This window comes from Nonlabens sp. SY33080 (assembly GCF_011784885.1).
Lineage (GTDB): Bacteria > Bacteroidota > Bacteroidia > Flavobacteriales > Flavobacteriaceae > Nonlabens > Nonlabens tegetincola.
In genome coordinates this window covers 2,306,856-2,422,198 of the sequence record NZ_CP050461.1, presented here as the reverse complement: position 1 = coordinate 2,422,198, position 115,343 = coordinate 2,306,856, and the positions used below count along the sequence as shown (strand labels likewise).

Sequence of the window (115,343 nt, the reverse complement as noted above, 5' to 3'; positions counted from 1 at the left end):
CTACAGACATCAATGGTTACTACCGCATAACAAACATGCGTGTAGGTGGTCCTTACACCATTACTTTCTCTTATGTTGGAAAGAAGGATGAAGTTTTTGAAAATATTTTCCTACAGTTAGGTGAATCAGAAACTTTTAATGTAACCTTATCTGATGAGGCTAATGCTCTTGACGAAGTTGTTATTAAAGCAACACGTGATGGTATTTTTGATTCAAACAATACAGGTCCAGAGACAAACATCTCTACTCGTGAAATCAACACGTTACCTACAGTAACTCGTGGTATTGATGACATTTTGAGAAAAACTCCACAAGCACAAGTAACAGAAGGTGGCGCTATCTCAATTGCTGGTCAAAACAATCGTTACAACTCTATCTTTATTGATGGTGCCGTTAACAACGACGTTTTTGGTCTTGCAGGTACAGGTACTAATGGTGGACAAATTGGTATCAATCCAATTTCTCTAGATGCTATTGAATCATTCCAAGTAAACATTGCTCCTTTTGACGTAAGACAATCAGGTTTTACTGGTGGTGCTATCAATGCAATTACTCGTTCTGGTACTAATAACTGGGAAGGTAGTGCTTACTGGTTTAATAGAAATGAAAAACTTGCAGGTAAAACACCTCAAGCGGTTATCGATGAAATAGACGATAGAAACGGTAGTGACCCAGCTCCAGATAGAGAAAGATTAGATGAATTCTCTACTAACCTTTACGGTTTTAGAGTAGGTGGTCCTATAATCAAGAACAAACTTTTCATGTTTGTTAATGCAGAAATTGAAAGAGAAGAAACTCCTAGACCTTTTGATTTTAACCAATATGTAGGTGATGCAAGAAATGCTGCAGGTGACACTAACTTACCAGCAGACCCAACAAGGATTAACAACTTAAGAGATAACCTAATAAACTTATTTGGTTACAATCCTGGTAGTTATGAAAACACGAACAGAACATTAGATACCGATAGATTTACTATTCGTTTAGATTACAACGTTAATGATAAGAATACTCTTGTACTTAAGCACAACTACGTACGTGGTGAGTCTACTTCACCAAGTACAAGTAGCGCTACTTCTATCAACTTTGCTAACGCAGGTGTTTTCTTCCCTTCTGAAACTAATTTCACAACTTTGGAGTGGAACAGTCAAATCAACAATAAATTATCTAACAATTTAATTGCTAGTTACACTACTGTAAGAGATGACCGTGACCCAATAGGTGGTGCATTCCCTAGAGTTAGCATCAATGACGGTGCAGGTAGCATTACATTTGGTTCTGAAGCTTTCTCTACAGGAAACATTCTTGATCAAGACGTATTCACTATCACAAATAACTTCCAAATTGCTGCCGGTGCTCACAACATTACTTTAGGTGGTAACTTTGAATCCTATGATATACGTAACGTATTCATTCGTCAAAATTTTGGACAGTATAGATTTAATTCCTTAGCTGATTTTGAATCTTATTTTGACAATGATCCTTCAAACGACGTTGCTCCTACTGATTACGACTACTCTTATTCTTTACTAGATCCAGCAGGAACAACAGGAGACGATGCGACAGCAGCGGCTGCACAATTCAACTACTCTCAGTTAGGTCTTTATGCTCAGGATGAGTGGAAATTAACTAAGGACTTTAAATTATCCTACGGTGTAAGAGTTGATGTACCATTCTTTGAAGAAGGTACTGCAAACGATGACTTCAACACAAGAACAGTTGCTTTATTAGAAGCGGCTGGTAAAGATCTTCAAGGTGCTAGAGTTGGTAAGAAAATAAAAAGTCAAATTCATGTTTCTCCACGTTTAGGATTTAACTGGGATGCTTTTGGTGACAAAACAACTCAAGTACGTGGTGGATTAGGAATCTTTACTTCACGTATCCCATTAGTATGGCCAGGTGGTGCTTACAACAACAATGGTATCTCTGTAGGTGGAGTTAATGAGAATGACTTTGATTCAGGAACATTATTCTTTGAAGCAGATCCATTTAATCAACCTATTGGAAACGGTCCAGCCCCAGGTAGTGGTACAATCGGTGGACAAATCGATTTATTTGCACCAGACTTTAAATTACCTCAGGTAGCTAAATACAGTCTAGGTGTTGACCAAAAATTAGGTGTATGGGGATTAATTGCTAGTGCAGATTTCCTTTACAATGAAACAATCAACAATGTACTTTACCAAAACTTAAACATTGGTGAACCAGTAGGTACCCTTAACGGTGCAGATACTCGTCCACTTTGGAATGACAGTCAGCGTATAGATAGTGAGTATTCTCGTATTATCTTAGGAACAAATACAAATGAAGGTTGGTCATACAACGCATCATTCGTATTAACAAAGCCATTTGACAATGGATTCTCTGGACAGATCGCTTATACATACGGACAAGGTAAATCTATCTTTGAAGGTACTTCTTCACAAAACAGTTCTCAATGGAGAAACGTAGTTACTGTAAACGGTAAAAACCGTGCAACTATTGGAAACTCACAGTTTGCATTAGGTCACAGAATTACTGCAAACGCTTCTTACCAAATGGAATGGAGTGAAAACTTTGCTACTACAGTAAGTTTATTCTATAACGGTCAACAAGGTGGTACTTTAAGTTACATCTATGACGAAGGAGCTGATCTTTTGAACGACGACTCTAGTGATAATGCTTTATTCTATATTCCTAGAAACCAGAGCGAGATTAACCTAGTAGATGCAAACGGTGTATCGGCTGCAGATCAATGGGCTGCTCTTGATGCATTCATTGAAGGTAATGATTACCTAAGAGAAAGAAGAGGACAATATGCAGAGCGTAATGGTGACCGTGGACCATGGAACCACATTGTAGACTTAAAAGTTCTTCAAGACTTTAAATTAGACTTTGGTGGTAAAAAGCACACTTTCCAAGCTTCATTAGACATCTTCAACTTCTTCAACTTCTTAAACAAAGATTGGGGTGTTCAAAAGAGAATCACAGGAAGCTTTGGTGAAGTTGAAATCGTAGAAACTGAAAGAGGTGGACCAGACCCAGAATTCTCATTTGATCCTGATTTTGCAGAAGGATTTGAGCAAATTGACGATGCTGGAATACGTTCTTCAAGATGGCAAGCTCAAATAGGACTTAGATACATCTTTAACTAAGAACTATTAAATAAATTGTTTTACAATAACCCTATCTAGAGAGATAGGGTTATTTTTTTGCCTTATTTTTGATTTCAAATTAAGAGATCTATGTACAATATTATTCAACATGCACATTCCGGTTGGGCTTATCTATTACTTTTAGTATTAGGTATCGCAACGATCAATTCACTAATCGGTTGGTTAGGAAAAAAAGAATTTGGAAATAAAGATTTCAGTCTGGCATTAGTAGGGTTAATTGTAACTCATATTCAATTACTTCTGGGGATTGTTCTTTGGATAGTTTCTCCATATTCCAGCATGCTTTTTAATAACACAAGTGAAGTGATGGGCAACAGTGGCCTGCGATTACTAGCCCTAGAACATCCTTTAATGATGATAATAGGTGTTACACTTTTAACCATCGGTTATTCAAAACACAAGAAAAAAGTTATAAGCAGTGGCAAGTTCAAAATGCTAGGTATATTTTACACCTTGGCGTTTGTTGTTATTCTTAGTCGTCTGCCATGGAGTCAATGGTTAGCCTAGAAGATAACCTCTATAATATAAGCCAGGTCTTTTTGATCTGGCTTTTTTTGTTTCTACGCTTTCGCGAAAGCGTAAAATCAAATATCATAATCAAACTGAAAATCACTCGCTACCTCAATCATCTAATTACCTTAAGTTCAAACAGTAACCCTTTGAATAGACTCTTTGTAATATCTTTGTTGCTATGAGAACAGCGCTTTTATCATTTATTGTTTTATTAACTACAACAACATTTCGAGCTCAACAACCAGATTGGATATTTAGAACTCCTATAAAAAACATTTCTGAAATTACGGAAGTTGAAGTATCACCAGATGGTAGTATATTCTTGTTTGATGAAGTCAATCTTCTTAACCGTATGTATATAAGTGAAAACGATGGTAATACTTATAGACTAGAAGGTAATGGACAAGGTTTTGATCTACAGGTCTTGCGTAATGATCTCGCTTACATAGTAAATAGAAATCGAGTTATAAAATCAAATGATAAATTTAGAAGTACTATCAATTATAATCTACCCAGCAGCGGATTTTCTACTTTATATTTTCTGAATGAGAATGAAGGCTATGTTGCTGGTGGTAATGGTAAACTTATCAAAACTATCGATGGTGGTAGTAATTGGACTACTCTTAATGTAGGAACAACTGAAACGATAAGAGACATTCACTTTATTGATAGTAATACCGGATTTGTAGTGGGCGACGACATCACCTTTTATAGAACCGACGATGGCGGTACCACATGGACTAGTATAGCATTACCTATTCAAAATTTTTGGACCCTAACTAAAATTGATTTTAGAGATTCTCTCAATGGGATAGTTATCGCATCAGGCGGTTTTATTTTTTATACTAACGATGCAGGGCTAACCTGGAACCAATCTACATCTGGAACTAACGAGCGACTTAATGACCTGGTTTTTCATAATAATACCTATTACGTTGTGGGCAACGATGGTAATATATTAAGTTCAAATGATCAGGGCCTTTCATGGAGCCTACAAGATATAGGACGAGATGATTTTTTAAGCATTGATGCCAGCGCAACTAAATTATATATTGGATTAGAAGGAGCTGTACTAGAATCTATAGATGGAACTACATGGAACAGTCATTTAAATGATTTTATACCGAGCTCACTAGAACAAGCCTCATTTGGTAATAATGCTACAGGATTAGTAGTAGGTCTAGGTAATAATGGTAGTGCGGTATTTAGGGATGTTATGTATCGTACTACAGATTATGGCGTAACATGGGACCGCAAGACAGTTTCTGGCGGCTATAATGCTGTTCACCTAAAGCCTAATGGTGAGGCACTAACTACACGTGGAAATATAAGTCGAGTAAGTTATTCTGATGATTATGGTGACACCTGGATTAACATAACGGGACCTAATATTACCCAACAGTTTATTGCAAAAGACGTTTGGTTAAAATCTAGAGATGACTTTTTTGTGGTAGGTGGTAACTTCTTTGCAAGCGATGGAATTTATCGTTACCAAACTGGTTCTGGATGGAGCCATATCATAACTACAGGTAATACTGAATACATCGTTTTCCTCGATGATTTGATAGGTATTGCGACTAATACCAGTAATCAAGCTTTTAAGACAATTGATGGTGGTGCATCCTGGAATCCTATCAATTACACAGGTGGGAATTTTGAAGGAATACAATTGATTGATGCAAACACATTTTACATAGGTCAACAAGTTTCTTATGATGGCGGACAAACCTTTCAGTACAATAATTTCCCAGGATTTATAGGTACCTTCAAATTCTTTACTCCATCTTACGGAATAGGAATTACAACCTCAACTGGAGATTTATATCTCACAACAGATGCAGGTACCACCTGGCAACTGTTACTGAATACGATTGAGGATGGTGCTGGAAATTACTTTATCACAGAAGAAATGATTTATGGTTTTGGATCTAATAGCGACATTGTTACATTAGATATAAGCGGTTTATTAAACTATGAAAATGCACCAAACACGCGATCTCAAATCGAACTTTACCCAAATCCCGCAAGTGACCAGATTAATATAGTGTGTTTAAATAACACTATAAACAGACTAGAAATCTACAACCTACAAGGTAAGCTTGTGAAAAATTGCAAGCTTGGTCCAGATCAATTGAACAACATATCCATTCAAGAATTAGGAAAAGGCGTTTATTTTTTCAGATTATTGAACGATCAACAGGTAATTGAAATACATAAATTGATAAAGAAATAATTTGGGCTAAAGCTTCTGCTTTTATTAAGCTTTTTCATGGACCGGCAATGGTAATATTTTATTTAAAGCTTCATATGCTTTATCAACTGTTTTAATATCTGGTATAGTGAGTAATAAACGTAATCCAGCTCTTGTTTGTTTCTCCTTCATCTTAAATTGTCTAGGATGAGATTGAACTGCTTGTAACACCTTTCCAAATGCTGGTGATTGATAAAAATCACTTTGTTGATCACTTACAAAGTAGCCTACGAACTTTCCGTTTTTCATAACAATTTTTTCAAGCCCCATATTAGCAGCAATCCACTTTATACGAATACTTGTAAGTAAGTCTTCTGCTTCATCTGGTAATTCTCCAAAACGGTCTACTAATTCTTTTCGATAATTTTGCAACTCATCCTCGTTTTCAACCTCATTCAATTTTGAATAAAGCGATAATCTTTCTGTAATAGAGTTGATATAATCATCTGGAAACAATAATTCAAAATCAGTATCTATATTAACATCAGTAACAGGTTTTTTATCTACATCATCCTCAATATATAGATCCTTGAATTCATTTTCTTTTAATTCAGAAATAGCTTCGGCAAGGATTTTTTGATAGGTATCAAAACCAATTTCATTCATAAAACCGCTTTGTTCACCACCTAAAATGTCTCCAGCTCCACGTATTTCAAGATCTTTCATTGCGATATTGAAACCACTTCCTAAATCAGAAAATGTTTCAATTGCTTGAATACGTTTACGTGCGTCATCAGTCATAACCTCATAGGGTGGCGTTATGAAGTAACAAAAGGCTTTTTTATTACTACGCCCTACTCTACCTCTCATTTGATGTAGATCAGACAAGCCAAAGTTATTAGCGTTATTTATAAAAATCGTATTAGCATTTGGGACATCCAGACCACTTTCAATTATGGTTGTTGAAACGAGTACATCAAACTCACCGTTCATAAATGAAAGCATCAGTTCCTCTAATTTTTTACCATCCATTTGACCATGACCTATACCAATTTTTGCATCGGGTACTGATCTTTGAATCATTCCTGCTACTTCCTTTATATTCTCGATTCGATTATGAACAAAAAACACTTGTCCGCCTCTTGAGATTTCATAACTCACAGCATCACGAATTACCTCTTCACTAAAACGAACCACCTTTGTTTCGACAGGATGTCTATTAGGTGGTGGTGTTTTTATAACACTTAAATCACGAGCAGCCATTAATGAGAACTGAAGTGTTCTAGGAATAGGTGTCGCTGTTAACGTGAGCGTATCGATATTTTCTTTAAGGGTTTTTAATTTGTCTTTTACTGCAACTCCAAATTTTTGCTCCTCATCAATAATCAAAAGTCCGAGATCCTTAAAACGAACAGATTTATTTACCAGTTGATGGGTTCCTATTACTATATCGATACTTCCATCGGCTAGTCCATCAAGAACCGCCCGACGTTCTTTTGCTGTTCTGAAACGGTTTAAGTAATCTACCTTCACAGGTAAATCTGACAATCGTTCTTTAAAAGATTTAGCATGCTGAAAAGCTAGAATAGTTGTAGGCACAAGAACAGCAACTTGTTTTCCATTAACCGCTGCTTTAAAGGCAGCTCTTATAGCTACCTCTGTCTTACCAAAACCTACATCACCACAAACCAATCTATCCATTGGTTTATCGCTTTCCATATCGGCCTTTACATCGGCGGTAGCTGCACTTTGATCCGGAGTATCTTCATAGATAAAACTAGCCTCGAGTTCATTTTGCAAATAACCATCTGGAGCATACTGAAATCCTTTTTTCGATTTACGTTTTGCGTAAAGTTTGATAAGATCAAAAGCAATTTCCTTTACCTTTTTCTTAGTTTTTTGTTTCAGTTTCTTCCAAGCTGGACTACCTAATTTGTAAATTTTTGGTGGTTTACCATCTTTACTTGAAAATCGGGTAATTTTATGTAAGGAATGAATTGATACATATAAGATATCTCGTTCACCATAAATAAGTTTAATGGCCTCTTGTTGTTTACCATTTTGATCGACCTTTTGTAATCCACCAAATTTCCCTATTCCATGATCTATATGAGTAACATAATCTCCAATCTCGAGCGAGTTAAGTTCCTTTAAGGTAATCGCTTGTTTTTTTGCGTATCCATTTTTGAGATGAAACTTATGATATCGTTCAAATATTTGATGATCGGTATAACATGCAATACGCAAATCATAACTTATAAATCCACGATATAAAGGAGCTACTACGGTTTCATACTCGACAGTAGCATTCATGTCGTCAAAAATGTCATGAAAACGTTTTGCTTGTTGTGCGGTACCACAAAAGATATAGTTCTTGATACCATCTGCCTTGTTAGTTTCAAGATTTTCAATCAATAACTCAAACTGCTTGTTAAAAGATGGTTGTGGCTGTGTCTTAAATGCTATTTCTCCTTGATTGGCAACAAATTCAAAGTGATTATACTCTTTTAGCTGCTTTTTGATAAGCTCAGAATTTGCAAAAATTTCCTGTGGCGATAATTGACGTATTTCGCCTTGCAAATTGTTATATTCTTGTTCCGCTTTCGCGAAAAGCGAGTCTAATCGACCGTAGAGTAGTTCTAAGTGAAAAGCAAAAATACTGGTCTTATTAGACAGGTATTTAAGGAAACTCTCTCTAGTTTCTTCAAGTTTTTTGTGTTCAACATTTGGAATAATTGAGATTTTTTTAACCTGTTCCTTACTTAATTGGGTTTCAACATCAAAAACTCGAATGGAATCGATTTCATTTCCAAAAAACTCAATTCGATAGGGCTCGTCGTTACTAAAAGAGAACACATCTAATATTCCTCCTCTTAGGGAAAATTCTCCTGGCTCAGTCACAAAATCAACTCTTTTAAACTCGTACTCGAATAAAACTTCGTTAGCAAAATCAACGGTGATTTGATCGCCAACCGAAATTTTAAGGGTATTTTTTTCAAGTTCTTTCCGAGTCACAACCTTTTCAAACAAAGCATCTGGATAAGTGACGATTACCGCTGGTTTTTTTCTAGAGTTTATCCTATTGAGGACCTCAGCTCGTAACAATACATTGGCGTTGTCAGTCTCCTCAATTTGATAGGGCCTGCGATAACTACCTGGATAAAATAGCACGTGATCTTCTCCTATACTCTGTTCTAGATCATTTAAATAATACGCTGCTTGTTCCTTATCATCACATATAAGTAAAAACGGTTTTTCTGCCTGATCAAAAAGAACCTTTATCAACATGGAATAACTACTACCGTTTAATCCACTAATAGTATGATAGCCCTTTGCATCTTGAACTAGGTCATATAAAACGTTGGTTTGTGATAAGCTTTTAAAACGCTCTAATATAGAAGTATAACTCAAAATCCTTGTATTGAGTTGCAAAGATAGGTCGCTCCCTGAGTTTTAGAAAAGCTTTGGATTCAGTTTAAGAGCATTTAACAGTATCTAGGTTTAACTTGCTTACTATGAAAACATATGATGTATTTGTAATAGGAACTGGAACTGCAGGACAGTTAGTAGCTACTCAATGTGCCAACTCTGGAAAAAAAGTAGGAGTAATCGATATAAGAGAATATGGAGGAACATGCGCCCAACGTGGCTGTGATCCCAAAAAAATTCTTCTTGCAGCAATTGAAGCTCAAAATTTAAGCGGTGACTTAAAGGGAAATGGGATATCTAGAACTGCTACAGCTTCTTGGGAGCAAATGCTGAATCAAGTTGAATCTTATCGTGACAACATACCGCAGCGTACCGAAAATAAATTTAAAGAAGCAGGGATAGATTGTTACCACGGTAATTCCTCTTTTGTAGATAAAAATACACTAGATATTGAAGGAGAGAAGATATACTCTAAAAAGTTTGTGATAGCAACTGGAATGAAAACTAGACCTCTAGATATTCCTGGTGCTGAATATACGTTGTCCAGTGGCGACTTTTTTTCAATGAAGCAACTTCCAAAGAAAGTTCTTTTTATAGGTGGTGGATATATAGGAATGGAATTTAGTCACATTCTTCACAGATTAGGGTGCGAAGTAACCGTACTGCAAAGAAGTGAACGCATTCTAAATCCATTTGAAGAATACACGGTACATCATGCTCAACAGTTAAGTATAGAATTAGGAATTTCAATACAACTTAATTCTCAAGCCAGCTCCATTGAAAAGATAGATGATAAACATATTGTTTATTATCATCAAGATGGTGTTCAACATCAAAAAACGGTCGATGTGGTTTTTAACACATCGGGTAGAGTGCCATCCATTGATGATTTACAATTGGAAAATGCTGGTGTAGTGACAAACCGTAATGGTATCGTCGTAAACTCTAAATTACAAAGTGAGAGTCAAGAAAACTTTTACGCTTGTGGTGATGTAAGTATTAAAACCCTACCCTTAACTCCTTTAAGTGGTATTGAAGCACAAGTTGTAAGTCAAAACATACTAGGGAATAATAAAGAATTAAAAGTACCAGCAATTCCTAGCGCTGTTTTTATGATTCCTACAATTGCTGGAATAGGCCTTACAGAAAAACAAGCTAATGAAAACGGGCTAAACTATGAGGTTATTGAAAGCGATGCTTCCTCCTGGTTTAATAACAGACGCTTACAAGGAATTAAATATGCATACAAAATATTACTAGATAAAAGTAACAATGAGATTGTAGGAGCTCATATTATAGGTCCAGAGGCATCAGAACAAATAAACATGTTTGCAGTTGCCATGAATGCTGGAATGACATTTGAAAATTTAAAAAACACCATTTTCACGTATCCAAGTTGGGGTAATGATATACGCAGTTTTTAACTTATTACTTTCTTAGAGATTTATATTCCTTGTACTTCATTATTGGACTTGTTTCTTTATTTCTAGAACCATGAATTCCAGCCGCAATAAATAGAACAACTGCTCCTAGCAAAGAAGTATAAGCAATCCATGTAACCTCTTCAAAGTGTCTAACTGCAATAGCTATTAATGCCCATACTCCAACTAATGCAAACTCGCGCATATTACGTTTTACAATCATAAATAGATTGATAACAACTGCTACAGCAACCATTACAATGGTTATTGTAATTTGTTCATCAATAGTAAAATCAGTCACACTTACAAGATAGGATGCCACATTTGCAATAGTTGCAACACTTATCCATCCCGCGTACAAACATAGCGGCCACCATACAAAAGCAATAATGTGAATAGGAGCATCCCAAATTTCAAGATCCAAACGTTTTATGCATATAAGTAGACTACTTAATAGTCCAAACATTATGAGAACGGATACTAAAATCATTTCTTCTAGCCAAAATGCTACCCATAAGGAACACAAGACGTTTGCTATAAAGAAAAATGGAGCGGTGGTTAGAATGAAGTCAGTTCGGTTTTCAAACTTTTTCTGATTGTTGCTTATCAAATCAGAACTACATAACCTCCTAAGTAAATCTCTATGTTTATCATTAAAAGCATAATAAAGACCATAAGCGCAAAATATTAATAGGGATAAAAAAATAAGGCCCCAAATGGAAAAGGCATAACTAGCAGGAGTAAACAGGTTATTATATTCTGCACTGAGCTCACCTACATTCTTTCCATTAAAATTACCTGAATTTGCATATCCATTCCAGCCTATTAAAACAACTACTATAATGGCATTGAGTATTGCGTAAAGTTTTCTTCTCATAGTACTAAGGTACTAACAAGAGAACGATAAAGAAGTTTCTTTTGTAAAGGCTTAACGCATTTCAATCACTTCATTGTCGGCAACAACAAATACTCGATCTCCTTTTTTAGGCTGAATAGTATAGGTTCCAGTGAAATCGCCAAATGCTGGCAGGACCATTCCCGTCTCACATACATGAAAGCAAGGTAATTTCATAGATTGTTTTCCGGTGCCTTGTAATTTCACACTAGGGTGAATATGTCCAGCGATATTAAAAAAGCCTTGTTTAATTTCTGGATGATGTGTTAAGAAAATAGAATCCATTCTAATTGCCTCATAGGTCTTTAATCCTATACGGTTGAATTCTTTTTTTGAAATCACATCATGATTTCCCAGAACAAGAGCTATATCGGCAGTTTGAAACCTCATCCATTGTTCAAAAAAATGCCATTCAGCATTTTGATATGAGTGAAATAAATCACCTAAAAACCACAACCTACTCGCCTTGTATTTATGAATAAGGTTGGTAAGCTTGTCATATTCTTTATCATCGGCAGTAGCAGGAACTGCCATCCCATTTTTTCTAAAATGAGCACTTTTACCTAAATGGACATCGGCAATTAGCAACACATCTTGTTCTACCCAATAAACCGCTCCAGTAGGATCTAATTCAAATCGCTGACCATATATAGAAGCTCGTGTACTCAATCCTTAAAAGTCAAATCTAAGTGCAACAATCAAATTGCGACCTGCAGCAGCAATACCACTAGAGTAAGTTCGATAACGTTGATCGGTTATATTTTCAATAATTACTGTTGCCGTTATATCGTCCTTTAACTGGTAATTACCTCGCACATTAAACGTGTACCATCTAGGTGAATAAGGATTACCATCTTCATCTAGAGCGTACAAATAAGGTCTATTGCGTTGTGTAGGATCTAGATCGTTAAATCCTAACTCTCCATTGAACATCACCCAAGCAGCTGCATTCCATCTAGAGCCAGTTTTCTCAATTTCAAGTCTTCCAAAATCTGGTGCAACATGCCTCACGTTCTCTTTACTACCATCCTCTTCTGTTTGCTCACCATTTACATGAGTATAAGTTCCTTTAATGGACCAGTTATTCTCTAAATTCCATTTACCTGCAACTTCGATTCCCCAAATCCTAGCCTCTTGCCCATTTTGGATAGCAAATACGTTTCTAGTTTCCCCTTGATAATCAATTTGATCTTGACCATTAAAAGAGAAAAGTCTAGGCACCAAAGCGTCTTTCAAGAAGGTATGATAGCCTGCTATCTCGAACTGTACGTTTTTCCATTTTCTTTTTACACCCAGTTCGGTATTATAGGAGTATTCAGATTCTACGTCAGGATTTGGTACAATAAGAGTTCCCGGATCTGGGTCAAATATTTTTCCAACATCATCTACGTTTGGAGCTCTAAATGCCGTACTAAAATTTGCTCGGAGTTCCCATGATGGATTAGGTAAGTATGTTAATCCGGCCGCACCGGTAAGTGCTCCTGTATTAACTGTTGCGCTTTGAAAAGGGAAATCAAAAAACCTTCGATCAAAATCTGCATTAAGCCAGATGTGATTATAACGCAATCCAGATTGCAATGTTAGATTTTTTTTGATGCTCCATTGATAGTTAAAATAAGCAGCCAGCGAGCGCCATGAGGCACCATCAGGATATCTAGAGGCCGCAGCCTGGACCTCACTAGTTTCTATATTAACTTCACTACCCTTAGAATTTACGCGGTTGTGAATAAACTCGACACCATAGAAAAGAACATTATTTTCTCTATCTCGTCGCTCGGCATCTACACTGGTGCTCCAAATATTTACTTGTTCTTTATTACGGAATAACGAATTACTTTGGAACGATCTAGTATTACGACTTTCTTCAGCTTTTTGAAAGGACTGGCTGATAACCAATTTATCATACCATTTCCCATTACCTCTGTGCGTGGCAACTCCATGTGCGAGCAACCATTTTTGTGGTCCATAATACCATGCCGCATTTCTTGGTTCTCCGCTTTCGCGAAAGCGTGTCAATGCATCATACCTAGAATAGTCACTAGTAGCTGTGTAAATAAGACTGGCATCTAATCGCCAATTTAAACTAGGCTCATAACTTACTTTTTGTAATAAATTGATTTGATCATAACCACTAGAAATTTGTACTCTGGGGTCTGGATTATCAACTACTACATCCTGCTGAGTTGCTCTAGTTTGATATTGTAATCTTAAATAATCGTCGGGACCGTGTTCTCCCATGCGTAGATCATCAAAATAATTTAAGCTTATACTAGTAGCAGTGGCCCATTGATCACCGTGATAATTAAACCTAGCATGAACGGTATTTTCATTATTTGCCGATGAATATCTTCCCATTACACGACCACTTACCATGGAAGAATCTTGAGCAAATTTGGGTTGTGCTGTATAAAAATTCATTACACCACCTATAGCATCACTACCATAAACAACGCTGCCTGGACCTAGAATCACCTCGCTGCGATCAATGCTTAATGGGTCTATTGATATGATGTTTTGAAGGTTTCCTCCTCTAAAAATCGCATTGTTCATGCGCACTCCATCAACAGTAATTAATAATCTATTAGTTGAAAAGCCTCGTATCATAGGACTACCACCACCTTGTTGAGATTTTTGCACAAATACTTGTCCTGTTTGCTCCAAAAAATCTGCTGTAGTTTGTGGTTGATACTCTTGAACTTTTAAACCTGGAATAGCTATTATTTTTTGAGGTATGTCTCTCTCTCGCTGTTCAAATTTTGAAGCAGAAATAACAATAGGATCTATAGTCTCTGATCTAGGTGTAAGTCCTACTAAATTATCATTTGCAATAATTTGATTTTTTGTCAATCGTATAGTCAAGTAAGAAATAGCTTGAAAATATAAATTTTCATCTAGATCAAATTTATCCAGTCTAGCTTTACCATCAATATTAGTATAGGTGCTTAACTTCTTTGATTTATTATAGATGGCAACGTTTACTGCAGGTTCACCAGTCTCACTATTAACAACAGTAACTGTTTGAGAAAAAGCATTAAATGCACTTAAAAAAACTAGTAAAATTATTATTCTAATCAAGAATCAAACAGCTGTTTTAATATCGCCAAGGACGATGGTTTTTTAAAGACTTGCAAATGTATTTGAAAATAGTCGATCACCAAACTAAGTAAGGAATTACGACTAGATCTATTCATTTTTATAGTACCTAGCTCATCAAATTTTATGCCCATAAATTTCTTTATGAGACTTGCCTCACTTTGAGTAGTGTGATGAGGTTGTAATCCATTATCATCAAAAACACCAGTAAGCAAATTAAGGTAGGGTTGATCATTTGAAGCCTGATCAATACCAAATCCCATTATAACACTTGTATCCAGAAGAACTTTGATAGAAAAATTTGCGACATGATCGGTCACGTCCAAAAATTCAAAAGCGTAGTTTAAATAATCAAAGAGGGATTCATCTGGTTGATCATTTATCAATAACTGACTGAGCACCTCGCTGAAAAACAAAGCAATACTGCCTTTGACAATATCAGTATGAATATTTGAATACGGTACTCTTACCCCAGCTTCTTTAATATACTCTAAATTACCCTTTCCTTTATGATTGGTTTGAATCTCTAATTGTGTAAGTGGTTGAAAGAATGAAATACGCAACTTGCCTTTACGCGATTTGCGCACTCCTTTTATCATATAGGATTGAACTCCTAATTCACGAGTGAATAATTTTGCTATGATATCGCTTTCACCATATTTGACCGTAGAAAGCACGAGTGCAGCAGTGTTTACTAGCATACTGGTTATCTAATAATCATCAATTTAGTAACCGTAGTTTCTATGTTATCATCGGTTGAAATGAGAAGTAAATAAACGCCACTAGCAACTTTTACTCCACCAAAATTGCGTTGATCCCAGGTAATGCTTCCACCTTGTGAAACTTCCTCGTATACTAGATTACCTTCTACATCGGTAATTTTTACGCGTGCACGATCTGTCAATCCATCAATAGTGACATTATCATTGAATCCTGGTCTAACCGGATTAGGGAAAACGAAAACATTTTCTAAATTTTCTCTAGGTTCACTAGAACGATCACCTTGAAAAGCTACAATACCGTTGTTCGTTGCAAAATATACTTTACCTGTAGCACCATCTATTGCAATATCATTAATCACATCACTAGGTAATGGAGAGTTTTCCTTTGTAAATTGAAAAATTGTTTCCCTACCACTAGGAGAAAACAGGAAAGCACCTGATCCTGCGGTAGCTATCCACTTTCTATTGTTTCCATCAATTTCTATGTCCAAAATGGTCACACCATCTAACAACTCTCTAGGAATATTGTTTGAATCCTCTATAACTATTGGTCTAGCATCAGTCACTTGATCTTCAAAAATACTATTAGCATTAAACAATACTCTTAAACCTAGATTTGAGCCTATCCAAAGTGCATTATTTTGATCCAGTCGTACAGCACTTACATAATTATTTACCAAGTTACCTTCTTGAATATTCTCGTTTAAATTCCCAAAGGTTCCATCAGTTGGATTATAAGCATATAATCCGGCTCCTGTGGTACCAAAAAACAAATTACCTGTGCTAGACACATCTATTTTTGTTGCGCTGGTTAATTCTAATTCTCCAGGATAAGGCACCGAAAAATCAACGGCAGTCCAATTATCTGTAGGAGATTTTCTATTAATAGTAGTATTGGTAATAGAATTAAGAACCCATAAATCACCAGAACTATCAAATACACTGCTAGGAATTCTTGTACCGTTATTTGGGTTTCCTCCAATTTGAGTCATTGATGTATTACTCTCAGTAAATTGTTGTACCGCAACATCATCTGTAAATTCAATAAGGCCGTCAATCATTGAATTCAAATAGACTTGATTTGTATTTGACGGGTTTATTGTAATACTTGCGATTGAACGAGCGTTTAAAACATCGTCAAATTCATGATTAATCCAAGACTCATTCACTAGGTGAGAGACACCAAATGATTCTAGTGGAAACGGATTATAAAAAATATCATAGTCACCATAGGCTACCCATAATTCATTAGGAACAGCACTTATCGAGAAAGCAGAATTTCTTGATGGTCCATCAGCAAGAACTTGTTGTGCAGTTATAATATTTGATTGGTCAAAAATCAACATACCGTTATTTTGCGTTCCTAAATAAAATTGAGAAGCATCAATCACACCTGCATTGTAATTAAAAGATTCTCCATCTACCAGATCAACAGTACTTACTATATTCAAGTTAGTATCATAAAGAAACGATCTATTATTCCCTACAAATAAAATAGTAGAATCTGTAGTATCGACATCTTTAACCGGTTGAGGTACTCTAATTCCTGTAGATACTAATGAAGATCCGTTATATCTAAATATGAATCTACCTTCAGTCACGGCGTAAATTTCACTATCAAACGGAAAAACCTCAACCCAAATATCACTGTTTGTCTGGGTCCAATTTGCAAAATCAATTAAAAAAGGATTTGTGATATCGGCAATTCTAAATCCTCCATCCTGTGTAGCTGCAAAAAGCGTGTTATTTGATACTGCTATAGAATTTACCTGTATTTGACTTCCATTATCTCCTATAAAGTATGTGTCATCAAACTCTAGGTCTTCAAGATTATAAATTGCAATACCAAAGTTTGTCGCGATGTAAAGCAAATCACCTCGTTCAAGAAATTCATTGACTCTTTTATTTTCTTGAGAGATTATTGCTTTGTCTCTTATAGCTACCTCGGTAGTGATATCTCCAGTAGACTCTACAATCTGTAACAATCCATTTTCAAATGCGATCACTAGCACATCCTTATCCTCACTATAAAATATTTGACTAATTCGCTCACCACTCAAACCATTGATAGTAGTGATAGTAGAAATTTCCCCTGAAGCTATATTGTACGTAAAAATTGAATTGGAAGCAGCTGCATAGATGACTTCATCAGTACGTTCTAGATCTATAATTTCATTAAATGAGAAAAAACCTTCCCATGAATTTTCGAAGTTTTGAGCCTGAAGCCTAATAGACAATACAATCAGTAAACTAAAAAAGAAATATTTCATATAGAAAGGATAACGCTATTTTTAAACCTTGCGTATTTATTTATACAAAAATAGGTATAAGAAAAAAACCCTGAACCATTGCTGGTAAAGGGTTTTAAAATTTATGATTTGAATTACGCTTTCGCGAAAGCGTAATCACTAAAAGCGATATTATTAAACCACGCCTTGTGCAAGCATTGCATCAGCAACTTTAACAAAACCTGCGATGTTTGCTCCTTTTACATAGTCTACAAAACCGTTTTCATCTTTACCGTATTCAACACATTGTTCGTGAATACTGTTCATGATGTCTTTAAGCTTGTTGTCTACCTCTTCTTTAGTCCAGTTGTATCTCATTGAATTTTGAGACATTTCTAGTCCTGAAGTTGCAACACCACCGGCGTTACTTGCTTTTCCTGGTGAAAAAAGGATTTTATTATCAAGAAATACTTCAATAGCTTCTGGAGTACAAGGCATGTTTGCACCTTCACCTACTGCTTTACATCCATTCTCAACGAGTGTTTTAGCCTCGTCACCGTTTAACTCGTTTTGAGTAGCACATGGTAAGGCGATATCACACTTAACACTCCATGGACGATCTCCTTCATGGAAGGTAGCATTTGTGTACTTATCAGTATATTCTTTTATACGACCTCTCTTGTTATTTTTAAGGTCCATAATGAATTCTAGCTTTTCTGTATCTATACCGTCTTCGTCGTAAATATATCCACCTGAATCTGACATAGCTACTACCTTACCACCTAACTCTAGAATCTTCTCGGCAGCAAACTGTGCTACATTTCCAGAACCAGAAATCACTACAGTTTTTCCTTCGATTTTATCATTTTGAGTGGCTAGCATGTTTTGAGTAAAATATACGTTACCGTATCCTGTTGCTTCTGGGCGCATAAGCGATCCACCATAAGACAAACCTTTACCAGTAAGAACACCAGTAAACTCGTTACGTAATTTCTTATAGTATCCAAATAGGTAACCGATTTCTCTTGCTCCTACTCCAATATCTCCAGCAGGCACGTCAGTATCTGCTCCTATAACGCGTTGTAGTTCTACCATAAAACTTTGACAAAAACGCATTACCTCACGGTCTGATTTTCCTTTTGGGTTAAAATCAGAACCACCTTTACCACCACCCATAGGCAATGTAGTAAGGCTATTTTTAAATACTTGTTCAAAAGCAAGAAACTTAAGTATACTAAGATTTACCGATGGGTGAAATCTTAATCCACCTTTGTATGGTCCAATAGCACTATTCATTTGAATACGGTAACCACGGTTTACATGTACATTACCTTGGTCATCGGTCCACGGCACTCTAAACATGGTTACACGCTCTGGCTCTGCCATACGTTCAAGCAAATTATCTACTTGGTACTTTGGATTTTTTTCGATGAATGGGATTACAGCCTCTGCAACTTCAGTTACAGCTTGAATGAATTCTGGCTCATTAGGATTTTTACTCTCTATAAGGTCAACAAATTCTTGAACTTTTTTTTCCATTATTGATATATAAATACGTTTAAGAAAACGTTTTCGTTAACGATGCAAATATAGGATAGTCCATTTACGTGAATGCATTTTTAGGTTATTTTTAGGTATGCGAGCATAATAAAAAGTAATAAGGATTGTAGTTCGTCTATGGGATAGGTTATGTTTGATTGATATTTGCGCTGTGAAAGCCTAATTAACTCATAAAGTGGTATATATTTTTATATATTTGACGCTTTACAAAGTCTTCCTACATGACACCAAGTATTAAGAAAATTCTAGTCCTTCTTCTATTTGTAACATCATTGCAAAGTATAAATGCTCAATTGGGATTCTCTCACGAACTAGGTTTTATAACTGGACCTGTTGCTTTTCAAAGTGATTATGGAGAACGATATGATTTTGACACTAACTCAGGTAATGTAGGTATAGGTGTAGGACTGGTACATTACATAAATTTTGCATATCGAGCAGACTGTAATTGTTATAGTCGCGACACATACTGGAATGATCATTTTAAAATAAGAAGTGAGGCTAGTTATCACGTTACCACTCTTAACCATTTAAGTGAGCTAGCTGACAGACCATCAATAGCTGGTTTACAATTGCGTTCAATGGAAGGTAAAGCTAGAGTGTTTGAAATAGGAGCGCATTTAGAATGGTTTCCTTGGAGTATAAGAGATTTTCAATCTGGAAGCCCAAAGGTGGCTCCATATTTAGGTTTCGGCGCACATTATGTAAGTTATAGACCAGAAGCTACAAGTTCCCTAGGACCTTTGAACAATCCTATTACAACGTATCCAACTTTTTTAGATCGTATAGACACATCGCAAGGTAGTGCTATTGCGCTAGTAGGTGATATAGGAATGAGATATAAACTTGGACCATTAAGTGACTTATTAATCTCTTCAAAATGGCATTATTATGTTAATGATAACTACGTTGACGGTCTAAGTCCTTTAAACGAGAACAACCGTGCCAATGATTGGATATGGTGGTTTAATGTAGGATATATTTTGTATCTATAATTTTAGAAAACCTGTAATCTAAAAACGATTAACGCTCTAATTCAATATTAGGATCCCAAAACACCTCATCAAGGTTTTGGACTTGATCATCAATAATATCTAGCCCTTCATTTTCTAATAATTGTTGCATAAGGTTTGTACCAGGAAAATGATGTTTACCTGTAAGAAAACCGTTACGATTCACCACTCGTTGCGCTGGCACATCATCTTGTGTGTGACTGCTATTCATTGCATATCCAACTACTCTACTACTGCGAGGCGCTCCTAAAAATCTAGCAATAGCACCATAACTAGTAACCCTACCTACTGGTATTTGCCTTACCACATCGTACACCTTATTAAAAAAATCGTCTTTAGAAGATGTCATCTCTCATTTTGATAAGTGAAACCAGTGCTATCAAGAATGTCAATCCACTTAACAAATAATTGATATTTCTCGCAAAATTCGCACTATCAAACCCGAACTTCTTGACATACTTCACATAGGCCAACAACATTAAAAAAGTCCCTAGACAAGCTCCAAATATGAAAAAATGAGCAGTAGGTGATTCAAATTTGAATAAATCTCTATCAGCCAAAAAAGAACTAAACCCTATGTAAAAAGGAATAGGAAATACATTAAGCGTAGAAAGAATAATACCATGACCTAATAACTTATAGCCAGATTTTTCAACGGCTTTTACTTCAGTAGCTGTATCTAATCTAGCTTTAATAAAAAAGAAAATAGATAAAGCAAAGAATGCAATAATAGCAAACCGTTCTAGAGCAATTAGCACTTGTTGATTATCCGTAAGAAGCTTTGAAAAAAACACACCTACATAGACCTGGGCCACAACAACTAGTGAAGCTCCTACACAAAATAAAACCGCAGCTCTACGACCTTGATTAACACTAATTTTTGCTGCAGTCAGATTTAATAATCCTGGTGGAATAACACCTATAAATCCAACTGAAAAACCAAAAACAAAGTGCCAAAACGAATCCATTACTTAATCTTAAATTTCAAATAAGTAATAGGCTTTCCTACTTCTAAGTATTGTTTTTCATAAAAGGTTTGTGTAGATACTACCTCTTCAGGAGCCTCAGTATTTGAGTAAATATCATGATGAGCATAAAGAATTTCATCACCACGACCATGTAACAATCCTATGGTGTAGCCATGCATAAACTCTGAATCCGTTTTCAAGTGCATCACACCGTCTTCCTGTAAAACATGCTTGTACTTGGCTAGAAAAGCATCATTTGTCATGCGGTGCTTAGTTCGTTTGTATTTAATTTGAGGATCTGGAAATGTAATCCAGATTTCTGCTATTTCCGCTTTCGCGAAAGCGGAATCTACTAATTCAATTTGAGTACGTAAAAAAGCTACGTTATCTAATCCTTCTTCCAGAGCAGTCTTTGCACCACGCCAAAATCTAGCTCCTTTTATATCGATACCAATAAAATTACGATCTGGATATTTTCTTGCTAGTGCAAGAGTGTATTCACCTTTACCACAACCTAATTCAAGAGTTATGGGTTTATCATTACCGAAGTGTTCATTCCACCTTCCTTTAAGAGTAAAATTGTTTAACATTTCATCCCTAGTAGGCTGAATTACATTGTCAAAGGTCTCATTTTCTTTAAATCTCTTAAGCTTATTTTTACTTCCCAAATACAATAATTTAAAGGTTACTTAATGCCTACAAAGATATCAGATTCCAACTGTTAGGTATCTTTGATTCGTGCGAAATTACAAAAACATACTTGTTGCTCCACTTAATTGGGGATTAGGTCATGCCACTAGATGTATACCTATTATCAATGCGATTATTGATAATGGGGACAGACCAATTATAGCAAGTGATGGCGACGCACTTAACCTGCTGAAAAAGGAATTTCCAACTTTAACGTTTATCGAGTTGCCATCCTATGAGATATCCTATCAAAACGAGCGAGGATCTCTAAAGTTGAAGTTGATCAAGGATTCTCCTAGAATATGGCAAGCTATAAGATCTGAACATAAAGCATTGCAGCACCTGATTATCAAGTATAAACTAGACGGAATAATTTCAGACAATAGATTAGGGCTTTATACTAATCTAATTCCTACCGTATTTATCACTCATCAATTGCAGGTTTTATCTGGAGGAACCACTTGGTTAAGTACACAACTGCACTTACACTATATTAAGAAGTTTGATCAATGCTGGATTCCTGATGTTAAATCTTATCCTAATTTAAGTGGAAAATTAAGCTATAATGAGGATAGTGATTTAAAGAAAATCTATTTGGGTCCACTATCTCGTTTTGTCCCAAACAACGTTCAAAGTCACACCTATGATTTAATGGTCTTACTATCTGGACCAGAACCACAGAAATCAATTCTAGAACGTCGTTTAAAAAAAGAGTGTGAAAAGTTTAATGGTAAGGTCCTTTTTATTTCTGGTAAGGTAGAAAAAGAACAGACTATTGTTAAAAGTGGACACATTACTTATTGCAACTACCTAGATACACAGGGATTACAGAAGGCCTTTGACAGAAGTAAATTAATTTTATCACGTAGTGGTTATACCACCGTAATGGATTTACAAAAATTAAAAAAGAAGGCTTTTTTCATCCCAACACCAGGTCAATTTGAGCAAGAATACCTCGCAGAACATTTACAAAAAGCTGGATTTGCTCCTTATTGCAATCAGGATGAGTTTGACATCAATATGCTTAAAATGGTAGATGAATATAAAGGACTAGTTGAGAGTTATTCTTCAACTACTTCAATATCTTCTAGCCTAGACGAAGCTTTTTCTAGAGTAAATGAAAACTCAGAACCGATTCCTAATTCACTGTCAACGTAGATGCTTTCTCGATGAGCGTCGATAATATGTTTAACAATAGCAAGTCCTAAACCAGAGCCTCCTTCTTTACGAGAACCCGTTCGGTCAACCCTAAAGAAGCGCTCAAATAACCTAGGAACAAACTCCTTGTCAATACCTTCACCATTATCAGTCACTCTAATAATCACCTTGTTATTTACTAGATCTTCTATAGCAATCTCAGTAGTTCCATTGTTTCTCCCATACTTGATGCTGTTTACAATCAAATTAGCAATTACTTGCTGAATACGTTCTTGATCTGCTCTTACCATTATTGGTGAATCGTAATTCATATCTAGAGCAAGGGTAATATTTTTTTTACCTGCCTTCATTTCGAACTGATCAAAGACTTGTTTTATCAAGGCAACAATATCAAATTCTTTTTTATCCAACGACATATCACCTACCTCTAGTCGAGTGATCATATCCATGTCATTAATAATATAAGTAAGACGCTCTACTCCCTTTTGAGCTCGTTGCAGGTATTTTTTCCTAATAACCTTGTCTTTATGAGCGCCATCCAAAAGGGTGTCAATATAGCCTTGAATAGTAAATAACGGAGTTTTAAGCTCATGAGAGATATTACCTAGAAACTCTTTACGATAATTCTCACGCACCTTTAAAGTTTCGATTTCTATTTTTTTCTTACGAGCAAATTTTTCAACTTGATTTTTCAAGGTTCTCATATCGGTAGTCACCGGTTGCTCGATAAGAGAAGTGGATTCTAAAATACTTATCTCATCATATATTTTTTGAATACTCTTGTAAATGTATTGCTGTGCCCTGTATTGAATAACCAAAAAAGAAATTATAAAAAGTAAAAATGGAAATACAATACAAAATACAAGAGGTAATTCTGGATGAAAGAGAATCTCGTATAAGAGAATAAGAATAGCTGCAATACTGCTTATAAATAAAGATGATCTAAAAGCAAACCTATAACTCTTTCTATTTTGAGAAATTGGATTGTTATTTGACATATTTATAGCCTACTCCTTTTACGGTTTTAAAGCTCTTCTCTCCTAGTTTTTCTCTTAATTTCCTAATATGAACATCTATAGTGCGTCCTCCTACTACAACCTCATTCCCCCAAACGACATCAAGAATTTCTTCTCTTTTAAACACTTTACCCGGATTACTTGTCAGCAAAGACAATAATTCAAACTCCTTTCTAGGTAGAATCATTTCTTCCTTCTTGTAAAAGATTTTGTATTGATCTTTATCGATTACTAAATCACCAAGTTTTACCACATTTTCATCAGACTCAACTTCCTTTATTTTTCTTCTAAGTAATGACTTTACCTTACTTATAAGTAATCTAGGTTTAACGGGTTTTGTAATATAATCATCGGCACCTGCATCAAATCCAGCTATCATAGAGAAGTCCTCGCCTCGAGCAGTGAAAAAGGTAATGATAGAATTATCCAATTCAGGGATTTTTCTCATTTTTTCACAAGCTTCAATCCCATCCATAATAGGCATCATAACGTCTAGTATGATAAGATCCGGCTTCTTTTTCTTGGCTTTTTTAACACCTTCATCGCCGTTCTCTGCTGTGTAAACCTGATATCCTTCATTCTTAAGATTATAACCAACAATTTCTAGGATATCTGGTTCATCATCTACTATTAAAATCTTCTCTTTTAAGTCTTTCATGTTGAATTGTAAGTAAAGTTCGAAATTATATCGAATGGTTTAAAAGCGTTTTAAGGTTGTGTTAGGTTTAGGTTAATTTAAACCACGTGGAAAATTACAATTATTATAGCAGACTTGAAATGAGGAAGTTTGGAAAGAATTTCTTTCAAATGTTATCTTAATATTAAATCCTAGATTATCAAACAGATACCTTAATTAATCGTGGTATCTTTGCACAAAATTTATATCAATTATGAAACAAATTTACTTTTTAGTAGCCTTATTTGCTGCTTCTTTTTCTTTTGCTCAACAACCTATTATTACATCAATAATGGACGGTACCTGTTCAGGTGGTACTCCTAAATTAATTGAGATCTATGCTGATGGAACAGTTGATTTCACACAGTATACTTTAGAAAAATCTGCAAATGGTGGTGCTTTCGGTTCTCCTTTTGACCTAAGCGTTTTTGGAACTAGAACAGATTCATTTGTCTACGTGTACTCAGGTACCGAGGCTACCTTAAATTTGGAATTTCCAAATATTCCTGCAACTGATTATGCTAGCGCCAGTGCTGCAAACAACAACGGAGATGATGCTATTCGTATTATTGAAACTGTAAGTACAAATGTGGTAGACACATACGGTACTATGGTTGATGGTACTGGTGAAACTTGGGAATATCTAGACTCTTATGCAAAAAGAGTTGATGGCACTGGTCCAGATGCTACTTTTAATCAAGCAAACTGGAATACTACTGCCCCTAACACTCTAGATAATCAGTGTGGTACAACAACTTTTGAATCTATCATCAATGTAGGGTCTTATACCACTACTGCAAATACTAACCCAACATTGAGTATTACTGCTCCTGCAAATGGAAGTACAGTAACTAGCAATGTAGATGTTTCATTTGTGGTAACCAATTTTAACGTAGCATCAGCTGGTGGCGATGGTTATGTTCAATATGAATTAGACAACAACGGCTTTGTTGATAAATTCGACACTACAGATATTTCATTTACAAGTTTAAGTCCTGCTACTTATACCGTAACAATTCAACTAGTAGATAATGTAGGTGCTCCTTTAAATCCTGCTGTTTCTCAATCAGTAAGCTTTACAGTTCCAGGTGCTCAACAAGTTCAAGACCTTGCTGCATTAAGAGCAATAAGCCTTCCTACTTCTGATGTTATTACTGTTGCCGGAGAAGTAATAATTACTCATACTGAAGGTTTTAGAAACCAAAAATGGATACAAGACGCGACTGCTGGTGTTTTAATTGATGACAATTCTGGTATCATTACAACAGCTCTAGTAAGAGGTGATGGAATCACAGGAGTTACAGGTACTCTTAGTGAATTCAATGGACTACTTCAATTCACTCCAACTGTAGACACTGGCGCTCCAACTAGCACAGGAAACACAGTTGCTCCAGAAATAGTTACTCTTGCGCAATTAAACGCAAACCCAGAAGACTACGAATCTGAAATTGTACAAATTGATAATGTTACTTTTGACAATGCAGATGGTACTCTAGCATTTTCAAACGGTGACGAGCAACCTATTTCTGTTGGAATGGACAGCTTTTCTCATAGAGCTCTTTTCAATGTAGATTACATAGGATCAATATATCCTACACAACCTACAAGCCTTATTGGTTTTATTACCCAAAGAAGTAATGGTTACCACATTCAAGCTAGAGATCTTACTGATATCACTATCCTTTCTAACGATACGATAGACTCAGTAGATTTCAACATTTATCCTAATCCTAACAGTACTGATAAATTATTTATCAATACTTCAAACGGACAACCAGTTAACGTAACTGTATACAGCACATTAGGACAACAGATAATTAATGTACAGAATGTTACAAGAGAATTAAACATTTCTAGTCTTGATGCTGGTCTTTATATCGTAAGAATTTCTCAAGATGAAGTTTCTCAAACTCGTAAACTAATCGTTAAGTAAACTACGATCACATTATAGAATAAAAAGCACTGCGATACGCAGTGCTTTTTTATTTTTGCCTTTAATATGAATACTACAAGAAAAAATCCTTTTACTATAAAAGACCATAAGGAATTTAATGAACAATGTATTCATCAATTCAATTATCAGTACAACAACAATCCCGTTTATAAAAGGTACTGTAATTACCTCTTAGGAAATAAACAAGTTCACCAGATAGAGGAAATACCGTTTTTACCTATTGAATTTTTCAAAACTCATGATGTGGTAATTACAGGAAAACAAATACAACAAACATTTACAAGTTCTGGTACAACAGGCAGCACAGTCTCAAGACATCTAGTACATTCGATAGAAGATTATCACAGTAGTTTAGATCTATCTTTCAAAGAAGTATATGGCAATATTGAAGATTATGTAGTTCTTGGCCTCTTACCGCATTATCTAGATCGCACTGGCTCGTCTCTAGTACACATGGTTAACAGATGGATCCAACAAAGTAAACATGAGAAAAGCGGCTTCTATTTAAGAAACATGGAAGACCTCATTATAATCCTTCAAGAATTAAAGGATAAAAAAGTAATATTAATTGGTGTTACGTTTGCTCTTTTACAACTCGCTGAAATGTGCCCGATGGATTTGCCTAATACAATAATTATTGAAACTGGAGGAATGAAAGGGATGAGAAAGGAGATTATTAAGTCTGAACTTCATGACATACTAAAGAACTCTTTCTCAAAAGCTCAAATTCACAGTGAGTATGGAATGACAGAATTACTGTCACAAGCATATTCATCTGATGGTAGGCTATTTAAAACTCCAAATTGGATGCGTGTATCTGCCAGACAACTCAATGATCCGTTGAGTAGTCAAGATTACGGCAAGACAGGTGGCTTAAACATTATCGACCTTGCTAATTATTATTCTTGTAGTTTTATTGCTACCCAAGATCTAGGAAAGGTTTACCAGGACGGTACCTTTGAAATTCTTGGTAGATTTGACCACAGCGATATTAGAGGCTGTAACCTTATGGCTACTACCTAACGATGAATAGGATTATAACCTAGGTATTTTGTTTCGCTTTCGCGAAAGCGAATATCATAAGACTCTAATTCTTTTAAAATTGGTTCGTAAACAGAACTGCAAATTGGAATTTGCACACCGGGATTTGTAATTTCTTTATCAAGTATTTTTAACGTAGCAATTGCAACTGGTAATCCCACTGTTTTGGCCATTGCTGTTTTATAGTCACCTTCACCCAGACAAACCATGGTACTATCTATTTGTTTGCGCTCACCATCAAGTTCATATCCAAATTTGTGATACATAACTATCATGTCCTTTTCACCTTCTTCCAAGGTCCAAGAATCCTGTAAAATATATTGAAGAATTTGTGCAGGAGTTGCATTTTTTAGACTTATCATTTTAGTAGAACTAAAAAGATCTAGCTCTAATAGTTTATCCCACATAATATCATCTTGATCAATTTTAAGCTCATTGCGCATTTTGAGCTCAACGCTATCAGTTGGTGAATACGGTAAAAAGCTATTTACAAAATCTCGATAAAACATGTTTTCAGAACCTTCCATGACGTAAGTATCATCGGTCATTCCCAGTTGGACAAACATATTCCAAGCCCTACTAAACCCTACTCTTCTCATTGTACCACGATATAGAGTAAGAACGTCGTCTAAGCCATAAATTTCACGATAATGCAAGCTATTGCGGTTTGCATAAGCTTCAAACCTGCCATAATCTTCTACATCAAGAAACTCGGTTCTCCTAAAAAGTCGATTATAGGGTATGTATTTGTAAGTTCCTTCTTGTATAAATTTTGCGGCACCACCTTGACCAGCAGTGACCACATTTCTAGGGTTCCACGTGAACTTGTAATTCCATAAATTATCATCATGTTCTGGCGCAACTAATCCACCAGTAAACGATTCAAAAAGCAACATTTTTCCACCTTGTTTTTTGATTTTATCGATAACCTGCATGGCGCTCATATGATCAATTCCTGGGTCAACACCAATCTCATTCATGAACACAAGTCCCTTTTTCACCACATCATCGTGAAGTTCTTGCATTTCTTCACTCACATAACTTGCGGTAACCATATTTTTCTCGAGCTTCAAACAATCCTTTGCCACTTCAATATGAAATCTAGCTGGCAACATAGATACAACGATATCAGCCTTTTCAATTTGCGTCTTTCTATCTGCGGCATTAAAAACATCTAGCGCTATCGCCTCACAGTTTTTATGCCAGTGAGTCAATCTCAATGCCTGGTCTATATCCTTATCACCTACAGTGATAAACAATTGATGAGTTTCAGATTTTTCTTTTAAATAATCTAATAGGACACCTGTTGATTTTCCTGCTCCGATTACTAAGATATGACGCATATGAGTTGTAATTTTAGACCAAAGTACATAGATAATAATCAAAAGAAAATTTTGTGAGAAAGAATTTTTTAGTCACAGGAAGTGTATTTATCCTTATCGGAGTGATACTAGGAGCATTAGGTGCGCATGCTTTAAAAGAAGCACTTACACCAGAACAATTGGCAAGTTTTGAAACAGGAGTTAGATACCAAATCTACCACGGATTTGCTTTATTAATTATGAGTTTAATCGATCAAGCAACCGCTACTCACAAAAAAACAGTTTATTATTTATTCACGGTAGGAACCATTTTCTTCTCATTGAGTATTTACTTACTTAGTTTACAGGAAATACTAGGAATTACCTTAAAGTTTCTAGGACCAATTACACCAATTGGTGGGCTGCTTTTAATCATAGGATGGGCTGTAAACGTGTACAATTTTTTAAAATTAAAACGTTAAAAAGGTTGTACTACAACGTTATAGTGCGTTACTTTTGCATCAAATTTTAACTCCCAAACCACACAACATGGGTTCAAATACACTAGCTATGAGAACTATCTCACTAGAAAAATGGGGAATCACAGATTCTCAATTACATTACCAACTTGCACCAAAAGATCTGCAAGAAATCTCCGTAGAGCGTTTCAATGGTAAGGAAACTAAAAACGGTACCCTAGCCGTAAACACAGGTGAATTTACAGGACGATCCCCAAAGGATCGTTTTATCGTTAAAGACGATGTAACATCTGACAAAATTTGGTGGGGTGACATCAACATTCCTTTTGAACCAGATCATTTTGATGCGTTATTAGAAAAAGTTACAGCATACCTAAATGGAAAAGAGCTTTTTGTGAGAGATGCTTATGCTTGTGCACATGATGACTATAGACTTAATCTACGAGTGATTAATGAATATCCATGGTCTAACATGTTTGCTCACAATATGTTTTTAAGACCTGATGAAAGCGAATTAGACAACTTTGATCCAGAATGGACGGTAATTAACGCTCCAGGATTTATGGCTAATCCTGAGGTTGATCATACCAGACAACACAATTTTGCAATTTTGAATTTTTCAAGAAAAATTGCTTTGATTGGAGGAACAGGATATACAGGTGAAATCAAGAAAGGTATCTTCAGTGCCTTAAACTTCATTCTTCCGGTAGACAAAAACACATTACCTATGCACTGTAGTGCCAATGTAGGTAAGGATGGAAATACAGCAATATTCTTTGGTTTAAGTGGAACAGGAAAAACTACTTTATCGACCGATCCTAATAGAGCGCTTATCGGTGACGATGAGCACGGTTGGACCTCAAACAATGAAGTTTTTAACTTTGAAGGTGGTTGTTATGCCAAAGTCATAAACCTAGACCCAAAGGGTGAACCTGAGATCTATAACGCGATTAAACCAGGAGCTATTTTAGAAAATGTGATTTTCAATGAGGATGGCACCGTTAATTTTGCAGATACTAGTATTACTCAAAACACCAGAGTAAGCTACCCTATTTATCATATTGAAAACATCAAGCAACCATCAAAAGGAAAGAATCCTAAAAATATATTCTTCCTTACAGCAGATGCTTTTGGTGTGTTACCTCCAATTTCAAAACTTACGCCAGGACAAGCTGCATACCACTTTATTAGTGGATATACTGCAAAGGTAGCTGGTACTGAAGCTGGAGTAAATGAACCACAACCTAGTTTCTCAGCTTGTTTTGGAGCTCCTTTTATGCCTTTACATCCAACTAAGTATGCTGAAATGTTGAGCGCCAAAATGAAGGAAACTGGTACCAACGTTTGGCTAGTGAACACTGGATGGACTGGTGGTCCTTATGGAGTTGGCCACAGAATGAAGCTTAAATATACAAGAGCGATGATTACCGCAGCCCTTGACGGAAGTTTAGAAGAGGCAAATAAAGACAATTATCACATACACTCTATGTTTGGCGTGGCGCAACCTAGAACATGCCCTAACGTGCCTGACGAAGTTTTAAGCCCGAGAAAATCATGGAACAATGATGAAGGTTATTATAAGACCGCACATAAATTAAGAGATTACTTTATGAATAACTTCAAAAAATTTGAAAGTTATGCTAGTGAAGAAATCCTTGCTGGTGGTCCACCAGTAATTAGTGAATAACACAATTAAAAAAGGCTTCTCAATGAGAAGCCTTTTTTGTTTTTATTAAGTTTCGCTTTCGCGAAAGCGAAAACTCTACCTTTTATTTTCCTTTAATATAATTCTCGATCGCCATTGACATAGAAGGCGATTCTGGAGTAGGTGCCTGAATATCTATTCGAAGACCTTTTTCTTGCGCTGCTTTCATCGTAGTGTTACCAAAAACAGCAATACGAGTTTTATCCTGTACAAAGTCAGGGAAATTCTTGAACAAACTCTCTATACCACTTGGACTAAAAAATACTAGAACGTCGTATTTTACATCTGCAAGGTCAGAAAGATCACTAATTACTGTTCTAAAGAAAACAGCACTCTTCCAATTCACTCCTAGCGAATCAAGCTCTCTAGGTACATCATCCTTTAATTTATCAGAACTAGGAACTAAAAAAGATTCGTTTTTATGCTTTTTGATAAGAGGAGTAAGCTCTGCAAAAGTCCTTTTACCTACATAAATTTTACGCTTTCTATAGACTACATATTTTTGCAAGTAATAAGCTACAGCCTCTGACTGACAAAAATACTTTAGAGAGTCTGGAATTTTAAAACGCATTTCTTCAGCAACGCGGAAAAAATGATCAACGGCATTTCTACTAGTAAGGATGATAGCACTAAACTTAGAAAGATCAATTTTTTGTTCTCTTACCTCCTTAGCACTCGCGCCTTCCACGTGAATGAAAGAGCGAAAATCAATCTTCACCTTAGTACGATCTACAAGATTTTGATAAGGTGAGGTTTCAGCCTTTGGTTGTGGCTGTGAAACCAGAATTGTTTTCACTTTGTTGTCCATATGCAATTTCAATTATCCACCCTTAACATACTTATACAAAAGTAAGTAGGGTGCGATTTCAAGGGCGCAAAGGTACAAAATAAAATAAAACCAATTGTTTAAAAGCACCTTCTTTAACTTAACTATAATTAAAATACTGATAAGTATTTCCATGAATACAGCTGTAATTCCCGCTATAACAAGGGTATCATGCTGCAAACTTTTAAACGCTGCTACAATAGCAAATAAAATGGCAACAATAGCAAACCCGTTTCTCATAAACCACCTATAGTGCCAGCCTAAATAAACAACATCCTCTGTCTTTATTAGTACGGCACAAATTTTTGACACAAAGTATTGAAAACTATAAAACAAGATGATTAAAAGCAGTTTCATTACCCATTCCTTACTTATAAGGTGATTATCACCCCAAACCAGTTGGGCTATGGTTGTAAGAGCAACAAAATAACAAATGATTAAGGCTGCATGAATCCACCTGTAAGTTTTAGGCTCGTCCAAGGTTACTTTTATTATTTTGTCATTTATAAAAACAGATAAGTAATCGGTAATTTGAATACTAGACATGTAACGCGCAATCACCACAAAAACGAGTAATGTAGTAAGTACTATAAAAAACCAATCAAAATTTTGTGCGAGTGGACTCATAAGCAAGTGAACACAAAAATAAGCTATTCAACTAGTCGTTTAAAATAGGGTAGAATATTTGAGTATTTTTGCGCCTGCTATATGAAAAAGACATTAGTCATAATACCTACTTATAATGAGATTGAAAATATCTCATCCATTTGTAATGCAGTATTACTTTTAAATGATGACATTCATTTATTAGTAGTAGACGATAATTCACCAGACGGCACTGCAAATGAAGTAAAACAGATCCAGAAAAACTTTGACAATAGACTGCATTTAGAAATTAGAAAAAATAAAGCTGGTCTGGGAACGGCCTATATCCATGGGTTTAAATGGGCTTTAAAAAGAGAATATGACTTTATATTTGAAATGGATGCTGATTTTAGTCATAATCCAGCTGATCTTCCTATTCTTTATGAAGCATGTGCTACACATGGCGCAGACCTTGCCATTGGTAGCCGTTATGTCAAAGGTGTCAACGTGGTTAACTGGCCTATGAGTCGCATATTACTATCTTATTTTGCATCAAAATATGTGAGATTCATAACTGGTATGGATATCCATGACACGACAGCAGGATTCAAATGTTATAAATCAAGTTTATTAAGGAAAATTAATTTAGATAAGATTAAATTTGTGGGCTATGCTTTCCAAATTGAACTTAAGTTCAAAGCCTACTTATTGAAAGCAAAAATTGTTGAAATACCAGTCATTTTCACTGACCGCTCAAAAGGTGAATCTAAAATGTCGAAGGGAATAATAAGCGAGGCTATTATTGGTGTAATAGCTATGAAAATAAAGAGTGTACTAGGGAAATTAGAAATATGAAAAAGACTTTAATTAAGAATGCTAAAATTGTCAATGAAGGAACCGTTTTTGAAGGAGACATATTCATTGAAGGTGATACTATTCTTGAAATCGATGAATCAATAAGTGCTAAAGATCCTAACACCATTATTATTGATGCCGAAGGAAAATATGTTCTACCAGGTGTAATTGATGATCAAGTACATTTTAGAGAACCAGGTCTTACTCATAAAGGTAACATCGCTTCAGAAAGTGCTGCTGCTGTAGCTGGTGGTATAACCACCTTTATGGAACAACCTAATACAAAACCACAAACCACCACTATTCCAGAGTGGGAAAATAAAATGGCTATTGCAGCAGCAACTAGTCATGCTAATTATGGTTTCATGTTTGGTGGTACTAATAACAACCTTGATGAAATACTCAAAGTGGACATTAATAGAGTACCTGGTATTAAATTGTTCTTAGGATCATCAACAGGGAATATGCTGGTGAATGACGAGGAAGTTCTTAAAGAAATTTTTTCTAAAGTAAAGCTTAGAATATCGCTACACTGTGAAGATGAAGACACCATAAAAGCAAACTTACAAGAGGCTCTAAATACATATGGTGAAGAAATTCCAATAACCGAACATCCAAAAATACGCAGTGCAGAAGCCTGTTATAAAAGTAGCTCAAAGGCCGTTGAGCTTGCTAAACAAACTGGTGGGAGAATTCACGTTTTTCATTTGTCAACCGGTAAGGAAACCGAGCTTTTTGATAATAAATTACCTATAGAGCAAAAACAAATCACTGCCGAGGTTTGTATACATCACTTGTGGTTTAGTGACGAGGATTACAAAGAAAAAGGAGCGTTTATAAAATGGAATCCTGCGGTAAAAACAAAAAGTGATAGAGATCAGTTATGGGAAGCCCTATTGGATGATAGGATTGACGTAATAGCTACAGACCATGCGCCACATACTATTGAAGAAAAATCAAACACTTATACAAACTGCCCTAGTGGTGGTCCTTTAGTCCAACACGCTTTACCAGCCATGTTACAATTTGTACATGAAGGAAAAATCTCTATTGAGAAAGTGGTTGAAAAAATGTGTCACAATCCAGCGAGATTATTTGACATCGAAAAACGTGGCTATATAAGAAAAGGATATAAAGCAGATCTAGTTATTGTAGACACCAATAACCCATGGACTGTTACCAAAGATAACATTCTTGCGAGCTGTGGATGGTCTCCTTTTGAAGGTGTTACCTTTAAAAGTAGAATTTCACATACTATCGTTAATGGTCACATAGCCTATCACAACTTTAAAGTAAGTGCAGAAAGAAATGCCCAAGAATTAAGTTTCAATCGATGAAAAAAATAATTTTCATACTCTTTATCACAATTGTAGGTTGTGTTAATATCAATAAAGTGGAACGTCCAGAATCCTTTCTTGATATTGAGAAGATGTCTGATGTTTTTGCCGACTTGTATTTGATTGAAGGTGCAATAGGAACAAATCGTGATAATTTTATGAAAACGGGCACTCTTCCTACAGCCTATATTTATAAGAAACATCAAATCGACAGTCTTGTATTTAAAGAGAATTTGGAATACTACAACCAAAGACCTGATGAATATATGGAAATGATTGAGCTCACTCAATCAAAATTAAACACCATCAAGGATAGCATTGCAGCACGTCAACAACGTGAAAATAAATTAGGTGAATTAAAAACACCCTTAAACACACTATTAGAAAGGGATAGTATCAATAATTTAAAAGAAGAAAATTAATTTAGATTCTTATAAAAAGTTGTAACCCTTTGTAGGGTTTGATCAAAATGCTTGGTCTCATAATTCGGTAAGACAGCTTTTATTTTATCGTTACTATAATACGTTTCACTAATGAGACTCTTAACTGTGGCACTAGTTAAACTTGAACCTCCTAACCAGCCTATAGGCTGAGATAGTATAGATAGAAACTGTAAAAACCATGCGCTTAATTTGATATTAGGCTTTTTTACCTTTAAATGACCTGCTATTTGATCAAGAACAGTTTTGTAATTAAGATTGTTAGACACTAGGATAAAACGCTCATTTTCCACATCACTTTCCATGAGATTAACCATGTAATGCACAACATCACGTACATCTATAAAACCACTACTACCCGTAGTATAAAATTTATTCCCGCCAGCTGTTCTAGATATTAACTTACCCGATCCTGAATTAAAATCACCTTCGCCTAGAATAACTCCAGGATTGACAATTATAACCTTCATACCTTCTTGAGTAGCACGCCAGGCCTCCATTTCGGCACCATATTTTGTAATGCCATAATCACTATTAATTCCGTCCAAATTAAAGAAGTCTTCTTCGCTAGTTGGTTTTCCTGCTGGAGCATCTCCTAAAGCGGCTATACTACTTACGTGACAAAATTTTTCTACTTTGTGGTGCAATGCTGTATTAATAACATTAGCAGTTCCAGTGACATTTATCTTTTCAAGTTCTTCAAAATTATTTGCTTCAATAGCCGCTGCACAGTGATATACTTGTTTCACATTGTTAAAGACAAGGTTCAAACTAGGCACGTCCAAAATATCAGCCTTTACCCAATTAAAATTTTCAATAAGATGTCCACTTTCTTTGTCGTACGATTCAAAAATGCGGCGTACTTTATCCTTGCTACTCTCTGTTCTAAAAATGGCGATTATTTGTGTTGCGCTTTCGCGAAAGCGATATAACAAATGTCCTCCTAATAATCCAGTTGCTCCTGTGATAAGAATCATGTTGTAAAAGTAATGAATACATCACGATCACAGTGCTACAAAACTGCCAAAACCCCATATATTTGCAGGTCAAAACACAAGCTTATGTCCTACGATTTTGTAAATGAATTGAGATGGAGAGGGATGATACATGATATCATGCCCGATACTGAAGAACTACTTAACAAGGAAACTGTTACTGGTTATATAGGCTTTGACCCTACTGCAGATTCTCTTCACATAGGAAGTCTAGTACAAATCATTTTACTTATGCACCTACAACGATCTGGTCACAGACCGGTTGCACTTGTAGGTGGAGCCACTGGTATGATAGGTGATCCAAGTGGTAAAAGCAGTGAGCGTAACTTACTTACCCAAGAGATTCTAGATAAAAATATAAAAGGCGTCAAAAACGTAATATCTAGATTTGTTGATTTTGAATCTGGTGATGAAAGTACTCGGGCTGTTCTAGTGAATAATTACGACTGGATGAAAGAATTTAGCCTGATCGATTTTGCTAGAGATATTGGTAAACACATTACTGTAAACTACATGATGGCCAAGGATAGCGTGAAAAAACGCTTTACGGGTGAAGTGGATGGCATGAGCTTTACAGAATTTACCTACCAGCTGTTTCAGGGATATGATTTCTTACATCTCTATGAAACAATGGGTTGTAAACTGCAAATAGGTGGTAGTGACCAATGGGGAAATATCACCACCGGTACAGAGTTAATACGACGTAAGACTGGTGGAAAAGCTTATGCACTTACTACTCCTTTAGTTACTAAGGCTGATGGTACGAAATTCGGTAAAACAGAATCGGGAAATATATGGTTAGATGCAGACAAAACAAGTGTTTATCAATTTTACCAATTCTGGTTTAATGCTACGGATGCCGATGCTGAAAACTGGATTAAAATTTTCACTTTTCTAGACAAGGAAACATGTGAACAATTAATCGAAGAACACAAGCAGGATGCAGGCCGAAGATCTCTTCAAAAACGCCTAGCTGAAGAAGTAACCATTATGGTCCATGGTAAAGAAGCTTATGAAACAGCTGTAGAAGCTTCACAAATTCTATTTAGTAAAACGGTGACACCAGAGCAATGGAACAAATTTGACAAAGCTACTTTACTCGAGATTTTTGAAGGTGTTCCACAAGTAGAAGTAGATCGCAAAGTGGTTGAAAATGGGATAGACCTAGTTCAATTCTTTGCAGAGACTACTGGATTCCTAAAATCTAATAGTGAAGTAAGAAGAGCTCTTAAAGAAAATAGTTTATCCATAAATAAAAATAAGATAACCGAGGAAAGAGCTATAAATGAAGACGATATTATTGCTGGTGACTTAATGCTTTTACAGCGAGGTAAGCGTAATAAGTTTCTAGTTATTTTAAAATAAAAACTTCTTTAACCTAATCAAAAAAAGCCTCTGAAATATCAGAGGCTTTTTCAATTTTAGAATTTTTAATCTCTTCTTCCTAAATATATAGACAAGAAGTATAAAAGTGTGGCGAGTGAACCTACAGCAGCAACCAGATAGGTACGTGCTGCCCATTTTAAGGCATCCTTGGCGCCTTCATGTTCTTCTCTAGTAAGCATATTGTTCCCTTCTAACCAAGCTAGAGCACGATTACTAGCATCATACTCAACTGGCAAGGTGATAAAAGAAAATAAAGTTCCTGTAGCATACATTAGAATACCTATTAATAGTAGCGTATTTCCAAATTGAGTAGTCGCGGCTAGTGTGATCCCACCGATAATAACCCATTGTGAAAATCGTGATGCGATGCTTACTACAGGCACTAGTTTTGACCTCATTCCTAACCATGAGTAAGCTGTAGCATGTTGTATCGCATGACCTACCTCATGAGCCGCAACAGCAGCTGCTGCTGCGTTACGTTGAGAGTACACCACATCACTCAAATTAACCGTTTTATTAGCCGGATTGTAGTGATCTGTTAATTGACCTTTTACAGAAATTATTTTTACATCCGTTATGCCATTATCGTCTAGCATTTTTTGAGCTATTTCTGCCCCAGACATTCCATTACGTAAATGAATTTTTGAATAGTGCTTGAATTTAGATTTCAATTTATTACTTACATACATACTTACCAGCATTACCAATCCTCCGATAATGTAGTACCCCATTAAACCCATTCTTTTTATGTTTTAAATTATTAAATAAAAGTAGTTTTTTATTCTTAATTACAAATACCGCACCATTATGAAATGATTATTTTTACCCTATAATTTACCCTATGAAGGTTTTACATCTAGACGAGAACCACCCTATTTTGATTCAGAAACTGTCTGATTTTGGATTTCAAAATGAATGCGATTTTAACTCTTCAAAAGAAGAAGTTGAAAAAACAGTTGAACAGTACGATGGATTAATCGTACGTAGTAGATTCCCTATTGATCAAACCTTTCTAAAAAAGGCCAAAAATCTTAAGTTTATAGGAAGAATAGGTGCTGGATTAGAAAACATAGATCTTGAAACCGCAAGCAAGTTGGGAATAGTATGCTATAACGCACCTGAAGGTAACCGCAATGCAGTAGGCGAGCACTCACTAGGAATGTTACTAGCCCTTTTTAATAAACTACATACAGCAGATCATGAGGTGCGCAACGGCCTTTGGCAAAGAGAAGAAAATCGCGGCATCGAGATAGATGGAAAAACCATTGGATTAATAGGTTACGGAAATATGGGTAAAGCATTTGCAAAAAAACTTAAAGGGTTTGACTGCAAGGTGATTTTTCATGATTTAAAGTCAGGTTTACAAGATGAAAATGCCAGCCAGGTAACCCTTGAGGAATTACAGCAACAGGCAGATGTTCTCTCATTGCACACACCACAAACTGATCTAACGATAGGAATGGTGAATGAAGATTTTATTAACGCTTTCGCGAAAGCGTTCTATCTAATTAACACTGCAAGAGGAAAGGCGGTTGTCACTAAGGATTTAGTCACGGCCTTGAGGAATAAAAAGATATTAGGAGCTGGATTAGACGTACTAGAATTTGAAAAGAGTAGTTTTACATCGTTATTTGAAAATGATACCATGCCACAAGAGTTTAAAGAGCTTATAAGTATGAAAAATGTGATATTGAGTCCTCACGTGGCTGGATGGACGATTGAATCAAAGTATAAATTGGCAGAAGTTATTGCCGATAAAATAATTAAGAATCATGGCTAAAGTAACCGGATTAGGAGGAATATTTTTTGTTTGTAACGATCCTGAAAGAACAAAACAATGGTATCAAAAACACTTGGGATTAAATACTGATCAATATGGATGCACTTTTTTTATGTCAGAAGAAGTAAAAAGAGAACCCAAAGCTAGTCAACAGTGGAGTCCTTTTCCTGCAGATACTACTTACTACCCAAAAGAGCAAAAATTCATGATTAATTATCGTGTTGATAATCTTATAGAATTATTAGCAGACTTACAAAATTCTGGCATTCAACAAGAAGGAGATATGCAGGAATTTGATTATGGTAAATTTGCTTGGATCATAGATTGTGATGGTAGGAAAGTTGAATTGTGGGAACCTAAGCAAGAAGAATTATTTGAAAAACAGTAATATTGTAACATTAACAACCTTTATAACCAATAATTATGAGCGAGGAAAACAACCCCTTTGACAAGGCAAAAGAATCTGCATCGGATGCCTATGACAGCACAAAAGAAACATTTAATGAAGCCGCTGATGCTGCAAAAGAAAGTGCACGGGACTTTCAACGTGGCTTAAATGACACAGTAAACAATGGAGATAATAAAAAATTACTTGCAGGACTTCTAGGAATTTTCTTAGGGAGTTTTGGGGTACACAAGTTTATTCTAGGTTATCAAAAAGAAGGGTTCATTCTTGCTGGACTTACCGTGATAGGATGGATTACGACCTGTCTGTTTTTTGGTATATTCATAGTTATGGCTACTTATGCAGTAGGTTTAATAGAAGGTATTATTTACCTGACCAAGTCAGATGAAGAGTTCTACAACACTTATCAAGCAGGCAGAAAACCTTGGTTCTAACAAATAGAATCATTTCAATAAAAAACCGCCATTTTAAAGATGGCGGTTTTTTTTATTCAGAATAGGTAGATTTTGAATCTCCGTTTTTAAAATATTTAGACTCCATTTCTGCTTGAAATTCCTCCATCACAGGTTTAACTGTGCTTTCTGGCAAATCAGCAATTCGGATATACATAAGACCATCAATAGCGTCATTAAATAAAGGATCTACATTAAAAGCTACGACCTTAGCATTTTGCTTTACATATTTTTTAATGAGTACTGGCAACCTTAATTCATTAGGCTCTAGCTCATCAATAAGCTTATCAAATTTATTTAAATCAGCCTGAGATTCGTCAAAAATGAAATCCTTATCAGCATCGGCCAGCTTAACTTTAAATTCTTTTTTAGGCTTTATATATTGTGCGATATAAGGATCGTAATAATTACTTCTCATAAATTCAATCATTAATGATTTTGAAAAATTTGAGAATTTATTGCTAATACTCACTCCGCCAATTAGGTACTTGTGCGACGGGAAACGTAGTGTACAATGCACAATTCCTTTCCATAACAGAAATAGTGGCATAGGCTTTTGCTGATAGTCCGATGTTATGAATGCTCGTCCCATCTCTATACTCTCGCTCATCATTTTATGTAGCTCATTGTCAAACCTGAAGAGTTCATTTAGGTAAAAACCTTCAATACCATATTTCTTGTAAATCTGTTGCCCCATTCCCATACGATAAGCACCAGCGATACATTTTGCGTCCTTGTCCCAGAGAAACATTTGATGATAATAGGAATCGTATTTGTCTAAATCAATAGATTTATTCGTTCCTTCACCTATTTTTCTAAAAGTAATTTCACGCAGCCTACCAATCTCATGTAAAATCTTTGGAATAGATTTACTTTCAGCTAGAAATACCTCATAGTTTTTAGAGATCAATAACCTCTTGTCGTTCTCTCTTAGGTATTCAATTTCCTTTTCCATATCTTCAGGCTTAACGTGACCTACGATACGCTCAGGAGCTTTGGGAAGTTTTATGCTTTTAGGTAAATCAGTAAACTTTTTACCTGATTCATCGTATGCCCTAGAAAGCATGTACGTCTTTTTTCTAAGAAAATCAGTAAATTCTCCTAGATCGGTATACTCTTGCTGATGTTTTACGTGGATTGCGTTTCCTACTCGCACTTTAATAACTCTCTTTTTCTGAGTTAATAATTCACTAGGAAGTTTTGCTGTACGCAATGTGTCTGAAATCTTTGCAAGTCTGTAGAATAACCTGCTATTCTTTGCATGAAAATAGATTGGAATAACAGGTACTTGAGCACGATGTATGAGTTTCATTGCCGCCTCTTCCCATTCTTTATCTACCACCAATTTACCATCTCTATAAGTTGAAACCTCACCAGCAGGAAAAATCCCTAGAGGTTGATCTGCTTTTAAATGCCTGATGGCTTGCATAAAACCTGCTGTGCTGCTTTTTGCATCCTTATGACTTTCAAAAGGGTTTACAGGCATTACATAGGGCTTTAACGGCTCTATACGATGTAATAAAAAATTTGCAACAATTTTAAAATCGGGTCTTCTATCTAGAAGTAATTTTAGTAATAATATACCGTCAATTCCACCCAAGGGATGATTGGAAATAGTTATAAACGGTCCTGTTTTTGGTATACGTCTTAAATCCTCTTCTGGAATCTCAAAGGAAATTTGTAAATCATCCAGTAAGGCATTCAAAAATTCTGAACCTTGCAGATGTTTAAATTTATCATACTTTCTATTTAAAGCAGAAAGTCTCAAGATTTTCATCAACGACCAACCGCCTAAAGTACCTAATGCACCGTATTTATCAATATTTATCGCTTTTGCGACCTCTTTGGCAGTTACAAGTCCCATAAAATAAAGTCCTGGTCAATTAATAGATTGACTCACAAATATACTATAAATGTTAAGTCACTATTGTTTAACGACAACCTGCAAGGTTTCTTGTGTGCGTTGTTTTAGTAATACCTGCTGCTCATTTTCAATACTAGCTACTTTTTCACCATTATAATGTCTAATCGTATATAAAGCAACATTCTTTACCACACTTACGTCGTAACGTTCTTGTAATCTAGACAATAGAACATTAATTAGACTATATTTATCTTCAACACAAATTGAAAAACTTATTGCCGAATTTTGTAATAAACCTACCTGCATTTTAGCCTCGCTCAACTCGTGAAATATTTCCGAAATATTTCCTTCACCTATAAAGCTAAAATCTCTAGAAGAAACTCTTAAAAAGATCAAATTCTTACGAACGATATAGCAAGGAATTTCAGGTAATAAGGTATTTGAGTGAGTAATCGTTGACCCGTTTTCTTTAGGATTTAAAAAGGACTTCACATGTAGTGGTATACTCTTTCTTTGTAAAGGCTGTAAAGTTTTAGGATGGATGACACTCGCTCCATAAAATGCTAATTCAATTGCCTCATTGTATGGGATTTTTTCTAGCAAAACAGTGTCATGAAACACTCTAGGATCTGCGTTTAGAACACCAGGAACATCTTTCCATATAGTGACACTTTCGGCATCCAGACAATACGCAAGGATAGCAGCTGTATAATCGCTTCCTTCTCTACCTAGCGTGGTTGTAAAACCATTGTCATCGCTTCCTATAAATCCTTGAGTAAGGAACGAGGAGCTACTTATATTTTTAATAGCATTTTCTGTTTCCTGCCATTGCACTCCAGCATCCCGGTACTTAGTATCAGTTTTAATTAATTCTCTTGCATCCACCCATTGCACAGGAATGCTACAGGCGTTTAAAAAAGCTGCAACAATTTTAGTTGAAATAAGTTCTCCATGACTTACGACTTGATCGTATAAAAAACTGTAGTTTTTTGTTTTATTACGTAACAACTCGCCCTTTAAAGCTTCAATAATTCCTTTAAGTATATTTTTTATTCCGCTTTCGCGAAAGCGTAATACCTCATCCTCATTTATGAAATCTGTAACCTCTTCTAACTCTACAATAACTTCATTATGTTGCTCGTAGAGTTTATCAATCAATTTTAGATAAGAATTATCATTTTTTTGATATCGTGCAAGTATTTCTTCAAGAGCGTTTGTTGTTTTACCCATTGCTGAAACTACCACTCCTAAATCACGAAATCCAGTAATACGCAATACGTTAACTACATTTCTTACACCATTTGCATCTTTAACCGATGCTCCACCAAATTTGAATATCCTCATTACTGTTTGTCAATATAAGCCGTTAAAGAACCGTGATCCATTTGAACAACTCGCCACTCGTCAAATACGGTTGCTCCAGTATTCTTGTAAAAATCAATAGCGTGTGTATTCCAATCCAGCACTACCCATTCTACTCGCCTTGCACCCTTTTTTAACGCGTGTTTAAGAACTTCGTTATATAAGGCTTTTCCTAAACCAACTCCTCTCATTTTTTGAGTAACAATTAAATCTTCTAGATGAATTGTAACACCTTTCCATGTCGAAAATCTGGGATAGCACAATGCCATTCCTTCAATATTACCTTTATATTCACCTACAAAGCAAGTAAAAAGAGGATTATTTCCTGTCCCGTTTTGAATTAAATCTTTTATTGAAATTTCAACTGCATCGGGCTCCTTTTCAAAAAGGGCTAATTCATTAATTAATTCAAGAACTCTAGAAAAATCTTGTTGGGTGGCCTGTCGAATGTTTATCATGGTTTTTTTTGCTAAATTAAAGTCTAGTAGAGTATAATTCAAAAAAGTTAGCACTACATCGTTGTAGTTACCTGCATTTATTAAGATATTTGCAGCAACGATATAAAATATGGCTACCAAAAACCAATCCCTAGGAGAATTTATCATAGAACATCAAGCTGCATTTCCTTATAGTAGCGGTGAATTAAGTAGACTTATCAACTCGATAAGACTAGCAGCAAAGATGGTTAACCACGAGGTTAACAAGGCTGGTCTGGTAGACATTACTGGTAGTATAGGTGAAATCAATACCCAAGGTGAAGACCAACAAAAATTAGATGTTTTTGCAAACGATACTTTTATAAGGACATTGACTAACAGGCAAATCGTTTGTGGTATCGCAAGTGAAGAAAATGACGACTTTATAACTATTGAAGGTAACGATGGTAACCACGCAAGTAAATATGTGGTACTTATGGATCCACTTGATGGTAGTTCAAACATCGACGTAAATGTGTCAGTAGGAACTATCTTTTCCATCTACAGAAGAGTAACACCACCAGGAACACCGGTACAACTGGAAGATTTTCTTCAGCCAGGTAATCAACAAGTTGCAGCTGGATACATTATATACGGAACATCTACAATGCTAGTTTACACTACAGGTCATGGTGTAAATGGATTTACTCTAAACCCAGCGCTGGGAACCTATTACCTTTCACACCCTAACATGCAATTTCCAGAAGATGGAAGAATTTACAGTGTCAATGAAGGTAATTATGTGCATTTTCCACAAGGGATTAAAGATTACATAAAATACTGCCAAAAGGAAGAAGGAGATCGACCTTACACTAGTAGATATATAGGAAGTCTTGTAAGTGATATTCATCGTAACATGATAAAAGGCGGTATTTATATGTACCCTAAAAGCAGCAAGGCAAGTAATGGAAAATTACGCCTTCTCTATGAGTGCAATCCCATGGCATTTATTGCCGAACAAGCTGGAGGAAAAGCCAGCGATGGCCACACAAGAATCTTAGATCTTAAACCAGAAGAACTTCATCAAAGGGTACCATTTATTTGCGGTAGCAAAAACATGGTTGAAAAGGCTGAGCAGTTTATTCAAAGAATACCATAATTTAATAAAAAATGGTATTTTAGCTATTTGAAAATGTATTGAGATGGCCCAACCTGAAAAAAACACCCCTAACGAAGCTGTTGTTGATAGTAATTCAAAATTAGAGGCTATAAAAAACCTCATTTTTGGAGAAAACATACAACAATATGATTCTGAATTTGAACTACTTAAAAAAGATCTTCAGAAAAAAAAGCAGGAACTTCAAGATTTAATCGACGATGCTAGAGAAGAGCTATCAAAAAGTATTGATAGTTTGTCAACTGATCTAAACATTCGTCTTACTGATCTTGAAAGCAAGATGGAAGACCGACTAGACGAGCTAGATGATGCTAAAACAAGTCGAAAAATGCTTGGAGATTCATTAATAGAACTTGGGGAGAAAATTAAAGCCCAGTAAAAGGTTCCTTGATGAATACCGATGAGAAATTAGAACTACTAAAATCTCTCTTACTTACTGACGAACGTGAATATGCACAGAGCATTTCTGTAAAAATCAGTAAGCTGGAAGAAACTTTGCGTGAACGTGCTAAACTTTCAGAAAAGGTATCTCCAATAATACAAGACGAATTACTAGAATTTACCGAACGTATTCCTCAAGAATTAGGACCAATTATTACCGAGACTTTAAAAACTCAAATCGCCGAATCAAAAGATCAAGTAGTTGAAGCCCTATACCCAATTATGGGGCAAATGATAAAAAAATATATCGCACAAGAAATTAAAATTTTATCTGAGCGTATAGAGCAAACTACTCAGGACGTATTTTCAGTTCAAACCATTAAAAGAAAAATAAAGAGTATGTTCACAGGTGTCAAGGAAGAAGAACTTATCATAAGCGATCTTGCCGAGGCAGAATTAGAACAAGTTTTTATAATTGAAAAAGGCTCCGGAATATTATTAGGAAGTTATCAAATTAAAGCAACCCTGGATGAAGATATGATTAGTGGCATGTTAACAGCAATTAAAGCATTTGTAGAAGATGCTTTTAAAACATCCACCCGTAATTTACAGTCTATAGAATATGATTTGTATGAAATTCATCTACATAGTTTTCACCAGTACTACATAGCAAGTGCGATAAGCGGTACATTTACTGAAAACTTGCAAAATAAATTAGAAGACCATAATTTAAAGGTCAGTCAAAACATTAATAAAAATAAACTTATTTCAAAAAGAGAAGAATTACAGCAATTTCTCATAAAGCAATATTCCCAATTTGAATTAGGAAATTAATATGGTATCAAAAAAGATTGTAATAGTAGGAAGTTTTGGAGTTGGTAAAACATCCCTGATAAGAAGGTTTGTAGAAGATCAGTTTTCTGAGGACTATAAAGTTACTATAGGTGTCCATATCATGAAAAAACAACTTAATTTAAACGATAATGATGTTAATCTTATCATTTGGGATACAGAAGGAACAGATGATATTGAAGAAGTGAGACCTGCATACCTGCTTGGAACTCATGGCTTTATATATGTAGCAGATATTAGCAGACCAAAAACTTTTAGTAAAGTTGATGAACATTTAAACTTTCTTCAAAATAAATATCAAAAAACCCCTATCTTAAAGGTCGGAAATAAGTCTGACCTAATCCCTAAAGGTATGATGGCCGAAAAGAAAGATGAATTTGATTTTTTAGATATATTGGTAAGTGCCAAAGAAGGTAATAATGTGCAGCGAATGTTTGAAAGAATCACAAAAATGATGCTTACATGACACCGCACCTAGACATCAATCCCCAAAATTCTCAAATAATTGTCCTTGATGAGAACTTTCAAGTAATTTCATCAAACGATATTATTTTTAATCTAAAGGAAGGAAGTAGCATAGAGCAATTCCATCCTTTTTTTACACAGGTTGATTTGTACTTTGAATCAGAGGAAAAAAAACTAAACTGTGTTGAAATACATGACAAGCTCTTAGACATAAGCTTCAGTAAGAATGCTTCAAATAGAACGATTCAGCTTGTAGATAACAGCGTATTTTATTCTAGACTACAAGAAATTGCTCAAAAAAGAAATGAGTCTTACATATTCAATGAAGTTCTAGAACTTAAAAATGATATGTTAGAGGAGGCTGCCTCCTTCAAAAACAAATTTATTTCAAACTTTTCTCACGAGATGAAGTCACCGCTTACACTAATAAGTGCGTTCTCATCTATGCTAGTGAAAAGTGATTTGCCGCTAGAGCAAAATAAGCTTGTAGAAGCTATCTATGAACAAAGTGAAAACTTAAAGAAGATTCTTGAAGATATTATTGAGTTGTCTTTTCTTAAAAGAAATCAGATTGAGCTCAATCCAGAAACAATCAATTTTATAGAATATCTTGAGAATTTTAAGTTTAAATACACAACCAAAGCATCTAATTTAGGATTTTCATTTTCCTTAAAAATAGGTTCTCAAGTACCTGAATACATTGAAATTGATAAGCGTAGGTTAGATCAAATATTGACAAACCTTATAGAAAACGCGATCTATTTTAATAATGGAGAAAACATAGTTTTAACCGTTAAAGAAAATCAACGACGTGCTAGTAAAGCAAGTCTGCGATTTAAAATTTCTGGAGAAGGTGTTATTCCAGAAACGGTAGCGTCTAATAATCTTCCTGAACTCTCTAGTGACATTCAGATTAAAGGTTTAGGATTCTCAATAGCCAAAGAACTTCTAGATGTTTACAGTGGAAGTCTATATATCGAAAAAGACGAATCAGGCAATAGTGTACAAGTAGCAAATTTGAGAGTGAAAGTTCCTTTGAATGTTGATATTCCTAAAGCAGCTCCAACTGAATCTCCAGCAAAGCCCACGTTTTCTGAAAAAGCAAAAATTATTATTGCAGAGGACAACGGAATTACACAATACACAGCTATTAAAGTCCTAGTGAATGAAAAGAACTTTAATACAATAGTATTTTCTGATCCTAGAGATTTATTAAACGCAGTTGAAAACAAGGACTATGACCTTATTTTAATGTCATCAAGTCTATCTCAAGTGGACGCGATTGAACTCCTTAATATGATTAAAGAGTTTGCAAACGATCACAATAAAAAAATCCCGGTAATCGCTCTTACGACAGAAACTGACAAAAAGCGAATATCGGAATTTAAGAAATCTGGATTCAAACAAGTGGTTCAAAAACCATATACTGACGACGAATTATTAGAATCCGTTTACAGCAACTTGAAGATTAAAAAATTTATTTAGACTACCTGTCTTTATTTAAAAGGTATCGATAATCTTCAAGTGCTAGATGTCCTGAGAAAATTTCGATACTACGCTTTACTAGATATTCAGCATCGGAATCATTGTATCCTATGGCTGTTGCATATCTTTTTAGTAATCTGTGCTCATCCTCGTCCATACTATGATCGGCAAAGACAACTTTAAAAAGATCGTGTAACCATTGAATGCGCTCCTCATTTGTAGTAGGCGGATTAATTGGGTATTTAGATGGATTTTTTATAATAGCCTCAAAATCAGAATCTGCTATACTCAATTTAGTTTTAATACGTCCCAGTATAACTAATTCCTCATCAGAGATTACACCGTTTGTAATTGCAATATTTACTAATGAAGCTAAATGGCTTTTATTTCTAGTAGATTCTCCTGATTCAAATAAACTTGAAAATGACATAGATTAAATTTAGGCTACAAATATACTTATATCTTAAACTCTAGAAATAAGATTTTTTAGGAAGATGAGCTATCATTTCCTTAACCATATTTTCTAAATCAAAACGGTGTTCCCAGCCCCAATCTTCACGCGCCTCTTTATCATTTATTGATGCTGGCCAGCTATCAGCAATGGATTGCCTGAAATCAGGTTCGTACGCTATTTCAAATTCTGAAATATGTTTCTTAATTTCTTGAGCAATTTGTTGTGGAGTAAAACTCATTGCACTCAAATTGTAGCTTGAACGGTCCTTAATTTTATCATTAGGCACATGCATTATATCAACTGTCGCTTTGATAGCATCATCCATATACATCATAGGTAGTGCAGTGTCTTCTTTTAAAAAACACGTATATTCTCCTTTGTTGATGGCATCATGAAAAATTTCAATGGCATAGTCAGTAGTTCCTCCACCAGGCATTGTCTTCCAGGATATTAATCCTGGGTAACGTATGGATCTAACATCTACACCATATTTGTTGTGATAGTATTCGCACCAGCGTTCCCCAGTTTGTTTACTTATACCATATACAGTACTAGGTTCCATTACTGTTTTTTGCGGTGTATTGTCCTTTGGTGTAGTAGGTCCAAAAACAGCTATACTACTAGGCCAAAAGATTTTCTCTATTTTACCTTCTTTACCTAGATCTAGGACATTAAATAAACTATCCATATTTAGATTCCAGGCTTTAGAAGGATATTTTTCGGCAGTTGCACTTAACATTGCGGCCATTAAATAGACATCTGTTACTTCATAATGTGCACAAATATCCTCTACTGCATCAGCATCGGTAGCATCAAGAACTTCAAAAGGACCTGCCTCCATCATTTCTTTATCTCCTTCTCTTATATCGCTTGCTATTACCGCTTCACCACCGTGCAGTTCACGTAGTTTTGCCGTTAACTCACTACCTATTTGACCACAGGCTCCTATTACTAAAATCTTTGTTGCCATGAATTATAACGTTTGCGCAAATATAATTGCACCAGCTTATCAGATTACTTAACGAATAGGTAAATAAATAAGAAATTATCAATCTTATGTAAGAATTAATTCCGCTTTCGCGAAAGCGAAGTAGAAAAAGCTCTATTTTTTAACAAAACATCTAATAATAACCAAACAGAAATACAAACTATGTTAACTATTAACACAATTTAATTAAAAACCGAAATGCATTATTATTTCATTATATAAAATAATTGAGATGAGACTGTACTTTTATTTCAAACAAAAAATAATATTATGAAAAAGATTGGAATAAGTTTAATAGTAGCTGCTGCCATGGTTGCTTGTAATAATGAAAAGAAAAACACGGAAGAACTAGTAGAAGATGCTGGTAATGAAATGCAACAAGCTTACAATGATATAGGAGATGTATCAAGAGAATACGTAAGCTATACAGAGAATGAGGCAGAAAGCATGGCCCAAGACATGAAAACAAATGTCCAAGTTATGGACGATGGGAGCGTGAATATTTCAAATTTTACAGCCTATGGAGAACTACAAAATCAGGTAAAAAACCTATCAACATCACCTAATGTACGTGATGAAATGAATAGTGAAAATGCATATCAAGCATTTCAAACCTTTGTAGAAGAAATGCCAGCTTACTTGAAAACTAATGTTATCATGAAGGAAGTTGATGACGTCGAGAAAGCAATGAAAAAATTAGTTGCAGATCTTGAGGATGAATCAACAAAAGAAAGTACAATTAAAGATCACATCGAGGATATTCAAGAAGCTGTAGAGGATTTAAATGATGAAATTGTAGATGCCAGATTGAGATTTGACGGTTATGAGGATGAAGAGCTTGCAAACTATGCAGACTTTGTAAGTAATGTAAACTATGATGATGAAGGTATAATAACAATTGTAGACTTTAATGATTACGAGACTGTGAAAACGGACCGTATGAATATGATGAATGCACAAGAGGACCAAAAAATTACTTATGCTCAAACACTAGTTACGGATTTTAATTCTATGCTTAACAACATGCCAGAGTACTTAAAAGTAGATGATGTTATGGATGCTGTAGAAGATGTTCAAAAAGAAATGAAAGAATATCAAGATGAAAAAGCCACAGCTACTTTAGATGAAAATCTTGAAAATTTAGAAGAAATCGATGAGGCTCTTTATGACTTAAACAAAGAAATGTTGAAAGCTCGTAAAAAGTATGACGAGAATCGTAGAGATGCTATAGAAGAATACTTAGAGGAATTGAACGACACTGATGAACCTATGTCACAAAGGTTGAAAGAAGCTCGTGAAGAGTATAATGAAGAAATGAATGACTAATTAATTAGTGGGAAGCAATGTAAAACCGCACTTTATTGTGCGGTTTTTTTATTCTAGCAATATTAGCATCTTTGTAATAATGAAAGGCTTTCCTATACTACTAATATTTTTTGTTCTATTTTCTTGTAAAAAGGAAGAACAAGCAGTCGCAGTTACCAAAACAGACCCTAACGCTTTGACTTTTGCGCAAAGTAAAATGCAACTTATTGGTAAAGCACAACAAGAAGTTATCGCTTGGTCTAATTATGAAAGATTTAAAAATCTATTAGAAAATTTAGACCATACACCTGTAGCAGCTCAAAATTTATATGATGCAGCCCAAGATCTTTCAAAAGATATACCAGAAGAGTTAAACAGTCAGGAAGTAGTTAGCAGAATTAAACTAGTTATTACTCGTGCAGGTATTTACAATAGTTATATAAACTATTCCAACGTGGATGATAATATTCTAGTTAAAAAACACGCTGACCTAATTGAATCATGGGATATGTTAACCATAATCATAAATGAAAAAATAAACATTTATGATAAAATAAAACAAGAAACGCTAGAAGACTTGAAAATCATAAATCAAGCAAAACAACCGGGAACAGATTCACTTGACAATAATCTAACAGGATAAATAACATCTACCAGCCCGGCTTTAAATGAAAATAACATGAGCAGGGAACCTTTATTAAAATTTACAGAACGCGGCATATATTGCTCTGCGGCAAATGTGTATCTTGACCCATGGAAACCTGTTGACAAGGCTTTAATCACACATGGTCATGCAGATCATTCAAGATGGGGAAATAAAAAGTATATTACTCATTTAGATAACTTACCGATTATCAAACATCGCTTGGGAGAAATTAATGCAAGTGGTGTTAATTACGACGAGTCATTTAATATAAATGGTGTTACCTTTTCCTTTCATCCTGCTGGCCATATTCCTGGCTCATCCCAAATAAGAGTTGAACACAAAGGCGAAGTATGGGTTTTTACTGGTGATTATAAAACAGAAAATGATGGTATTTCCGTGCCATATGAGCCCATTCGTTGCAACACTTTTATAACGGAATGCACCTTTGGATTACCAGCATTTAAATGGCGTGATCAAAAAGATGTTATGCATGACATCAATATTTGGTGTTCTCAAAATAACGAAGAAGGTAAAACATCAGTTCTATTTGCTTATTCTTTAGGCAAAGCTCAAAGACTCATTAAGCATCTAGACACTTCTCAAATGAAAATTTATTGTCATGGTGCTGTTTTCAAAATGACAGAAGTTCTTAAAGAGTTAATCAACTTTCCTGATTTCAATCTAATTACCAGAGAAACAAAAAAAGAGGAACTTATAGGAAATATTGTCATTGCTCCACCTAGTGCTCATGGGTCATCATGGATGAGAAAATTAGTCCCGTATGCAACTGCAAGTGCTAGTGGATGGATGACATTCAGAGGAGCGAGAAGAAGAAGAGCTATAGATAAAGGTTTTGTACTTTCTGATCATTGTGATTGGGATGGATTGCTATCCTCTATTGAAGCTACTAGGTGTGAAAATGTAATAACAACGCACGGTTATCAAGAGATTTTTGCTAGATACTTAAGAGAAGAAAAAGGGTTGAACGCAATTTCAGAACGCACTCAGTATGAAGGAGAAAACCTTAATGAACAAGAGGATTTATCCACTAATACGAGTAACACATGAAACAGTTTGCCGAACTCATAAGAACCATAGACGGAACTAATAAGACTAATCTTAAAGTTCAAGCGCTCACCAAATATTTTAAAAATGCTCCAGAGCAAGATAAACTATGGACTATTGCTATTCTTTCTCACAGAAGACCTAAAAGACCGGTAAACACAACTCAGTTAAGAGAATGGGCTACAGAAATAAGCGGTATCCCTAGCTGGTTATTTGAAGAGTCCTACCACATCGTAGGTGACCTAGCCGAAACCATCGCCCTCATTTTACCTAGTTCAAACAATAGCACTGACAAAAGCTTATCTACTGTAATCGAAGAACTAATCGAATTGAGAAAAAAAACCGATGATGAAAAAAAAGCTTATTTAAAAGAAAACTGGCTAGGCCTTAATTATTATGAACGATTTGTTTTTAACAAGATAATGACCGGTGGTTTTAGAATCGGAGTCTCACAAAAATTGATGACAAGAGCTCTTTCAAATGCCACAAATATTGACAAGGATATTCTTGCTCATAAATTAATGGGCAGTTGGACAGGAGAAAATACCACCTACAATGAATTGATTTTTGAGGACAATGAAGTAGCTAGAAGAGGAAAACCTTATCCTTTCTATCTAGCTTATGCAATTGAAGGTAATATTGAGGACCTAGGAGATGTTTCCCAATGGAGTGCCGAGCATAAATGGGATGGAATAAGATCCCAAACCATTTTACGTAGCAACGAAATTTTTATTTGGTCACGAGGTGAAGAATTAGTGACGGATAAATATCCCGAATTTCAATCCTTCCTAAAATACATTCCCAACGGGACAGTTATCGATGGTGAGATTTTACCTTATAAAAATGGAGAAATACTAAACTTTAACGACCTGCAAACAAGGATTGGACGTAAAACTATAGGTAAAAAATTGTTACAAGATGTTCCCGTTGTCATAGTTGCCTATGACCTACTAGAATGGCAAGGTAAAGACATTAGAAATCTTCCATTTGAGGAACGTCGCGCCCTTTTAGACCAACTTGTTTTAGACACTAGAACAAAGGCTAGTATACAGGAACCTGATTCTGATTTTCCTTTATTACTTTCTGAAACTATGAGCTTTTCAACTTGGGATGAAATGGGTGAAGAGCGTGCGCTTTCGCGAAAGCGAAAAAGTGAAGGTCTTATGATTAAACATAAAAAAAGTCCTTATCAAGTAGGCCGAAAAAAAGGTGATTGGTGGAAATGGAAAACTGACCCTTATAGTATTGACGCTGTTCTCACATATGCGATGCGAGGACATGGTAGGCGTGCAAACCTGTTTACAGACTACACCTTTGCTCTTTGGGATAATGGTGAATTAGTCACTTTTGCCAAGGCCTACTCTGGCCTTACGGATGCCGAGTTTAGAAAGGTAGACGCTTGGATTAAGAAAAACACATTAGAACGATTTGGTCCAGTGCGCAGTGTAACGCCGCATCATGTTTTTGAAATTGCTTTTGAAGGAATCGCTCCTAGTAAAAGACATAAATCGGGTGTAGCTACAAGGTTTCCTAGGATTTTACGATGGCGACATGACAAAACCATTGACCAAGCAAACACGATCGAAGACCTCAAAGCTCTTATCCCAAAAGAAGGAGATTTGATTTAACTTACTCTACCCATAAGTTTTAGACTGAAATTGGTGAGTTCCTCTTTTGCTTGTTCTGGAATATCAAGACCTTTAATATCTTGTAAAGCCTTTTCAGTGTAAGATTTTATAGCCTCTAGAGTGGCTTGCGCTCCACCACTTTTTTCAAAATGAACCTTAACTTGTTCTTTTTTATCATCGATCTCATCCATGGTCATGTCTAGATGATTAACAGCAAACCATGTTTTTAAATCGTGAGTATGCTCTAGGTTCTCTATACTTTTTAAGTATAGATACGTCTTTTTATTCTCACGTATATCACCACCAACTTCTTTCCCAAAAGTTGCTGGATCACCAAATGCGTCTAGATAATCATCCATTAATTGAAAAGCTAATCCTAGGTTTATTCCATAGTTGTAAACCTTTTGTTGTTCCTCTTCATTTTTGCCAGCGATAATAGCTCCCATTTGTAACGCACATCCTACTAGAACTGATGTTTTTAACTTAATCATGTTCATGTATTCGGCAATCGTAACATCATCCCTACTCTCAAAATCCACATCAAATTGTTGACCTTCACAAACCTCTAGTGCGGTTTGAGAGAATAATGTAGTGAGTTGCTTAAAAGTACCTGCATCGTACTCATCAAATAGTTGATAAGCTATAATTAACATGGCATCACCACTTAAAATACCTGTGTTTTCATCCCATTTTTTATGAACAGTAGGATTACCACGTCTTAAATCTGCCTGATCCATTATATCATCGTGTAACAAGGTAAAATTATGAAACACCTCAACAGCCAGTGCCGCATTAAGAGCCTTATCAATACTCTCACCATACATTTGTGCACTTAATAAGGTGAGCAATGGTCTTAATCGCTTTCCTCCTAAATCTAGAATGTAGTGAACAGGATCGTACAATCCTTTAGGCTCGTTATGATTTATGGTTGATTTTAAATGTTTTAGAAAAACTTCTCTTAACTGTTCTAGTGATTTCATGCTGTAAAAATAAGACAGACCGGTAAGTAGTCGATAAAAATGTTTCCTACATGTTAAACAAATGTAAAACTTAGGAAACTATTTTTGTTTTCAAAGTTTCCTATGAATATATTTGCACGCTGAAACAGAAGCAGGAAAATGTCGCAATTGAAAGATCAAATTATTAAAAAATCGCTAGAGATGTTCCTTACACTAGGTTTTAAGAGTGTAACTATGGATGACATCGCAGCAAAATTGGGTATGAGTAAAAAAACTCTTTATACCCATTTTAAAAACAAACAAGAACTTGTAGCTCACGCATCACTTCATATGTGTAATACTATTTGTGATGGTGTGGATCATATTATAGAGCAATATGAAGACAAACCTATCGAGGAGCTGTATGCTGTAAAACGTTTTGTAATGGAAGAAATGAAAGGAGATCAAACTAGCTCAATTCATCAATTACAGCGATACTATCCCGAGGCTTACAAACCGGTACACGACATCAAATTTCACTACATGGATTCTTGTATTAAAAAAAATGTGAATAACGGTATCAAACTAGGAGTGTATAGAAATAATGTAAATCCTGATTTCATCGCTCGCATCTATTTTATTGGAATGCAAGGGATAAAAGACATTTCCATATTTCCAACAAACGAATTTCCGGTAAATGATTTATATGACGATTATCTAGAATACCACTTACGAGGAATCCTAACTCCTAAAGGAAGACAAATATTAAACCAAATCATAAATTCTAATCACGATTAAATGAATAAATCTGTTCTATATATAATGGCTTTTATGGGTCTCGCTTTCGCGAAAGCGTACTCACAACAAACCGTTCCAGACACCTTCAGTCTACAAGAAGCGATAGACTATGGTTTAGAAAACAATTACCAAGCAATTAATGCACAACGAGAGGTTGCCAAAGCATTGAAGCAAAAATGGGAAACCACAGCTACGGGACTACCACAAATTAACGGATCAGTTGATTATACCAATCAATTAAAACAACCTGTAACTCCATTACCTGGTGAGGTTGTAGGTGGACAGCCAGGAACTTTTGTACCTGTTGTGTTTGCGCCAAAACAATCTATGAACTTAACTGCCACTTTATCACAATTAATATTTGATGGAAGTTACCTTGTGGCGCTCGAGGCTTCTAAAACATTTTTGGATTACTCAAAAAATGCAGACAACAAGACTAAACTAGAGGTACGTAAAGGTATTATAAACGCCTATGGTGGTGTTTTACTGGCACAAGAAAACGTTGCTATCCTAACTCGTAATAGAGACAATCTAGATAGTAACTTAAAAGAAACGCAAGAGATTTTTAAAAATGGCCTTACCGAGGAAGAAAGTGTTGAACAACTACAAATCACACTGGCACAAATTGAGAATCAGCTAGCAAATGCTAGACGTCAAGCAGATATTGCGATGGACATGCTTAAATTGTCTTTAGGGATTGATTTATCTGAACAAATAAGCCTGACCGATGACCTAGAATCCTTAACAAAACAACACTTAGATCCTAGTATCACGCAATCTTCCCTAACTCTAGAAGAAAACGTCGATTATCAAATTGCATTAAATTTTTCTGAACAGCGTCGATTGGAATGGAAACTAGAACGAGCAAAATCACTTCCTACCGTTTCAGGATTTGTTAACTACGGTACTCAAACTTTTGATGATGAATTCGTGTTCTTTAATAGTGATCAGCCTTGGTTTCAACAGAGTGTGGCTGGAGTAAGCATTCAAGTCCCTATTTTCAGTTCCTTTGGTCGTAAAGCTGCTCAAGACAGAACAAAAATTGCGTGGGAACAAGCACTTACCGATCTTGAACGAACTGAGCAGGAATTAAACCTCAATTATCAAACAGCAGTAAACAACTATCAACTAGCAATTGACACATATCAAACAACAAAAGATAATTTATCCCTTGCTGAGCGTATAGAGAACAAAAACTCGGTGAAGTTCAAAGAAGGTATTGCTACTAGCTTTGAATTAAGACAAGCACAAACACAGTTGTACAGTACTCAGTCAGAATATCTTAATAGCATGTACCGTGTTATTCAAGAAAAAGTAAACATTGAAACACTACTTAATACACCTAAATTTAAATAAAAACACCCATCCTAATAATTATCCTATCATGAAACATATTTTAACCATAGCAGTTGCTTTATTTCTGATTTCTTGTGGTGGAGAAAAAACCGCTGAAGAATTAATTGCTGCAGGAGACAAACAAGCTCTTGCAACAAAAAAATCTGAATTAAAAAAACAAAAAGAGACTATAGAAAAAACGATTGCTAAAATTGAAGCCTATGAAAAAAAGAGTAAGGGCGAGGCAATTAAAGCACAAGTAAGTACTATGGTGTTAAAAGACACCCTATTTAATCATTATGTAGAACTGCAAGGTAGTGTAGATACTAAACAGAATATCACTGTAATGCCTGAGACAGCTGGATTACTTACCCAAGTTTATGTAAAAGAAGGACAGCGAGTGTCAAAAGGTCAACGACTAGCTAGAATTGACGATGGTGGTGCCGCTCAAAATCTAGAACAAATAAAGGTACAAGCTCAATTGGCTAAAACTACCTATGAGCGTCAAAAACGCCTTTGGGAACAAAACATAGGTTCAGAGATTCAATATCTGCAATCAAAAGCTAATTATGAAGCTCAAGAGCGCTCAATAAACGCAATGCAACAACAACTTGCCAAAACAGTGGTTACAGCACCTTTTTCAGGAACTATTGACGACGTCATTACAGAACAAGGAAATGTAGTGAGTCCAGGTATGCCTCTATTCCGATTAGTAAGTCTTAAGGACATGTATCTTAAAGTAGACGTTCCAGAAACTTACTTAACCGCAATTAATAAAAATACTGATGTTATAGTTGAATTCCCGGTTTTAGGTGAGACCGTTAAGAGTAAAATTAGACAAACAAGTAACTATATTAACCCGTCAAATCGCTCATTTTCTATAGAGGTTCCTGTTGACAATAAATCTGGTAACATCAAACCTAATCTTACAGCAAAACTGCGTATAAATGATTACACCTCTAAAAATGCGATTTTAGTTCCTCTTAATGTAATAAACGAGAATCAAGATGGTGATCAATATGTGATGGTTACCGCTCAAGGCGAAAACGGATTAATTGCAAAAAGACGTGAGGTAACAACAGGAAAAGCTTCTGGTGATTATATCGAGATCCTAAGCGGTCTTGAACCTGGTGATGAAATCATCACTGAAGGTGCTCGTAGTGTAAAACCAGATCAAGAAATTAATATTATAAACTCATAAGTATGTCAAATAAGAAAAACAGTGACAAAGAGTTTAAACTCTCATCATGGGCAATTGACAACAGTGTTGTTGTTTATGTCATGATGGTAATCATCTTCTTTCTAGGATTAAATGCTTACAACAGCATGCCTAGGGAAGATTTTCCAGAAATTAAAGAAACAAAAATTTACATCTCAAGTGTTTGGCCTGGAAATACGGCTGAGGACGTTGAACGATTGATTACCGATCCCTTAGAAGACAAGCTTAAAAATATTAGTGGCGTAACAGAAACTGAATCTACATCTCAAGAGGACTATTCAATAATCATTGTTGAATTTGATGATGATATAGCTGTAGAGGCTGCTAAACAACGTGTGAAAGACGAAGTAGATCAAGAATCTGCTGGTGAAGACTGGCCTACATTTAACGATAAGCCGGTTACTCCTAATGTTTTTGACCTTACCCTTAGTGAGGAAATGCCTATAATGAACATCAACATCAAAGGTGATTACACTGTACGTAAACTTAAAACCTTTGCCGAATATCTAGAAGATGAAATTGAAGATATAGAGCAAATTAAACAAGTAGACATACGCGGTGCACAAGACCTTGAAGTAGAGATTGCTGTTGATATATATAAAATGACAGCAGCTAAGGTAAGTTTTGATAATATCTTAAATACGGTAAGAGGGGGAAATGCAACCGTAAGTGCTGGTAATTTAAAATCGAGTGGTCAACGACGTACTATTAGAATTATAGGAGAAATCGACAACCCTAAAGAATTAGAAAATTTTGTAGTCAAAAATGAAAATGGACCTATTTACCTAAGAGATGTAGCTACCATCAAGTTTGAAGAAGAAGACAAAAATACATTTGCAAGGGAATCAGGTGATCAGGTAGTAATGCTAGACGTAAAGAAACGTTCTGGTAAAAACATGATTATTGCGGCAGATAATATACGTGAGGTAATTAAGGAGTCTCAGGATTCCGGAGCATTGCCTTCTGACCTAGAAATTACAGTGACAAATGATTTATCTAGCAAGACACTTAATCAAGTAGATGACCTAGTTAATAATATCATTTTTGGTATTCTACTGGTAGTAGGTGTATTGATGTTCTTTTTAGGGTTTAGAAATGCCTTATTCGTTGGTTTTGCGATACCTATGTCTATGTTCATGTCCTTTGCCATTATCAGCCTATTAGGTTACACCTTAAACACAATGATATTATTTGCTATGATTATGGGGCTGGGAATGCTTGTTGACAATGGTATTGTGGTTGTTGAGAATGTTTATAGGTTGATGGATGAAGAAGGTATGTCACGTATCGAAGCTGCAAAAAAAGGAGTAGGTGAAATCGCCATTCCAATTATTATTTCTACTCTAACTACAGTTGCGGCATTCGTTCCATTAGGTTTATGGCCTGGTTTAATGGGACAGTTTATGATTTACTTCCCAATTACTCTTTCTATAGTTTTAGGAAGTTCCTTATTTGTCGCAATATTCTTTAACTCCATGCTAGTTTCAAAATTCATGGAAATTGATGACCGCAACCTATCTATAAAATCCTTAATATACCTAACCGCTATCATGGTTCCTCTAGGAATATTCATCTTATTAGTAGGTGGACCTGTATCTGGTTTAGGTTCTTTGATGATACTTGTAGCGGTTTTATTTTGGCTATATAAGTTTGCTATCAAACCTCTTACTCGTGGATTCCAACGCACGTTTTTAGTATGGTTAGACAATCTATATGAGCGATTTTTAAGATTTGCCTTAAGCGGTATAAAACCATACATTTTTATGATAGGTATGGTGGTAATGTTTGTAGGAATTTTAATGGCATATTTTGGGTGGTCTGTCGCATCTGGAAGAACTAAAATTGAATTTTTTCCAGATAATAAGCCTAATCAAATTATTGTTTACATAGAATATCCTCAAGGAACTTCAATTGAAAAAACAAACAGTATTACCAAAGAAATTGAAGAAGTAGTCTATGAAGTGATCAACGATGATTTCTATATGAAAGACGGAAGAAACGTGCTTGTAGAAAGCGCTGTTTCTCAAGTAGGAATGGGAGCTGGTAATCCTCAAACAGACGGTGGTAGCTCCGCAGAGATGCCTCATAAGGGTAAAATCACCGCGAGTATGCGTGAATATAAATTTCGTGAAGGAAAAGATGGAGAATTAAGAGATAGTGAAGTTTTACGTAAAAAAGTTCAAGAAACTCTCGAAGGTAGATTCCCTGGAGTTGCTATTTCAGTAGAAAAAGATGCAAATGGACCACCACAAGGATATCCTGTAAATATAGAATTAGAAGGTCCTGATTACGGCGAGCTTATATCTACAGCAGAACAAATGGTAAAATTTCTCAACACCAGAAATGTAGCTGGAGTTGATCAATTAAAGGTTGATGTAAATAAAAGTAAACCTTCGATGATTGTTGAAGTTGATCGTGAAAAAGCTGGTGAATTAGGAATAAGCAATAGCCAGGTAGGAATGCAGCTTAGAAGAGCAGTGTTTGGTGAAAAAGCGGGTATCTATAAAAAAGACGGTGAAGATTACGACATCAATGTAAGGTTTAACGAAGATCAACGCTATGATCGTAGTGCGATCTTTAATCAAAGAATAACCTTTAGAGATATGGTAACAGGACAGGTAAAAGAAATACCAGTAAGTGCTATTGCCAAACAACGTAATACTTCTAGCTTTAGTGCTATTAAGCATAAGGATGCAAAACGTGTGGTTACGGTATACTCTGCTCTTAAACCAGGTTTCACCGATGCTGGAGCCGTAGTAGAATCAATAAAATTAGAGATGGTTGACTTTACGATTCCAAATGGTATTAAAGTTGACTATACAGGACAAATTGAAGAGCAAGAAAAAGAGATGGCATTTTTAATGAGTGCTCTATTCGGTGGTTTATTCTTGATCTTCTTGATATTAGTATTTCAATTTGGATCTATATCTAAACCTACTATTATCATGATCGCCATCTTCTTAAGTTTTATTGGCGTTTTCTTAGGGTTGATTATAACGGGAGATCCTTTTGTTATTTTAATGACAATGATGGGAATAATTTCACTTGCAGGTATCGTGGTAAATAACGGTGTGGTGCTTATTGATTATATAGACTTACTTAAATTAAGACGCAGTGAGAAATTAGAACTTGGTGACGATGAAATTCTTCCTAAAAAAGAAATGTTTGAAGCTATAGTTAAAGGAGGAAAGGCTAGGCTTAGACCAGTTATATTGACTGCCATCACAACAGTTCTAGGACTTATTCCTCTTGCTATTGGATTAAATATTAATTTCTTTACGTTATTTACTGAATTTGACCCACAGATTTTCATTGGTGGTGACAACGTAATATTCTGGGGACCATTAGCTTGGACTGTTATTTACGGTCTAATTTTTGCAACCTTTTTAACCCTAGTTATAGTTCCTATCCTATTGTACATGGTACATAGAATCAAGATCAGAATTTACAACTGGCGCAATAATAAAAAGTCATCTGAAGTACAAGTAGCGACTTAGATTTCCCCTATTTCATTTGTCGTTACTACGAGCCCGATTCCCTAATCGGGCTCTTTTTATTTAAGTAGGAATTACCTTTACGCTATATATTAATGATATATATCCAATAGTAATTCGTTTGACCTATACTAAAGCTTTTCAAACAATAACCTTCGTTTGGAGCTTTAGCAATAAGTTGTAAATTTTAATTTGGATGATAAATAAATGTTGTTCTGAAGAAATAAATAGATCTGCTATGATCAACTAACAAGTATAAAAAAAGCTCTGTAGAATGTACAGAGCTTTTTATATTAAAGGATGTCATCCTTTTATTCTAAGTCAACTTTTTTATCGTACTGTATATAATACTCTTCTACTACTTGCATGGTTGTTTCAATCAAGTCCCTAGTTTCTAACAAAAGGCTAAAATATAAGGTAGTATTCTTAGGAGATTGCTCATCATCCTTAGTACGTTTAACCTGTCTATCGATTTTTGCATCGACTAATGCAAGCAATTCACGTTTTGACCTTATAATTTCATCAAGTGATGAAAACTCTTTGTTCTTAAAGGTCTGTTCTGCTTTTCTAAGTATTTGACTCACTTCAGTAATAACCTCTTTCAGGTCTTTCATTTGATTGAACTTCAAACTCTTATGATTATTACTAATATGTCTAGTACTATTCTTTGTAATTAAGTCCAAAGACTGAGTCATATCTTGAAGATGTCCTAAAACTTCAATGTAAAATTTACTTGCTCCTAGATTCTGTTCATCAAGATTCTTTATAAAGTAGAAAATATTATTCCTAAGATCGTCTATTTCTTCACCTAGCTTATTACTTTCCTTTTTAGAAGATTTAAGAACACTTAAATCTTGAGACATCAAACCTTCTAGAGTATTATTATAAATACGTTTTGATCGCTTAAACACCATTGAAACATTATCAGAACTCTCGTGAATAATACCTTGAATAGTTTTACTCTCTGCCTTTTTAAGCTCATCAGTCTCTTTAATTTTAGTAACCGATTTTTTATGAGCTAAATAACTACGGTACAGCAATAACACGGCCAATATAATTAATGGAAATATGGCGTAGTTATTAGTTATATAAATTAAGTAGGCCATGATCGCAGCAGCTGTAAAAGCACTAAAAGCTGTAAAGAACCAACCGCCTATCACATTAATAACACCTGCTATTCTATAAACAGCACTTTCAGTACCCCATGCACGATCAGCAAGAGAAGTACCCATCGCAACCATAAACGTTACATAGGTAGTAGATAAAGGCAATTTGTAAGAAGTAGCAACCGAGATTAAAATAGCTGCCACCATTAAATTCACACTAGCACGCACATAATCAAATGCAGGCTTATCCTCGTGTTTAGGCACCACGTCAAGTTCCGCCACTTTTTCAAACCTCGATGATATATAATTTGATGTTTTTTCTGGTAAAATTGCCTGAATTCCTTCTGCAGCTCTTAATGAATAACGTACTAAAAATCTTGATAATGCATTAGCTTTGAATCGTTCAGTACCTGTATCTTGTCTGGCAAGATCAACTGAGGTTTTAACAACCGCTTGGGCTTTTGATGAGAACCATAGAGTTGCTACCATTATCACACCAGCCACTACTAACAACCATTTATTAGAAGGTAATTTGTTCCCTAGAAAATCCATTGCAACACCAGAAACATCTCCAGGCTGTGTGATAGCATATTCATAAGCTTGATAAGCACCAATAGGCACACCAATAAAGTTCACTAAATCATTACCTGCAAAAGCCATGGCAAGACCAAAGGTTCCCGTGATTATTATTAGTTTATAGATATCCTTTTTAAGTAGAATGACATAAACAAAACTGAACAAGGTCCAGAAAATAGCCGAAATCGTAATAATCTTGGAAACGCTAGTTGTTGCTATTATCTCGCCTACCTTACCTAGATCAGCTCCTTTAAGACCTTTTACTATGATGAAGTAAAACAAGCTAGTAAGTGATAAACCACCAAAAATTCCAGCAAAAAAAGCTGGCCTTTTACGGTAGTCAAAGGTGAGCATTAAGCGCGAAATAAACTGCACCAGTGCTCCAATAGTAAAGGCGATGACGACCGATAACAAGATTCCCATGATTATTTGAAGAGCCTTGTCTGATTCAATGTACTTACCTAGGTCTAGAAAGGATTCTTCTCCAACTTGAGAAATTTTGATCAAAGACATGCAAACCGCCGCACCTAAAAGTTCAAAAACAATAGAAACTGTTGTAGAAGTAGGCAATCCCATCGTATTGAAAAAATCCAACAACAGCACATCGGTTATCATTACCGCCATGAAAATGATCATCACCTCACTAAAATCAAATTGAGATGGAATAAATATTCCTTTACGAGCAACTTCCATCATTCCACTGGAAGAAAGAGCTCCAAAAGCAATTCCCACACTCGCAATAATCATGATGGTTTTAAAGTTGATCGCCTTGGAACCTATAGCACTGTTTAAGAAGTTTACAGCGTCATTACTCACACCTACCACTAGATCGGTTATCGCTAGACCTGCTAGAATGATGAGCATTATTAGATAAATATCTGGCATCTATGTACAAATTTTCGACCCGCAAAAGTCGTTAAAAAAATCCTTTACAATGTTATCTAATCGTTATTTATATTGAGGATAGATTCATTACGCTTTCGCGAAAGCGAACCAAACTAAAATCATTTAAATAAAAAAGAACCGCACAAGTGCGGTTCTTTCATTTATCTATAGTGTTGTTTCTTATTAGAAAGAATAACCAGTCCAACCAAATACTGAAGCATCAGCACCTGTATTTGAAGCTGAAACATTTACCGTAGCTCCTGGAGCATTCTTAACGTCTGTACCATCAGCATTACCACCAGCAGTAGCGTTAACCACAGTAGCGCTAGTAGAATCACCTCTACTATCTTCTAAATCAATAAAGTCAGAAGCTGTAGCAGTACCAGTAATAGATGCCAATGCGTTGTTGATAGTTGCAGTTGCTCCTCTTCTTACTTTAATAAGATCTGAGAATTCTACGTTGTTACCGCTGTTGATTATTGTAATATCTTGAACAGTAAAGTCTGATTGTACATTGTCCGTCGGTGAGTTACCGTCTAGGTTACCATCTGCCTCGATACCACGTGGGTCTGAAGTAACAGCTGTATAACCAGGCTCACGTACACCATATAAGTTTGTACAAGTACCTCTATAACCTTGTGTAAAATCGAACATGTCATCTTTTGCATTAAGTACAAAAATGTTTGAAGCGTTTACAGAACCTCCAAAGAATTCAATTGCATCATCATCACCATCTTTAATCCAGATGTTAGACAAAGTTGTTCCAGATCCTACACCATTTAATGTAAGCCCATTATGTTCTGCACTACCATCAATACGTGCTCCTGTATATTCAATGATCACGTGATCAAGGATACCTGAATCTTCAGTATCATTATTTCCACCAAATAATACACCAGTGTTAACCTCGGTACCAGCTTCGTTTTGTCCAGCTGGGTTTTGTCCAGAAATCCATGCGTTACCATTTATGATAACTCCACCCCAAGCAGCAGGAGTTTGTGAGCTAGCTGTAAAGCGTATAGGAGCTGATGGACTACCATCTGCAACGATTCTTCCACCTCTTTCTACTAGTAAGTAAACATCAGTACCACCAGCCTGAGCTGTAATAGTAGTTCCTTCTTCGATTGTTAATGTAGCACCATTTTTCACAAACAATGGGCCGTTTAATACGTATGCGTTACCTGCAGTTAATGTTCTGTCTTCAGTTAAGTTTCCAGAAAGATTTAGGTCGTTGTTGTTACCGTTTCCACCACCATTTACATCATCATCAGTTTCACAAGATGTGAAAGTAAGTGCTGCAACAGTTAATAAAGATAAGATTGCTTTTTTCATTGTAATCGTGTTAGTTAATTTTAAAAAAATTTAGTTGTGCAAATATGAATCGTTATTATACGATTAATGTTATCTAAACTTTATCAAACTTTTAAAATTGGTAGCTATAACCTAGGCTAATGTCAACTCCACGTTTATAATTGCTTAACACAACGTTACCTAATTCACCATCACGTTCTAATTGAATGTTTGGATTAAGCAGGTTTCTTGCTTTAAGGGATATTTTACTATTATCACCTAATTTTAAACTACTTACAAAATCCAATGTTGGAACTCCTTTTTCTGTAATGTTTTCAAATCCTCTTGTTCCCACAGAGTATACTCTATCACTGAAGTAACTGAAAACTAAAGCTGTATTTAGGTTGCTAGTTCCTATGAATGTGTTATAATTAATATCTGCATTAATCAAAAATGGTGCAGCTCCTTGTAATTCTGTCGAATCCTCAGAAAATTGTGCTAGTGGATTATCTAGATCTTGCTTACTATTGATATAAGAAGCAGTAATTCCTCCAGATAGTTTAGATTCTCTTACTACATCATTAAGGGTAGTCATCTCCTTAGTCACAAAATCTTTTTTAGCTTCAAGCTCAATACCTAAAACTGTTGCTTTTTCACCTACATTTAAATACGTTAAAGTATTTCCTGCAGATGGAATCTCAACTCGTGAAACTGGATCTGAGATATTCTTATAAAAACCAGTTAATGAGATTAATTCACCTTTTGAAGGGTAAAATTCATATGCTACATCTAGGTTGATAATGTTAGATATTTCTAGATCTGGATTACCTTGAATAGCAAACTGAACTCCATCATATCTAAAAGGAGCAATCTCCTTAAACCTAGGCAACATGTAAGTTTGACTAGCTCCTAGTCTAACGATATTCTCTTCATTAATGGTGTATTTAACACCCAAACTCGGTAAGAAGAAGCTTTCATTTATTTCAGAAGGACCATTTATAGAGCTACGTGCAATGTTGGTATTGTATTCAACTTCTTGATTAATATTTTCAAATCTACCACCTACGTTAATCAAGAACTTTTCATTGAACGCTTTAACATAATTCAAATTTCCTGCAATTGTAGACTTATCTCCTATGTAGAAGAAAGGAGTAAATGCTTCTGGATTGATAGCACTACCACGCCCAGTCTCTAGTCTAAAAACACCAGCAGTCAATGATGGTTGATTGTATATTGAATCTGGATTGTTGATATCAACGGCAACACGTGTGTTAAAAGTATGATTGAAAACAGTTGCTTTAAACACGTGATGTGTATTGCGGTAGTCTCCACCCAATTCGATATAGTTTAATAGATCATTATCTATATCCTTGTTCAAATTGTATTTTAACTTCACTGTAGCATTATAATCATTCTCTTGAAGTTCACTGAAATAACGTTGATTATTTCCACCAGAATCAACGTCTGGACTATAGAATCCATCTCGGAAAAGATATTGAAAATCACGACGATCAGGTTCACTTCCTCTTATGGCATTAAAACTTCCCTTAACTTTTAATTCAAGCTTTTCAGACAGGTCAAATCTTCCCAACAATTGATTTACGAAAAGATTGTTATCATTAGTTTGCTGTCTATTGATATAAACTCTATCACCATCTTGTTCTGGGTTGTTTATACCTTCGTACTCCTGAAAACTTTGTGTGTTTTTATGGATGTAAAGAGAAATGAATTCAATATTATTTTTACCCATTCGATAATCTAAGTTTACCATTCCTATCTGTTGGGTATCATAATTATAATTTTGACCTTCTACATCAAAAAATAAAGAACCATTACTAGTAGTGTTTTTCACTTCTCTTTCTAAAAATCTATAACCATTATCAAAGGTTAATAATCCATATACATTTAAATAATTATCACCTATATCAATTCTTCTTCCTCCCATTACAGAGAAGCCTACATTAGGAGCAAAACTGTTCGTGTTAGGAGCAAGATTATTTTCAAATCCATATACGGCAAGATTATTTACTGGAATATTAGAATCACTGAACCCAAAATATCCCTCGCCATCAATACTCTTAAAATCCTCTCCGACAGTTTGAGAGTTCACACCAGTAGAAAGACCAAATCCAAACGCTTTGCGCCCGGACAATCCTTTTAAATCTATATTAATATTAGCACCTGCATTATCACCAGTGATGTTTGACGTATATACTTTATTAATATCAACCGTTTCTAACAAATCTGAACCAAAGAAATCCAATGAAATATTTTTATATTCTGGATCATCAGATGGTAATGGCAAACCATTAAGAGTAGTTGAGTTATAGCGATCACCTAATCCACGTACAAAAACATTTTTCACACCAGATTGCTTACTCACACCACTTACTTTAGTAACTGCGCCTTCTGCATCACTTACCCCTTTTTTAGATAGCTCCTCTGCACCTATCGACTGTACAATAGTTACTGAATTTTTCTTTTCTTGGATAAGAGCCTCTTCACTCTCTCTTGTTTTTGCTACAGTAATTTGGATTTCAGTAAGCTGGTCCGCTTTAGCTGTCATAGGAGTATTTACCGTTGTTGTAAATCCAGCCTTAACTTCAATATTTTCGATTTCGACAGTTTGCATACCTACATACGTAAAAATTACAGTGTAAGTCCCTACCGGTGCTGTAATACTGTAATTTCCATCCATATCAGTTTGTGCACCTAAAGAAGTCCCCTTCAACGCTACAGAAGCAAAGGCAAGTGGTTCGTTCTCAAAATCAGCGTCGGTTACTAATCCTGCCACCTTACCAGATTGAGCTGACAATAAGGCGCTTACAAGTAAAAAGCTAAATAAAAAATACTTTTTCATTACATTAAATTTCATCTTGCAAAAGAACTAAGGATACACGTGAACAAAGGTTACCTCAACATTAACTTTAATAGATTCTTACGTTAAGAAATAGTAAATTTCAAATTGTAATCACCAAATCATTCAAAACATTATCTTGCAAAAAAATGTACCGTATGAACTGGGAGCAATTACTGTCACTTAAAAGATTTGGAGACAAAAAGCCTAGGCCTAGAAACCAGCAAGATGAACTACGATTAGGTTTTGAGGTGGATTATGACAGGGTTATTTTTTCTAAACCTTTTAGAACCCTTCAAGATAAAACTCAAGTAATACCACTTAGTCAATCTGGATTTGTACATACTAGACTCACGCACAGTCTAGAAGTAAGTGTGGTTGGTAGATCGTTGGGTCGAATGGCAGGGAAAGCAATATTAGAAAAACACCCACATCTGGTTGAACTTGGTTATAAACAACAAGATTTTGGGGCAATTGTAGCTGCAGCCGCACTGGCTCACGATATTGGAAATCCTCCATTTGGACACAGCGGTGAAAAAGCAATAGGAAGTTATTTTAATACTCGTGTGGATAAAATGGTATGGGACACGCTTTCGCGAAAGCAGAAACAAGACCTACTCTTATATGAAGGAAATGCAAATGGATATCATCTACTTAATCAAAACAGCCCAGGAACTCCTGGTGGCCTACGTCTGTCCTATGCAACATTAGGTGCATTCATTAAATACCCTAAAGAATCATTACCACATCGTCCTACTAAACACATATCCCAGAAAAAATATGGCGTTTTTCAAGCTGATGTGGATCATTTTAATGACGTGGTTAATGAATTAGGTTTAAAAACTGAAAATAAGGAGGAACCTTTTCATCGTCATCCACTTACATATCTTGTTGAAGCCGCCGATGATATATGCTATACTATTATTGATTTTGAAGATGGAATTAACTTAGGCTATATAAGTGAAGATCATGCTTTGGAACAACTAATTAAACTAGTCAAGGATTCAATAAAGATTGAAACCTACACTCAACTTACAGGTACACAAGAACGGTTAACCTATTTGAGATCCTTAGCAATTAATAGCCTGATCAATGATGCAGTAAAGATATTCATGGAAAATGAATCAACTATTTTGGCTGGTAATTTTACTTGTTCATTGATGGATAAATCTGCTTACAAACCACAGATCGACGATATATTAAAAATCACCATTGAACGAGTTTACCAGCACCCAGAAGTCATCGAAAAGGAATTAGCAGGATATAAAATGATACAAGATATTTTACATGCTACTATTATCGCTCAACTCAATAAATATAAAGGTAATGAAATGCATTACGACCAATTGATTTATAAAGCCTGTGGAACAGATTTAAGATTGGGCACAACAGAATATGAATGTATGCTTAACGCATGTGGCTTTGTAGCTTCACTTACTGATAGTAAAGCAATGAATCTTTTTCATATAATCAACGGGCAAACTAAAATAACTTAATTACTTTTATACAAAATTCAGGCTATGAAAACCCTTAATAAGTTACTTATTCTCATATCGATTGCCTTTCTTTATTCTTGTGGCAATAACGATACTACCCAAATCAAAGAAGATAGAGAGCAACACGAAACTTTTCTAGACACTCATCCTTTTAACCAAACTATACAATTATCCAGAGAAGATAGAAAAAAACAAGGTCTTCCACCAAACGCGTATTATGAAAGAGAATACCTGTTAACCATGAACCCTAGTCTGGGTAGACCTACTCCAGAGAAAGTTAAGTTAATTAATAAGGATCTTGAAATTGCTAAAAGCGTTCCAGGAAACTCTAGAAGTTGGGAAGATCGTGGACCAAATAATATCGGTGGTCGCACTCATGTAGTTTTCTTTGACCCGAACGATGTCGGGTCTAATAATGGTGATGGAATAGATTACAACCGTGCTTTCGCAGGTGGTGTAGGAGGCGGATTGTGGGTTAATGAAGATGTTACCGATGCAAACTCTTCATGGACTATTATCCCTGGTGTAGCATCTAATCTTAATGTAAGTTGTTATGCAATAGATCCCAACGATCCATTAACCATGTATATAGGGACAGGAGAAATTTATACTTCTGGAGCAGCTGTTGGTAACGGTCTTTATAAAACAACCGATGGTGGTTTAACGTGGAATGAAGTTCCTATTCCAGCTGCCAGTGGTACGGATGTGACAGTTTCAGGGAACTTATTTAAATCTGGAATTTTCTATGTGACAGATGTAATCGTTAGAAATGTAAATGGAACATCTGAAGTATACGTGGGAATAGGTGGTGAAGATTATGTATCACCTAACTTTAATATAAGTAATCCAAACAATACACTAGGAGCACAGAATGCTGGTTTGTATAGAAGTACTGATGCCGGTAGTAACTGGACTCGTGTAGATGGACCGTTATTAAGATACAATGCTAACGGTGACACCTATTACGTTATTCCAAATGATTTTGCAATTGCGGCAGATAACGAACTTTACTTTGGAACCATAGGATCACCAATTAATAATCAAGGAGCTGGTAGAGTATATAGAAGTACTAACGGTACTACATGGCTACTTGCAGATGTCATTCCTGGAGCGGATCGTGTAGAACTAGCTGCATCAAAAACCAACTCTAATTTGTTTTATGTTGCTGTTCAAACAGGAAGCAACCAAGGTGATCTATATATTACTACTGATGATTTTGCTACTTTAAATCCAATGAACGAACCAAATGATGCCGATGTGACCATCCCTGCAACAGACTTCACTAGAGGACAAGCGTTTTATGATTTGGTTATTGAAGTAGACCCCAATAATGATCAAATAATATATGCTGGAGGAATTGATTCTTTCCGAAGTACTGATGGAGGAAATAGTTGGAGACAAATATCGAAATGGACAAATGGTAATGGTCTAAGTTCAATACCTGCACCATTTGTTCACGCGGATATTCATGCAATCAGTTTTCGGCCTGGAAATTCTAATGAAGGCTTAATAGGATCAGATGGAGGATGTTCTTATGTAAGTAGTTATAGTAGCGCTCCTACCAATGTAAATGTCATCCAAAATAGAAATAATAATTTAAATATTACTCAATTTTATTATGCTGCAATAGATGAAAATGGAGCTGCAGGAGGAGACGACTTTGTAGGTGGTACTCAAGACAATGGTACTCTTAGAGTAAATAACGCTCAACCTGGAGCAAACTCATTTATAGAAGCTGTTGGTGGTGATGGGGCACATGCAGACATTGATGGTGCAGACGGATACGTAGTAGTTTCTACCCAATATAATAATCATAGGTATTACACCTATCCAGGTTATAGTTTTAGATATTGCATAACCTCTCCAAATTGCGGCGATAATGCAGGTGGTACTGGAGATTTCATTAATGTTGCAGAACTAGACAAGGTCAATAATTACTTATTTGCAAATAGTAGAACATTCAATGGTAGTAATGGTATTGAAGTATGTGAATTATTTAATTCATCTTCAAATTGTAATACGATTACAAATACTCAAATAACCAGCGATAGACCAACGGCAATGAAAGCTTCACCTTTTGCTAACGGTAATCCAGTTTTATATGTAGGAACTGAAAGATCGAATTTATACCGAGTAAGTAATATTACAACTACACCTGTATGGAACAATATTCGTCCTGCTGGATTGCTAGGTAGCGTTTCTGATATTGAATTTGGAGCTACAGAACAAGAAATTTATCTAACCATGCATAATTATGGTGTAAATAATATTTATTACACGAACGACGGTGGTACGACCTGGGATCTCAAGGATGGTGATTTACCAGATATTCCCGTAAAAGCAATTCTTCCGAATCCATTATTACCAGGAGAAGTTCTTATAGGAACCGAATTAGGAGTTTACACCTCATCAAATTTTAATAGCACTTCACCTAACTGGATTCCAGCAATTAATGGTATGACTAACGTTAAAGTAGTTGATCTAGACTATCGAGCCAGCGACAACACAGTATTAGCAGCTACTCATGGTAGAGGACTATTTACTGGCACCTTAGATACAGCAAGCATAGCTGACAGTAACGAAATTTCCAATGAAATTTTTGTTACACCAACTGTGTCAAATGGAACTTTTTCAATTCACAGTGAATTGGAAAATACATATGATGTAAAGCTACATGATTTAAACGGTCGCAGAGTTTGGTCAAAAGAGAATATGACGCTTAGCAAACAAGGTTCTCAAGTACAATTAAACTTAAAATCAGGTTACTATATTTTAAGTGCTTATAAAGACAACATTGCAATAAGTACCAAACTACTGATTAAGTAACTTGCTTAGTAGATTTAGTATAGATGCCTCATCTATACTTACCTCTTTATACAATTGTTCTGTAGGGCCATGACTTATAAATGTGTCTGGAATTCCTAAAGAATGGATTCTGACAGAATATGCTTTTTTGGATTCATCACTGATTGATGGATTTGAAAAAGCATAATTTTTTATAGTGGATCCCAATCCTCCTATCAAACTACCATCTTCAATAGTTACAATATGCTCATGAGATTCAAAAACCGATTGTAACATATTCTTGTCAAGTGGTTTTAAAAAGCGAACGTCAATGTGAGTTACGGATAATTGATTTTCTTGAATAAGTTTTTGCACGGTAACCCCAATAGGTCCCAAGCTTAATACAGCAACCTTTTTACCTCTAGACAAAGTTCTAGATGTACCAATTGAAATTTTTCCCAAGGTAGATCGCCAATTTATTGAATGACATCGACCTCTAGGATAACGTATAGCAATAGGTAAATCCATGCCTAAAGAAGCAGTGAACATCATACTTCTTAACTCCATCGCATCCATAGGCGCGGCTATAATTAAATCGGGTATACAATTAAGATAGGCAAGGTCAAAAACCCCATGATGTGTAGGCCCATCTTTTCCTACCAGTCCTGCCCTATCCAAACAAAAGATAACTGGTAATTTTTGCAACGCCACGTCGTGAATCACCTGATCATAAGCCCTTTGTAAAAATGTTGAGTACACATTGCAAAATGGAATTAATCCTTGTGTGGCCATCCCAGCTGCTAATGTCACAGCATGCTGTTCTGCTATTCCTACATCAAATGCTCGATCAGGAAATGCTTGCATCATGATTTTCATAGAGCTACCAGTAGGCATTGCAGGCGTTATGCCTATTATCTTATCATTAGCTTCTGCAAGTTCAACAAGCGTATGACCAAAAACATCTTGGAATTTTGGCGGTAACATACTCGTATCACTAGGTGTAAGATCACCCGTTATCTTATCAAATTTACCAGGAGCGTGATATCTTACTTGATCAATTTCAGCCTGCTTTAGACCTTTTCCTTTAACAGTTCTTATATGCAATAAACGTGGGCCATTAAGAGTTTTTTGCCTCTTCAGCTCACGTAATAAGCCATTCATATCATGACCATCAATAGGTCCCGAATAATCAAATTTGAGCGCTTCAAAAATATTATCTTGACCTGTTTCTTTTCCTGATTTGGTAGTGGTTAAGTACTCTTTAAGAGCTCCTACACTAGGATCAATACCTATGGCATTGTCGTTTAGTATAACTAATAAATCTACGTTACTTACTCCGGCGTGGTTGAGCGCTTCAAATGCCATACCGCTAGCTATACTAGCATCTCCTACAACGGCTATATGTTTTTTTGACGAGTTTGATAATTTACTAGCTATCGCCATTCCTAAAGCTGCACTTATAGCTGTAGAGCTGTGTCCTACACCAAATGTATCGTAGTTGCTCTCATCAATTTTTGGAAAACCGGATAACCCACCATAATCACGGTTAGTTTTAAACGCTTCTCTGCGGCCCGTCAAAATCTTATGGCCATAAGCTTGATGACCTACATCCCAAACTAATAAATCATCAGGTGTATCAAAGACATAATGCAACGCTATAGTAAGCTCTATTACTCCTAAACTAGCTCCTAAATGTCCTTCCTTCTGAGATATTATTTCTATGATATAATCTCTTAACTCTTGAGCAATTTGGGTGAGTTCGCTTTCGCGAAAGCGTCTTAAATCACATGGATCTTCTATCCTAGAAAGCAATGTTTCCTGCATGAGTCAAAGGTAATTCTTATCGTTGGGAATTTACTACTACCACTTTAATTAAGGCTGTATAGTCCTATTGTACCTATATTTTGTACAAAGTTATCGCGTAACTTACATTTAGATAGTAATAGTTCTACTACTTTTACAGCATGATTGAACCTTACGACGATATTTACTTTATGAAAAAAGCGATTCAAGAAGCTCAAGAAGCTCTTGACCGCAATGAAATACCGGTAGGTGCTATCATCGTTACACAAAATAGAATCATAGCACGAGGACACAATTTAACCGAAACATTAAACGATGTTACCGCTCATGCTGAAATGCAAGCTATTACAGCTGGCGCTAGTTTTCTAGGTGGCAAATATCTTAAAGACTGTACTATGTATATCACACTAGAACCTTGTCAAATGTGTGCCGGCGCATTGTACTGGTCACAAATAAGCAAGATAGTTTTTGGCGCTAGCGACAGCTCACGAGGATACAGGAATATGGGAACCCAACTTCACCCTAAAACTGAAGTTGTAAGTGGTATATTAGAAAATGAATGTGCTGCCTTGATGACGGAGTTCTTCAGAAGAAAAAGAGCGCTTAATTAGCAAAATAATTTAGTCTTTGAAGAAGCGTAACCTTTGAAGTCAAATTTTGATAAACACCCATACGCTTGGCTCGCCAAGTAACTAACTCACCTTCCTCTATTAATCCACTAGTTTTTCCAGCGATCGCGCGTTCCTTGCTGCCAGATCTTGAAATAAGATGAAAATCTATACTTCTGGCTAGATCAAAAACAACTTTCACATCGCCTTTAATACGTGTTTCTATTTTGATTACAGGCATATAAGCCTAGTTCCCGTTAAAATACCTCTTGCTTAATCTAGTAGCCAACTCACTCATCTCATCTTGTGACATACTTACTTTTGACGAGAAACGCATATCATCCATCGTACGTATGGGAATTAAATGTACATGAACGTGTGGTACTTCTAATCCAATAACCGACATTCCTATACGTTCACAAGTAATCTCTTGTCTTAATATTAAAGCGACCTCTCTTGAGAAACTCATTAAATCGTCATACTCTTGCTTTTCTAGATCAAATAATTTGTTTACTTCCTTTTTTGGTATACAAAGAGTATGCCCAGGAGCATTTGGATTAATATCTAGAAAAGCTAGAAAATTCTCATTTTCTGCCACCTTATGACAAGGAATTTCACCGGTGATAATTTTAGAAAAAATACTCATTACCTACTTATTTCCAGTATTTCTAATTTAATGGTTCCTACAGGAACTTGAACTTCGGCCACCTGACCAACTTCCTTACCCAAAAGTCCTTTACCTATAGGAGAATCGACTGAGATGTATCCCTTGGCCAGATCTGCCTCACTTTGAGCAACAAGTTTGTAATTCATCACCATGTTGTTGTTCAAATTTTTAATCTTAACAGTGCTATGAATAAGTGCTTTGGATAAATCCAGGCTGTTCTCATCAATAATCCTAGCGTTAGCCACGACTTGTTCTAGTTTTGAAATTCTCATCTCGAGCAAGCCTTGAGCCTCTTTGGCTGCGTCATATTCGGCATTTTCACTCAAATCACCTTTATCTCTTGCCTCGGCAATAGCTTGTGATGCCTTTGGACGTTCAACGTCTTTTAGTTGCTTTAATTCGTCTTTTAATTTCTTTAGACCTTCTTCCGTATAGTATGATACATTACTCATAATGCTATTTTTATGTGGATGTTTGTGTCGTATTTCGCTTTCGCGAAAGCGGAATAACTACGCCATCATGTTCAAACATCACACAGGTTGTTCTATAAATAAGAAAATCCCATCATTGCTGCGGGATTCTAAATCAAATATACGAAATAACTAAGTTTGCGTTATACATTTACACTCATTTTAAAAAAAGCTATGAAAAATTGGAAATTAATTTTAATTGTTTTGGGTTTTATATCCTGTGAGGACGACGAGTTGCGCAATCGTAATCCTAACTTACTGGATCTAGGATTTGCAGTCGAGTTGAACACATCCTTACCTCAATATAGTGGTTTAAACTTTCCCGGTAACACGGTTGAGGTTTCGGGTTTTGGGAATCGTGGTATTGTGGTCTATAATTCAAACAATAGAGATTATTTTGCCTTTGATTTAAGCGACCCCAACCATACACCTAATGAATGTTCTAGAATGGAAATAAATGGTATTGAAGCTAGTTGCCCATGCCCTACAGATAATAATAAATATAGCCTAATCAACGGTCAACCTTTAGAAGGCAATGGAGAATATGGCATGAAGGCATATCGTGTAGTGCGCAATGGGAATATTATTACCGTTTCAAATTGATTAAATTATGTATAGCTACAAACCTTATGATTAGAAAGGATATAGAATAATCTAGGGTTTTCCTACTTTGGTTTTCTATACATTTCAAAATGATTTGGAATAACGAATAAGAAACTTATTTAATCTTTGTCAAGACAAATAATAATATGCGTAATTCTGAAAGGCACCTAATAGAGTAATAAAAAATAATAAAATCCTGTACCAAGGTAGGTACAGGATTTTATGATTCTTCAAAGTTAAATAACTTTAAAAATTCAAGGTAACACCTGCTAAAAAGTTGATACCAGCTTGTGGATAATAACCTACACCTTCAATTGTTGTAATTGTATTTGGATTAGACCACGTGTCATCAAATGTGAAATAATAACCATTTGAGACGTACTTCTCATTAAAAATATTATTAATTAATCCAGTAAAAACTATCGAATCAAAAATGGATTTAGTTTTAAGAGTGTATATAAAGTTGATGTCAGTGGTTGAATAACTTTCTAACCTTGATAAATCAGCTTCTGTATTACTCATAAATTGTTCTCCTACAAACTTAGTCAATAAACTTACTTGAAAGGCTTCACTAGGTTGGTAAGTAAGCTGATTTGCTCCTACTATATTAGGTGAAAAAGCGATATCTGTAGATCCTAAGTCAACCAGCTCTCCGTCTCTAGAAACTACAGTATCCAAATTCTTATTTGAGCTTAAAGTAACATTGGTTTGTAATGTGAACTCATCAGATAATTGAATGGCAGTTTCTAATTCTAAACCTAGTCTATAACTCTCGCCACTATTATCTCTTAATGCCGCACCTACGTCATTGATTTCACCAGTAAGAACAAGTTGCTCCTCGTAATACATGAAGTAGGCATTTGCATTAAAGGCAATCTTATTATTTTTATGACGCCATCCCAGTTCAAAATCATTTAAACGTTCTGGCTCTATATTAGGATTATTCTCAAAATCATCTCTATTAGGTTCTCTACTAGCTCTTGCATAAGAGAAGTATAAATCATCATTTGAATCAATTGAATAAGTCAATCCTGCCTTTGGATTGAAGAATAAATAGTTCTCATCTACATTAAACATAGTAAGATTTGAATTTATACCCGATGTCTCGTAGTTAACATTTCTTACTTGCGCATCTAGATATAATTGAAATCTATCATCGAGTTTAAAGGTTCCTTTGGCAAAGGTTGAAAAATCATTTTTCTTACCATTTCCTTCATAATATCGGTCTCTAATTTCACTTTGACTAGCAAATCGCGCCCATATAACCTCACCGAAGTGATCTCCATCATAGTGACTAAAAGATGTTCCTAACAAAATATCCATCTTATTGTCCTTATAATTAACGTTTGCATTAACCACATAATAGTCATTATCTAACCATCTTCTGCGTATGAGATCAGTAGTATTAACCACCTGACCATCAACCGTTAATTCATCAAAACCGTAGGTGCTGAAATCATCATCCTCTCTATACTGCTCAAAGAAACCTCTACCATAGGTATAGTTCAAGCCTACATTTGATGACCAATTGTTATTGAAACGTTCATTCCAATGTAACTGATAATGATCTTGCTTGTAATCATCTACTTCACGATCATAAAATTGTGTAACACCGTTTTCATCTTCATATTGACCAGCAGGATTGAACCTTCGATCTTCTCTTAATTGATCTCCATCGATACCGAACCAAGATTGGTAAGTAACCTCTTCATTGGCAAAAGTTATGGCCTTGATCAGTGTATTGTCATCAACATAGGAACCTTGTAGGTAATACGATTTTAAATCGGTTGATGCTCTATCGATATACCCATCTGATGCTATGTTAGATAACCTTCCTGATATTTCAAAATGTTCATTAAGTAATCCTGTAGAGAACTTTAAAGTATGCTTTCTACTATTAAAGCTACCATAACTATTTGCAATTTGGCCAGTAGCGTTTTTATTAACTGCATCAGTCAACAAATTAATACTTGCACCAAATGCTCCACTACCGTTAGTAGATGTTCCTACACCTCTTTGTAATTGTAAACTTTCAACAGAAGATGAAAAGTCCCCTAAATTTACCCAAAACGTACCTAGAGATTCTGCATCGGTATAGGGAATACCATTAATAGTAACATTGGTAGATTGTGAACTTACACCACGCACTCTCAAACTGGTATAACCTATACCAGCACCAGCGTCACTAGTTGTAACAACAGATGGTAAAAAATTAAGTAATGTAGGAATATCTTGTCCTAAATTACGCTTTGCAAGTTCCTCTTTGGAAACGTTGCTGTGTGTGATTGGTGAATTTGCGTTTACACGAACGGCTTTTACAAGAACCTCATCCAACTTTTCGGCATTGGTAGTATCGGATACTTGTGTGTTTTGTGCTGTGACGCCTAATCCTAGTAAGGTCAATACAGCGACTGATAAATACTTCATTTTGAACTTTTTCGTTCAAATAAAAGGGGCATTTATTCGGTCTTGTTAATTAAAAATTTAAGAGGAATGTCTTTTCCTTTAATTAAGTGGATAATTACGCTTTCGCGAAAGCATAACAATCACCAACTTTAAAGAATATCCCTTGGCAGCATTACCTGCCCAGGTTCCTCGGGTATAATCTCAGCCAGTAATACCAGCACCCCTTGAGACGGCGCAAAAGTAATATGTACTAACTAAATACCAACTAAAAAAAAAGAGTATTTATTAGGCCTTATTTTCCTACAAATAATAAGAACTTACTTGAATTTATAAATACAAAAAAGTCCTTTAAGCAAGAAGCTTAAAGGACTTTTATACTATTAGTTAGGCAATTATTAGTTGCTTGTAATTCTAATGTTATCTAATTCGTAAGTTCCATCAAAACCAGCATCACCTGATCCCTCGTACTTAAATGCGATATAACCAGTACCCGTTAAACAGTCTAGGCTAGCAAATCCTGAAGGAACCCAGTTACCGAAGAATTCACTGTCTTCCACAATTGTAGGATCAGCAAGAGCTTCCCAAGTTGCTGTAGTTATTCCAGCAGTTGTTCCATCCCAGTCTGCACTGTAAAGTACTTGCATTTCTGAACCATCAGCGAAGCTATTAGACGTTTCAAAATCAAAAACTTCACCAGTTTGAGCATCAAAATCAATTTGTGGAGTAATCAACCAAGAGATAGTACTTGTATCGTTTGAACGGAAAGAACCTACTCTTACACTATTACCTAATGAAGCATTAGTTCCTCCTGCGCTATAAACTTCCCAAGTTTCAGTACCAGCTTCAATGAAGTTAGTCCACCCAGCTGGCTGTGCTATTTGACCTGTTGATTGCGTCTCAAAATTCTCTGAAAGAATTGTTGTTGCACCAGCGGCACCTACTAATCCACATGATACTACGTCAAAATCACAACGTACATTAGGATCAAAATCAAAGTCTGCAGGACCGTTTACCACGATCACAAAATTGTCATCTTCAAAATCTCTAGAAAGAATAGCAGTTACACTACCGCTTCCACCTGGTACACTTGCAGCTTTAAAATCTGAAAAAGTACTAGTTTCTAAGCGTACTGCAGGTGCAAAAAAGTCGGTACAAGATTGAAGAAATCTTAGTCCATCAAACTGATCAGTTGCCTCGGCAGCAAATGAACGATTATTAGCTACATCCTCGTCAGAGAACTGTGCACCATCTAAAACGATGTACGTATTAAGTTTATCAGTAGCAAAGTCGCTAGGAGTTACAACTGTAGGAACAATTTCTGCAACGATGTCATCTCTCAAAATGAAATCTTCTTGTTGTGAAGGTGCGATCTTCTCGATGTTAGTACCACTACCAGCTATTCCAATAACAGGAACACCATTAGAAATACCAGCAGTCAATCCATCTAATTTTACAAAAATTCTACGACCAAATTCATAGGTTGTAAATAAAGGACTATTATCTATAAGAACTTTTATACCAACTGTTGGGTTTTCAGGAGCATCCTGGATAACTATCTCTTCAAAAAAGTTTCCTGCTTCGTCACTTGAAATTACATAACCTTCCATGAATTCACCTGGAGTATCAAATGTTACTGTTCCGTTTTGTGACTGGTCAATTTGTGATACTACGTTACCTATTGTAACAATATTACTAGGATCTTCAATATCTACTAATCTTGTATCTGGCACTTCATATTCATCGTCTTCTACACACGAGAATGCAACAGCCATGATAGCTGCTAGTGCAAAAATTTTATTAATGTGTTTCATTGTTGCTTTATTTAAAAATTTCATCATTGCTTTATTAGAATCTTAAATATACGTTTAAGTAATAAGTTGTTCCATTTCCAAAGAAATATCTAGGAGCAAAAACTTCTTGAGGATTGTTTTGGTCATCCCTTACCGATCTAAAGTTAGAGTTACGTGCTTGTTCAAAACCACCTGTTTTGTATTCTCTATCAAATACATTATTAATAGTAGCAAAGAATCCAACAAACTTGTCTCCAATCTTCCATGATTTACCACCAATTACATTTACAAGCACATAATCTTCAAATTGTTCCTGAGCAAGTAATTCATTAGCCAGATCTTGATCATAATCATTAAAAACCTGACCGTCATAATCTAAGATAAAATTATCACTTCTGCGTAATGCGTTAACATCGATATAACCATTTGCAAAGTAATTCGTAGTTAGACCAATGTTCCAGTAATCAGGATCACGATATTCAAAACCTATTTGTAAAGCAGTTTCTGGTCCACCAGCTACATGATATCCGTCTAGCTTTGCAGTACCATCACCAAATCTAAGTTGACCGTCAAAATCATCACTAGTTAAATATAAGTCTGGATTATTAGTAAATACATTTTGTCCTAGTGCTGCAGCAGCTTTTAATTTAATCGTTGGAGTTGCTTGAACTTCAAGACCCATTTCAAGACCCATATTTCTACGGTCTATATTAGTCATTACTTCTTGAACAAAAGCACTACCATCATCTAGCGGTAAACCAGTAAGATCCTCTGTAAAGTAAAAACCTACATCGCTACCATCCATAAACTTGGTATAGTAGGCAGTTAAACGTGCTTTTACATTTGGAGTACTTAATACATAGCTCAAATCTGCGCTGTAAGAACGCTGCGATTCTATACCATCAACAATGTCGTTGTTTTGTCTTGCATTTGAAAAAACTGTTCTTATGTAAGGAGCTTGCGTCATATAAGCTGCGTGAAAATCTAAGAAGTTTTGTCCATTGATCTTATAAGTAGCACCACCTTTTACACCAAAATCGGTAAAGTCAACTTTATCACTTTTACCAAATGAACGATCACCTTGGAAGTTTCCGTTTTCAAATTTACCATTACGTTGGTAAGAGGTTTGTGACACAGATCCAGAAAGGAAGAAATCAACCTTTGCCGTTTTAAATTGTGCTTGTGCAAATGATGATATCACATCACTATCAATTTCATAACTGTACTTATAACGATCACCTAGCCCAACGATTCTATTCGGGTTTCTTACATCTGACTGAGCAAGAACATCAAGGTTTACATCTACCGACTCTTCCGCAAAAAAGTCTACATCTAGATAACCAGTTCCTCCTAATAAATCGTCAATTCTAGCATAGTTGTCACTATTTAAAGTTCGGTAACGAATTCCTCCGTTAAATAGGATATTATCTGTGATATCGGCAGTAATTATAGTGTTTGCAGAGAATAATTTGTCGTCAATTCTATCTTCTTGTAAAACATAAAGTGCGTTTCTGCCTTGATCAGCAAGAACTCTATTAGCTTCATAAAGACTGTTCCAGTCTAACTGACCGTCATTGATAAAGGCTTGTTCTGCTAGATAAGCATATTGAAAATCAATCGGATCAGACCCATTTCTTAAAAAGTAAGAAGGTAAGTTTTGATAATAATCCGGATTAGGATTTCTTGCACCACCTACATATACATTTTGACCACCAATTGTTTCTTGCGTAGTTCCTCCATTATCAATTCTAGTGTTACCTATTTTACCAAATTGATATGCCACATTGGTATTAACTCTAAGTTTAGGGTTTACATCCCAATAGTGGTTAAGCATTAGTATTGGCTCTTCTATCTCACGAATTCTAGAGTTGCGCTCATCATTGTTTAATTCACCCCAAAATGGATTGTAAGTAATTCCTTTTAAATCACGAATTTCTTGAGTAATAGCAGTACGTCTACCTCTTCTATTTGGAGTATACATACCTGTGAAGTTTAAGCTGTGTTTATCATTAAACTTCTTTTCAACAGAAATACCTAAAGAATTTGCATCGTAAGGTGTTCCATCAGTAAAACCTTCTTCACCAGCACGTCTTGAAGCATTAATTGCATAAGCCCAACCATTATTCATTAAGCCAGATCTATAACTAGCCATTAAACGATGTTGGTAACTACGATTACTTGATGCATAAGATACTTGAGATCCTGGACGCTGTTGCGACGCTCTCATATTTATACTTTGAACACCACCATAACCACCAAAGGTCTCATCAGCAGCACTTAGCCCCATAGTAAACACCTGGTTTCTCATGATATCATTAAGTCCACCCCAGTTACTCCATTGTGGACGACCAGAGAATTGCTTATTCATTTCAATACCATTAATAAGAACTTTACCGTCCTCACTATTTAAACCACGCGGTCTGAAGAAAGTTGCACTAAAATCAAATGCTGCAGCTCTCAAGAATTGATCTCTAGCACTCATCAATAGACCAGATACGTTGTTTGCCGCATTTTCATCATCGGCAAGATCATTCTCAGTTAAAGAAATAATCCCTTGTGACTGCACCTCTAGTGAATTATCTGGTGTCATGTACAAAGGATCTAAATCAACAGGATTTTGTAAAGAAATCACTACAGGTAGTGAAAGGGCGTAGTATCCTGTGCGAACTACTTGAACCGTTTGGTCTCCTACTGGGATTGCTCCTTCTATAACAAAGTATCCATCTGCATTAGAAGTGGCCTTGAAGTCCAGACCTTTAACGGTAATAATAGCACTAGGAATGGGCTCTTCTGTAACTTCATCAATCACGCGTCCTTTAATTAGTTCTTGCGCTTGGATTAAAGAAGTAAACAAAATTAAAAACCCGAAAAGTGCTTTTCTTAAGCTAGTAATCATAAGGTTAATATTAACATTTCGTTATTAAATCGGCGCAAAACTACGTCTTTATTATCAGTTATGTACCTTTGGCACCGATTTTGACTAGATATTTTACAATAACATAATATTTGAAAGAAAAAATGTTCAAAAAATTATTTCTAGGTGCTTTATGTATTTTCGCTTTCGCGAAAGCGAACTCACTACAAGCCCAGACTACACAAGCAAAACAGTACAAAGTTAAAACTGTTGCTTTTTACAATTTAGAAAACCTATTTGACGCCGAAGACGACACTACTATTAATGATGAGGCTAGTCCAATAATGGAAATGGCTGAAGGTAGACGCGCAGAAGTTTATAAGAAAAAACTTACTAGTATGGCGCGAGTTATTAGAAAAATAGGTGCCGATAAAGCTCAAACAGCTCCAACCATCCTAGGAGTTTGTGAAATTGAAAATCGTCGAGTTCTTGAAGATCTTGTCAACCATCCTTTACTCAAGGAATTTGACTATGGCATTGTACATTTTGATTCACCAGATCGTCGTGGGATTGACACTGCAATGTTGTATAAAAAAGCTGATTTTACAGTAACCAATGCAGAATCAAAAGAGCTTTTGATTTTTGATAAATCAAGCGGAAGAAGAATATACACTCGTGACCAAACTGTTGTGACTGGAAAACTGGATGGAGATGAGATTACATTTATTGTAAACCACTGGCCATCACGTCGTGGTGGTGAACAAAAAAGTAGACCCAACCGTGTTGCTGCTGCTGCATTGAATAAAAAAATCATGGATTCAATTCATAGTATTAATTCAATGGCAAAAATCATTACCATGGGTGACTTAAATGATGACCCTACAAATGAAAGTGTAAAGGTTACATTAAACGCTCAAAAGGATCGTGAAGATGTTAAACCACAAATGATTTACAACCCGTATATTCAAATGTTAAAAGATGGTTATAATACATTAGCTTATAGAGACGCAGGTAACGTTTTTGACCAAATAATGTTTACATATCCTTTATTAAGTGAGGCAAAACAAGATGGATACATGTATTATCAAGCTAATATTTTTAATCCTAGTTTTATGACCAATAAGACTGGACGTTATAAAGGTTACCCTAAGAGAAGTTTTTCTGATGGTGATTTTACCGGTGGTTACAGTGACCACTTTCCTGTTTACATTTATTTAGTAAAAGAAATTGAAGCTAAAACAGCAAGTCAAAAAGGATAGTTTTTACTAATCTAATATTTTAAAAATCCGTAGGTTCTACTTACGGATTTTTTTGTTTTCATTAAAAGTGATAGAAAGCATCTGTTATGAATTCCATGCGAGTTCCTGCTTTGTTTTTTATTATACTCATAATATCAAAACGCACTTCTACATCTTCTTGTGGTTCTAGGATTTCTTCTACAAAATGATGAGCTGCTGCTACTATCCTTTTAATTTGACCAGGTTTTAAAAAATCCTTAGGATCACCAAAGTCTGGTGTACTTCTGGTTTTAACCTCTACAATGGCTATAACATCGTTTAATCGAGCTATAATGTCAATCTCATTTTTTTGATAGACAAAGTTGGTAGCCAGAATTTCATAACCCAATTTTTCAAGATGAGCTACCGCCATCTTCTCTCCTTGTTTACCTAATTCATTGTGTTGCGCCATCCTATTGAGTTAATGTAATACGAGATTCTTCAATCGAGATATTCATAATTCTTCCCATTATCAAGCTTTGATTATTCTCGACATGTCCAGCTGGAATGTTGTAAATGACAGGATATGAATATTGTGCAGTACGTTCTTCAATAATTTGTATAGCTGTTTTACCAAAGGGAATGTCGTGATCATTCATACTTGTTAATCCACCAACTACTATCGCCTTTAATTGTGATAACAAACCAGCTCTGTGCAATGAATACAACATACGCTCAAAATGATACAAATACTCATCTATTTCTTCTATAAACAAGATTGAATTATGTGTTTTTGGGAAATCATCACTTCCTAGTAAACTGTATAAGATAGACAAATTGCCACCTATGAGAGTTCCCTGAATTTCCTGTGGTTTGATACCTCTATCATTTGGCACCATCATCTTAACAACTGGGTTAAAAAGAACCTCTATGAAACTATACTGATTAGCTAGTGATTTATTGGTCCACTCCATAGGCATTAAACCATGAATACTTTCCAGTCCTAGATTAATAATTTTTGAATGAATCAATGTGATATCCGAATAACCGATTATCCATTTAGGATACTTTAAAAGGACATTAAAATCTATCAAATCAAGAATTTGAATAGTACCATAGCCACCGCGTGCAATCCAAATTGCTTTTACATCTGGATTGCTTAATGCATTATTGAAATCATCTACTCGTTGTTGGATGGATCCTCCTTGTTGATGCTCTATTTTTCCAATGGTATCGCCACATATAACAGACAATCCTTGCTGTTCCAGTGCTTTGATAGCAGGTTGCAAAGAATCTTTTTGCGCACTTCTTGCTGTGCATAGTATATAAACAAGATCTCCTTTCTCTAAGTAATTAACTGGTTTATAACTCAATACAATTTGTTTTTAATCGATTTTTAAACTTTTATGAGTAATAAAAGTCATAAAACTAAGTTATAAATTTTTAACTTACCCTTTTAAACCACGTTGACATGACGGCTACACTTACTTCTTGTAATACAGATACTCTTAATACTTATGTACCTAGCGGTTCAAAACCATGGAATATAAATAGGGTAAGGCACGCTGTACGGAGGTTAGGTTATGGAATAGATCATATTCAAGAAAACAATGCATTGTCTGTTTCACCAGACGTATTTATTGAAGGTCTTATAACCGATGCGTTGGCCTACAATAACACTCCAGCTCCTAATTGGGGTTATTGGCGTCAAAGTGATTATACGGATTATAATAATGAAAGAGTAACCCAAATACAGCAATGGTGGACTCAAACTATGAATGACAATCTAAATCTTGGATTGAAGGCAAGAATGACCATGTTCTGGCATAATCATTTTGTTACCCGTGTAGAGGATTATAATGCGCCCAGTTGGTTATTTCAATATTACAATTTGCTACAAACTCATTGTTTAGGGAATTTTAAATCACTTACTAAAGCCATAGGAAAAAATGAATCCATGCTTGTATTCCTCAATGGAGCTCTAAATTATCAAGGTAATCCTAATGAGAATTATGCCAGAGAACTTTTTGAACTGTTTACTTTAGGAGAAAACAATAACTACACCCAGCAAGATATTGTTGAAGCTGCAAGAGCGCTCACTGGATATAATAGTTACACAGAGCTAGGTGCTCCCATTAACTTTTTACCAGCAGGATTTGATAATCAGTCCAAAACAATCTTTGGAGTATCGAGTAATTTTAATCACGACACTCTAATTGATCATTTATTTGCTGTAAGGGCAAATGAAATTTCAGATTTCATCATTAAAAAATTATATCGCTATTTCGTAAGCCCAGAACTACCTGCACAATCTATTATTGATACTCTCGCACTTACCTTTAGATCAAATAACTGGGAACTACTTCCCGTTCTCAGACAATTATTTAAAAGTGAACATTTTTTTGCTCAAGATGCTATAAGTGTCGTTATTAAATCTCCTATAGATTGTTTTTTAACCTTTATCAAAGAAGCGAATTTTACGATAACAGATCAACAATTATCAATCGTACATTACGTGAGTGCTGCATTAAGCCAAGAGCTTTTTAATCCTGTCGATGTTGCTGGATGGCAAGGAGATCAAGAATGGATCAATAGCACTAGCTTAACAGGTCGCTGGCAAGGATTAGAGTATATTATGTGGCAAGTATGGAATGACGATCCAGAACATTATCGCAATCTAGCCCTAGATATCGCTACCTCAAATACCGATCCTGCAATTATCGCACGTGATATTGTGGATAGGTTTGTTCCTCAATCATTGCATACAAATACAGATTACACCCTTGCAACACAAGTGTTTAAAGGAGATGTTCCAGAGAACTACTTCACATCGGGACAATGGAATTTACAATGGGGTAGCGCTCCATGGCAAACTCTTTTGCTCATTCAACACATATTTAGAATGCCAGAATTCCAACTTAAATAAGAAGCGTCATGTGTCAAAATAATAACAACTATCAAGATCCTAAATCACAAGCTCATCATGACGAACATGAAGCATGGAATCGTAGAACTTTTATACAAGCTTTAGGACTAGCAGGTGCAGGAGCATTTACCTTAGGCGGCAGCCAGATAAGTAGTGCCATGGCCTCACCCATAACAGCAGCACTTACTACAAGTACCAATGATAGAATTTTAGTACTTATTAGACTTAAAGGTGGAAACGATGGCCTAAACACTATCGTCCCTATATACGACTATGGAACCTATGCTAGTCGTAGACCTAGTATTTCATTACCTCAAAATACGCTGTACAATCTTAATTCCAATCTCGGGTTACCATCATTCATGAGCAGCCTGCAATCTAGATGGGGAAATGGAGAAATGAAAGTTGTTCAAGGTGTCGGGTATAACAATCAAGACTTATCTCATTTTAGATCTTCAGATATTTGGGCAAGCGCTGTGGAAACTACCAATGAAGAAACCGGCTGGCTAGGGAGATTATTTGAAAATGAGTATCCTAACTTTATACTCAATCCGCCGGCAGTGCCACCTGCTATTCAAATAGGTAGTTTAGGTAATTTGATATTTGACGGACAACAAACCAACTACGCCTTTTCAGTTGCCGATCCTCAACAATTGTATAATCTCGCACAAAATGGATGGCAGCATGATGTACTCAATGTCCCACCATGTACTTATGGAGATCAACTGAGTTTTTTAAGAACGACTACAAACACCACTTTTCAATATGCTGGTGTCATTCACAGTGCTTACCAAGCAAGTACTACACAAGCATCGTATAACAACAACACTATAGCCGATCAACTAGCCATTGTTGCTCGATTAATAAAAGGAAATTTAGGTACTAAGGTTTACATGGTAACTCTCGATGGATACGACACGCATGCTAGTCAAGCGGCAACACATGCAGATCGTATGCAAAAATTAAGTGATGCCATAGATGCTTTTTACACCGATCTAGCAGCTTATGGAAATCAGGACGAAGTACTCGCGATGACTATTTCAGAATTTGGTCGTAGAGTAGAAGAAAATGGCTCTAATGGTACGGATCATGGAGCTGCTGCACCCATGATGCTTTTTGGACCAGGATTAAACGGTAATGGGTTTGTAGGAAACCACCCTAGCCTTACTCAATTAGACGCTGCAGGTAATATGATCCATAATATAGATTTTAGAGATGTTTATAAAACCGTACTGCAAGATTGGTTATGTATACCTCAATCAACCATCGATCAAGCCATGCTCAATGGGAATTATAATACCTTAAATCTTGGTTTTAATTGTACAACTTTAAGTTTTGATGATAGTTCAATCCAAGACATCAAACATTTAGTCTACTACTCTGGCACTGAAAATATTTTACACCTTACCTTACAATCAGGTCGTAAATGTGACATTCGTATCTACGATATGCTAGGTAAGGAGATAGGTCAAATTTCTTCGGGATATTTAATGCCTGGTACACACGAATTTAACATTAAAAACACCCTAAACACAAGGCTTCAAGAAGGTATTTATATTTATAAAATTCAAGCCGGTCAGGATCAATTATCTAGTCAATTTCTTATGAAATAAACGGGTTATTTGAATTAAGTTATCCTGAGCTCAAGAAAGTGCTTAAAATTGCTTGTGCAGTGATCGCTTTCGCGAAAGCGAACTAAAAATTACAACTATTACAGGCCCAGAAAATATTTTATAAATGCTTTAAAACACTAGTAGTAACCTGTAACTTTGTACTCTTAATTTTACATGCATGAGTAATAGAGTAACAATAACGGCAGCATTACCTTACACCAACGGACCTGTTCACATAGGACACCTAGCTGGAGTGTATGTGCCAGCAGATATCTATGCCCGTTTTAAACGTTTAAAAGGTGAAGATGTAGCCTTTATTTGCGGTAGTGATGAACATGGAGTACCTATTACAATACGTGCTAAAAAGGAAGGCGTTACACCACAAGAAATAGTAGATCGATATCACAAGATTATACGTGATAGTTTTAATGTTTTTGGTATTTCATTCGACAATTACAGTAGAACCAGCGCACCTATCCATCATAAAACAGCAAGCGACTTTTTTAAGAAATTGTATAAAGAAGGTAAATTCATTGAACAGGTTACTGAACAACTATATGATGAAGAGGCTGATGAATTTCTGGCAGATCGATTTGTTGTTGGTACTTGCCCAAAATGTGGTAATCCAGAATCGTATGGTGATCAATGTGAAAAATGCGGGACAAGTCACAATGCAACAGACTTAATCGATCCACGTAGTGCAATTACTGGGAATAAACCACAACTTAAAGAAACAAAACACTGGTTTTTGCCACTTGATCAATACAGTGATTTTTTAGAACAATGGATTGTTAAAGACCACGCTGCAGACTGGAAAACCAATGTTCTAGGACAGGTAAAAAGCTGGATAAATGACGGTCTTAAACCACGCGCTGTAACACGTGACCTAGACTGGGGTATTCCTGTACCTGTAGAAGGTGGTGATGGTAAAGTACTTTACGTTTGGTTTGACGCTCCTATAGGCTATATAAGTGCTACAAAAGAATGGGCAGATCGTACCGGTAAAAATTGGGAGAATTACTGGAAGGACAAAAACACCAAACTGTATCACTTTATCGGTAAGGATAATATCGTATTTCACTGTATCATATTCCCTGCCATGTTGAAGGCACACGGCGAATTCATCCTACCAGAAAATGTCCCTGCAAATGAATTTTTGAATCTAGAAGACGATAAAATTTCAACCTCGCGCAACTGGGCTGTATGGCTACATGAATATCTAGAGGATTTCCCAGGGCAACAAGATGTATTAAGATATGTGCTTACCGCAAATGCCCCAGAAACTAAAGACAATAATTTTACTTGGAAAGATTTTCAAGCACGTAATAATAACGAACTAGTAGCTGTACTCGGTAACTTTATTAATCGCGCACTCGTGCTCACGCATAAGTACTACGATGGAATAGTACCGCAACCCAATGATTATAGTAGTTACGACCTACAAACCCTGGAAGAATTAAAGAAGTTCCCTTCTATTATTGAGGAGAGTATTGAAAAATTCCGCTTTCGCGAAAGCGCAACAGAATTACTTAATCTAGCCAGATTAGGAAATAAATACCTCGCTGATGAAGAACCATGGAAACTTATAAAAACAGATCCTGATCGAGTACAAACAATCATGTTTGTTGGGTTACAAATTGCCACAGCTTTATCAGTATTAAGTAAACCCTTTTTACCTCACACGGCAGTTAAATTAGATAACATGCTTAATTTAAAAGCAGAGGATTTATCATGGAACGACATTGCGACTAAGGACGTTTTACTTCCTTCTAATCATCAAATTAATAAAACTCAATTGTTATTCTCACGTATTGAGGATGAACAAGTTCAACAACAGTTAGATAAGCTTGAAGCAACTAAAAAAGAAAACGCACAATCAAATCCTAAACTTATGCCACAAAAAGAAGAAACAAATTACGATGACTTCATGAAAATGGATCTGCGAGTAGGAGAAATTCTAACTGCCGAAAAGATGCCTAAAACGGACAAACTAATGGTAATGACCGTAGATACTGGTATCGATAAACGTACCATAGTTTCTGGAATAGCACAACACTTTACAGCAGAAGAATTAATAGGACGTAAAGTTACCGTGCTTGCCAATCTTGCGCCTAGAAAATTACGTGGTGTGGAATCTCAAGGGATGATTTTACTAGCCGAAGATCCTGATGGTAAACTGGTTTTTGTTAATCCAGATGACGCTGTTGTAAATGGGGCTACCATAGCATAAACATACTAAGTAATCCTTCTTATAAATAAAAAAGTAGCTGTATAGCTGCTTTTTTATTTAATGAACCTAAGTTTTTATTTTAGTTCGCTGGAATCAAAAATTTTCTATGATCTAGGCAATGGCACATAACTATCATCATTATCCATCATAGGAAATGTTTTGTTACGCCACGCTTGCTTTGCTTCTTCAATCTTATCCTTTGAACTACTCACAAAATTCCAGTGTATAAAACGTTGTTCTGGTAATTGTTCACCACCAAAAAGTAAAATATGGCTGTTGGCTTTGATAGTAAGGTTGCACACGTTTTCTGTTTTACTTACCAGCATATTTCCTGCACTTACGGCTTTATCACAAGCGATCACACCACCTTCAACTATGGTAACACCTACTTCTCCTTTTAATTTGTCAGCAATACACAAATCATAATCGGCTGTGGTTTTAATGTCAATCATGAATAAAGGAGTGTGTACGGGAACAGGTGATGTTTTACCATAACCAGTTCCTGCTACAAGTGTGAATTTTGCAGTGCCATCTTCCCAATTAGGTAACTCATTGGCATCGATGTGATGAAATTCTGGTAGCGCATTTTCAAGCTCCTTGGGCAAGGCTATCCATATTTGATAACCATGCATGGTAAACTCAACTTTATCTTGCCTTAATTGATCTGGTGTACGTTCTGTGTGAGAGCAACCACTTCCTGATACCATCCAATTAACAGAACCTGGTTCAATGAGCTGTCTGGTTCCTAGAGAGTCTTCATGCATTATCGAACCTTCCATTAAATAGGTAAGAGTGGATAACCCTATGTGAGGATGTTGATCTACATCCATATACTTATCTGGACCTAGTTTCGCTGGTCCCATGTGATCGATAAATATAAATGGGCCTACCATGCGCTTTTTCCTAAAAGGAATCAACCTACCTACTAGAAAGTCTCCTATATCGCGACTGCGCTCCTCAATAATTAAATCAGTATTTGACATGGGTTATTTTTCATAAATATAGTAGGAATATCGCTTTCGCGAAAGCGAGACAATATTCAAATCTTTTTACATAAAAAAACCGTTACTTGAACAAGTAACGGTTTCTATATTCTATAAGAATCACTTATTATTTCAAAGTTTTCTTTACTTCTACCTCACGGAAACATTCAATAATATCTCCTTCTTGTAGATCATTGTAATTCTTGATTTGCATACCACATTCGTAACCTTTTGCTACTTCCTTAACGTCATCTTTGAAACGTTTAAGAGCTGCAAGTTCACCAGTATACTTAACAACACCATCTCGAATTAGGCGCACGCCACCATTACGATATATTTTACCATTAAGAACCATACAACCTGCAATGGTACCTACTTTAGATATCTTGAATGTCTGACGAACCTCTGCATCTCCGGTAATTTCCTCCTTAAGCTCAGGAGAAAGCATTCCTTCCATAGCATCCTTAAGATCGTTAATCGCATCATAGATTATGCTATAAGTACGGATATCCACCTCTTCCTTCTCTGCTACTGTACGAGCATTACCTTGAGGTCTTACGTTAAACCCGATGATAATCGCATCTGAAGCTGTTGCAAGAAGCACATCACTTTCTGTAATTGCACCTACACCTTTATGGATGATATTAACTTGTATTTCTTCAGTTGAAAGTTTCTGGAACGAGTCGGTAAGTGCCTCTACAGATCCATCAACATCTCCTTTCAGGATTAAGTTAAGTTCTTTAAAGTCTCCTAAAGCAATACGTCTACCGATTTCATCAAGTGACAGCGTTTTCTGAGTACGTACAGATTGTTCACGTTGTAACTGTGTACGTTTAGCGGCAATATCTTTGGCCTCGCGTTCATCTTCAAACACATGGAACTTATCACCTGCTTGTGGTGCTCCATCTAATCCTAGAATAGAAACCGGAGTTGATGGCCCAGCTATTTCAATAACTTTACCACGCTCATCATGCATTGCTTTTACTTTACCGTGTGTACGTCCTGCAAGAACGTAGTCTCCGATTTTAAGAGTACCAGCTTCAACAAGAATGGTAGAAACATATCCACGTCCTTTATCCAAGTAAGCTTCTACAACTGTACCTACAGCAGGCTTATTAGGATTTGCTTTTAGATCAAGTAACTCGGCTTCTAAGATTACTTTTTCAAGTAGTTCTTGAACACCTAAACCAGTTTTGGCTGATATATCGTGTGATTGAATTTTTCCACCCCAATCTTCGACTAGTAAATTCATATTTGCTAGCGACTCTTTTACCTTATCAGGATTTGCAGTTGGTTTATCTACCTTATTTATAGCAAATACGATAGGAACTCCTGCGGCTTGGGCGTGACTAATTGCCTCTTTGGTTTGTGGCATTACATCATCATCTGCTGCAATTACAATTATTGCGATGTCCGTAACTTGTGCACCACGAGCACGCATGGCTGTAAAGGCCTCGTGACCTGGTGTATCAAGAAAAGCAATACGTTGACCATTATCAAGAGTCACACCATAAGCACCGATGTGCTGTGTTATTCCTCCACTTTCGCCAGCGATTACATTTTCCTCACGTATGTAATCCAGTAATGATGTTTTACCATGATCTACGTGTCCCATTACTGTAACAATAGGAGCTCTTGTTTCTAGATCTTCTTCGTTGTCCGCAACTTCTGTAATTGAATCTTCAATATCGGCAGTAACAAACTCTACTTCATAGCCAAATTCCTCAGCTACTATAGTCATTGTTTCTGCATCCAATCTTTGATTCATTGTCACCATCATACCTAGGGACATACAAGCTCCAATAATCTGGTTAACCTGAACATCCATCATAGTAGCTAGATCGTTAACAGTAACAAACTCTGTTACTTTAAGGATCTTTTCTTCTGCACTAGCTTGTTCTTGTTCAACGCGCTCTCTATGTTGATCACGTTTATCACGACGGTAACGAGCAGCTTTGGACTTGTTAGATTTACCTTGCAGTTTTTCTAATGTCTCGCGAACTTGTTTTTGGATTTCCTCATCAGTAGGTTCCTCCTTAACAACATTCTTTCTACCTCGTTTATTACTTGGTTTGTTTCCTCCTGGTTTACCGCCACGACGGTTATCAGGTTTAGAGATACGTTTACGTTTACCTCTTGAAGAATCTGTCTTCTTTTTCGGTTTTTGGAATTTAGAAAGGTCTATTTTTTGTCCCGTAACCTTTAACCCATCTAATTTCTTATATTCCGTTTGAATCTTCTCTGGTTCAGAGTTTTCAGGAGCCGCAGCTTTCTCAGGAGCAGGCTTCTCTGTCTTTACTTCCTTTTTAGGAGTTTCCTTTTTTGGAATCGGTTTTTGATCTTGTTTAGCTTCCTCTTTTTTAGGAGCAGCTTTTTTAGGCGCTTCCTTTTTCTTCTTAGGTTCAAGATCAATTTTACCCTTAATAGTTGCTCCTTTAACAGCTTTTCTGTTTGAAACTACTGCTGGTCCTTGAGTTTCCTTTTCAGGAGTTTTCTCTTCTACCTTTTCAGGAGTTTTGTCCTGGGTTTGTTTTTCAACTTTAGCAACAGGTTCTTCCTTTTTCTCAGGAGTTGGCTCCTCAACAGTTTCTTCAGGTTTAGCATCTAAATCTACTTTACCTACCTGTTTAGGTCCGTCCAGTTTAGCTTTGGCTTTAATGATTTTTTCTTCCTTAATGCGCTGCTTTTCCTCTTGCTCCTTCTCACGCTGTAAACGCAATTCTTCTTGTTCCTTGCGTTTTTCGGCGCTTACTTCTTTAGAAGCTACCTTCTTGCTTTTGTCTGTCTGAAACTCATCAGCAAGTGCCTGATACACGGTAGCATCAATCTTAGTCGTAGGTCGAGCTTCAATCTCGATACCTTGAGCGTTAAGATATTCTACAGCGCGATCAAGAGAAATATTAAATTCTCGAAGCACTTTATTAAGTCTCATATTTTTAATTTCAGCCATAAATATGGTTACGGGTTGTGACTACTATTTAATCTTCAAATTCAGACTTAAGAATGTTTACTACCTCATAAATAGTTTCATCCTCAAGATCAGTACGTTTTATTAAGTCAGCAACGTCTTGCTCTAGAACACTTTTGGCAGTATCCAAACCTATTTTCTTGAATTCTTCGATAATCCACATTTCGATTTCATCAGAGAATTCGGTAAGCTCTACATCTTCTTCAGCACCTTCACGAATAACATCTATTTCGTATCCTGTAAGCTTTCCTGCAAGACGTATGTTATGTCCACGTCTACCTATCGCTTTTGATACTTCATCAGGATGTAAAGTTACTTCAGCACGTTTATTTTCCTCATCTAGATTCATTGAAATAATCTTAGCTGGACTCAATGCGCGTGCAATATACAACTGTGTATTGTTAGTAAAGTTAATTACATCAATATTTTCATTTCCTAGTTCACGTACAATACCGTGAATACGAGAACCTTTAACACCAACACAGGCTCCTACAGGATCAATTCTATCATCGTAACTATCGACTGCTACTTTTGCTTTTTCACCTGGTTCTCTAACCACTGCTTTAACCTGAATAACCCCATCAAAAACTTCTGGGATTTCTTGCTCAAACAGCTTTTCTAAGAATTTAGGAGATGTACGAGAAAGAACGATGTTAGGTTTTGTACCTCTCATTTCAACACTCTCTATTACTCCTCTAACATTCTCCCCTTTTCTAAAAAAGTCAGATGGTATTTGTCGATCTTTAGGTAGAATAATTTCATTTCCTTCATCATCTAGCAATATAATCGCTCTATGTCTGATGTGGTGAACTTCGGCACTGTACAACTCACCTTCAAGATCTTTAAATTGTTTAAAGATGTTTGTGTTATCGTGCTCATGAATTTTTGAAATTAAATTTTGTCTAAGTGCCAATATAGCTCGGCGACCTAATTGTACTAATTTAACCTCTTCTGCAACATCTTCTCCAACTTCATAATCTGGCTCTATTTTACGAGCCTCGGTTAATGAAATCTCTGAATTATCATCCTCAACCTCATCATCTGCCACTACGACGCGATTACGCCATATTTCTAAATCTCCTTTATCAGGATTAATGATAATATCAAAGTTATCATCCTCTCCATACTTTCTTTTCAATGCAGTCCTAAGAACATCTTCAAGTATCGCCATCAACGTGACGCGATCTATCATTTTTTCATCCTTAAACTCAGAAAAAGACTCGATCAACGCGAGATTTTCCATATCTTGATATTAATTAAATTTTATTACCACTTTTGCTTTTTTGATCTCTTCAAATGAAGGAGACCATTCTTTTTCAACAGTCATTTTTCCTTTTCCCACCGTTTTAGGAACACGTGCTTTCCACTTAATGGTTACACCATTTTCTTGAACCGAAATAAGCTCACCAGTTTCTGAACGTTTTTCTCGATCGGTAATCTCTAGTGTGCGTCCTATATTTTTCTTGTATTGTCTAGGCAGTTCTAAAGGAGTTGTAGCTCCTGCACTCGTAACCTCTATTGAGAAATCAACTTCATCTCTATCCAGGTTGTGCTCTACTGCTCTAGAAACAAATACGCAATCTGCAAGAGTCACGCCATTATCACCATCGATGATTACTTTCATGTCATTACTAGCTCCCATTTTAAAATCGATTAGATATAAATCAGGACGCTCTTCAAACGCTTCATTTAGTAATTCAAGTGCTTTTTCTTTCAACATAGCTATAAAAAGAGGGGACAATCGTCCCCTCGAATCCTTTCAAATACGCTGCAAATATAACACGATTTAATGATTACTGCAAGTAACACAGCTATTTATGATTATCGATAAATTCACTATCTTTAATACTCACTAAATTCCACCAAGATGAAAAAAATAATCGTCCCTACTGATTTCTCCATTCAAGCAGAAAACGCATTGAGAATAGCGGCCGACATGGCACGTGAAAACGATGGCGAAGTATACCTTCTTCATCAACTAGATCTTCCTTTACACCTAGCAAATAATGGCAGCTCTAATTTACCCGAAGCTGTATTCTTTATGAAATTAGCCAAAGAAAAATTTGACAACTTGATGAAAGCAGATTTCTTAGACGGAGTAACCGTTCATGGTGACGTTGCTACTGGCGCAGCATTTAGCGGAATTATGGACACCGTAAAAAGACATAATGCCGATATTATTGTAATGGGTTCACATGGTGCCGATGGTGTTAAAAATCTATTTATAGGTTCTAATGCAGAAAAAGTAGTGCGCAATTCTGAAATTCCGGTACTTATCGTAAAAGACCGTAAAGAAAGATTGGATGTAAACGAATTCGTTTTTGCAACGGATCTAGATCCTAATTCAACAAGCGCTCTTAAAGAGGCTGATAATTTTGCCAGACAAACAAATTGCCACTTACACTTACTATACGTAAATACACCAGGAAACTTTTTATCCACTAGAGACGCCAGCGCCAAAATGCAGGAATATTTAAAAAATGTAAATGTAGAACCCAAAGATTATACTATATACAATGATCAATCGGTAGAAGAAGGTGTTTTTAATTTCTCCAAGGATATCAAGGCCGATGTTATAGGAATGGCAACACATGGACGTCGTGGTTTATCTCACTTCTTTAATGGTAGTGTAAGTGAAGATGTAGTTAACCACAGCAGTCTTCCAGTTATCACTTTTAGAATTAAGTAGTCTAAAAACTAAATTTAAAAACAATAACAATAAAAAAATCCCGAAGCAAAAACTTCGGGATTTCTCGTTACTTGTTGGCCTACTAGGACTCGAACCTAGAATGACGGTACCAAAAACCGCAGTGTTACCATTACACCATAGGCCATCTAAGCGGATGCAAATTTAACACAAACCTATAACTGTGCAAAAAAAATTGAAAAAAAATTAAAAAAATTGTTCCCGCCCATAATCTAGCCTTTTGCCGTGCAAGAACTACTAGGTTTTGCCGTTATGCTTTACAAAAGCATGAATAAGAATGCTTATTTTCGCCCATAGATTTTACCACAATTATGAATTGGAATTACGATCAACTAAATAAAATCATTGGATGGATCACCTTTGCCATCGCCTTAACCATATTCTGGCTTACAGTAGAACCTACAATTAGTTTTTGGGACGCTGGTGAGTACATCGCAACATCGGCAATGCTCGAGGTAGGACATCCACCTGGAGCACCGTTGTATCAAATGCTAGGCGCATTCTTCTCAATTTTCACTACCGATGCTACTCAAATCGCCTACATGGTGAATTTGATGTCGGTGTTCTCAAGTGCCTTTGCTGTGCTTTTTATGTTTTGGTCACTCACTTTATTACTTAAAAACCACATACTTAAAGATAAGGCAAGCGATACTATGGTTCTAGGTAGCGCAATGATAGGCTCATTAGCCTTTGCTGTAACTGATAGCTTTTGGTTTAATGCTGTAGAGGCAGAAGTATACGCCATGACAACCATGCTCATGAGTTTAATGTTTTACCTAGGCCTTTTGTGGGAACGCGACATGCTTAAACCTAGAGGTAATCGCTGGCTTATTTTAATCTCATTTATTATAGGTCTTTCCTTTGGAGTGCACTTTCTAGGATTACTTACCATACCAGCTATTGGACTTTTATGGTACTTCAAGCATTATAAAAAAATCACTCCTCTTAATTTCATACTCGCAAATGTCGCTGTTGTCGCAGTCCTTCTATTTGTTTTCCTATTCTTAGGACCTAATACCTTGGCTATTTTTGGCCAACTGGAAATTTTCTTTGTCAATGACATTGGGTTGCCATTCAATTATGGTACTATTATAGTTTTTGTTTTAATTGTAGCCTTATTCATTTATTTAATTACGCTTTCGCGAAAGCGTAATCTACCACTACTAAATACCATAACACTAAGTATCGCATTTATCCTTATAGGTTTTTCCTCATGGGTAATGTTACCCATAAGATCAAATGCTGGAGTTCCTATAAATGAAAACCGTCCCGAGGACGCACGATCATTACTGGCTTACTATAATCGTGAACAGTATCCTAAACAAACTATTTTCTACGGACCTTCATTTACCGATAGGTATGTAGGTCTAGATCCTGACGAGCCTTACGTGGATGAGAAACCTAAATATGAACGCAATGATGAATTAGGAAAGTACGTGATCGTAAATAATTATGAGGATGCTGCTCAAAACACCCATAGCGATCACAAAGGATTTTTTCCTAGAATGACCGACGGTAGTAGGGCTACTAATTATGTTGAATACATGGGTGAGCTGCCTTATGAAATCAAAAAAGGGTATGAAAACAATCCACAACTACTAGAGGTTTTAGGCCAGTTAGAACTAGATTACAAATCAGGAAAAATTGAAACTAACGAGTATATCAATGCCATTGTAGGTTTAAGAGATTATATTACTGTTTCAAAACCAGGGTTCTTTCAAAACGTAGATTACATGTTGAATTATCAAATTTCATACATGTACTTAAGATACTTCATGTGGAATTTTACCGGAAGACAGAATGATGTTCAAGGAGAATGGGATCCATTTAATGGTAACTGGATAAGCGGAATTAAGTTTATTGATGAATTCAGACTAGGTAATCAAGATGAGTTAAGTGAGGACATGTTAAATAATCCTGCACGCAACACTTATTTCTTTTTACCATTAATCCTAGGTTTATTAGGTGCTATTTTTCATTTTACAAAAGATAAAAAGTCTTTTTATGTTACCCTAGTACTTTTTGTTTTCACCGGGATTGCCATAATTATTTATCTTAATCAAGCCATTTTTCAAGTAAGAGAACGTGATTATGCCTATGTAGGTTCCTTTTTAGTATTTTCTATGTGGATAGGAATGGGAGTTTATTCTATCTATGAAGGATTAAGAGACCTTATAAAATCAAAGCCAGCACAATTAGTTTCACTCGTAGCTTGTTTTGCAGCAGCACCTTTACTCATGGGTGTTCAAAACTGGGACGACCATGATAGATCAGGAAAATACTCTGCCTTAGAAAATGCGCGTAAATACTTGGATAGCTGCCTACCTAACGCCATGATATTTACAATAGGTGACAATGACACGTTCCCTTTATGGTATTTACAAGAGGTTGAGAATTATCGCACTGATGTTAGGGTTGTATGTACTTCCCTATTAAGCACAGCCTGGTATATGGATGATATGAAAAAACAAGCATGGGACAGCGCTCCAGTTCCTAGCACTTTATCACACAGCGATTACACCTACGGCACTAGAGATGTTTTATTACCATTAGATAAAGAAAAAGCTGTTGAAATGGGTGCTCCTAAGGCATTCCTTAAAGATACGCTGGACATCACAGACTGGATGGCATGGGTACGCAGCAACAAGCGTTATACCATGGAAGATCGATTCGGGCCTTATGAAGAGCATACTTATCCTAGTAAATTCATACGAGTTCCTGTCAATAAGCAGGCTGTACTAGCTAATGGTGTTGTACCTGAAAAAGATGCTGATAAAATAGTTGACGAAATAATCATTGAACTAGACAGTGATTATGTATATAAAAACAGAATGTTCATGCTGGATATTCTTGCAGCTAATAACTGGGAACGACCTATTTATTTTTCTGGTGGTGCCTTTGGTGACGAAGACTATATCTGGATGAAAGATTATCTTCAATTAGATGGCTGCGCTTATCGTCTAATACCTATAAAATCAGAATACGACCCTAGAGATCCATTTTCAATGGGTCGCGTTGATGCTGATCATGGATATGAGGTATTAAAAAGTTGGAAATGGGGCAACAGCGGTAATCCAGATGTTTTACACGATGTAGAAACTAGACGCAATAGTGTAGGGTTTAGAAGTAATATCACCCGAGTAGCTACCGCACTTACCGAAGAAGGCAAACTAGATAAAGCTGAGGAAATCCTAGACCTGGGAATGGAAAAAATGCCTTTAGAATTATTTGGGCATTATTCTATGATAGAACCTTTTGTGACTGGTTATTATAATATCGATAAAAGAGAAAAAGCACGTGATTTACTATTGAGAGTAATTGCCAAATATCAAGATGAATTAGAGTTCTATGAGAACTTTAATATTGACGATCAAGGTGAAGATGTAAGCATTGCAATTATTACTGCTGTTGAGAGGTATAGAAACCTTGTACAGTCTGCTATTCTAGCAAAAGATATGAAATTTGCTACTGAGCAAATTGATATTTTTAATGAATATATGATGCGATTCCCTAAACAGTATGATCCTAGAGAAAAATTAAGTATTGTAAATACTATATCGTCAAATAGCGACGATTTAGATCCTGCGTTAATCGATAGTGCAATGCTAGAATTACTAAGAATAAACGAGGAAAATACTGATCTTGAATCTTTACAAACTCCAAAGTCAGATAGCCTGGATTAAAAATGAGATGGTATCCCTTTCATAATCCTGATTGGGTCACTTCCCTTTTCCCAGGTTGTACCTGGCACAAAAGCCGTTCAGAAAAAAAAGTTTATTTAACCTTTGATGATGGACCTCAACCAGATGCAACAGCTTATGTTCTAGAGCTTTTAGATTCCTATGGAATGAAAGCTACCTTTTTTTGTGTAGGAGATAATGTAATTAAACATCCTGATCTTTATGACAGTATATTAAATGGTGGTCATCAAACAGGTAATCATACTCAACACCATTTAAATAGTTGGAAAACCAATGACAAACAATACATTAAAAATGTAAAGCTTGCAGAGTTTTCTATTAAATCAATGTTGTTTAGACCACCGTATGGTAAATTGGGGTTATCTACTTATAACTCATTAAAAAAACTAGGGTATCAAATTACAATGTGGGACGTACTTTCAGGAGATTTTGATGTTAATCAAAACCCGACGGTTGTATTAAAACAGTTAAAAAAGCATACTAAAAACGGAAGTATTATTGTGTTTCATGACAGTGACAAATTTCTAGAAATGTTGAAACAAGTGCTTCCCGAATATTTACAATACGTGAAGGACAACGGCTGGGAAACAGCAACACTTTAATTTAAGAGTACTGTTGTAATAGGGTAACAAGAGCATTTCCATCTTGTATTCCACTTTGACGCCACATCATCTCACCAGACTTATAAAGGATAAAAGTAGGCAAGGTTTTAATACGTAGGGCATTGGACAACTCGACATTCTTATCGACATTGATTTTTATCACTTTTGCTTGATCTCCAAGGGTAGCAGCAACATTTTTTAAAATATCCTGCATACTTTGAGATTCCTCATTCCACTCGGTAAAAAAACTAAGTAGAACAGGTTTTTCAGTATTTATAAGCTCGCCAAATTTTGACATATCAAGTACACCTTATCTTATCAAAAATAAGAAACTTTACTCTATTAAGCACGTTTTAAGGTTATCACTGTTATCTCTGGCCAAATTCCTGCACGTCCAGAATAACCTATGAAACCAAATCCACGGTTAACATTTAAAAATTGATCTAATTCCTTATAGATACCAGCCCATCGTTTGTAAACAAAACTCACTGGACTCCATTTAAAAAAACCAGGTATCTCAACACCAAACTGCATTCCATGAGTATGACCACTTAGAGTGAGATGAAACTTTTTAGGGTGATCTTTAACTTGTAATTCCCAGTGACTAGGATCATGACTCATTAAAACTTTAAAACTAGAATCCGACAACGAGGCGCTAGCTTTGTCTAGATTACCATATTTAGGAAAACGTCCACCACCATAATTTTGAACTCCTACAATATGTAAACTATCCGCACCTCTCTTAATTTCATGTGCTTCATCCATCATTAATCGCCATCCCATATTCTTTTGAATTTCGAACAACTCTTCAAGATTTTTACGCTTTTCACTTTGACTATCCCAATTCACATAATCACCATAATCATGATTCCCTAACACGGAAAACACACCATCCTTGGCCTTTAATCTTCCCAAGATTTCTTCCCAACCATAAAGTTCTCGTGCCACGTTATTAACCAGATCACCTGTGAACAATATGACATCACTTTGTTGTTTATTTACAAGGTCAATGGCATAGGCTACCTCATCCTTGTCATCAAAACTACCTACGTGAATATCACTTATTTGAGAAATTTTATAACCATTAAATTCTTCGGGTAAATCCTCAAAACTTAATTCATATTCACGCACTTGATAATTGTATTTTCCTTTCCAGGCTCCATATAAAATAGCACCAAAAGGCAATGCAGCTAGTGCCAGTCCCGTTTTGGCTATAAATGAACGACGGCTAGGCAGGAAAGATGAGCTAGCGTCAGACATTCCTTCTAGGTCGGTAGAATTATGCTTTCGCGAAAGCGAGATAACACCTTCTACAATCCTCACAATATCCTCGAAGAACATGATGAGTAAGAAGAACGTTTTGGCTGCTAGAAAAGCCAAAAATAAGGTTACTGCAAAATCTCTTACTGGAACTACTTGAGTGCGATCTGGAGATAAATAGAATTGTAAAACAACGTTTAGGAAAATAAGTATTGATACAGCTAGATATACCCATTTCCACCAATGACCCTTAGCTAGTACTCGAATAAGTTGAAAAGCATAAATTTCAACAATAATGAAAAAACCTATGATATATATAAATCTCATGGCGCTAAATTAACTCAATACAACAGGTTATGGATTAAGATAAAGTTAAAGCCGGCGCTCTTGCTCACCCTAGCATATAGTTTTATCTTTAACCTTCTCAAATTTTCATCATGACGAACGACGGAACCGACGATAAAAGACTGTTTTTACTAGATGCTTATGCTTTAATTTTTAGAGGATATTATGCACTTATTAAAAATCCTAGAATCAATTCACAAGGCATGGATACCAGTGCCATAATGGGATTTACTAACAGCCTTTTTGATGTTATAAGACGTGAAAAACCAGAATATCTAGCTGTTGCCTTTGACAAGGAAGGAAGTGCAGAGCGTACCGAACTATATGCAGATTATAAAGCTAATCGTGACGAAACACCAGAAGCAATTAAAATAGCCGTACCCTACATACAACAAATATTAAAGGCGATGCACATTCCCATTATCGAGGAAGCTGGTATCGAGGCCGATGATTTAATAGGTACTTTATCAAAACAAGCCGAAAAAGAAGGATTTACCGTTTATATGGTAACACCAGATAAGGATTATGCACAGTTAGTTTCTGACAATATCTACATGTATCGTCCTGCTCGCATGGGCAATGGGATAGAAATATGGGGCATTCCCGAAGTTCAAAAAAAGTTTGAAGTAGATCGACCTGAACAAGTAATCGACTATTTAGGAATGATGGGTGATGCCAGTGATAACATTCCAGGGTTACCTGGAGTAGGAGATAAAACTGCAAAAAAGTTTATTAAGGCCTATGGATCCATGGAAGGACTTTATGAAAACCTTGATCAACTTAAAGGTAAAATGAAAGAAAAAGTAGAAGCTAATAGAGAATTAGGTTTTCTTTCAAAACAGCTTGCAACCATTAAATTGGATTGCCCTGTTCAATTTAACGCAAGTAAATACACACTGGATGATCCAGATGTTGAGAAAGTTCATGAGATTTTTGATGAATTGGAATTTCGTCGTGCGAAAGAAACACTAGCCAAAATATTTGCTCCAGATAATATCCCTGGTGTTAACTACAAAGAAGACAATAAAAAAACGGTGCCTGATAACAGATCCAGTTCTTCAAGTGGTCAATTTGATTTGTTTTCTACACCGGGATCAGGTACCGCTGCAGAGGCTGATGCTACTGGTCGTAATACACTTTCAACCACCGATCATTTGTACCAGATCGTGCAGCCTGGAATGGGGACAAAATTATTTATTCAGACTTTAATGAATCAAAACAGCGTTTGTTTTGATACTGAAACCACAGGACTTGATCCGTTAACAGCTCAACTAGTAGGAATTGCATTTTCATGGGAAAAAGGCAAGGGTTATTACTTACCTTTTCCAGAGGATCAAGAACAAGCCATAGAACTATTACAACAGTTAAAACCATTTTTTGAATCTGAACAGATTGAAAAAGTTGGACAAAATTTGAAGTACGACATTAAAGTACTAGACAAATATGAGGTTAAAGTAAAGGGCCCTATGTTTGACACTATGCTAGCGCACTATTTAATTAATCCTGACATGCGTCACAATATGGATGTCCTAGCAGAAACCTACTTGAACTATACGCCACAAAGTATTACCGAATTAATTGGAAAGAAGGGTAAAAATCAAAAATCCATGCGCGACGTGGATTTGGAGAAAGTAAAAGAATACGCCGTAGAGGATGCAGACATCACGTTCCAGCTTAAGGAATTTTTTATCAAAGAACTAGCTGCTGCTGGTACTGATAAGTTATTTCATGAAATAGAAATGCCCCTTTTGAAGGTGCTTGCTGCTATGGAGATTGAAGGTGTAAATCTTGATTGCGATTATTTAGATACGCTTTCGCGAAAGCTAACAGAAGACATAGCCCAATTAGAATCTAACATATATGAAATTGCAGGTGAAGAATTTAACATAGGATCTCCTAAACAATTAGGAGAAATACTATTTGGCAAAATGAAACTTGTCGATAAGCCGAAGAAAACTAAAACAGGACAATATTCTACTGCAGAAGATGTACTAAGTTATCTAGCTAAAGATCATCAAATTGTTGCCAATGTTTTAGAATACCGAGGACTCACTAAACTTAAATCAACCTATGTAGACGCATTGCCTAATCAGGTTAATCAACAAACGAAACGCATACACACTAACTACATGCAAACTGTAGCTGCAACGGGAAGATTAAGCTCTACAGATCCTAATTTACAAAACATACCTATACGTACTGAACGTGGCCGACAAGTGCGTAAGGCTTTTGTACCACGCAATGAAAATTACAGGCTTGTCGCGGCTGATTACTCCCAAATTGAATTGCGCATTATTGCAGCATTAAGTGAAGAGGAAAACATGATTGCAGCTTTTCAAAACAATGAAGATATTCATGCCAGTACAGCAGCAAGGGTATTTAATGTTCCTATTCAAGATGTTACCCGTGAGCAACGTAGTAATGCAAAGACCGTGAACTTTGGGATTATTTATGGGGTAAGTGCATTTGGCTTAAGCAATCAGACTGATTTATCTCGTAGTGAAGCTAAAGAGCTTATTGATACCTATTACGCAACTTATCCTAAGTTAAAAGCATACATGCAAGAACAAGTCGACTTTGCTAGAGAGAATGGATATGTAGAAACTGTGTTAGGTCGTAGACGCTACTTGAAGGATATAAACAGTTCTAATGCTGTTGTTCGAGGCGCTGCTGAACGAAATGCGGTGAACGCACCTATTCAAGGTAGTGCTGCTGACATCATTAAGTTAGCAATGATCAATATTCACAACAAGTTTGAAGCATTAAATTGCAAATCAAAAATGCTACTTCAGGTGCATGATGAATTGGTTTTTGATATTCATGATGATGAATTAGAAGACATGAAAAAACTCATAAAAAAAGAAATGGAAAATGCCTATAAAATGAGTGTACCTTTAGATGTTGAAGTTGGTTTAGGAAATGATTGGTTAGAGGCGCATTAAGTCAAAAAAAGATCTCGATGAAAACAGCTTTTATCTTAATAATTACTTTAATGAGTATATCGTGTACTCATTCTCAAGAGGATTTACCAGAGGTATCCCAAGGTAGTATTCAACGAATTCCTGATTTTAAATCAAATTACGTTACAGCTAGGAATATTGATATATGGTTACCAGATGATTATTCTAAAAAGAAAAGGTATTCAGTTTTATACATGCACGATGGTCAAATGCTATACGATGCTAAAGGATCGTGGAATAAACAGTCATGGGAAATGGATGAGGCTGCACATCAACTCTATAAGAAAGATGCATGTTCAAAGGAATTTATTATTGTAGGTATTTGGAATGGTGGTGAAACTAGACATAGTGATTATTTCCCACAAAAACCTTTTGAAATGCTTACTAAAGATGAAAGAAATATTGTAAGCGAACAATTAAAACAGTCGCATGTTCCTCTTGAATTTAGCTTTACTCCAACTTCGGATAATTATTTGAAATTCATCGTGCGTGAGTTAAAGCCTCACATTGATGAGATGTTCAACACCTATACAGATAAAAGCAACACCTTTATTGCAGGCAGCAGTATGGGTGGCTTGATTTCTATGTATGCTCTATGTGAATACCCACAAGTTTTTGGAGGTGCTGCATGTCTTTCAACTCACTGGCCTGGAACGTTTACTTTGGAAAACAATCCTATTCCAAACACCTTCAAACAATACTTAAAGAACAATCTTCCAGATCCAGCTACACACAAATTATATTTTGACTGTGGTGATGAAACTTTAGATGCCCTATATCCAGAGATTCAAAAAGAGGTTGATTTCATTATTAAAGAGAAAGGTTACACCGCTAAAAATTGGAGAACGGGATACTTCCCTGGAGAGAATCACAGCGAAAATGCCTGGAGAGATAGAGTTATTATCCCTTTAGAATTTCTTTTTCAATAGTTACCTAATTAAAGAGAACGTGATTTTTTTGACACACCTGTTTATTAGTGATGGATAATAACTTTATCAGTTATAACAATATCATCTATTCTTGCCTTAAGTAAATAAGTTCCATTACTTAATTGAGAAACATCAATAGTTCCTATATTATTTTGATTGAAATAAACCTGTTTTCCCATCATATCAAAAATATATAACTCATCTATGGTTTTTGAAGATGTTATGATAATCCTTTCTTTTGCAGGGTTTGGATATAATTTTAAGGTATAACTAGATTCATCATCTAGTGATAGCACATTTTGATAAATACGTACATAGTCAATTTGCATATCACTCTGCACAAAATTAGGATCTACCGTTCCAGCAATACCACCCATGGCTACATTCAATAATAAATATTGATCTGCATCAAATGGCCAAGTATCGACATTGCGTATAGTAGGGTTATAGGTATAAAAAGGAACATCATCTATCAGAAACGTTATTTGTTGTGGCGACCAGTTTACCGAATATATATGAAACGTATTTGCAACATCTGATAACATAAACGGCTGATAATTCATGGTTGCTCCAAAACATCCTGAACAATTTGTATGTAAGGCCGCAGAAACCTGGTTTACGGGCCCTAATCCATGTTCCATAATATCGATTTCCCCACACAAAGGCCAATTAGTTGTACCGAACTGGCTGTCCCAATAACCACCATCTTCATTTATATTTTTACCTAACATCCAAATAGCTGGCCACGTACCATCACCCATTGGTAGTTTAGCCCTTACGTCTACTCTACCATGAGTAAACGCAAACTTAGAATTCAATCTAGCACTAGTATATTGTTTCGTCTCACCTTGATCAGTAAAATTTTCTCTTTTTGCAACTATATGCAGCATTCCATTTTCTACATAAGAATTATCTAATCGATTTGTATAGTGCTGAATCTCGCCGTTTGCCCATCCTGTTGGAGTAATCATTTGTGTTTGATGAAACCACTTTGTTGGATCAACAGGATTGTTGAAACCAGGTGTATTAAATTCATCTGACCATACAAGATCTGTATAGACTACATCAATAGGATTAGGTGGTGGAGATACGACAGCATTGTTATCGATATCGTCTATGAGGTAGGTTCCAGGTGTTAAGGAACCACCATCGATAAACAAGGTTATCCGACTGTAAGTACCCGTTCCAGTAACTGTATTTCCTGTAGTCGTTTCTATAGCATTTGAAAAGTCAAAATTGAGTGTTGTCCAAATATTTTGAGAATTAACTACTGTTGTACTGACTTCAATATCAGTATTTATCCCATTCTCAAGTTTTACTATAATGTTATGACTATTTGGATCAAAGGCATAAAACCTCAGAGATAGATTTGGATCGTTATCTAAATCTACAGGTGTTCCTAAATCAATAAAAAACCCTTGATAAGCAGCAGCACCATTATTGAAAAATTCACCCACTTGGTTACCTGCTTGTGAAGGATCACCTCTAAAGGAAAATCCTGATCCCGAAAACGAAGAAAAAGGAAAAGAATTGTTTTCAAAATCTAACGGTAATTGCTGGCTATTGGACCAACAAAATCCTATAATAAAGAAGAAAAGACTATAAATTTTCATGTATCAAATGTAACTGAACCAGCATACACGACACCTATTTACCACCTCTACAAAAACTATACAGAGGTGCTACTATTTACTTTTCCTTACTTTTTTTCTTCAAATAAACATGCTTCAACTCAAATCATAGATTTATATAAGTCTATCTGTAAGCTTTATACATTACCACGATCTGATTCTCTCTACTATTGGTGCTAGAGCCCGCAAGGAATCTATCTACATTAATCGTAAATCCATCGGTATCAAAAGAAGTCATTGAGGCTCTTATCAAGCCTTCTTGAGCATCAGTACCACCAGTAGCTGATCCATTATCGTGAATAGGCTCTCCATTATTATTTACAAATAATGCGGCAAAACAATGGTTAGTAGAAGAATAAGTTCCAATGTTATTTATACTAGAGCCACTTAAACCAGTTGCCATTGCATATTGATCTATGGTACCGCCATTATTTTGGGCAAAACCAGTTGTCATTCCACCAGCCATTCTAATATCATTGCTATTATTTTGACCAGATCGAGACGCTCCTTCGTTAGCTGTTTGCACCCTATTTATCGCAACAAATTCAACACTAGATGGCTCAAACCCTACACCTGTAACAGATACTGATCCACTGCTTGTTATTGTTATTGTTCCAAAGTGAATTTGTTTTTCTCTATCTGTAGTCATAAGTGCCCAACTACCGCTTTCAAAAATAAAAATTCCTGCAGGTGTTAAACCGCCGGTTCCTGTGTTATAAACAATGGTACCATCGGCGATAGGACCTCCATTAGGGTTTATTATAGTAGTGTTATCCGCACTGGATGAAAGCGCTATTCTAGGTAATAAAACACCCGTATTGGAAGAAACTATATCGAGCACTCCTTCTGGTGAACTAGTATTAAGACCAACTTGAGAATATATAACAAAAGGAACTAGAAAAAATAGAATTTTCAGGGACTTCATAATACGTTTTCTTTTAAAATCAACGCAAATAAAGTTTCTATAGACGAAAGGACAAAAAAAATAATTATCAATTGTTAACCATTGTTTTTAATCGAATTTAACACCGTTTTAATCGGTGAATTCAATTAAAACAAATGCTATTCATCGATTTTTATCTAACCAGAGCAAAATTTCCTGAAACCTTTGGTCTATTTTCAATCTCTAGTGTAAACCAATAAGTGGATGAAGGTAAAGGGTTACCATTATACGTACCATCCCAACCTACTGTATCTGGCGATAACTGCTTAAGTAACTTACCTTGACGATCATAAATAAAAAGTTGAGCTCCTGGATATTCTTTAAGTCCGTCAAATGTCCAGTAATCATTAAAGCCATCTTGATTTGGAGTAAAAAAACGTTGATAATCCAATGTTACAAAAGTGGCAAAAATTACTCCACATCCGTTTCTATCTCTTACCCTTAGATCATGATAGCCTTTGTACAATCCATCAAAGAAATTAGAAGTTTGATAAGCACCGTCATCTACTGAAAATTCGTAGTCTCCAGAACCGCTTACCAGTATTGTAGCTGTATTATCGCCATTTCTAAAATCCTGAGTGATGATTTCATCAATAGTAGCTTTTGAAGATGGTAGAGCCTCGATAGTCAGCTGAGAGGTACATCCCTCATTGTTTGTAACAGTTACCGTATAAGATCCCGGTGAGAGTACATCAATTGTATTGGTGTCTTGTCCACTTTCACCTGTACTCCATTCGTAGAATTCAAATCCAAATTCCACACCTATTGTAATAGGCTGTGTATTCTCTTCGCATATAATTATTGGGTCCTGCATCCTTAAGTCAGGCGTTCTATTTAATACAACATTAAAATCTAAATCAGTAAAGCATCCTGAATTTACATCAGTAACACGAGAAAAAATACTAGTAACAGGTTGTGAAATTTGCGGTGTGCCCGATAGATTATTGGTAGGTACTGAGCGATCATTATTAGTTAGATAATGCCTTACTTCAAATAAATTTGGGTCTAAAGCACCAAGTATCTCAGACGTTAAATCACTTAAAACAATTTGCTCTAACCCATCATTTTCTATATCACAAACAAGATAATTATTAGGATTTTGCACAACTGGTGGATTATAAAGTCTTAAAGGAACTCGAACCACAGAATCACAAATAATACCTGCTGGATCGGTAACCTTTAAAAAATAAAAAGTTTGGGTGGTAGTAGCTGTAACATTTGGATTTATAGGATTGGTGTCGTTAAAAGCATCTTGTTCAGTATCATGATAGGTAATGTTGTACGAACTCGCATTTGCTACAAATAAATCTAGATTTGCAGCAAGATCATAAGACTGGGTATTATTAACTGAGCATACAACTACTTCATCAAGATCAGTAGGTATACCATTTTCATCAACCACAATTTCAAACTCTGTAAAGTCAGTACAATTTGAGTCAGTACGTTCAATTCTAGCAAATACTGAAAAAGTACTTGTTGAATTTGTATAAGGAAATGATAATGCATTAGTACCTATATTAGCATCATTCAGGTTTTCGTGATAAGTTACAATTACGTTGGATTGACCATTTATAATAGTAGCGTCAAACTGGGTAAAATCAAATTCTCTAATTCCGTCTTGTGGCCCTAGGTTATCACAAAACTCTTGATCTTGTACAGGATTTGCTATAGGAGCTGGCGGCAAGGTTGCCGTTCCTCCAGGATTAAGTTGAAATCCTCCTGTACCTACTGCAAGTCCTACAATAATATAATACACTTCACCAGCTGTAGCATCAATCTCTCTTAAATATCCATTCCCATTTGCACCAGGACCTTCTGTTATATCAGTCTCTGTATCATTTAATCCTGTGTTACCTGAAACACCAGCAGATTGTGGGTTTGTACTGCTACATCTAATTGCAGCTCCCAAATTACTACAATCTGTCACAGGTCCAAAGACAGCAAAATCATAATCAGCATTTGCAACATCGGGCACCAAATCAAATGTGAAGCTTCCAGTATTTTCAATTTCTACCCTAAACCAGGCCTGATCTACCGGAAAATTATAACAAGAAGGGACTTGATTGTTGGGGCTTGCAAAATCATTGGTCCCAGCTCCTGATGGTGTTAATCCTAAATCTGTATTACCACAAAGTAAAATGGCATTGGTACAATCATTAGGATTTTGAGCAACCGAGGAAAAACCAATCACTAAACAAATAATAAACTGTAAAATTTTAAAACGCTTCATGTAGTAAAAATAGGTTTAATTATTTATCCAGTACTTGTAATAAGTGGCGCAATTCCTCGAGCGTATTCAAATAACAAAAACTCACCCTTATACCGGGACCTCGTAACGAGGTTATAATATTTGAATCAAGCAACTTTTGATACAATAGTTCATCACCATTGATGTTAAATATACCAGAATGGGATTCTCTGTGCATGACAGATGGATCTAACAACTTACGCTGCTTAAATTCTTGAAATACATTCTTGGACAACGTTTTATGCCTTAATTCAATATTTTGAATTCCTATTTTTTCTACTTCTTTTAAAGCTAGATTCAATGAAGATATAGCTAGCAAATCAACATGTCCTGGCTCAAACTGCTGTATCATTAAACTGCGATTATCCAAACGAGTATTTATACGTTGATTTAAATGACTAGATACTTTTGAATATGAATCTGGTTGAATTGAAATAAATCCTATTCCATCACCTGCGTGTAGCCATTTGTAACAACTTGCGATGATTATATCTATTCCGCTTTCGCGAAAGCGAAACTCTTCACATCCCACGTATTGAGTTAAATCTGCAATAAAAACCGTATCGGGAAATTCGAGTTTAAGTTGTTTTATGAATTCATTATTTAATTGAATGCCAGAAATATATTGAACCATACTAAAGCAGAAAAAATCAGGAGCTTCCTCTTTAAAAGCTTCTAGGATTTTCTGCTCAATTTCATTGTCCACAGTAACATATTGAGTAATAAAACCTCGTTGCCTTACAGCATCGTTAAGTGATGGGTAATCATCTTCAATTAATAAAAATTTAGATTCCTTATCCAGAGTATGCAAAACGTGAATAAAAGCTTGTGAAAAATTAGGAATAAAAGCTGTGTAATCAATATGCGAATCAAGAAATTGCGATAGACGTTTCCTGCAGGCATCAATCAAATTACTGGAAAGGTTTGTAAACTTTGATCCTTCATCTCTTAATTGATGTAGTATGTGAATGCGTTCATTAATGACCGCTTGAGAAAGCAACCCGTGATTAGCCACATTTAAATAAGTGTACCTATTAAGAATAGGGTAAGCTGCTCTTAAATTCTTGATAAGGGATGAGTCCATAAAGTCTTTATACTGTACATTTGAGTATAAAAATACAACTAATCATGTTCGGTTTTAAAAAGAAACACGTACCAGAAATCGATCCTCTACAAAAGGAACTTATAGAAAATGCCCAACGACGCATTAAGGAAAAACGTGGTCTATTCACTCATTTTGTTGTTTTCCTTGTAGGAGCTATTGGTTTAATAATCATCTCGCAAGTTCTTATGCAAAGTGAACCTATTAAATTTCTAGGTGTGGAATGGTGGATATGGGTACTGTTTGTTTGGTTGTTATTATTGATTTATCACGCATTTAAAGTATTCATCACAAATAGACTGCTGGGTCCAGAATGGGAAAAAAAACAGTACAACCGATTGGTTCAAAAACAACAAGAACGCATCGCACAGCTTGAATCTAAAATTAATAGTGAAAAGCCTTTACCTAAAACAAAAATCATATCTCAATCTTCAAACAATAAAACTTTGACCATGATTGCAGCTGCAGGCAGCAATAATGAATTGGGGAAAGATGGTGATTTAGTATGGCATTTGCCAGACGACTTTAAACGTTTCAAAGCTATTACAACTGGTCATCATATTATTATGGGAAGAAAAACTTTTGAGTCCTTCCCAAAACCTTTACCTAATCGCACTCATATCGTACTCACACGTGATAAA

General features: G+C 35.8%; 89 protein-coding genes, 1 tRNA gene and 1 riboswitch (2 of these 91 cut by a window edge). Of the genes, 44 read left to right on the top strand and 46 right to left on the bottom strand.

All coding sequences use genetic code 11. The features are described 5' to 3' along the window. The 3 genes from HCN53_RS10865 to HCN53_RS10855 form a co-directional block, all read left to right on the top strand. On the top strand, positions 1-3,134 hold the 3' portion of the coding sequence (locus HCN53_RS10865; RefSeq protein WP_167342960.1) for a carboxypeptidase regulatory-like domain-containing protein. 178 nt of this gene lie to the left of the window's left edge; the window shows 3,134 of its 3,312 coding nt (coding positions 179-3,312); its start codon lies beyond the left edge, outside the window; its stop codon occupies positions 3,132-3,134. A gap of 90 nt (positions 3,135-3,224) precedes the next feature. Then, positions 3,225-3,662: a hypothetical protein gene (locus HCN53_RS10860; RefSeq protein ID WP_167342959.1), complete on the top strand. Its 438-nt coding sequence runs from the start codon at positions 3,225-3,227 to the stop codon at positions 3,660-3,662. 184 nt (positions 3,663-3,846) lie between these two features. After that, a complete protein-coding gene (locus tag HCN53_RS10855; RefSeq protein ID WP_167342958.1) occupies positions 3,847-5,901 on the top strand; it encodes a YCF48-related protein in 2,055 nt (684 codons plus the stop codon). A 24-nt stretch (positions 5,902-5,925) separates the two neighbouring features. Here the strand turns inward: HCN53_RS10855 and mfd are convergent, their stop codons facing one another. Further along, positions 5,926-9,270 (bottom strand): transcription-repair coupling factor, encoded by a 3,345-nt coding sequence (gene mfd / locus HCN53_RS10850; protein ID WP_410505429.1) that lies wholly within the window; start codon positions 9,268-9,270, stop codon positions 5,926-5,928. Positions 9,271-9,374: 104 nt separating this feature from the next. Here mfd and HCN53_RS10845 point away from each other — a divergent pair, with 104 nt between their 5' ends. Beyond that, on the top strand, positions 9,375-10,712 hold the full coding sequence (locus HCN53_RS10845; RefSeq protein ID WP_167342957.1) for a dihydrolipoyl dehydrogenase family protein: 1,338 nt from the start codon (positions 9,375-9,377) through the stop codon (positions 10,710-10,712). 4 nt (positions 10,713-10,716) lie between these two features. On the opposite strand, the gene HCN53_RS10840 is transcribed toward HCN53_RS10845, so the two are convergent. The 6 genes from HCN53_RS10840 to gdhA all read right to left on the bottom strand — a co-directional run bounded on the left by HCN53_RS10840 (position 10,717) and on the right by gdhA (position 19,186). Beyond that, the gene (locus HCN53_RS10840) at positions 10,717-11,586 is read right to left on the bottom strand and encodes a hypothetical protein (protein ID WP_167342956.1); all 870 of its coding nucleotides are present in this window, start codon (positions 11,584-11,586) and stop codon (positions 10,717-10,719) included. A gap of 51 nt (positions 11,587-11,637) precedes the next feature. Next, entirely contained in the window at positions 11,638-12,273 is a 636-nt protein-coding gene (pdeM, locus tag HCN53_RS10835; protein ID WP_167342955.1) for a ligase-associated DNA damage response endonuclease PdeM, read from the bottom strand. A gap of 3 nt (positions 12,274-12,276) precedes the next feature. Then, positions 12,277-14,679 carry a TonB-dependent receptor gene (locus HCN53_RS10830; protein ID WP_167342954.1) on the bottom strand — a complete coding sequence of 801 codons (2,403 nt, stop codon included), beginning with the start codon at positions 14,677-14,679 and terminating at the stop codon, positions 12,277-12,279. Next, positions 14,676-15,398 carry a DNA repair protein RecO gene (recO, locus tag HCN53_RS10825; protein WP_167342953.1) on the bottom strand — a complete coding sequence of 241 codons (723 nt, stop codon included), beginning with the start codon at positions 15,396-15,398 and terminating at the stop codon, positions 14,676-14,678. Before recO ends, HCN53_RS10830 begins: the two co-directional genes overlap by 4 nt. Positions 15,399-15,403: 5 nt before the next feature. After that, positions 15,404-17,689 carry a T9SS type A sorting domain-containing protein gene (locus HCN53_RS10820; protein ID WP_167342952.1) on the bottom strand — a complete coding sequence of 762 codons (2,286 nt, stop codon included), beginning with the start codon at positions 17,687-17,689 and terminating at the stop codon, positions 15,404-15,406. A 153-nt stretch (positions 17,690-17,842) separates the two neighbouring features. After that, the gene (gdhA, locus tag HCN53_RS10815; protein ID WP_167342951.1) at positions 17,843-19,186 is read right to left on the bottom strand and encodes an NADP-specific glutamate dehydrogenase; all 1,344 of its coding nucleotides are present in this window, start codon (positions 19,184-19,186) and stop codon (positions 17,843-17,845) included. Positions 19,187-19,428: 242 nt separating this feature from the next. On the opposite strand from gdhA, the gene HCN53_RS10810 reads away from it, so the two are divergent. Then, positions 19,429-20,202 carry a THC0290_0291 family protein gene (locus tag HCN53_RS10810; protein WP_105018197.1) on the top strand — a complete coding sequence of 258 codons (774 nt, stop codon included), beginning with the start codon at positions 19,429-19,431 and terminating at the stop codon, positions 20,200-20,202. Between the two features lie 28 nt (positions 20,203-20,230). Here the strand turns inward: HCN53_RS10810 and HCN53_RS10805 are convergent, their stop codons facing one another. The 3 genes from HCN53_RS10805 to trmB are packed head-to-tail and all read right to left on the bottom strand — an operon-like array spanning position 20,231 to position 21,856. Then, on the bottom strand, positions 20,231-20,569 hold the full coding sequence (locus HCN53_RS10805) for an MGMT family protein (RefSeq protein ID WP_167342950.1): 339 nt from the start codon (positions 20,567-20,569) through the stop codon (positions 20,231-20,233). Then, entirely contained in the window at positions 20,556-21,188 is a 633-nt protein-coding gene (locus HCN53_RS10800) for a LysE family transporter (RefSeq protein WP_167342949.1), read from the bottom strand. The genes HCN53_RS10805 and HCN53_RS10800 overlap by 14 nt, the downstream gene beginning before the upstream one ends. Next, positions 21,188-21,856, bottom strand: a complete 669-nt coding sequence (gene trmB, locus HCN53_RS10795) for a tRNA (guanosine(46)-N7)-methyltransferase TrmB (RefSeq protein WP_042276178.1) — start codon at positions 21,854-21,856, stop codon at positions 21,188-21,190. The genes HCN53_RS10800 and trmB overlap by 1 nt, the downstream gene beginning before the upstream one ends. Positions 21,857-21,926: 70 nt before the next feature. Here trmB and HCN53_RS10790 point away from each other — a divergent pair, with 70 nt between their 5' ends. Next, entirely contained in the window at positions 21,927-23,036 is a 1,110-nt protein-coding gene (locus HCN53_RS10790) for a glycosyltransferase (protein ID WP_167342948.1), read from the top strand. On the opposite strand, the gene HCN53_RS10785 is transcribed toward HCN53_RS10790, so the two are convergent. Next, complete coding sequence (locus HCN53_RS10785; protein WP_167342947.1) at positions 22,940-24,034, bottom strand: sensor histidine kinase; 1,095 nt, start codon at positions 24,032-24,034, stop codon at positions 22,940-22,942. The two genes, HCN53_RS10790 and HCN53_RS10785, sit on opposite strands and share 97 nt — an antisense overlap. Then, a complete protein-coding gene (locus tag HCN53_RS10780; RefSeq protein WP_042276185.1) occupies positions 24,024-24,710 on the bottom strand; it encodes a response regulator transcription factor in 687 nt (228 codons plus the stop codon). Before HCN53_RS10780 ends, HCN53_RS10785 begins: the two co-directional genes overlap by 11 nt. A 232-nt stretch (positions 24,711-24,942) precedes the next feature. Between HCN53_RS10780 and HCN53_RS10775 the strand changes: the two genes are divergently transcribed. Together HCN53_RS10775 and HCN53_RS10770 are read left to right on the top strand one after the other, a co-directional pair. Continuing rightward, positions 24,943-26,661, top strand: a complete 1,719-nt coding sequence (locus HCN53_RS10775; protein ID WP_167342946.1) for a T9SS type A sorting domain-containing protein — start codon at positions 24,943-24,945, stop codon at positions 26,659-26,661. 66 nt (positions 26,662-26,727) lie between these two features. Further along, entirely contained in the window at positions 26,728-27,705 is a 978-nt protein-coding gene (locus HCN53_RS10770) for an acyl transferase (protein WP_167342945.1), read from the top strand. Here the strand turns inward: HCN53_RS10770 and HCN53_RS10765 are convergent. Further along, entirely contained in the window at positions 27,702-29,066 is a 1,365-nt protein-coding gene (locus HCN53_RS10765; RefSeq protein ID WP_167342944.1) for a saccharopine dehydrogenase family protein, read from the bottom strand. The two genes, HCN53_RS10770 and HCN53_RS10765, sit on opposite strands and share 4 nt — an antisense overlap. 53 nt (positions 29,067-29,119) lie before the next feature. Between HCN53_RS10765 and HCN53_RS10760 the strand changes: the two genes are divergently transcribed. After that, complete coding sequence (locus HCN53_RS10760; protein WP_042276193.1) at positions 29,120-29,506, top strand: DUF423 domain-containing protein; 387 nt, start codon at positions 29,120-29,122, stop codon at positions 29,504-29,506. A gap of 88 nt (positions 29,507-29,594) precedes the next feature. Beyond that, positions 29,595-31,190, top strand: a complete 1,596-nt coding sequence (gene pckA, locus HCN53_RS10755) for a phosphoenolpyruvate carboxykinase (ATP) (protein WP_410505428.1) — start codon at positions 29,595-29,597, stop codon at positions 31,188-31,190. Between the two features lie 82 nt (positions 31,191-31,272). Here pckA and HCN53_RS10750 read toward each other — a convergent pair whose 3' ends face one another. Further along, entirely contained in the window at positions 31,273-32,016 is a 744-nt protein-coding gene (locus HCN53_RS10750) for a uroporphyrinogen-III synthase (protein WP_042277252.1), read from the bottom strand. Between the two features lie 12 nt (positions 32,017-32,028). Then, positions 32,029-32,661, bottom strand: a complete 633-nt coding sequence (locus HCN53_RS10745; RefSeq protein ID WP_167342943.1) for a DUF4271 domain-containing protein — start codon at positions 32,659-32,661, stop codon at positions 32,029-32,031. A gap of 81 nt (positions 32,662-32,742) precedes the next feature. Here HCN53_RS10745 and HCN53_RS10740 point away from each other — a divergent pair, with 81 nt between their 5' ends. From HCN53_RS10740 to HCN53_RS10730, 3 genes are read left to right on the top strand one after another with little or no spacing between them, the layout of a single operon-like run. Then, complete coding sequence (locus HCN53_RS10740; protein WP_042276199.1) at positions 32,743-33,474, top strand: polyprenol monophosphomannose synthase; 732 nt, start codon at positions 32,743-32,745, stop codon at positions 33,472-33,474. Next, on the top strand, positions 33,471-34,811 hold the full coding sequence (locus HCN53_RS10735; RefSeq protein ID WP_167342942.1) for a dihydroorotase: 1,341 nt from the start codon (positions 33,471-33,473) through the stop codon (positions 34,809-34,811). The genes HCN53_RS10740 and HCN53_RS10735 overlap by 4 nt, the downstream gene beginning before the upstream one ends. Then, entirely contained in the window at positions 34,808-35,233 is a 426-nt protein-coding gene (locus tag HCN53_RS10730) for a DUF4296 domain-containing protein (protein WP_105018185.1), read from the top strand. Before HCN53_RS10735 ends, HCN53_RS10730 begins: the two co-directional genes overlap by 4 nt. Here the strand turns inward: HCN53_RS10730 and HCN53_RS10725 are convergent. Then, positions 35,230-36,228: an NAD-dependent epimerase/dehydratase family protein gene (locus HCN53_RS10725; RefSeq protein ID WP_167342941.1), complete on the bottom strand. Its 999-nt coding sequence runs from the start codon at positions 36,226-36,228 to the stop codon at positions 35,230-35,232. The genes HCN53_RS10730 and HCN53_RS10725 overlap by 4 nt on opposite strands. An 84-nt stretch (positions 36,229-36,312) precedes the next feature. Between HCN53_RS10725 and tyrS the strand changes: the two genes are divergently transcribed. After that, on the top strand, positions 36,313-37,611 hold the full coding sequence (gene tyrS, locus HCN53_RS10720; RefSeq protein ID WP_167342940.1) for a tyrosine--tRNA ligase: 1,299 nt from the start codon (positions 36,313-36,315) through the stop codon (positions 37,609-37,611). 65 nt (positions 37,612-37,676) lie between these two features. On the opposite strand, the gene HCN53_RS10715 is transcribed toward tyrS, so the two are convergent. Next, positions 37,677-38,372: a zinc metallopeptidase gene (locus HCN53_RS10715; RefSeq protein ID WP_042276208.1), complete on the bottom strand. Its 696-nt coding sequence runs from the start codon at positions 38,370-38,372 to the stop codon at positions 37,677-37,679. A gap of 101 nt (positions 38,373-38,473) precedes the next feature. Between HCN53_RS10715 and HCN53_RS10710 the strand changes: the two genes are divergently transcribed. The 3 genes from HCN53_RS10710 to HCN53_RS10700 are packed head-to-tail and all read left to right on the top strand — an operon-like array spanning position 38,474 to position 40,252. Continuing rightward, positions 38,474-39,412 (top strand): 2-hydroxyacid dehydrogenase, encoded by a 939-nt coding sequence (locus HCN53_RS10710; protein ID WP_167342939.1) that lies wholly within the window; start codon positions 38,474-38,476, stop codon positions 39,410-39,412. Beyond that, positions 39,405-39,800, top strand: a complete 396-nt coding sequence (locus HCN53_RS10705; protein ID WP_308736853.1) for a VOC family protein — start codon at positions 39,405-39,407, stop codon at positions 39,798-39,800. Before HCN53_RS10710 ends, HCN53_RS10705 begins: the two co-directional genes overlap by 8 nt. A gap of 35 nt (positions 39,801-39,835) precedes the next feature. After that, complete coding sequence (locus HCN53_RS10700) at positions 39,836-40,252, top strand: TM2 domain-containing protein (RefSeq protein WP_042276214.1); 417 nt, start codon at positions 39,836-39,838, stop codon at positions 40,250-40,252. 52 nt (positions 40,253-40,304) lie between these two features. Here HCN53_RS10700 and HCN53_RS10695 read toward each other — a convergent pair whose 3' ends face one another. The 3 genes from HCN53_RS10695 to HCN53_RS10685 are packed head-to-tail and all read right to left on the bottom strand — an operon-like array spanning position 40,305 to position 43,954. Continuing rightward, the gene (locus HCN53_RS10695) at positions 40,305-42,134 is read right to left on the bottom strand and encodes a GNAT family N-acyltransferase (RefSeq protein ID WP_167342938.1); all 1,830 of its coding nucleotides are present in this window, start codon (positions 42,132-42,134) and stop codon (positions 40,305-40,307) included. 60 nt (positions 42,135-42,194) lie between these two features. After that, positions 42,195-43,478: an aspartate kinase gene (locus HCN53_RS10690; protein WP_167342937.1), complete on the bottom strand. Its 1,284-nt coding sequence runs from the start codon at positions 43,476-43,478 to the stop codon at positions 42,195-42,197. Next, complete coding sequence (locus HCN53_RS10685) at positions 43,478-43,954, bottom strand: GNAT family N-acetyltransferase (protein WP_167342936.1); 477 nt, start codon at positions 43,952-43,954, stop codon at positions 43,478-43,480. The genes HCN53_RS10690 and HCN53_RS10685 overlap by 1 nt, the downstream gene beginning before the upstream one ends. Before the next feature lie 109 nt (positions 43,955-44,063). Here HCN53_RS10685 and fbp point away from each other — a divergent pair, with 109 nt between their 5' ends. The 5 genes from fbp to HCN53_RS10660 are packed head-to-tail and all read left to right on the top strand — an operon-like array spanning position 44,064 to position 48,272. Beyond that, complete coding sequence (gene fbp / locus HCN53_RS10680) at positions 44,064-45,071, top strand: class 1 fructose-bisphosphatase (protein ID WP_085775611.1); 1,008 nt, start codon at positions 44,064-44,066, stop codon at positions 45,069-45,071. 43 nt (positions 45,072-45,114) lie between these two features. Then, positions 45,115-45,468, top strand: coding sequence for a hypothetical protein (locus HCN53_RS10675; RefSeq protein WP_042276221.1), 354 nt, complete (start codon positions 45,115-45,117; stop codon positions 45,466-45,468). A gap of 11 nt (positions 45,469-45,479) precedes the next feature. Beyond that, the gene (locus HCN53_RS10670) at positions 45,480-46,304 is read left to right on the top strand and encodes a cell envelope biogenesis protein OmpA (protein WP_085775610.1); all 825 of its coding nucleotides are present in this window, start codon (positions 45,480-45,482) and stop codon (positions 46,302-46,304) included. Between the two features lies 1 nt (position 46,305). Beyond that, entirely contained in the window at positions 46,306-46,788 is a 483-nt protein-coding gene (locus HCN53_RS10665) for a Rab family GTPase (RefSeq protein ID WP_042276225.1), read from the top strand. Then, complete coding sequence (locus HCN53_RS10660; protein ID WP_167342935.1) at positions 46,785-48,272, top strand: response regulator; 1,488 nt, start codon at positions 46,785-46,787, stop codon at positions 48,270-48,272. The genes HCN53_RS10665 and HCN53_RS10660 overlap by 4 nt, the downstream gene beginning before the upstream one ends. Before the next feature lies 1 nt (position 48,273). Here the strand turns inward: HCN53_RS10660 and HCN53_RS10655 are convergent, their stop codons facing one another. Both HCN53_RS10655 and HCN53_RS10650 read right to left on the bottom strand, forming a co-directional pair. Further along, on the bottom strand, positions 48,274-48,702 hold the full coding sequence (locus HCN53_RS10655; protein WP_167342934.1) for a TerB family tellurite resistance protein: 429 nt from the start codon (positions 48,700-48,702) through the stop codon (positions 48,274-48,276). Between the two features lie 40 nt (positions 48,703-48,742). Next, on the bottom strand, positions 48,743-49,696 hold the full coding sequence (locus HCN53_RS10650; RefSeq protein ID WP_167342933.1) for an NAD-dependent epimerase/dehydratase family protein: 954 nt from the start codon (positions 49,694-49,696) through the stop codon (positions 48,743-48,745). 288 nt (positions 49,697-49,984) lie between these two features. Between HCN53_RS10650 and HCN53_RS10645 the strand changes: the two genes are divergently transcribed. The 4 genes from HCN53_RS10645 (at position 49,985) to HCN53_RS10630 (ending at position 54,358) form a co-directional block, all read left to right on the top strand. Further along, complete coding sequence (locus HCN53_RS10645; RefSeq protein ID WP_042276233.1) at positions 49,985-51,040, top strand: hypothetical protein; 1,056 nt, start codon at positions 49,985-49,987, stop codon at positions 51,038-51,040. Between the two features lie 79 nt (positions 51,041-51,119). Continuing rightward, positions 51,120-51,662, top strand: coding sequence for a hypothetical protein (locus HCN53_RS10640; RefSeq protein ID WP_167342932.1), 543 nt, complete (start codon positions 51,120-51,122; stop codon positions 51,660-51,662). Between the two features lie 36 nt (positions 51,663-51,698). Beyond that, positions 51,699-52,733 carry a ligase-associated DNA damage response exonuclease gene (locus HCN53_RS10635; RefSeq protein WP_105018175.1) on the top strand — a complete coding sequence of 345 codons (1,035 nt, stop codon included), beginning with the start codon at positions 51,699-51,701 and terminating at the stop codon, positions 52,731-52,733. Continuing rightward, complete coding sequence (locus HCN53_RS10630) at positions 52,730-54,358, top strand: ATP-dependent DNA ligase (protein WP_167342931.1); 1,629 nt, start codon at positions 52,730-52,732, stop codon at positions 54,356-54,358. The genes HCN53_RS10635 and HCN53_RS10630 overlap by 4 nt, the downstream gene beginning before the upstream one ends. Here the strand turns inward: HCN53_RS10630 and HCN53_RS10625 are convergent. After that, a complete protein-coding gene (locus HCN53_RS10625; RefSeq protein ID WP_167342930.1) occupies positions 54,355-55,338 on the bottom strand; it encodes a polyprenyl synthetase family protein in 984 nt (327 codons plus the stop codon). The genes HCN53_RS10630 and HCN53_RS10625 overlap by 4 nt on opposite strands. A 138-nt stretch (positions 55,339-55,476) precedes the next feature. On the opposite strand from HCN53_RS10625, the gene HCN53_RS10620 reads away from it, so the two are divergent. Genes HCN53_RS10620 through HCN53_RS10605 form a run of 4 tightly spaced genes read left to right on the top strand, consistent with a single transcriptional unit; the run spans position 55,477 to position 62,145 of the window. Next, complete coding sequence (locus HCN53_RS10620; RefSeq protein ID WP_167342929.1) at positions 55,477-56,094, top strand: TetR/AcrR family transcriptional regulator; 618 nt, start codon at positions 55,477-55,479, stop codon at positions 56,092-56,094. Beyond that, positions 56,095-57,450, top strand: coding sequence for a TolC family protein (locus HCN53_RS10615; RefSeq protein WP_060523307.1), 1,356 nt, complete (start codon positions 56,095-56,097; stop codon positions 57,448-57,450). A gap of 28 nt (positions 57,451-57,478) precedes the next feature. After that, positions 57,479-58,630: an efflux RND transporter periplasmic adaptor subunit gene (locus tag HCN53_RS10610; protein ID WP_167342928.1), complete on the top strand. Its 1,152-nt coding sequence runs from the start codon at positions 57,479-57,481 to the stop codon at positions 58,628-58,630. 2 nt (positions 58,631-58,632) lie between these two features. After that, a complete protein-coding gene (locus HCN53_RS10605; RefSeq protein WP_167342927.1) occupies positions 58,633-62,145 on the top strand; it encodes an efflux RND transporter permease subunit in 3,513 nt (1,170 codons plus the stop codon). Positions 62,146-62,453: 308 nt separating this feature from the next. On the opposite strand, the gene HCN53_RS10600 is transcribed toward HCN53_RS10605, so the two are convergent. From HCN53_RS10600 to HCN53_RS10590, 3 genes are all read right to left on the bottom strand, one after another. Next, on the bottom strand, positions 62,454-64,709 hold the full coding sequence (locus tag HCN53_RS10600) for an inorganic phosphate transporter (protein ID WP_167342926.1): 2,256 nt from the start codon (positions 64,707-64,709) through the stop codon (positions 62,454-62,456). Positions 64,710-64,892: 183 nt separating this feature from the next. Next, a complete protein-coding gene (locus tag HCN53_RS10595) occupies positions 64,893-66,041 on the bottom strand; it encodes a hypothetical protein (RefSeq protein ID WP_167342925.1) in 1,149 nt (382 codons plus the stop codon). A 91-nt stretch (positions 66,042-66,132) separates the two neighbouring features. Continuing rightward, positions 66,133-68,859, bottom strand: coding sequence for a TonB-dependent receptor (locus HCN53_RS10590; protein WP_167342924.1), 2,727 nt, complete (start codon positions 68,857-68,859; stop codon positions 66,133-66,135). 155 nt (positions 68,860-69,014) lie between these two features. On the opposite strand from HCN53_RS10590, the gene dgt reads away from it, so the two are divergent. After that, positions 69,015-70,352, top strand: coding sequence for a dGTP triphosphohydrolase (gene dgt / locus HCN53_RS10585; protein ID WP_167342923.1), 1,338 nt, complete (start codon positions 69,015-69,017; stop codon positions 70,350-70,352). 24 nt (positions 70,353-70,376) lie between these two features. Beyond that, on the top strand, positions 70,377-73,178 hold the full coding sequence (locus HCN53_RS10580; protein ID WP_167342922.1) for a T9SS type A sorting domain-containing protein: 2,802 nt from the start codon (positions 70,377-70,379) through the stop codon (positions 73,176-73,178). Here the strand turns inward: HCN53_RS10580 and HCN53_RS10575 are convergent. After that, entirely contained in the window at positions 73,164-74,960 is a 1,797-nt protein-coding gene (locus HCN53_RS10575) for a 1-deoxy-D-xylulose-5-phosphate synthase (RefSeq protein WP_167342921.1), read from the bottom strand. The genes HCN53_RS10580 and HCN53_RS10575 overlap by 15 nt on opposite strands. Positions 74,961-75,100: 140 nt before the next feature. Here HCN53_RS10575 and HCN53_RS10570 point away from each other — a divergent pair, with 140 nt between their 5' ends. Further along, a complete protein-coding gene (locus tag HCN53_RS10570) occupies positions 75,101-75,550 on the top strand; it encodes a nucleoside deaminase (protein WP_042276262.1) in 450 nt (149 codons plus the stop codon). On the opposite strand, the gene HCN53_RS10565 is transcribed toward HCN53_RS10570, so the two are convergent. From HCN53_RS10565 to greA, 3 genes are read right to left on the bottom strand one after another with little or no spacing between them, the layout of a single operon-like run. Further along, positions 75,543-75,788 carry a hypothetical protein gene (locus HCN53_RS10565; protein ID WP_167342920.1) on the bottom strand — a complete coding sequence of 82 codons (246 nt, stop codon included), beginning with the start codon at positions 75,786-75,788 and terminating at the stop codon, positions 75,543-75,545. The two genes, HCN53_RS10570 and HCN53_RS10565, sit on opposite strands and share 8 nt — an antisense overlap. A gap of 6 nt (positions 75,789-75,794) precedes the next feature. Further along, complete coding sequence (locus tag HCN53_RS10560; protein ID WP_042276267.1) at positions 75,795-76,193, bottom strand: HIT family protein; 399 nt, start codon at positions 76,191-76,193, stop codon at positions 75,795-75,797. Further along, positions 76,193-76,666, bottom strand: coding sequence for a transcription elongation factor GreA (greA, locus tag HCN53_RS10555; RefSeq protein WP_085775595.1), 474 nt, complete (start codon positions 76,664-76,666; stop codon positions 76,193-76,195). The genes HCN53_RS10560 and greA overlap by 1 nt, the downstream gene beginning before the upstream one ends. Positions 76,667-76,858: 192 nt before the next feature. Between greA and HCN53_RS10550 the strand changes: the two genes are divergently transcribed. Then, positions 76,859-77,287: a Rieske (2Fe-2S) protein gene (locus HCN53_RS10550; protein WP_042276271.1), complete on the top strand. Its 429-nt coding sequence runs from the start codon at positions 76,859-76,861 to the stop codon at positions 77,285-77,287. A 246-nt stretch (positions 77,288-77,533) separates the two neighbouring features. On the opposite strand, the gene HCN53_RS10545 is transcribed toward HCN53_RS10550, so the two are convergent. The 3 genes from HCN53_RS10545 to HCN53_RS10535 form a co-directional block, all read right to left on the bottom strand. Then, entirely contained in the window at positions 77,534-79,714 is a 2,181-nt protein-coding gene (locus HCN53_RS10545) for a TonB-dependent receptor (protein WP_167342919.1), read from the bottom strand. A 121-nt stretch (positions 79,715-79,835) separates the two neighbouring features. Continuing rightward, positions 79,836-79,928, bottom strand: a riboswitch (TPP riboswitch). 160 nt (positions 79,929-80,088) lie between these two features. Further along, complete coding sequence (locus tag HCN53_RS10540) at positions 80,089-81,504, bottom strand: DUF5689 domain-containing protein (protein ID WP_240919351.1); 1,416 nt, start codon at positions 81,502-81,504, stop codon at positions 80,089-80,091. A 34-nt stretch (positions 81,505-81,538) separates the two neighbouring features. Continuing rightward, positions 81,539-84,379, bottom strand: a complete 2,841-nt coding sequence (locus tag HCN53_RS10535) for a carboxypeptidase regulatory-like domain-containing protein (RefSeq protein ID WP_167342918.1) — start codon at positions 84,377-84,379, stop codon at positions 81,539-81,541. 122 nt (positions 84,380-84,501) lie between these two features. Here HCN53_RS10535 and HCN53_RS10530 point away from each other — a divergent pair, with 122 nt between their 5' ends. Next, on the top strand, positions 84,502-85,596 hold the full coding sequence (locus HCN53_RS10530; RefSeq protein WP_042276278.1) for an endonuclease: 1,095 nt from the start codon (positions 84,502-84,504) through the stop codon (positions 85,594-85,596). Positions 85,597-85,657: 61 nt separating this feature from the next. Here HCN53_RS10530 and HCN53_RS10525 read toward each other — a convergent pair whose 3' ends face one another. Together HCN53_RS10525 and HCN53_RS10520 are read right to left on the bottom strand one after the other, a co-directional pair. Beyond that, positions 85,658-86,026, bottom strand: a complete 369-nt coding sequence (locus HCN53_RS10525) for a YraN family protein (RefSeq protein WP_167342917.1) — start codon at positions 86,024-86,026, stop codon at positions 85,658-85,660. A 1-nt stretch (position 86,027) separates the two neighbouring features. Next, complete coding sequence (locus HCN53_RS10520; protein ID WP_167342916.1) at positions 86,028-86,927, bottom strand: LD-carboxypeptidase; 900 nt, start codon at positions 86,925-86,927, stop codon at positions 86,028-86,030. 98 nt (positions 86,928-87,025) lie between these two features. Here HCN53_RS10520 and HCN53_RS10515 point away from each other — a divergent pair, with 98 nt between their 5' ends. The 3 genes from HCN53_RS10515 to metG all read left to right on the top strand — a co-directional run bounded on the left by HCN53_RS10515 (position 87,026) and on the right by metG (position 92,323). Further along, positions 87,026-88,480, top strand: a complete 1,455-nt coding sequence (locus HCN53_RS10515; protein ID WP_167342915.1) for a DUF1800 family protein — start codon at positions 87,026-87,028, stop codon at positions 88,478-88,480. An 8-nt stretch (positions 88,481-88,488) separates the two neighbouring features. Next, positions 88,489-90,093 (top strand): DUF1501 domain-containing protein, encoded by a 1,605-nt coding sequence (locus tag HCN53_RS10510; RefSeq protein ID WP_167342914.1) that lies wholly within the window; start codon positions 88,489-88,491, stop codon positions 90,091-90,093. Between the two features lie 178 nt (positions 90,094-90,271). Further along, the gene (gene metG, locus HCN53_RS10505; protein ID WP_167342913.1) at positions 90,272-92,323 is read left to right on the top strand and encodes a methionine--tRNA ligase; all 2,052 of its coding nucleotides are present in this window, start codon (positions 90,272-90,274) and stop codon (positions 92,321-92,323) included. Between the two features lie 104 nt (positions 92,324-92,427). Here the strand turns inward: metG and HCN53_RS10500 are convergent, their stop codons facing one another. The 4 genes from HCN53_RS10500 to rimP all read right to left on the bottom strand — a co-directional run bounded on the left by HCN53_RS10500 (position 92,428) and on the right by rimP (position 97,994). Further along, a complete protein-coding gene (locus HCN53_RS10500; RefSeq protein WP_167342912.1) occupies positions 92,428-93,306 on the bottom strand; it encodes a pirin family protein in 879 nt (292 codons plus the stop codon). Between the two features lie 127 nt (positions 93,307-93,433). After that, positions 93,434-96,256, bottom strand: coding sequence for a translation initiation factor IF-2 (infB, locus tag HCN53_RS10495; protein ID WP_167342911.1), 2,823 nt, complete (start codon positions 96,254-96,256; stop codon positions 93,434-93,436). A gap of 28 nt (positions 96,257-96,284) precedes the next feature. Further along, complete coding sequence (gene nusA, locus HCN53_RS10490) at positions 96,285-97,517, bottom strand: transcription termination factor NusA (protein WP_060523323.1); 1,233 nt, start codon at positions 97,515-97,517, stop codon at positions 96,285-96,287. Between the two features lie 9 nt (positions 97,518-97,526). Beyond that, complete coding sequence (rimP, locus tag HCN53_RS10485; protein ID WP_042276295.1) at positions 97,527-97,994, bottom strand: ribosome assembly cofactor RimP; 468 nt, start codon at positions 97,992-97,994, stop codon at positions 97,527-97,529. A 147-nt stretch (positions 97,995-98,141) separates the two neighbouring features. On the opposite strand from rimP, the gene HCN53_RS10480 reads away from it, so the two are divergent. Further along, the gene (locus HCN53_RS10480; RefSeq protein WP_060523324.1) at positions 98,142-98,963 is read left to right on the top strand and encodes a universal stress protein; all 822 of its coding nucleotides are present in this window, start codon (positions 98,142-98,144) and stop codon (positions 98,961-98,963) included. A gap of 74 nt (positions 98,964-99,037) precedes the next feature. Here the strand turns inward: HCN53_RS10480 and HCN53_RS10475 are convergent. Then, a tRNA-Gln gene (locus tag HCN53_RS10475) sits at positions 99,038-99,108 on the bottom strand. Between the two features lie 184 nt (positions 99,109-99,292). On the opposite strand from HCN53_RS10475, the gene HCN53_RS10470 reads away from it, so the two are divergent. Next, the gene (locus HCN53_RS10470; protein WP_167342910.1) at positions 99,293-102,664 is read left to right on the top strand and encodes a DUF2723 domain-containing protein; all 3,372 of its coding nucleotides are present in this window, start codon (positions 99,293-99,295) and stop codon (positions 102,662-102,664) included. A gap of 2 nt (positions 102,665-102,666) precedes the next feature. After that, entirely contained in the window at positions 102,667-103,284 is a 618-nt protein-coding gene (locus HCN53_RS10465; protein ID WP_167342909.1) for a polysaccharide deacetylase family protein, read from the top strand. A gap of 1 nt (position 103,285) precedes the next feature. On the opposite strand, the gene HCN53_RS10460 is transcribed toward HCN53_RS10465, so the two are convergent. Together HCN53_RS10460 and HCN53_RS10455 are read right to left on the bottom strand one after the other, a co-directional pair. Next, positions 103,286-103,582: a thioredoxin family protein gene (locus HCN53_RS10460; protein ID WP_042276304.1), complete on the bottom strand. Its 297-nt coding sequence runs from the start codon at positions 103,580-103,582 to the stop codon at positions 103,286-103,288. A 44-nt stretch (positions 103,583-103,626) separates the two neighbouring features. Beyond that, a complete protein-coding gene (locus tag HCN53_RS10455; protein ID WP_167342908.1) occupies positions 103,627-104,871 on the bottom strand; it encodes a metallophosphoesterase in 1,245 nt (414 codons plus the stop codon). Between the two features lie 110 nt (positions 104,872-104,981). On the opposite strand from HCN53_RS10455, the gene polA reads away from it, so the two are divergent. Both polA and HCN53_RS10445 read left to right on the top strand, forming a co-directional pair. After that, on the top strand, positions 104,982-107,831 hold the full coding sequence (gene polA, locus HCN53_RS10450; protein WP_167342907.1) for a DNA polymerase I: 2,850 nt from the start codon (positions 104,982-104,984) through the stop codon (positions 107,829-107,831). 17 nt (positions 107,832-107,848) lie between these two features. After that, entirely contained in the window at positions 107,849-108,778 is a 930-nt protein-coding gene (locus HCN53_RS10445) for an alpha/beta hydrolase (RefSeq protein WP_167342906.1), read from the top strand. A gap of 44 nt (positions 108,779-108,822) precedes the next feature. On the opposite strand, the gene HCN53_RS10440 is transcribed toward HCN53_RS10445, so the two are convergent. The 4 genes from HCN53_RS10440 to HCN53_RS10425 all read right to left on the bottom strand — a co-directional run bounded on the left by HCN53_RS10440 (position 108,823) and on the right by HCN53_RS10425 (position 114,684). Continuing rightward, complete coding sequence (locus HCN53_RS10440) at positions 108,823-110,391, bottom strand: family 16 glycosylhydrolase (RefSeq protein WP_167342905.1); 1,569 nt, start codon at positions 110,389-110,391, stop codon at positions 108,823-108,825. A gap of 142 nt (positions 110,392-110,533) precedes the next feature. After that, positions 110,534-111,334 carry a hypothetical protein gene (locus tag HCN53_RS10435; RefSeq protein WP_167342904.1) on the bottom strand — a complete coding sequence of 267 codons (801 nt, stop codon included), beginning with the start codon at positions 111,332-111,334 and terminating at the stop codon, positions 110,534-110,536. A gap of 151 nt (positions 111,335-111,485) precedes the next feature. Continuing rightward, entirely contained in the window at positions 111,486-113,582 is a 2,097-nt protein-coding gene (locus tag HCN53_RS10430; protein ID WP_167342903.1) for a T9SS type B sorting domain-containing protein, read from the bottom strand. A 19-nt stretch (positions 113,583-113,601) separates the two neighbouring features. Further along, complete coding sequence (locus HCN53_RS10425) at positions 113,602-114,684, bottom strand: aminotransferase class V-fold PLP-dependent enzyme (protein ID WP_167342902.1); 1,083 nt, start codon at positions 114,682-114,684, stop codon at positions 113,602-113,604. A gap of 20 nt (positions 114,685-114,704) precedes the next feature. Here HCN53_RS10425 and HCN53_RS10420 point away from each other — a divergent pair, with 20 nt between their 5' ends. Continuing rightward, a protein-coding gene (locus tag HCN53_RS10420) for a dihydrofolate reductase (RefSeq protein ID WP_317168764.1) crosses the window boundary here: on the top strand, positions 114,705-115,343 show its 5' portion. The gene runs 285 nt beyond the window's last position; 639 of the gene's 924 nt are visible here — the first part of the coding sequence; its start codon is at positions 114,705-114,707; its stop codon lies off the right edge, out of view.

Coding starts and splice junctions, on each gene's coding strand:
- HCN53_RS10860 (WP_167342959.1), top strand. CDS start 3,225: ATGTACAATATTATTCAACATGCACATTCCGGTTGGGCTTATCTATTA.
- HCN53_RS10855 (WP_167342958.1), top strand. CDS start 3,847: ATGAGAACAGCGCTTTTATCATTTATTGTTTTATTAACTACAACAACA.
- HCN53_RS10845 (WP_167342957.1), top strand. CDS start 9,375: ATGAAAACATATGATGTATTTGTAATAGGAACTGGAACTGCAGGACAG.
- HCN53_RS10840 (WP_167342956.1), bottom strand. CDS start 11,586: ATGAGAAGAAAACTTTACGCAATACTCAATGCCATTATAGTAGTTGTT.
- recO (WP_167342953.1), bottom strand. CDS start 15,398: ATGCTAGTAAACACTGCTGCACTCGTGCTTTCTACGGTCAAATATGGT.
- HCN53_RS10820 (WP_167342952.1), bottom strand. CDS start 17,689: ATGAAATATTTCTTTTTTAGTTTACTGATTGTATTGTCTATTAGGCTT.
- gdhA (WP_167342951.1), bottom strand. CDS start 19,186: ATGGAAAAAAAAGTTCAAGAATTTGTTGACCTTATAGAGAGTAAAAAT.
- HCN53_RS10810 (WP_105018197.1), top strand. CDS start 19,429: ATGACACCAAGTATTAAGAAAATTCTAGTCCTTCTTCTATTTGTAACA.
- HCN53_RS10805 (WP_167342950.1), bottom strand. CDS start 20,569: ATGACATCTTCTAAAGACGATTTTTTTAATAAGGTGTACGATGTGGTA.
- HCN53_RS10800 (WP_167342949.1), bottom strand. CDS start 21,188: ATGGATTCGTTTTGGCACTTTGTTTTTGGTTTTTCAGTTGGATTTATA.
- HCN53_RS10785 (WP_167342947.1), bottom strand. CDS start 24,034: ATGTCAAATAACAATCCAATTTCTCAAAATAGAAAGAGTTATAGGTTT.
- HCN53_RS10780 (WP_042276185.1), bottom strand. CDS start 24,710: ATGAAAGACTTAAAAGAGAAGATTTTAATAGTAGATGATGAACCAGAT.
- HCN53_RS10775 (WP_167342946.1), top strand. CDS start 24,943: ATGAAACAAATTTACTTTTTAGTAGCCTTATTTGCTGCTTCTTTTTCT.
- HCN53_RS10770 (WP_167342945.1), top strand. CDS start 26,728: ATGAATACTACAAGAAAAAATCCTTTTACTATAAAAGACCATAAGGAA.
- HCN53_RS10765 (WP_167342944.1), bottom strand. CDS start 29,066: ATGCGTCATATCTTAGTAATCGGAGCAGGAAAATCAACAGGTGTCCTA.
- pckA (WP_410505428.1), top strand. CDS start 29,595: ATGAGAACTATCTCACTAGAAAAATGGGGAATCACAGATTCTCAATTA.
- HCN53_RS10750 (WP_042277252.1), bottom strand. CDS start 32,016: ATGGACAACAAAGTGAAAACAATTCTGGTTTCACAGCCACAACCAAAG.
- HCN53_RS10745 (WP_167342943.1), bottom strand. CDS start 32,661: ATGAGTCCACTCGCACAAAATTTTGATTGGTTTTTTATAGTACTTACT.
- HCN53_RS10740 (WP_042276199.1), top strand. CDS start 32,743: ATGAAAAAGACATTAGTCATAATACCTACTTATAATGAGATTGAAAAT.
- HCN53_RS10735 (WP_167342942.1), top strand. CDS start 33,471: ATGAAAAAGACTTTAATTAAGAATGCTAAAATTGTCAATGAAGGAACC.
- HCN53_RS10730 (WP_105018185.1), top strand. CDS start 34,808: ATGAAAAAAATAATTTTCATACTCTTTATCACAATTGTAGGTTGTGTT.
- HCN53_RS10725 (WP_167342941.1), bottom strand. CDS start 36,228: ATGATTCTTATCACAGGAGCAACTGGATTATTAGGAGGACATTTGTTA.
- tyrS (WP_167342940.1), top strand. CDS start 36,313: ATGTCCTACGATTTTGTAAATGAATTGAGATGGAGAGGGATGATACAT.
- HCN53_RS10715 (WP_042276208.1), bottom strand. CDS start 38,372: ATGGGTTTAATGGGGTACTACATTATCGGAGGATTGGTAATGCTGGTA.
- HCN53_RS10710 (WP_167342939.1), top strand. CDS start 38,474: ATGAAGGTTTTACATCTAGACGAGAACCACCCTATTTTGATTCAGAAA.
- HCN53_RS10705 (WP_308736853.1), top strand. CDS start 39,405: ATGGCTAAAGTAACCGGATTAGGAGGAATATTTTTTGTTTGTAACGAT.
- HCN53_RS10700 (WP_042276214.1), top strand. CDS start 39,836: ATGAGCGAGGAAAACAACCCCTTTGACAAGGCAAAAGAATCTGCATCG.
- HCN53_RS10695 (WP_167342938.1), bottom strand. CDS start 42,134: ATGGGACTTGTAACTGCCAAAGAGGTCGCAAAAGCGATAAATATTGAT.
- HCN53_RS10690 (WP_167342937.1), bottom strand. CDS start 43,478: ATGAGGATATTCAAATTTGGTGGAGCATCGGTTAAAGATGCAAATGGT.
- HCN53_RS10685 (WP_167342936.1), bottom strand. CDS start 43,954: ATGATAAACATTCGACAGGCCACCCAACAAGATTTTTCTAGAGTTCTT.
- fbp (WP_085775611.1), top strand. CDS start 44,064: ATGGCTACCAAAAACCAATCCCTAGGAGAATTTATCATAGAACATCAA.
- HCN53_RS10675 (WP_042276221.1), top strand. CDS start 45,115: ATGGCCCAACCTGAAAAAAACACCCCTAACGAAGCTGTTGTTGATAGT.
- HCN53_RS10670 (WP_085775610.1), top strand. CDS start 45,480: ATGAATACCGATGAGAAATTAGAACTACTAAAATCTCTCTTACTTACT.
- HCN53_RS10665 (WP_042276225.1), top strand. CDS start 46,306: ATGGTATCAAAAAAGATTGTAATAGTAGGAAGTTTTGGAGTTGGTAAA.
- HCN53_RS10660 (WP_167342935.1), top strand. CDS start 46,785: ATGACACCGCACCTAGACATCAATCCCCAAAATTCTCAAATAATTGTC.
- HCN53_RS10655 (WP_167342934.1), bottom strand. CDS start 48,702: ATGTCATTTTCAAGTTTATTTGAATCAGGAGAATCTACTAGAAATAAA.
- HCN53_RS10650 (WP_167342933.1), bottom strand. CDS start 49,696: ATGGCAACAAAGATTTTAGTAATAGGAGCCTGTGGTCAAATAGGTAGT.
- HCN53_RS10645 (WP_042276233.1), top strand. CDS start 49,985: ATGAAAAAGATTGGAATAAGTTTAATAGTAGCTGCTGCCATGGTTGCT.
- HCN53_RS10640 (WP_167342932.1), top strand. CDS start 51,120: ATGAAAGGCTTTCCTATACTACTAATATTTTTTGTTCTATTTTCTTGT.
- HCN53_RS10635 (WP_105018175.1), top strand. CDS start 51,699: ATGAGCAGGGAACCTTTATTAAAATTTACAGAACGCGGCATATATTGC.
- HCN53_RS10630 (WP_167342931.1), top strand. CDS start 52,730: ATGAAACAGTTTGCCGAACTCATAAGAACCATAGACGGAACTAATAAG.
- HCN53_RS10625 (WP_167342930.1), bottom strand. CDS start 55,338: ATGAAATCACTAGAACAGTTAAGAGAAGTTTTTCTAAAACATTTAAAA.
- HCN53_RS10620 (WP_167342929.1), top strand. CDS start 55,477: ATGTCGCAATTGAAAGATCAAATTATTAAAAAATCGCTAGAGATGTTC.
- HCN53_RS10615 (WP_060523307.1), top strand. CDS start 56,095: ATGAATAAATCTGTTCTATATATAATGGCTTTTATGGGTCTCGCTTTC.
- HCN53_RS10610 (WP_167342928.1), top strand. CDS start 57,479: ATGAAACATATTTTAACCATAGCAGTTGCTTTATTTCTGATTTCTTGT.
- HCN53_RS10605 (WP_167342927.1), top strand. CDS start 58,633: ATGTCAAATAAGAAAAACAGTGACAAAGAGTTTAAACTCTCATCATGG.
- HCN53_RS10600 (WP_167342926.1), bottom strand. CDS start 64,709: ATGCCAGATATTTATCTAATAATGCTCATCATTCTAGCAGGTCTAGCG.
- HCN53_RS10595 (WP_167342925.1), bottom strand. CDS start 66,041: ATGAAAAAAGCAATCTTATCTTTATTAACTGTTGCAGCACTTACTTTC.
- HCN53_RS10590 (WP_167342924.1), bottom strand. CDS start 68,859: ATGAAAAAGTATTTTTTATTTAGCTTTTTACTTGTAAGCGCCTTATTG.
- dgt (WP_167342923.1), top strand. CDS start 69,015: ATGAACTGGGAGCAATTACTGTCACTTAAAAGATTTGGAGACAAAAAG.
- HCN53_RS10580 (WP_167342922.1), top strand. CDS start 70,377: ATGAAAACCCTTAATAAGTTACTTATTCTCATATCGATTGCCTTTCTT.
- HCN53_RS10575 (WP_167342921.1), bottom strand. CDS start 74,960: ATGCAGGAAACATTGCTTTCTAGGATAGAAGATCCATGTGATTTAAGA.
- HCN53_RS10570 (WP_042276262.1), top strand. CDS start 75,101: ATGATTGAACCTTACGACGATATTTACTTTATGAAAAAAGCGATTCAA.
- HCN53_RS10565 (WP_167342920.1), bottom strand. CDS start 75,788: ATGCCTGTAATCAAAATAGAAACACGTATTAAAGGCGATGTGAAAGTT.
- HCN53_RS10560 (WP_042276267.1), bottom strand. CDS start 76,193: ATGAGTATTTTTTCTAAAATTATCACCGGTGAAATTCCTTGTCATAAG.
- greA (WP_085775595.1), bottom strand. CDS start 76,666: ATGAGTAATGTATCATACTATACGGAAGAAGGTCTAAAGAAATTAAAA.
- HCN53_RS10550 (WP_042276271.1), top strand. CDS start 76,859: ATGAAAAATTGGAAATTAATTTTAATTGTTTTGGGTTTTATATCCTGT.
- HCN53_RS10545 (WP_167342919.1), bottom strand. CDS start 79,714: ATGAAGTATTTATCAGTCGCTGTATTGACCTTACTAGGATTAGGCGTC.
- HCN53_RS10540 (WP_240919351.1), bottom strand. CDS start 81,504: ATGAAACACATTAATAAAATTTTTGCACTAGCAGCTATCATGGCTGTT.
- HCN53_RS10535 (WP_167342918.1), bottom strand. CDS start 84,379: ATGATTACTAGCTTAAGAAAAGCACTTTTCGGGTTTTTAATTTTGTTT.
- HCN53_RS10530 (WP_042276278.1), top strand. CDS start 84,502: ATGTTCAAAAAATTATTTCTAGGTGCTTTATGTATTTTCGCTTTCGCG.
- HCN53_RS10525 (WP_167342917.1), bottom strand. CDS start 86,026: ATGGCGCAACACAATGAATTAGGTAAACAAGGAGAGAAGATGGCGGTA.
- HCN53_RS10515 (WP_167342915.1), top strand. CDS start 87,026: ATGACGGCTACACTTACTTCTTGTAATACAGATACTCTTAATACTTAT.
- HCN53_RS10510 (WP_167342914.1), top strand. CDS start 88,489: ATGTGTCAAAATAATAACAACTATCAAGATCCTAAATCACAAGCTCAT.
- metG (WP_167342913.1), top strand. CDS start 90,272: ATGAGTAATAGAGTAACAATAACGGCAGCATTACCTTACACCAACGGA.
- HCN53_RS10500 (WP_167342912.1), bottom strand. CDS start 93,306: ATGTCAAATACTGATTTAATTATTGAGGAGCGCAGTCGCGATATAGGA.
- infB (WP_167342911.1), bottom strand. CDS start 96,256: ATGGCTGAAATTAAAAATATGAGACTTAATAAAGTGCTTCGAGAATTT.
- nusA (WP_060523323.1), bottom strand. CDS start 97,517: ATGGAAAATCTCGCGTTGATCGAGTCTTTTTCTGAGTTTAAGGATGAA.
- rimP (WP_042276295.1), bottom strand. CDS start 97,994: ATGTTGAAAGAAAAAGCACTTGAATTACTAAATGAAGCGTTTGAAGAG.
- HCN53_RS10480 (WP_060523324.1), top strand. CDS start 98,142: ATGAAAAAAATAATCGTCCCTACTGATTTCTCCATTCAAGCAGAAAAC.
- HCN53_RS10470 (WP_167342910.1), top strand. CDS start 99,293: ATGAATTGGAATTACGATCAACTAAATAAAATCATTGGATGGATCACC.
- HCN53_RS10465 (WP_167342909.1), top strand. CDS start 102,667: ATGAGATGGTATCCCTTTCATAATCCTGATTGGGTCACTTCCCTTTTC.
- HCN53_RS10460 (WP_042276304.1), bottom strand. CDS start 103,582: ATGTCAAAATTTGGCGAGCTTATAAATACTGAAAAACCTGTTCTACTT.
- HCN53_RS10455 (WP_167342908.1), bottom strand. CDS start 104,871: ATGAGATTTATATATATCATAGGTTTTTTCATTATTGTTGAAATTTAT.
- polA (WP_167342907.1), top strand. CDS start 104,982: ATGACGAACGACGGAACCGACGATAAAAGACTGTTTTTACTAGATGCT.
- HCN53_RS10445 (WP_167342906.1), top strand. CDS start 107,849: ATGAAAACAGCTTTTATCTTAATAATTACTTTAATGAGTATATCGTGT.
- HCN53_RS10440 (WP_167342905.1), bottom strand. CDS start 110,391: ATGAAAATTTATAGTCTTTTCTTCTTTATTATAGGATTTTGTTGGTCC.
- HCN53_RS10435 (WP_167342904.1), bottom strand. CDS start 111,334: ATGAAGTCCCTGAAAATTCTATTTTTTCTAGTTCCTTTTGTTATATAT.
- HCN53_RS10430 (WP_167342903.1), bottom strand. CDS start 113,582: ATGAAGCGTTTTAAAATTTTACAGTTTATTATTTGTTTAGTGATTGGT.
- HCN53_RS10425 (WP_167342902.1), bottom strand. CDS start 114,684: ATGGACTCATCCCTTATCAAGAATTTAAGAGCAGCTTACCCTATTCTT.